A 115343-nucleotide genomic window follows, 5' to 3' on the forward strand; every position below is an offset into this window, starting at 1 on the left:
TCTGAAAACTGCTTTCTTGTTTATTTTAGTCTTCTAATTTATATTTAAGTGCATTTTTAGCTGCGTGGCGTTCTTTTGCCAAATCAACTAATCGTTCAATTAGCGCTCCGTATGGTAAGCCAGTTTCCTGCCAAAGTAGTGGATACATGCTATATGGTGTGAAACCAGGCATTGTATTTACTTCATTTAAGAACAACTGATTATCTTCCGTTAAGAAAAAGTCAGCACGCACGAGCCCGCTTGCATCAAGTCCTAAGAAAGCTTGAACCGCATATTCTTTCATTTGTTCTAAAATTTCTGGTTCTACTTCTGTTGGAATAATTAATGCAGTGTTGTTGTCTTGATATTTTGCTTTGTAATCATAAAACTTAGCAACAGCACCTTCTGGCAAGATCTCACCAGGAACCGAGCAAACCGGTGTATCATTTCCAAGCACGCCCATTTCGATTTCACGAGCAACCACACCTTGTTCAACGACAACACGACGGTCGTATAAAAATGCTTCAGTCATCGCTTCAATTAACTCTGTTTTGTTCGTTGCTTTACTAATACCAACACTTGAACCGAGATTCGCTGGTTTCACGAAGACTGGATATGTAAGCACTTCTTCCATTTCAGTAACCATTTCCTCTTGATAGTTTTTCCAATCAATTAAACGCACCGCAACTGCTGGAACTTGTGGAATACCAGCATCTGCAAAAATTTTCTTCATCACGATTTTATCCATTGCTGCTGATGAAGCTAGGACACCATTGCCAACGTAAGGAATATTTAAAACTTCGAACAAGCCTTGAACAGTTCCATCTTCTCCGTTTGGACCATGTAAAAGTGGAAATACGACTGTTTCTTGTCCGTCAGCTTCTAAAACAGCTGGGCTAATTGCTTCCCCTTCTGATTTTTCTGATTCAGCTGTAGCAAGTTTCACTCTATCTGTAGCCGAGAAACGTAATTGCTCGACAAAATCTAATTTTCCAGAAAGTAGCGGTCCTTGAACCCACTCACCTTCGTTTGTAATATATATTGGTTCAGCTTCAAATTTTTCTAAATCTAAAGCATTGATTACTGAAAATGCTGTTTGTAAAGAAACCTCGTGTTCAGCAGATTTTCCACCGTATAATAAAATTAACTTGGTTTTCATAATACCCCTCCGTCATTATTCGCTTTATCTATTTTACCATGTTTTAGCAAGATGAAAAGACATAACTAAAAAATAGGTTGAAAAAATCTTCATTTTCGAATAAGAATGACGTGCTCTTATTCCAAAAAGATCTTTTTCAACCTATTTTATTTAAACACCAGATGTTAATTTTAGACCGACAACGCCAGCAATAATCATCGTAATGAAGAGCAGTTTCCCAACACTCTTACGCTCTTTGAAGACAATCATTCCGAGTGTGACACTACCAACAGCCCCAATTCCGGTCCAAATCGCATAACCCGTACCAATCGGAATTGTTTTAAGTGCGAGAGATAATAAGAAGAAGCTCGCTGACATAAAGATAACGGTGAGTATCGCAAATCCGAGACGTTTAAATCCGTCTGATAATTTCAGCATGACAACAAAGACCATTTCACACAAACCTGCTACGAGTAAAAATATCCAATCCATCGTTATTTAGCCTCCTTCTCAGACTCATTGCCATCTACTAACTTAAGGCCAATAATTCCTGTTAATAGTACGATTAGGGAAATAATTTTCCAAAAAGAAACGCCTTCTGAAAGAAAAATCATTCCAATAATCGCCGTACCAGCAGCCCCAATTCCGGTAAACACTGCATACGCCGTCCCAATTGGAATCGACTTCATGGAAATCGAAAACAAACCGAAACTAACTATTAGAAACGCTATCGTTAAAAGGCTCCACCCTAACATCGTAAAGCCATGCGATTCTTTCAGCCCAAAAGCCCAAACAATTTCTGATAATCCTGCCATTATTAAATAAATCCAAGCCATTTTCCTTACCTCCAATTTATCCGAGTAAACTTGCGAGAACTTCCCAAGCGGATTTCCTACGCAACTCAAATTCCGTTTCATCATAGATCCCGTGCTCGACGCTAAGCCCATCGAGTAACGCATAGAACACATGCATCCATCTTATTAAAGCATCTTCAGAGAGAGCCGGCTCAAGCGTTTTTCGTAAAATATCATTTGTTAACTGCTCATAAGTCCTCGTCTCTTCTTTTAACTCTTCAAAAAGAGACTTTGGTGGATAAAATACCGCTCGTTGGAAAAACTTCTTCTCATCAGGACTTCTTGAAAAATCAGTCGCAACAAAAAAGATTGTCCGCAGTTTTTCTTCTCCTACTAGCGCTTCTTCATCAGCTACTTTACTTAATTCGCTTAGTTCTGTGTGGATGCTATCTTGATACACTTCCATAAAAAGCGCTTCTTTAGATGGAAAGTGGGCATACAACGATGGCGTTTTAATCCCTACAGCTTTTGCAATTTCAGAAAGGGCCGTCCCATCATATCCTTTTTCTGCAAAAAGGGTTAATGCTACTTCTTTAATAAGTTTTTTCGTCATTAGAATAATCCTCCTAACTAACGTTCATTAGTTAAATTCTATCAAATAAAAAACCAAACGTAAAGGAAAAGGTTTGATTTTTTATTTTTCGATATATTTCCATTCATTTTGTTTTAAATCATAGACTAATTTTGCAACTTCTTCTTCGTAGTAAATTTTTGAAGTTATTTCTAGTTCAGTCATTTCTTCCGTAAGACCGAGGCCAATTGGTACTTCGATTTGGGTTCTAGTTCTAACGACATCATCCATTGCGATACAAGCACCGTCTTTGAAATGATCGGACATTTTTTTGAGTAACTCAACTGGTGGTTCAGAAACATATTTTTTCTTTCCAAACGAAAAAATGCCTTTCTCATTAACGAGTTCCGATGTTTTCCGGGCAATGACATAACTTAGCAACATATAAAAATGATTTAAATTTCGATAATATACTTTATTGTAGCGACCGTCTTCTCTCGTTAAATAAACAAAATTATTTTGTAATTTATAGTAAAAAGGAGAACGAAGGTGGCGTCCCGTATGCGCAAGATAAAGCATCTCAGCCACTTCTTGCGGTGTAAGTTGGTTTAAAAGTTCCACATCTTCAAAATCAATCCAACAAAGTGGACTGAAATTTTCTTTAGATATATTTGTCAAATCGCCTGGCTCTAAGTAATGGAAAGCCGTGTGTGCATTATAAGACGCATCTTCCATATTATGTTTGATTAACAATATATTTTCAGGCGGTTGCCCAACGCCATTTAAAAAATCACAAAAAGAAATGCCGCTTGTCGCCACATTGTTAATAACATGATCAATATGAACATAAATAGATTGTTGATTAACTGCTTCTTTTTTCATGTATTTGCCTCACTCTATTTCTATTTTCTTCATTCACAGAAGTCTTCCATACCATCATACAACATTTTCGCTTAAAAAGGATAACAGAAACATCAAAACTTAATGACTAATTTATGACAAAGAAAAAAAGTGGAGTAATTTTACATGCGAATTCTATCGTTTTTCGTAACTTCACTTACAAAAAACGCAGATAAATAACATATAAAAAGCCTCCACTTCTCGATTTTATTGCAATCGAAGTGTCATATTCGGCATCGCTTTCCCGCTTACCGATTTCCATATATCTTTTCGGGATTTGGTTTTTTCAACCACAATACCTTTTTCTTTGAGCTGACGGATTACTTGATTCAAATCTTTTTGATTATTATCCAAACTCATCACTCCATCTTCCAAATTAGTTTTCATTCTTTTCATTATCTCTCTTTCCTTACTTTACCATATTCTCTTTAGTAAAAATACCCTATTAATCTAAAAACTAACCTAAATTCGTGACTTTTTTCAAGAAAGCGTTTGAAAACCGAATTTTTTTGGATAATATCGTATTAATATAAAGAATAATTGCCTTTTTCACATAAAGTTTCCTATGTGTTTTTACAATCCTTTCTTACAATTATAAAATATAATAACTAATAATAGTTAACTAAAAGTAAAAAAGTCGCTATTTTGTGACGGAATTGTGAAAAGAGAAAAACATAAAATCTTTTTAAGCTACCTGATTGTGAATATACAGCCATTATGTATGAAATCAACTATAAAAATGTAATTCTTATCTTCACATTATTGTCACTGATTTTCTCTTATACTTCCTATATAATAAGGTACATACATCAGACATCGGAGGAATTACATGAAAAGACGAATTATTATCATCTGTGCCACAGTTATTACAACGTTTAGTGTAACTGGGACCTATCTCTATCTAACAAGCCAGCAAACTTCCGCTCCAGAAAGAACCTCTAGTATGACAAAAAAAGACCTTCCAACCTCTAAACCCAAAGATTCCAACCAACATGATAAAGACAAAAAAATCGGTTCAAATAAAGAAAACTTCAAACTAGAAACTGGTTTTGGCAATAAAACATTAGAAGTTGGTAGATTAACTGGAAGAGTTTCACAGGAATCTGTTAATCAAAACAAAAATTTCGAAATTAAATTAACAAACGACAAAACAGCAGCAGCGAAAAAAAAGGGAAGTTCTAAGCTGAATAACACTACACCGAATAACACTTTGCCGAGTAAAGCAAAACCTGGGAAAGTAAATCCAGGTAAACAAAAACCGACCGAAGAGGCGCCAATCCAAGATATAAACTTTTATGACAAAGAACGAGTAATGGACCCAATTGACGCACAACTAGAATCATTGGATATAGCGGCTCTTGAAGAAAAAGAGCATCTCGTAATTGGAGCTGACATTGCCAAACTTCAAAATTTAATTACAACTAACCAATTGAGTTATAAAGAATTAGCCGGAATTTACCTCAACCGAATTAAAAAGCACGATCAAAATGGGATTATGTTAAATGCAATAACAGAAATTAACCCTACTATTATTGCTGAAGCAGAGCAACTTGATAATCAAAATGAATCAAATAAACCAGCTTTATACGGCATGCCTGTCGTTTTAAAAGATAATATTGGTACTATTACCCTGCCAACAAGTGCCGGTACTGTAGCCCTTAAAGATTGGGTAATGGAGAAAGACGCGGCTATCGTAGACAAACTTAAAACAAACGGTGCTTTAATTCTAGGAAAAACTAATATGTCAGAATGGGCAGCTGCAATGGACGACGGAGTACCAAATGGCTACTCAGGAAAAAAAGGGCGTAGCAAAAATCCTTACTCTTCCGAACTAGATCCACTTGGTTCAAGCTCTGGATCTGCAACTGCTGCTACTTGTGATTTTGCTGCAATTGCGATTGGAACAGAAACAAATGGTTCTATCATTTTACCAGCAGGAGCTCAATCTGTTGTTGGCTTTAAACCCAGCCAAGGCCTTGTAAGCAACGAGGGAATTATCCCACTCTCAAGTAGATTTGATACGCCTGGTCCACTTACAAGAACAGTTACAGATGCTTATTTAACAACCAATGTTTTAATGGATGAGGCAAGTCAAACACCACTTTCCAAAGATGCGCTAAAAAACAAGCGGATTGGACTACTGTCTGATGATGAAAGCAATGAAGAAACAGCCATCCTAAAGAAAATTAAAAAAGATTTAACAACTGCTGGCGCAACGGTTATAGAGGGCATCACACTGGAAGAATTAGAACAAGTGGATGCTGATTATATCACTTTATTAAATGCCGATTTCAAACGAGATCTTAATCAATTTTTACAAATTAATCGTTCTCCTATGTCAACTTTAGAATCAATTATCGCTTTTAACAAAATAAATCCTACTAGAAATATGAAGTTCGGTCAAAGTGAACTAGTAGCATCGCAGAATAATACAATGACGAAACAAGAAGCGGATAACGTAGCTAATGACCTCATTCATATTACACAAAACGAACTGGATTCTGTGTTACAAAATGAAAGATTAGACGCTATCGTATCAGCAGGTGTCGGCGGGTCTGTGAAGTTCCTAGCTCCAATCGCTGGAAATCCGGAACTCACTATCCCAGCTGGCTATGACACTGAATCAAATCAACCTAAGAGCTTAACTTTTGTCTCTAAGCGAAATACGGACATAGCTTTACTAAATATGGGATATGCTTACGAACAGATTTCAAAGAATCGAAAAAATCCCGTTTTAACAAACCAATAAAAAAGCAATATGCCTGAATAATACAGGCATATTGCTTTTTTATTATAAAACTTTGTCTAAGAAACTAATTGTTCTTTCGTTTGTAGGGTTGTCAAAAATATCAGCTGGCTTTCCTTCTTCCACGATATAACCGCCATCCATAAAGATAACACGGTCGCCAACTTCGCGAGCAAAGCCCATTTCGTGGGTAACAATCATCATTGTCATTCCATCTTTAGCTAGCTCTTTCATTACTCCAAGAACTTCCCCGACCATTTCAGGGTCAAGTGCGGAGGTTGGTTCGTCAAATAACATAATATCTGGGTCCATTGCAAGAGCTCTGGCAATCGCAACCCGTTGTTTTTGTCCACCAGATAGTTGATTTGGAAACTCGTCTGCTTTTTCTTTTAGCCCAACTTGCTCAAGTAAACGAAGCGCGTTACTTTTCGCTGCTTCTTTATCCATTTTTTTCAGTTCTACAGGAGCTAAAGTAATATTTTCTAAAACAGAAAGATGCGGGAATAAATTAAAATGTTGAAAAACCATACCGATGTTTTCGCGAACTTTATTAATATCTACTTTTTTATCTGTAATATTAAAATCGTCTACAACAACTTCACCAGCTGTTATTTCCTCTAAGTTATTCATGCAACGAAGAAAGGTACTTTTACCAGAACCAGATGGCCCGATTACGCAAACTACTTCGCCTTCTTTTACTTCTATATCAATGCCTTTTAGCACTTCATTCGCGCCAAAACTTTTTTTAAGACCTGTTACTTTAAGTTTAGTCATTTCGTAATCTCCTTTCCAAACGATCGGACACTTTCGTTAAAATGGTAATGACGATTAAGTACATAATTCCAATGATAAGCCAAGTCCATGTACTTTCAAACGTACGCGCCATAATAATTTTACCAGATTGTGTTAATTCGACGAGCCCAATTGCCGACATGATCGACGTATCTTTCAAAGTGATAACGAACTGGTTGATAAAGGATGGAATCATCATCCGAATTGCTTGTGGTAGAACGACTTTCATCATTGCTTTTTTATGTGGTAAGCCAAGACTTCTTGCTGCTTCCATTTGTCCTTTGTCGACAGATTGAATCCCGCCACGTACAATTTCGACCATATAAGCACCGGCATTTAAGCTTAGCGCAATGACCCCTGCCAAGAATACTGGCATCCTAAAGTCGAGCGCTGCTGGAATACCAAAGTAGAAGAAGAATGCTTGAACAATTAATGGTGTTCCACGGAAAATATCTACATAAACTGTTGCAATCCCACGTAGAATTTTACTATTGCTCACTTTCATAAAGCCAAATGTAATACCGATAATGAAGGCAATAATTAATGAAACAACGGCTAGACGAATAGTCAACCACATTCCAGCTAAAAGTGCTGGCCAGGAAGATTTAATAATACCCATGAAGCCTTTTTCAGTAGTATTTTCTTTAACAGCGTCTTTTCCTAAATAAGTTTCAAGGATTTTATCGTATTCGCCGCTAGCTTTAATATTAACAAGGCCGTCATTGAATTTCTTTAAAAGTTCTTGATTTTGGCCTTTATTAACGGCAAAACCATATGAATTCCCTTTTTCTTTTTCAGTAACGATTTTTAAGCCGTTTCCTGTTTGCACGCCATAAGCGAGTACTGGATAATCATCAAAACATGCAACTGAATTTCTTGTTTTAACATCATCATACATTTGTGCTGAATCATCAAATACAACAATATCAAAACCGTATTTATCTTTTATTTTTTCAGCAAAAGCGTAACCTTCTGTACCTGTTTTAACGGCTACTTTTTTGCCTTTTAAATCATCATAATTCTTGATTTCGTCGTTATCTTTCAGGATTCCCATAACAACGCCAGAGTCAAAGTACGGATCAGAGAAATCGAATTTTTGTTTCCGTTCGTCTGTAATACTCATTCCAGCGATTACGCCGTCTACTTGATTAGCTTCAAGTGCTTGAACGGCTGCATTGAATCCCATTGCTTTAATTTCATATTTAAAATTTTGATCTTTGGCAATGGCTTTAAGAATGTCCATGTCAATCCCGACATGTTTCCCATCTTTTTCAAATTCGAAAGGTGCAAAAGTAGTATCTGTACCAATCAAGTATGTTTCTTCTGCGGCTTTTGCATTTAACCCGTTTCCTGTGAAAATGAACATGGCAACACATGCAACTGCCATTGTTAGTATGAAGCGTGAAAATTTCTTCATATTGTGTCCTCCCTCTATATGTGTTTAGCTATAATTAATTATTTTATGTAGCATTAATTTTTTTCCGTACTCGTAAGATTTTACCATAAGGCTAGATTATTGACCATAGTTATTTATGATAAGATTTTCAATACAGCAAAACAAAGAAGCTAATCAGTGAAAGCTAGCTTCTAACTGTTTTTCAATTGGTTTTCAAAATCGTATTCTTTCATCTTAGCATATGCGGCATACGTGCTCTTAGCGTTTTCGATAGCTAAATTAAGCTGTTTCTTCTTTCCACCTTTTTGCGGGAAGGAAGAAGCCTTACGGAGCGGCTCTTTCAAAGTAATTTTATCGATTTTTTCTGCGATTAGCAACTCTTTTGGTTGGATGTTATTTGGGTCTTCGTAAAATTGGTTGATAAAATTGGCTAAGTCTTCTTGAAGCGAATTTTCGATTGGAAATACATGCCATTTACTACCGTTGATTGCACCATTTCGGACGAAGAAAACGAAAACACTTAAATGATTATCTTGTTCATAACAGCCGATAATATCCCGATTTTTTAGTCCGGGGAAAATAATATGTTGTTTTTCGATGGTTTCATTAATAGCATGGATTTTATCGCGTAGTTCAGCAGCTCTTTCGAATTCCAGTTTTTCGGTGGCTGCTTCCATGTCTTTAGTGAGCTTCCCCTTCACGCCTTTAACATCGCCTTCAAGAAAACGACTAATTTTTTGAATTTGTTTTTTATATACAGCCGGTTCAATTTCCGCTTGGCAAGGTCCTAGACAAAGTCCTAAATGATAGTACAAACACGGACGTCCCGGCTTTCCGTCACATCTACAAAGCGGATATAATTTTTCAATAAGTTCTACCGTTTGCCTTGCTGAAAACCGACCAGGATATGGGCCGAAGTAGTGCGCGCCATCTTGTTTCACTTCAAATACAACTTCGATATGCGGATTTTTCTCATTCGTGATTTTAATATAGGGATAACTCGTTCCTTCTTTTAACTGGATATTGAAAGGAGGTTGATATTTTTGAATTAAAATCATCTCGAGAAGTAGTGCCTCTTTTTCGGAAGTAGTGATAATTAGTTCTAAATCACGAATTTGTCTTACAAGTCTTGCTGTTTTACCGATTTGTTTACTATGAAAATAAGACTTTACACGGTTTTTTAAACATTTAGATTTGCCAATATAAAGTATTTCGTTATTTTCATCTCTATAAATATAGCAACCTGGTGATTCAGGTAATAAGGTTAATTTGGTTTGTAATTTGTCATCCAAAGGGCTTCCCCTCCTTCTAGAACATCTATTCTATTCCTACTTGCTGTTTTTGTAAAGACGAAAAAAGAACTAGCCTAGGCCAGTTCTTCTTATTCGTTATTTTCCCCAAACGTCTTCTGCGATTTTGACGACGTAACGTAATTTGTTCCATTGCTCTTCTTCACTTAAAATATTGCCTTCTTCTGTAGAGGCGAATCCGCACTGTGGGCTAAGGCATAATTGGTTTAGCGGCACAATCTCACTCGCTTCTTTAATTCGTGCTTTGATTGCCGTTTCATCTTCTAAATCCCCTGTTTTAGAGGTGATTAAGCCGAGAACGATTTTCAAATCTGGGCGCGCTACATATTTTAGTGGTGAAAAATCTCCAGAACGTTCATTATCATATTCTAAAAAGAAACCATCGATATTTAGTTTGCCAAATAATGTTTCTGCAACTGGTCCATAACCGCCTTCTGCTATCCATGTAGAGCGGAAATTCCCACGACAAATGTGCATCGTAATAACCATATCTGCTGGTTTATACTTGATAGATTCATTGATAAGCGTTTTATATGTTTCTTGCAGTGTATCGGGGTCAAAACCTCGCTCACGCACGACTTCACGCTGTTCATCAGAGCATAAATAGCTCCACGATGTATCATCTAATTGTAAATAACGACAACCGGCATCATAAAAGGCTTGAATCGCTTTTTGATAAGCAGCCGCTAAATCAGCCACAAATTTATCAGCATCGTCTATATATGGCTGATACTCCATGTCACCACGATAATGAAGCATCGCCGGACTTGGAATCGTTTGTTTTGCTACATGATTTTCACCAACGGCTTCTTTTAGGAAAATAAAATCTTCTATAAATGGATGCGTCGTGAAATCAATTGGACCTGTAATTTTCACCGAATGAGATTTTGTTTGGACTTTGCTAAATTGAATGCCTCCCGCCGCATCGTATCCTTCTACCCCATCCAAATTCTCTAAGAAATCAAAATGCCACCAAGCGCGGCGAAATTCGCCATCAGTAATTGCTTTTAAACCCACTTCTTTTTGTTTTTCAACAATGTACTTGATTTCTTCATTTTCAATTTCACGTAATTCTTGAGTTGTAATTTCGCCACTTTGGAATTTCTCGCGTGCCTCTTTAATTGCCTTTGTCCGCAAAATACTTCCAACATGATCTGCATAAAATGGTGCCACTTGATTCATTTTCTTCTCCTCAATTCTAGTTATTTTTATGTACAAAAAAACTTTCCCCCAAAAGACAGCTTTTAAGGGAAAGAGTGATTTACCTGTTTCGCGTGCCTTATCTGTCAGTGATACTGCTGGATTTGGCACCGTGAAAAGTCCGGTTGCCAAGGCTTCACTGGGCCAGAACCCTCCACCTTTCTTGATAAGTTACTATGTAATTGGTTCTTATTATATCGTTTACTTCTTGTAATTGTCAAATTTATTTCTGAATATTTATGCTTCTGCGATAACTTCGATTTCAATGTCAGCATCAAGCGGTAACTTGGCTACTTGGAAAGCACTTCTCGCTGGGAAATCGCTGGAAAAGAAAGTAGCGTATACTTCATTCACAGCTGTAAAATCATTTAAATCTTTGAAGAAAACGGTCGCTTTAATGATTTTGTCTAGTCCAGAACCAGCTTCTTCTAGTACGGCTGCTAAATTTTTAAAAGCTTGCTCAGCTTGTTTTGTTGCGCCTTTTGCTAATTCTCCAGTTGCTGGGTTAATACCAAGTTGACCTGATGTGAAAATAAGTCCATTCACTTTTACAGCTTGTGAATATGGTCCGAGTGCTTTTGGGGCTGACGAGGTTTGAATAATTTCTTTTGCCATTTTATCCCTGCTTTCTTTTGTGGTATGCTTTTATTCTAATCAATAAAGTTAGTTTTAGCAATAAAGGGGGATTTCCAGATGATTTTAACGATATATTTAATCGCGATAACACTTATTTCTTTTCTATTATTCGCTGTTGATAAACGGAAAGCAATTAAACACGCATACCGGATACCTGAGTCGGTACTACTGCTCTCTGCATTTCTTGGTGGTGCCTTTGGTAGTTGGATGTCGATGCAGTTGTTTCACCATAAAACGCAAAAGCCGAAGTTTCGGATTTTAGTTCCGCTTGCGATGGTTTGGACTGTAGGGGTTTTGGTTTGGTGGTTGTACTGAATTAACAAGCTAAATTTGTCGATTTTTTAGCTTTTATAATGTTCAAATTCCCAGCAGAAATAGTTTTGCAGTGCTTGACATGAGTCATTCCAATTGTCTTTTAAACATGATTTCTATCTTTGATAAAAGTAATTCATAGCTATATTTTAACAGTCTTTTTGTACAGTTCTTAAAATTAGTAAAACACTATAACAAATCTATTATGTCTAATAGTAAAAAATACCGACCAGAGAAAACTGGTCGGTATTTTTATTCTTACTATCTTTTATTAGTTTTTCCTTCTTAATTTCTTTCTACCTCTCATTACCAACAAGAGCATGCTTAGAACAAGTAAGCTCATGCCTGTCCAGATTACCCAAGTGTTTGTTTGGTCACCTGTTTTTGGTAATGGTTTTGCTGCTTCATATGTTGTTGTATGTTGCTTGTTATCAACTACTTTTAATGGTGTTTTTTCTACTGATGGTTTTACTGGATTTGTAGGTCCTGTTGGGTCTGATGGGTCAACAGGTTTTACATTTTCTGCTTTTACTTGAATGTTAGCTGTAACAGAAAGTTGTTCCTTCCCTGCATCTGCAGTTCCTTCATTTGGATCATACGTGTAAATCACTTTGTAGATACCAGCTTTATTTACATCTACTTTACCATCTACTTGGATTTTGGAGAAAGGAATTGCTACACCATCTCGGTTTGTCGCACCTATAAAATTAGCTTCTGCTTCCCATTTTTCTCCATGTGGGATAACGCTATCTTTTACAGTGATTTGAGCTTGGTTTTGGATCACAGTAATATGGGCTACTTTTTTCACTCCATCATAGATATAGCTTACTTCATATGCGCCTGCTGTTTTAGAATCAACTTGACCGGTTACAGTTACATCTTCAAAAGAAATTTGGTCGCCTTTTTTATTTGTAGCGTTATCGAAGTTGTCTTCTGCTTTCCATTTATCTCCTGTATAAATTGTGGAGTCATGCACTTCTAAACTTGTTTTCCTTGGACTTACAGTGAGATTAATTGTTTTCGAAACACCACCATAACTATAAGTCACTTGGTAAACACCAACTGTTTCTAAATCAACAGTCGGATTTTCTGAAACGTTGATATTTTGCCAATCTACTGTATTTCCATCTTTATCTTGTGCACTGTCAAAATTATCTTTGGCATCCCAGCTATCTCCCACATAGATTTCAGAATCATGCGCGTTCACTGCTGTTAAGATGTCTTTTACTTGGATATTAATTGTTTTTGAGACACCGTCATATGTGTACGTTACTGGATATGTTCCAGCTTTGTCTGTATCAACAGTTCCTTTAACTTCGATATCAGCAAAAGCGACGGAATTGCCATTTTTATCAAGCGCACTGTCAAAGTTATCTTCTGCATTCCACGCATCTCCTACATAAATCGCGGAATCATGCGCGTTCACTGCTGTTAATTTAGCTTTCACAGTTAAAGTGATTTTTTTCGATACTTTGCCATACTTGTAAGTGACTTCGTAAGCACCTGCTTTAGCTGTATCAACGGTTGGTTTTTCTGTGACTGTAACATCTTCTAGGTCAACCGCGTTACCATCTTTGTCAAAAGCACTATCGAAGTTATCTTTAGCATCCCATGCATCTCCTACATAAATAGTAGAGTCATGAGCACTGATACCTTCTTTATTTTCTAAAACAGTAACTGTAATAGTTTTCGAAACGCCATCGTAGCTATAAGTGATGGTATTAGTACCAGCTTCATTTGTATTAACATTTCCTGCCACTGTTATATCAGCAAAAGCGACGGAATTACCATCTTTATTAAGCGCACTATCAAAGTTGTCTCCCGCATTCCATGTGTCACCTGTATAAATCGTGGAATCATGCGCGTTCACTGCGGTTAATTTAGCTTTGACAGTAACATTAATTTTTTTAGAGACACCATTATATGTGTAAGTTACTGGATACGAACCAGCTACTGCAGTGTTTACAGTTCCTGTAACTGTCACATCGCTAAACGCTACATTAGTTTCGCCTTCTTTATTTGCTGCACTATCAAAGTTGTCTTTCGCTTCCCATGTGTCTCCTACATAAATAGTAGAATCATGTGCGTTCACTGCTGTTAAATCTTCCGCTACAGTTACTTGAATAGTGACTGAGACTGTTTTGCTATCTTTAGTTATCGTGTAAGTTAATGGATACACGCCACCTTGATTAGAGCCATTTTTTATTGCATTAAGTTGTGTTTGGTTCACTTGTACTAAGTCTAAACGATCTTCGGCACTTGAATTAACACCGTCTTTTACCTCTTCAAAGGCTGCTGTTTTTGCGAGAGTTAGTGCCTGTGCTTTCGTTAAATCAGTGGCTTCTTTGTACTCCATCGAAAAGTCAGTCGCACCCATGGTATAACCGTCTTGTTGCGCAACTGTTCCCTCAGTTCCAGTAACATATAGTGGAGCTTTGGAGCTTTGTTCTGTTCCAAAAATATCTTGAATTGTAATCGTTAAATCCGTTACATCAATCGTTTTATCATTTGTGGAAACGCCAACTACAGCTGCTGAACCATCTGCTAATGTTTGTACTGTTGCCACTTTTGTATCTGCAACAGTCCATTTGTAACCATTTGTTGTTGCTTTAATATTTTTAAAGAAGCTTGGTTCAATAGTATCTTCGGCAGCTTGTCCAGTTGTTGAAGCTACTTTTGGTAATGTGATTTCTAAATTGCGACCCATTTGCACTCGTTTTTCATTTAGGTTAACTTTTAAATCTTGTGTAGGATTATAAGCGTAATAACCTGCATTTGCGTATTGTGAGCTTGGTTGCGTTGGATCGATTTGTTTCACCCAACCTTTGTCTGCTCCGCTGTATGGAACATCACTATCTAGTGAAATATCTTTACCAATATTTTTCAACGTATATTGATAGCCAGCTTTGTCTGGGAATTTCACTGCATAATTACCATAACCAACGCCATCATTGTAATCAAAACTGTATTTACCGTTGCTATCTGTTGTGGCAGTTACATTTTTGTCTCCTACTTTGGCAGGTTGATAAACAGATGTGGATTCATTCCATTTGTACAACTCAACTGTTTCATTCGCTAAAGGTTCATCGCCTTTATCTTTTTCATACAAACCATTAACATCTTTATCATTAAATAACATACCGGCTACTTCGCCAATTACTAATTCAGCACCTACTTTTGTTCCAGATAATGAACCAGCGAACGTATTAGTAATTACACGGTAATACGGGTTGTAGATATCACGTTCACCAATTTTGTTGCCTTCTGTTGCTGAATCAAATGTTTCATCTACTTTAAGTGGTACTTTGAAGGTTTGTGTTTCACCTGCATTAATTTTCGTTTTAACTTTGATTCGGACCATATTTACTTTTTCATAGTCAGAAACTGTATTTGAGTATATGCTGGTAGAATCGTAATTGTTTTCTGTTGCATTTGTTGCATAACTAATGTCGAATTGGTCTTGTTGATCTGAACTAACAGGTAGTGCTCCACTTAGTTTCATATCCCACTTGAAAGGTTCACTTTGGAATTTAGATCCGAAGTCTTGACCAGTTTTTGGAATTGGGATATAAAGCTCAAATTCACTTGCTTCTCCGTTAGAAGCATTCGTAATTTTAACTGTGTAGTCCGCATCCGTTCCTGGTGTGAAGTAGGAAACCGTACTGTCTTCTCCTTCTACATAGGCAGCTTTAGCTCCTTCTCCAGCCACGCTTAAGAAGGTTTCTACAGCAACTGTATCTTGTTTTGGAATACTTAAAGTACTACTATTGACAGAAAGTAATCTTTCATTGTCCCTGCCATTTTTATTTACATCTAGCCCTACATCTGAAAAAGAATTAGTAGAAATTGCCGGAGTAACATTTGGGCCACCCCATGCAATGACCTCCTGTGCATCCATATTAATGCTTTTATCTAAAGTTACATCAAACGTTGTATCGTAACTGACATTTAGAAATTTATGTTTAGTAGGATAGCCGACATATACTCCCACTGATACATCCGTTGTTTTTAAGAGGTATACTTTGTCTCCATTATTTGCCGTTTCTTGTTCAACTGTGAAATTAACATCTTTCCCATCCTGATCAGTCAGTTTAATAGAAGAAGGTTGAATTGTTGTACCTTCTATAGCACGTAAATAAACTTCCGGATCATTGAGGACCGTTCTTGTTCCATAAGGATAATCAAATAACGCTAATATAGCTTTTGTGTTGATAGTTTCTCCTGCACTTGCTGTTTTCACCTTTGTACCAGCTTTATTATAGAAAGCTGCAGTACCATTTGCTGCTGTACTTTCTGCACTTGAAACTTTATAAGTTGATATGCCAGATGTTTTCGTGTTAGCTTCATCATCTGCGTCCCAAATTGCGCCTTCAAATTGGACAGATGTAATGCCCGGCTTGAGTTTACCGTAAGAAGTAGTGGAGTCCCAACGATAAGTGGCCGAAGCTGCTGTATTCTGATATCCAGGCGCAAAATCTCCCACATTTGCTTTTACTTCTGTGAAATATTCCCCATCTTCAAGTCCAACTGCTTTTGCATCTAGTCGATACATTTGGTTATTAGTTTTAGTAAGCGCCCCTTCAAATGTTCGAAAAGCGTCGTTTAAATTTGTTTTATACTGTACTTCACTGATTTTGTTTCCTGAAATGGTGCTATCAAAAGGAATATTAACCATATAAGCTTCCCAGTTAGGATCAAATTTAATTTGATACATTTGATTTTTTTTCACACCAGCACTATCTTTATTATTGATTTGGATGCTACCAGCCCAAGTTTCGTTATCTGGATTGAGTTGACCATTTCCTGTCTTTAAACTCAATTTATTTTCGGTAGTATCAACAACTGTACAAGTATCTAGAGGAGCTAAAGTTGTTAAATCGTTAGGATCAGTTGTCAGTGCATCTGATTCAAATACTTCTCCATCATATGTTGTGATAACTGCATGTGGTACTTTTGCTGTGCTATATGTTCCTGCAGGCGTTCCTTTAGGTACTTTATATTTGACTCCATAAACAGAATTACTTACGGGATTATGGTTTAATTGCTTACGATTAACTACTACCTTATTTTCACTTGGGTAATTAGTAATAGTTAAGTTAGAATCTTCCTTTTGAACTGTTCCATCATTATTTACAATATCTACAAACTCCATACCTTCTGGGTAATAAAGCGTTACCTCGATATTTTTAGCATTGTAAGTTGCTGCTCCACGGCTGTCTATACTATTCAATCCATTCACGACAGAGTAAGATTTTGTATAGTTATAAGAGTCCGTTGTATCTGTACTTGCAAGGACTTCTGATAGTCTTTTATTATTATACCAAGTTCGAAACATTGTTTTTACATGATCTTGGTTAGCATATCCTACAACTTTGTTTCCTTCCGCACGAATTGCTTGTTCTGCAGAAGCAACAGGTGTACTTGCCTCTCCTTTGTATACTTCTGTTTTTACTTGATCTGCTAAGTCAACTGGTCCGTAATATTTAGCTGCATCTACCCGTACAGAAAAAGTAAAGCTCGCTTTTTCAGTTCCTGGACTTAGCTCATAACTTACTGTTCCATACGTAGCTTTATTATATGTTGTTTCTTTATCAGGTACTTTCACCGAAGTAATGGCTATTCCTAGTGGATCACTTGCTCCTAAATGACTCAAAATATCTTTATCCACATTCGTACCAGCCTGATAGTTACTCGGCACTGGCAAAGAAACAAAACGCATTCCATCTGGTAAAGTGAAATTTACTTTTTTGCCAGTAGAAGTATTGTCGCCAAAGTTAACTGTCGCAGTTACTTCTTTAATATCACCGTTCGCCCATGCTGTTTTGTTATAATCTGGTATGTTTAGTTCCACTGTTGTTTGTCCAGATTTAAGTGATTTTATATTTTTATTATTAGAAGGAGATTGAATGTTAGCATCTTCTTTTTCAGTTACCTTCTCTGTTTTAGAATCTTTATTTGCTTCATCGTCAGAAACAATGTCAGATACTTCATAAGAAGCAGTATATGTTTTAGTTTCTGCTTTTTCTTCGCTTGTATTTTGATAGTTAATTAAGAAATTAGTTGTACCATTTTTTTCGGCTTTATAGCTTACTTCTTGGCCTTCTTTCTTCTCTCCATCAGGTGTTTCAATAGTTAAGATTTTTACCTGATCGCTTTTTGGTGTTACTTTAATGGTTAAATCAGCTGATTTTTTGTCTTCTGCCAATTTAGACTGAACTTCATAAGTTAGCTCGTCATTTCCATTTTCTTTTGCAAACACATTAAGGGCTGTTAAATTTAATTGTCCTAATACTAGGAAAAATGCCATTAACAGCACTAAATAATGTCTTGCTTTAGTTACTTTCATCATATAAGAGTTCGCTCCTCCAAGTATATTTTATAGCTGTGAAATAGTGTGTCCTCGCATTTCATTTAATATAATACATACAAGGAACGCCATATGTACACATGACTAGGATGAGTTTTTAAAATAAATAGTAAATATTGCCATTTCATACAAAAGTTCGTCATATAAAAACACGATTTCAGACATATTTTAGACATATTTAGCAAATGAGACACTCTTATAGAAGTAAAAAAACCATTAAAACCCCATGATAGAGCCATCTTTTAAAGTTTTTAATATAATCCTAAAACAGGCATATTAGTGTTATATTGATCGTTTAGTACTTCTATTAGATGGATTTCTATAAGAAATTTATCTATTTTATATACTTGTTATTCACCGATTTCTTTCCAAATATGAAGAAAAAAACACAGAAACCCTTAGTTATTCAAGGAATTTCTGTGTTTATATGAATTATTTAAAAAACTTATTCTGAACTACTTTTATAATCTCCATCATCACAACTGCCGCAAGTGCCAATCCTGCTGCAATCGACCATTCGTGTAAACCAAATGTTGCTGGGATAGAGAAGATTTCGCGAGCTCCTGGTAATACTGTAATTCCGTATAGGACGAAACAAAGTAATACTGCGCCGATGACGTATTTGTTGCTGAAAAATCCTGCGCCAAATGCGGTTTGAACGTTTGAGCGAGCTGCGAATGTTTGTAGTGTACGCGCTAAGATAAGGGTAGTAAATGCCATCGCGACACTCATCTCTGGTGAAATTTGCATACCGATATATTGTGAGATGATAACAGCGATACCGATTAATACACCGCGGCTAATAACGGCACGCATCGTTCCGCCGGCAAAAATACCTTCATTAATATCTCTCGGTTTGCGTTTCATCACGTCAGGTTCTGCTTTTTCCATACCTAATGCGATTGCTGGTAAGGAGTCATTGACTAAGTTAATAAATAGTAATTGTAGTGCTGTGAACGGGTTAATCCAGTCAAGCACTAGTGCAAATAAAATCGCAATAATTGCGCCTAAATTTCCTGCAAATAAGTAGGAGATGGATTTCTTAATATTATCAAAAACCGTTCTACCTACACCGACTGCATCCACAATTGAAACGAAATTATCATCGGTTAAAATCATCGCGGCAGAGTCTTTGGCAACGTCAGTTCCGCTACCCATTGCGACACCAATATCGGCTTGTTTTAAAGCGGGCGCATCATTGACACCGTCTCCGGTCATTGCCGTTATTTTACCTTTTTTCTGCCAAGCTTTGACGATACGGATTTTGTTTTCTGGAGAAACACGGGCGTAAACAGCGATATGTTCTAGTTTTTTATCAAGTTCTTCTTCTGGCATAGCGTCGAGTTCTTGACCAGTTAAAGCGATGTCATCTGCATCCATTAAACCAATATCACGTCCGATTGCTTGTGCGGTTGTTTTATGGTCACCAGTAATCATTACGGTGCGGATACCTGCTTTTTTCGACTCTTCAATCGATGCATAAACAGCTTCACGAGGCGGATCAATCATTGCGGTTAAGCCAACTAGTACGATGTCTTGTTCGTCTTCTAATTTTAATTCAGTTGTATCAGCAGGCATCCGTTTGTAGCCGTAAGCAAGGACCCGGAGCGCCTGATTTGAAAATTCTTCATTTGTTTCTTTTAGTTTCGTTAAAATTTCTTCTGTCATCGGCTTTTCTTCACCGTCAAGGAAAACGTAACTACAGCGCGCGAACATCACATCTGGTCCGCCTTTTGTTAGCATTGCTTTGTTTTCATTAAAGGTGTGAAGCGTAGACATTAACTTACGATCTGAATCAAATGGAATTTCGCCTTCACGGATGAATTTTTCGCGAATTTCATTGTAGTCTTGATTATTTTTATTACTAAAGGCAATTAGCGCTACTTCGGTAGGGTCGCCTAGTTCTTTACCTTCACTGTTAATATTTGAGTCATTACAAAGTACCGCAATATGAATTAAACGACGCTCCCCTTCTGACCAGTTTTCTGGACTATCCGGGAAATTTTCCTTTGTTCCATCTGGTAAAAAGTAATCGACAACAGTCATTTTATTTTGGGTTAATGTACCTGTTTTATCGGTACAAATAACACTTGTGGAGCCTAGTGTTTCAACAGCTGGGAGCTTTCTAATAATCGCATGTTGTTTCGCCATTTTGTTTGTTCCGACGGCAAGTACAATCGTTACAATAGAAGAAAGTGCTTCTGGAATCGCTGCTACAGCTACGGCCACGGCAAACATAAAGGCATTTAAAATCGCTGTTGCCATATCCGCTGAATTGTCGCCGAGTAATACGCGACCAGCCTCAACTGCAAAAATAAGTACACAGAGTGCTAAAATACCAATTCCTAATTTTTTACTAAATGATTCAAGTTTTCGTTGTAGTGGTGTTTGTTTTGCTTCTGCTGTTTCAAGTAGTCCTGCGATTTTGCCGATTTCCGTTTCGCTAGCAGTGCCTGTTACAACAAACATCCCGCGACCATAAACAACGAGGGAGCCACTGAACACCATATTCACACGGTCTCCAAGGCCTACTTCATCAGAAATAGTATCAATATATTTTTCTACTGCTTCGGATTCCCCAGTGAGCATGCCTTCATCGATTTTTAAAGAACCACTTTCGAATAAGCGGCCGTCTGCTGGGACAAAATCGCCTGCATCTAAAATAACTACATCGCCTGGGACGAGTTCGCGCGCATGAATGCTTTGTTTAGAGCCATCGCGAATAACTTTGGCGACTGGCGCAGACATTTCCCGTAAAGCATCGAGTGAACTTTCTGCTTTCCTCGTCTGAACTACGCTAATAATTGAGTTGACAATAAGTACTAAAAAGATAATAAGTGATTCAACTACTTCACCTAAAACCAACTGCACCAAGGCAGCTATGACTAAAACGATAACCATTGGATCTTTAAACGTTTCGAGAAAAAGCTTCCAAAGTGGATCTTTCTTTTTATTCTTCAGTTCGTTAAAACCGTATTTTTCTTGTCGTTTTGTAACCTCACTAGTTGTTAAGCCTTGTTCTGTTGCTTCTAGTTGTTTAAATGTATCTGCCGCGCTTTTGCGGTAAATCTCCAATCATTTCAGCCCCTTCCAATCAATCTATGTGTTAAGTATAACAAATCTTAACAGTGAAATAATATTGATAACATGGAGAATTTACACACTCTTAACAAATAGCGCTTCCAACTTCCTATTTTAGCGAATAAAGGCAAAAAATAGTTGAAACGGACACAAAAAACAACTATACTACAACCAGAGAGATAACTTAGGAGGGCATGGCATGGATAAAAACGAACAAGTCATGGCAAACGTTAGAGATTTATTTAACAAACTCGCATGGATTAACAAAGTGAAAATGGAAAAAGCGCTTGAGGGATACAAACCTTCCGAAGTTCACTGCATTGAATTTATTGCTAAAAACGAGGATCCAAACGTAACTAAACTCGCGGAAGCTTTCTATATGACAAAAAGCGCGATTAGTAAAATCACTAAAAAGTTAATGGATAAAGGATATATTGAAAGTTATCAAAAACCTGAAAATAAGAAAGAAATCTATTTTCGATTAACAACCAAAGGAGCAGAAATCAACCAAGTGCATGATAATTTACATCAAGAGTTTCTGGACCGGGATAAAGTTGTTTTTGAAGATGTTTCTGATAAACAATATGAGGAAGTTTTACAATTTGTGGATAAATATAGCCGTCATTTAGATGTTGAAATGAAGAAAATTTTAGATAGGAAATCAGAATAAACTTAGTAACAGTCTCGCTTTTATTAGTTAGGCTGTTTTTTATCGTTTTATTTTTGTTGACAAGGAAACAAAAAGGAGTTAAGCTATTTATGTTTCCTAGGACACTAATTATATTTCGATAGGAGAATCACATGTCTTCAACTAAATCTTTCATTAATACAAAAACCTTACTTTTTGGTCTTATATCTGTTTTTCTTTGTGGAATGGGCTTCAGTATCATTATGCCTGTAGTTCCTTTTCTAGTTGCACCATATGTAAGTAATTCTAGTGAACAAGCGCTTATGGTGACGCTATTAACATCTGTTTATGCCCTTTGCGTGTTCTTCGCTGCACCTGGACTTGGAGCTTTAAGTGATCGGTTCGGCAGACGTCCGGTGTTACTAATCTGTTTTATCGGTTCGGTAATTGGCTACTTTGTTTTCGGGCTTGGCGGGGCGCTTTGGGTGCTCTTTCTTGGGCGGATTATTGAAGGAATCACTGGCGGTAGTATTAGCACGCTATTCGCTTTCTTTGCTGACATCACGCCCGAAGAACAGCGTACGAAATACTTTGGCTGGGTCAGTGCCGCGGCGGGTGCGGGTGCGGCGCTTGGTCCTGCTTTTGGCGGCGTAATAGCTCATTTTGGATATGCGATGCCGTTTTTCTTTGGGGCGGCTATTACTTTTATTAACTTGGTGTTTGGCTATTTTTACATGCCTGAAACTTTAAAAGAGGAAAATCGCTTAAAACGGATTCCGCTTATACGACTTAATCCTTTCTCGCAACTCCTTAATATCTTGACAATTAAACATTTAGGTCGCTTACTTATTGCGGCATTCTTGATTTGGATTCCAAATGGCTCACTTCAAGCAGTTATGTCTCAATTTGCCATTGATAATTTTAGTTGGAAACCAGCTTTAATTGGTTTAATGTTTTCAATTATGGGGGTTCAAGATATTCTTTCACAAGCCTTTGTTATGCCTAAACTGCTACTTAGGCTTAGTGATAAACAAATTGCTATTCTCGGGATGATTGCTGAAATTGTTGGATATGCGCTTATTGCGGCCTCCTCGATTTTTATCCTTCCTCAGCTGCTAGTCATTGGAATGTTTGTTTTTGGGTTTGGTGATTCGATTTTCGGCCCCGCTTTCAATGGCATGGTTTCGAAATCGGCAAGCGCCAGTGAACAAGGGCGAATTCAAGGTGGCAGCCAAGCGATTCAATCTCTCGCGCGTATCATTGGACCTATTATCGGTGGTCAAATTTATATCACTCTTGGTCACGCTGCTCCCGCCGTTATGGGCGTCATTTTGATAACTGTTGCCATTTTTATTCTCTATAAAAGGACTCGTCCGCAATTATAAAAAAAGGATTCCAAGTTGGAATCCCTTTTTCTTAAATCGTATTAAATTGTGCATCATATAATCGTTTATATGCGCCGTTTTCTTTCGCTAACAGTTCATCATGTGTTCCAGTTTCTGCAATGCCGGTTTCATTTACAACGATAATTCGGTCAGCATGCTTAATCGTTGCAAGCCTATGTGCGATTATTAAAGTAGTCCGACCTTCTGCTAATTCTTCTAATGAAGCTTGAATTACTTGTTCTGTTTCAGTATCCAGTGCGGAAGTTGCCTCATCCAAAATTAAAATTGGTGGGTTTTTTAGAAACATTCGCGCGATTGCTAACCGTTGTTTTTGTCCGCCAGAAAGTTTTACCCCGCGTTCACCAATAATAGTATCTAGACCGTCTGGCATCTCTTCCACCACTTTAGAAAGATGCGCTAGTTTTACGACATGCTCAATTTCTTCATTACTAGCATCTAATTTTCCGTAAGCGATATTTTCACGAACAGTACCGGAAAATAAAAAGACATCTTGTTGCACTACGCCGATTTGCGCTCGTAAGGATGGCAAAGTGAAATGTTTAATATTTTCGGTATCAATAGTAATTTCACCATCTGAGACATCATAAAAACGTGGCAGTAAATTACAAATCGTCGTTTTCCCAGCACCACTTGGTCCAACAAATGCGACTGTTTCGCCAGCTTTAATCGAAAGGTTAATATGACTTAAGACATTTTTTCCGTCGCTGTATTCAAAAGAAACATCTTTATATTCAATGTCACCGCGGAAAGCTGAAGCCGGTTTAGCATCTTTTTCATCTTGAATTGCGGGCTCCGTATCCATCACTTCAAGGAAACGTTTAAAGCCCGCGAACCCTTTCGGATAACTTTCGATAACATTATTGATTTTCTCAATTGGTCGGATGAAAACGTTCGTTAGTAAAATAAAGCCAACAAATTCACCGTATGAAATCTCGCCATTAATCGTAAAGTATGCCCCAAATAACAAAGCAAATAAACTAATTAATCGCATAAGAAAATAGTTAAATGAAAAACTAAGCCCCATCACTTTATAAAACATGAGTTTAGATTTGCGGTACGCTTGATTTAAAACTGCAAAACGACCTTTTTCATGCGGTTCATTGGCAAATGCCTGAACAACCCGAACGCCACTGATTGCATTTTCCACTCCAGCGTTAAAATTCCCTAAATCTTTAAAAATCCCGGTCGTTACTTTGGTCATTCGTTTGTTGAAATAAACAATTAACACTGTCAAAATTGGGACTAAAATAAATGTAGAAATCGCCAGCTTGACGTTAATGTTTAGCATTAGGAAAAATGCGCCAAATAGCGACATAATTGAAATGAAAATATCTTCCGGACCATGATGCGCCACTTCGCCAATTTCAAATAAATCGGTCGTCATTCGCGACATCAATTTCCCTGTCTTTTGATTATCATAAAAGCCAAATGGTTGCTTTTGCAAATGACTGAATAAATCTCTGCGCATATCTGTTTCTATGTTAAGACCTAGCATATGGCCAAAATAAGTGACAATGTACTGCATAAAAGTATTGAGTATGTAAAAGAATAACAAGGCTAGTGCTGCAGTAATAATTAGCCCAAAATCTTTTCCTGGAAGTAATGTATCAATCACGTGATTTACAGCGACCGGAAATGCAAGCTCTAAAATCGCAGCTAAAACAGCACAACCAAAATCAATGATAAAAAGTGTCCGATACGGTTTATAATAACTAAAAAACCTTTTTAGAATGACAAACTCCCCCCTTAAAAATAGTCATGGTTCCCATTATAGTGTAAAATGACTAAAAAAGCGATATTGTTTTTGGAAAGGAGGCAACTGATGAAACGATTAGAAAAGATTTCTTCTATTGTTCCCATCCTGCTACGGATTACTCTAAATTTGGCGCTCATTATGGTCGGATTTACTCTTGTTGCTTTTTTAATTAGAGAGGCATTTACGATTTTCAATAATATTTTCTTTTTAGATACGGACGTTTCTTACTACTATATGACACAGGATATTTTGACGTTTTTCCTTTATTTTGAATTTATTGCGCTCATTGTAAAATATTTCGAATCCCATTTTCATTTCCCGCTGCGCTACTTTATTTATATCGGTATCACAGCGATTATTCGATTTATTATTGTCGATCATTCTAGTGCAACATCTACGCTAATACTTTCAGGCGCGATTTTACTTCTTGTCGCTGCACTGTTTTTAGCTAATACTAAGCTCCTTAAAAGAGAGGGCTAAAAAAGCAAGCAACCCCACTTTCGGGATTGCTTGCTTTTTTTATACTGTATTTAAATCTGAATTGAAAAGTTGAATCGCTTTAGTAAGTTCTAAAACTTCGGCTTCTAATTTATCTTTTTGTTTTTTTAGTTCGTACATTTGTAAGATGTTTGCAGCTTCATTCAAATCAACGTCTGTCACATCGTACCATTTAATCCATCTAGAAAGTGAAGCGCTTGAAACTCCAAAATCCTCGCATAGAGTTTGTTTAGAAGTTCCTTTGCGATATAAATAAACAAGGCTTATTTTGAATTTTTCGGTATATTTTTTAGTAGGCATAAACAGTTCCTTTCTTGTGCGTTTTTCTCATAAAGTAGTTTCCCAGTCAACTGTTGTGTTGTTTTAATACCCCATTGTACGTCTCTTTTAATACTCATTTCTAGTAATAACAAATTAGCAATATTTCCTTGTTCAAACTATTTTGAATGAGCAATTTTGCCGATTGTTTTTTTTTAGTATTTAAAAGAACTATTTTTCTTGTTTCCCTTATTTTGAAAATTAATAGATAAAATCAATTTTTCGTTAATTAATGCAGTCTAGCCTCGTTTCATTCCTATTATCTCCTTTTATTTTTCAGTAAAAACTTTCTTATCAACAATGAAACTTTTCGGAATTTGCAAAATTTCTTAATCAACACATTTATTATAGATTATACGATGAAAATTTTTATACTAAAAAAAGACCAATTTAGTTGTTTTTGTGGCTAAAAAGTGTCTTTTTAGTGTCTATTTAATGACATAGGTCAAACTCCCTCTATTTTTCAGTACTTTTTTAGGACTTTTATGATGAAAAAGAGCTTTTTTATTCCTAAAACAGTACATTTAGCTGCTTTCGATTGTTTTTAAGAATAAATGTCAGAGAGGAGTTCTAGCATAATTCAGCAAAAATAATCGTTTAAAGATAACTTATAAGGGCCACTATTGGTCTATTTTAAATATAAAACGTCTTTTTGTGGTACAATAATTTACAATCTATATAGAAAAGGGTGTTGCTATGGAGTTTCTATTCATTTTACTTCCAGTTTTCGGAATTTTTGCAATTGGTTTTATTGGGCAGAAAACATTAAAATTCGATATTCCTAATTTATCGAAACTGACGCTTTATCTTATGTCGCCGTTTCTTGCATTTAATACTTTTTATACTAATCCGCTAACGATGGATTATTTTTATTTGGCGATTTATATTTTTGTTTTATGCTTAAGCTTAATTTTACTTGTTAGTATTATTAGTTTTCTGCTTGGTTACAATGTGCAAGATCGTTGTGCGCTTATTTTAGCTAGTGCTTTTATGAATAATGGGAATTACGGCACTCCTGTTGTTTTGCTTGTTTTTGGGGCGGCTGGACTCGATATTGCGGTTGTTTTAATGGTGTTACAACAACTTGCAATGAGTACGATTGGTATCTATTTTGCTGCAAAAGGGAGCAAGGATGCGAATGGTATGAAAACTGTCATGACACGTGTGGTACGAATGCCGATTGCTTACGGGGCGCTACTTGGGCTTATTCTTCAGCTACTACATATTCCGCTTCCCTCTGCATTAATGACTTGTGTGAAACTTGTTGGTGATGCTGCGATTCCAACAATTATGATTGTTCTTGGAATGCAGTTAGCGGTTATTTCTTTTCGGCGGATTGAACTGGATAAAGTTGGCATCGCGCTAGTTTTGAAATTACTCATAGCACCGTTTATCGCATTTGGTTTGACTCTTATTCTTCCTGTCGATGAAATGACAAAGCAAATCATGATTTTGTTAGCAGCAATGCCTACAGCAGCAAATACAACTCTTATGGCTGTTCAATTTGATACTAAGCCAGATTTGGTTTCCAGTACGACGTTTATTAGTACTGTTTTAAGTATAATTACGCTACCTATCGTACTTTATTTTCTTCATCCAGTTTTCTAAGGCGGGCTCCGGCTCGTCTTTTTGTATAGACCAATAATAAAACAAAACGTTTGATTTACTTATATTTTATAAATATAATAGCTGTACCAATTAAAAAAGGAGACGGTTATCAGTGGAAAATATCGATATGAAATATTTACATTTATTAGCCAAACAATATCCTACTATAGCTAAAACGGCCACAGAAATTATTAACCTTGAAGCCATTATGAATCTACCAAAAGGAACGGAACATTTTTTGAGTGATGTGCACGGAGAATATAGCGCATTTGAACAAGTTTTACGGAATGGATCTGGAGTTGTAAAACGTAAAATTCGCGATATTTTTGGGGATGAGTTAGATGATGCTGAAATTAATTCTCTTAGTACTTTGATTTATTATCCAGAAGAGAAAATGGATCTAATCGCTGAAGAAATGGACGATATGCATGATTGGTATCGCACTACCCTTTTCCGTTTAATCGAACTGTGCCAGTATGTTGCTTCAAAATATACTAGATCGAAAGTAAGAAAAGCCATGCCGGAAGATTTTGCTTACATATTAGAAGAATTGTTACACGAAAACTATAACGAAGAAGATAAAAAAATGTACTATGAAGAAATTTTGCAACATATCATTTCGCTGGATCGTGCAGCTGAATTTATCAGTGCATTATCACGTTTAATTCAACAACTCGTGGTCGATCATTTACACATCGTTGGCGACGTTTATGACAGAGGCCCTTATCCAGATAAAATTATGGATACACTGATGAATTATCACTCACTTGATTTCCAGTGGGGTAATCATGATATTTTATGGATGGGAGCGGCTAGTGGCTCAAGAGTTTGTGCTGCTAACGTCATTCGAATTTCTGCGCGTTACTTAAACTTAGATATTTTAGAAGATAGTTATGGTATTTCTCTTCGCCCACTTGCACTTTTTGCTGATGAAATTTATAAAAATGATCCTTGCACCTATTTCCAACCTAAAAATGAAGATAATTTAAACTATAGTAAAGCTGAAATTACCCAAATTGCGCGGATGCATAAAGCGATTTCGATCATTCAATTTAAACTAGAGGGTGAGATAATCCATCGACGTAAAGAATTTGATATGAATCATCGTCTGTTACTGCAAATGATTGATTATAAAAAAGGAACCATCCATTTAAAAGGGAAAGATTACCAGTTACTTGATACTCATTTTCCAACGATAGATCCTAATGACCCTTATAAGCTAACAAAAGAAGAAAAAGAGCTTATTGAAAAAATTACGGCATCGTTTAAAAATTGTCGGCGATTACAAAAACATGTTCAATTTCTTTATTCAAAAGGTAGTATGTTTTTAACGTATAATGGTAATTTACTTTATCATGGTTGTATTCCTCTATATGAAGATGGAACTTTTATGGAAATGAAGCTACGCGGAGAAAACTTTTCTGGACGAGAGCTTTTAGAACAGTTTGAAATTCTTACTCGTGAAGCCTACGTGCGTAAACCTGGAACAAAAGAGAAGAAATATGCTTGTGATATTGTTTGGTATTTATGGACGGGAGCGGTATCTTCATTATTTGGAAAAAGTGAGATGACTACGTTTGAGCGCTACTTCATTGCGGAAAAAGAAACACACAAAGAAGAAAAAAATCCTTATTATAAACTCCGCAACGAAGAAACAATTTGCAAACAAATCTTGGAAGAATTTGGTCTCGACGGTGAATGTGGGCATATTATAAACGGCCATACACCCGTTAAAGAAGGTAAAGGAGAAAGTCCAATTAAAGCAAACACCAAAATGCTTGTGATTGATGGCGGTTTTGCTAAGGCTTATCATAAAGAAACGACGCTTGCTGGTTACACATTACTCTATAATAGTTACGGTTTGCAGTTAGTCAGTCATCAACCGTTTACGACGAAAGAAGATGCAATAAAAAATGAGACCGATATTCTTTCAACACGACAAGTTATTGAGATGGAAATTAATCGAAAACGTGTACGAGACACTGATATTGGTAAAAAACTTAATGAACAAGCCACCGATTTAAAAATGCTTCTTGAGGCTTACCGCAATGGTTCGCTTCACGAAAACAGTTGAACGATGGATTTAGAATTGTCATAAAACTTTCACAAGTGCCAGACTGACTGGGCTGCAACAAATAGAGCGTTATTAACTATTTCTGTTCTATTTTTACTAGTGCACGTTTTAGTAAAAAAAGTTATATTAAAATAGTAGTTATTTCTTTATAACATTCATAAAAGAATATCTATTCATTCCCACTTAGCTTCTGATTCCCACAGATCAAAAGCAAAGAAAGAAGACCCAGTAATCACTGGGTCTTCTTTTTATTTTTCTTGTTCGCGGGCTAACCTTCTAGCCTCTCTAGCTGCTTTTCTTGCTGCTCGGTCATCATCTACTGGTTTTTTGGTTACTTCTTCAGATGCTTCTTTTTTCTTCAATATTTTTTCTAAATCAAGACCTGCCATTGTTGCATAGCGTTTGAAGCGTTTCTCAGCATCTAAGCGCGTTTTTTCGGACAGTTTAGCAGCTACTTCTGGATTTGCTTTATATAATGCAGAATAACGTGTTTCGCGTTTTAAGAAGTCTTCAAATTGATCAAAATCTACTTTTTTATAATCCATAACCATCGGATTTTTACCTTTTTCTTCTAGTAAAGGATTATAACGATATAGGCTCCAGTATCCGCATTCAACTGCTTTTTGGGTTTCGCTAAGCATCGTCTTCATTCCGCGAGAAATCCCGTGGTTAATACATGGCGTATAAGCGATAATTAACGACGGTCCAGGATAAGCCTCCGCTTCCTCGATAGCTTTCAAGGTTTGGCGTTTACTTGCACCCATCGCAATTTGAGCAACATAAATATTACCGTAACTCATGGCCATGATTCCAAGATCCTTTTTACCGACCGATTTCCCACCAGAAGCAAATTTAGCTATTGCAGCAGTTGGGGTTGCTTTGGATGATTGACCACCTGTGTTGGAATATACTTCATTATCCATTACAAAAATATTCACATCTTCTCCTGATGCTAAAACATGGTCAATTCCGCCAAATCCGATGTCATAAGCCCAACCATCGCCGCCTATCATCCACTGCGACCGTTTAATAAATAATTCTCTATCACGGTAAATGGATTCAAGCAAGGCATTTCCTTTCATTTCATTTAAAAGGGCAAGTTGCAAAGCTTCTGCTCGGTCACGTGTGTCTTCTGAAACGTCCATTTGATTTTGCCAATCTGAAAGAGCCTCACGTAAGCCTTCTGATAATGTTTCATCCGCCAGTGCTTGAGTGACTTTATTATTTAAAGCTTTTCGCATCGTTTGGTTCGCTAAATACATACCGTAACCGTATTCTGCATTATCTTCTAATAATGAATTTCCCCAAGCCGGGCCGTGTCCTTGATCATTCACAGTATACGGGGTCGCTGGTGCAGATGCGCCCCAAATTGAGGAACAGCCAGTCGCATTGGCAATCATCATTCGGTCGCCAAACATTTGCGTTAATAATTTAACATAAGGGGTTTCACCACAACCTGCGCAAGCTCCTGAGAACTCAAGTAACGGTTGTTCAAATTGACTGCCGGGAACAGTATTTTTCTTACCAGGATTTTTCTTTGGCTTCACATTAATCGCAAAGGACCAATTCGGATTTTCTTTTGCGGCAACTTCTTCAAAAGGTTTCATTACGAGCGCTTTATCTTTCGCCGGACATGTTTCCGCACATAAGTTACAGCCAGTACAATCCATTGGTGAAACTTGAATACGATAACGAAGTCCATCTTTTCCGCGCATTTCTCGTGTCATAAAGCCTTCTGGTGCAGATTCCATTTCCTCTTCGTTTGTTAAAATTGGGCGGATTGCTGCATGCGGACAAACAAAGGCACATTCATTACACATCGTACAGTTTTCAGAAATCCATTCGGGAACTTCAAGTGCAATACCACGTTTTTCGTAAGCTGCTGTCCCTGGAGGATATGCGCCGCTCACCATTCCGTTAGAAATTAAATCGCCAACAGTCAAGTTGTCGCCTTCTAAACGGTTCACAGGTTCCAGAATATTTTTAACGTACGCTGGTTTTTCGGTGGAGGTACTTGTTTCTGTTGTTAAAACTGGATTTGCCCAGCTTTCCGGCACTTCTACTTTATGCAAGTTAGCAACTGTTTGGTTCATCGCGAGAATATTTTTCTCCGCAACTGCCATATCTTTTTTCCCATAAGTAGCGATAGCCGATGCTTTTAAGTCAGCCAGTGCTTTTTCAAACGGTAAAATATCGGTCACTCGGAAAAAGGCTGTTTGCATAACCGTATTAATTCTTCTACCAAGTCCGGCTTCACCAGCAATTCTCATCGCATTTAATGTATAAAATTGAATATTATTTTTCGCAATATATTCGCGCATGGCGGCTGGTAAATGACGTTCTAACTGCTCGCCTTCCCAAATCGTATTGAGTAAGAATGTTCCGCCTGGTTTTAAGCCTTTTAATAAATCATAGGAGCGTAAATAGGCCGAGGTGGAGCATGAAACAAAATCAGCTTGTTGAATTAAATAGGCAGAACGAATGCGGTTTTCACCAAAACGCAAATGCGAAACGGTTAGCCCGCCCGATTTTTTCGAATCATAGGAGAAATAGCCTTGCGCATATAAATCGGTATTATCCCCAATGATTTTAATCGCGGCTTTATTCGCGCCAACTGTGCCGTCCGAGCCGAAGCCCCAGAATTTACATTGGAATGTTTTTGCTGAAGTCAGATCACTTGGTCCAGTATTTTCAATAGAAAGATTCGTAATGTCGTCTGTAATTCCAATCGTAAAGCGCGGTTTTGGTTTTTCGGTCGTTAGGTGCGAATAAACACCAAGAATCTGGTCTGGTGTAACATCTTTTGAACCTAAGCCATATCTACCGCCAATAACGAGCGGACGCGTTTCACTATCATAAAGCACACTTTGTACATCGAGCAAAAGTGGCTCTCCGCCTGATCCTGGTTCTTTTGTCCGGTCTAAAACAGCCACACGTTCCACTGTTTTCGGTAGTTTTGCTAAGAAAGTTTCTGCTGGGAAAGGACGGTATAAACGAATATTTAATAGCCCTACTTTTTTGCCTTGGGTAGTTAAATAATCAATCACTTGTTCGATGACAGGTGTTACAGAGCCCATCGCCACAATAACGTCTGTTGCATCTTCCGCTCCGTAGTAATTTACCAAGTCATAGTCTGTGCCACGAAGCTGATTAATTTCTTGCATGTAGTTTTGAACGATACTAGGAATTTCCTCGTAATAACGATTCACCGTTTCTCTTTGTTGGAAAAAGATGTCTGGATTTTGGTTGGAACCTAGTGTTTTAGGATTATTTGGCGTCATTGCGCGATTTCTGAATTGTTGTAAGGCCTCTTTATCAAGTAAATTTTCTAATTCGTCATATTCGAGCACTTCGACTTTTTGTAATTCATGGCTCGTCCGGAAGCCGTCAAAGAAATTTAAAAATGGTAAACTCCCTTTTAACGAGGCTAGATGGGCAACGGCAGATAAGTCCATTACTTCTTGCACGGAACCTTCTGCAAGCATCGCAAATCCAGTTTGGCGCGCTGCCATCACATCACTATGATCGCCAAAAATATTAAGTGAGGCTGCAGAAATTGTTCTTGCAGAAACATGGAAAACAGTTGGTAATAGTTCGCCGGCAATTTTGTACATATTCGGAATCATTAAAAGTAAACCTTGACTCGCTGTATATGTGCTCGCTAAGGCTCCTGCTTGAAGTGAGCCGTGAACTGTTCCTGCTGCGCCTGCTTCTGATTGCATTTCTACTACTTTTACGGGTTCATTGAATAAATTTTTCTTGTTTTTTGAAGACCATTCATCCACAAGTTCAGCCATGGTGGAGGAAGGGGTAATCGGATAGATTGCTGCAACTTCTGTAAATGCGTAAGAAATATAAGCTGCGGCGGTATTTCCATCCATCGTTTTTCTATTTCGCATAAGACTCAACACTTCCAGTCATTCTAGTTTTATAATCATTCTTATTCTACACCACTATTCGCTTATACTCAATGCTTCACAAGGACTAGAAAAAGTGTAGATTTTTAACAAAAAAAAGAAACTAGCTAAAACGATAGCTAATTTCTTTTGATTATTATTCGTTTAATTCTAAAACAGACTCTGCAATGTTATTTGCATGGTCACCAATTCGTTCTAAATCACTTACAATATCGATGTATAAAATTCCGCTAACGACTTGGCATTTGCCTTCATTTAAGCGACGGATGTGGCTTTTACGTAATCTACGTTCAGCTTTATCAATATCTTTTTCAACCAAAATAGTTTCTTCAGCAAGTGCTCGGTCTTTTTTATGCATTGCTTTTACTGCTCGTTCGAAATTGGATGTTGTCAGTTCAAACATTTCGATTAACTGCGTGGAAGCTTCTTCGGACATTTTCGCTTTGTTTTTAATCAGTTGGTCGATATTTTCTACGATGTTCTCCATGTGATCGCCAACCCGTTCAATATCACGAACGGTATCAAGCATCAGCGCATGTTCTTCTGTTTCATTGTTTGTTAAAGCAACCGAAGAAATTTTAGTTAAGTATTCGGTGATTTTTCGGTCTAAATTATTTACTGCTTCTTCGACTTGAACAGTTGACTCGGCATGTTTTGGCTCCTGATTAACGAGATATTCTTTTGCTTCTTGTAAGCCTAATTTGGCATAATCTGCCATGCGAAGTGTTTCCTCGCGCGCCATTTCAAGTGCAATCCCTGGTGACTGATCGATTAAGTTTGTATCTAGATGTTTCACTTTATAATCAATGCGCGAATCGTCTCCTGGTATGAGTTTTGTTACTAGCCAAGCAAAGGCCCCAATAAACCAGAATTGAATAAATGTATTTGTCACATTAAACGTTCCGTGAGCAACCGCAATGGTCATTTCTGGATTTAGTCCAAATAAACCTTGCATATAAGCTACGAGCGATGTGAAAAGTGGTAAAATCAACATGAATATAATTGCGCCTAATAAGTTGAAAATAACATGAGTTGCTGCAGCACGTTTAGCAGCAACACTAGCTCCGATAGCAGCAAGAACCGCTGTGATCGTTGTACCAATATTATCTCCAAATAAAACTGGTAATGCAGCTTGAAGATCAATTGCACCTTGTCCATATAGCTCTTGTAATATCCCGATAGTCGCACTTGAAGACTGCACTACCGCGGTAAAGATCGTTCCGATTAACAAACCTAAGAATGGATTCGTACTCATTTGCGCAGTTAACTCATGAAAAGCTTCCATGCTAGCAAGAGGCTTCATCCCTTGTCCCATCAAATCCAGCCCATAAAATAACGCACCAAATCCAAAGAATACTTGTCCAATATTTTTTACTTTATGATTTTTAAAGAAGAATAAAAGTACTGCTCCTACAGCAATTATTGGTAAAGAATACTCGGATAACTTAATACCAATAATAAAGGCGGTCACGGTTGTTCCAATGTTCGCCCCCATGATAACACCAATTGCTTGTTTTAAGGTCATAAACCCGGCACTTACTAACCCGACCGTCAAAACAGTTGTACCTGAGCTACTTTGAATTAATACAGTAACTAAAATTCCGGCAAGTACACCCATAAAAGGATTCGTTGTATACTTATCTAAAATATCACGGAGTCTGTCGCCGGCTGCCATTTGCAGTCCGTCTCCCATATATTTTATACCGAAAAGAAAAATTCCAAGTCCTCCAATAAATTGAAAAATCATCTGCTGAATATTTATGTCTCCCATGAAAATCTCCTTTTTGTTTGTAATCTTGTAATTTCACTCTTTTTTCATCATAAAAGAAAGTAAAAGCGAGGTAAATAGATTTTTTTCATTTTGTAAAGGAAGTTCTATTAAAAAGAATGTGAAACGTTGAAAATAAAGGCTTTAACGCGTTCCGAATGTATTGTTAAGTTTTTGTAAAGGTCGTTTACATAGACTTTTATTTTTCAGATCGTAAAGTAGCGATATACGCTTTTGCTGCCATGACATTCATTTGTTTGCTTTCTTGTAAAAACTTGGCTACTTTTTCGATTTCATTTGCTTCTGCTCCCGCTGTCATTGCCAGCGATTTTGCTTGTAATGACATATGTCCACGCTGGATGCCTTCCGTAACGAGTGCCTTTAAAGCAGCTAAATTTTGCGTTAAGCCAACTGCGCATACTAACATAGCTAGTTCTTTCGCCGATTCTACTCGTGCAATTTTTTTCGAAAGGCTGGCGATTGGATGAATCCCGATAGAACCTCCTACAAAGGCTACTGGCATTGGTAAAGTTAATTCGCCAACCAAATATCCATCTCGATCTTTGGACCACTTAGACATGGGCTTATAGCTTCCTGTACGGGCAGCATAGGCATGACTTGCGGCTTCTACAGCTCGCCAATCATTTCCAAAAGCCATAATAACTGCATCGATACCATTCATAATTCCTTTATTGTGGGTGGCCGCTCGGTAAATATCAGCATCTGCAAATTCATAAGCGGCAATAATTCGATCACGTACCCACTCACCACTTTGCGTTTTTGTCGCTAAACTTAGAGGGGAAAGTCGACAAGTCACCGTTGCGGTTGCTTCATCTACTAAATTGGATAAAATTCGCATATTTGCCGTTCCACCCGTTAAAAGTTCTAATTCGGGCGCTAACGTTTCTACCATCGTATTTACCATATTGGCTCCCATTGCTTCTTGGGTATCAACAAGTAAATGAACGATAAATAAAGTTTCTTCGCTCGCAGTTTTGGCGGTACGTACCTGTAAATCCACAGCCCCGCCGCCTCTTTTTTGTAAAGATGGATGGGCGTCATTAGCAACTGCAATAAGTTTTTCTCGGTTAGCCACAACTTTTTCTTCCGCAGATTGGACATCTGGCACGTTAATTAATTCAATTTGACCGATCATTTTTCGGTCAGTCGCAGTGCCTTTCATGCCACCGTTTTGCGCGATTAATTTCGCTCCTGAGCTTTGAGCAGCAACGACAGAAGGCTCCTCCATTACCATTGGAACAATATAATTCTTTTCATTTAATAGCATATTCATTCCTAGCCCGAGTGGAAGCGAGTATATGCCAACCGTATTTTCAATCATGTGGTTCGCTTTATCAAGAGAAAGAGCCCCTGTGGAAGCTAAAAAGGCTTGTTCTTCTTCATTTAAATCAGCATATTCGGCTAAAACCGCACGACGTTCTTCTAAAGTTTTTTTATAAAATTTATCAAAAGCTTTCATTGCTTTAATCACCTCAAATTAAATTTTCTGCACTTACTTGACTATAGCATATTCCGAAACTGGATGTAACGGTTCCAGTAATCCCCAGTCAGTTCCGCTTTTTTCTTAGGTTTTTCCCATTTATCCACGACTTGGCCGGCTGAAATAATCGCTGGTCTAAAAATCCCATTCTTCGTTATAATTGCTTCACGCCACTCTTCTGGTAAAACGATGGAGCGGTCAATGTATCCGATAATCCACTCGTCAAAACCTGCTAGCGGAACCGTGTGTACTGGACTACTTTTTTCAATTGTACTGGATAAATAAAAGTCGCCTTCTTTAGTGAAATCTTCTAAAGCTATTTTTGCATCGGTAACGGTTAATCCAGACCAAAAGCAAAAGTCTTTTAACGTAGCTGGCGCGTGGCTTTGTATGTAGCGCTTTGCCAATTCTTTCAACGCTTCTTCTCGGGTATAAGTGTACTCAGGAGCTGGAATATGAATTGTGTTTCGAAAGGTTTCATCCGCGCCAGAGCAAATAATTTTCCGCGAGCTTAAGTAGACCAATAACTGCGCAAACGGAATGCCGCTGCTAGGTAAATCATGTTTCGCTAAGTTCAGAGCTAAGTCTTTTCGCGTTATCGCATTCTCTTCTACAAGTGTTTTTACAACCTCTGTAGATTTACTTAGAATGTCTTCTGTTAAACCTAATTTAGTTCGATATGGCTTACAAATTTTATCTATCCTCGGGGCAATTAAATCCATCAACCAGTGATAATCTCGCGCCGAAAAAAGATGAATTGTTCCTCGCAAAAGCCACGTTCGGATAATTTCACCTTCATCAATTGCTTGTTTTACAGTTTGCTCATTTGGAGTAATTAATCTACTTCCAACTGCCCAAAGTGATTGACCATAATTTTGAGACTGCATCGCGCCAAAATGAAACACTACTTCTTCCGGGGACAGAAGCCATGTAGTCTCAGCTAGTCTTTGGTTTATGAACCGCTTTTGAATAATCGTTTTTCGCTCCATAGTAACCTCTTTTTTTAGTTTATTGTAGCATAAAAACATAGCAAAAATCCCTCCCGCTATGAAAAGTCGGAAGGGATTTTATTTTAATTAGCAGTTTCTTTGTTTTTCTTTTAGAAATCGAAATTATCTGGGTCTGGGCCAGTTCTTTCATCTTTATTCAATCCGCTGATTTTTGCAACTTCTTCATCACTTAATTCGAAGTCGAAAATATCGGCATTTTGGATAATACGTTCTTGGTGAACTGATTTTGGAATAGTAACTACGCCAATTTGTAAGTCCCAGCGAAGAATAACTTGTGCAACTGATTTACCATGTGCATCAGCAATTGCTTTAATTTCTGGGTTAGCAAGAAGTTTACCGTTACCAAGTGGAGACCAAGCTTCTACTACAATGTTGTTTTCAGCACAGAATTTACGTAATGGTTCTTGTGTTAATTGCGGATGTAATTCAATTTGGTTAACCATTGGAGCGATTTCCGCATCTTCCATTAATTCTTTTAGGTGATGTTCGTGGAAGTTACATACGCCAATTGCGCGAACGCGTTTATCTTTATATAATTTTTCAAAAGCGCGCCAAGTATCTTTGAATTTTCCTTCGACTGGCCAGTGAATTAAATAAAGGTCTACATAATCAAGTTCTAGTTTACGTAAGCTTTCATCAAACGCAGCAAGAGTAGATTCATATCCTTGCTCTGCATTCCAAAGTTTGGTTGTTACGAATAAGTCTTCTCTTTTAACGCCAGACTCTTTAATCGCTTGACCAACGCCTTCTTCATTTTTGTAAGCAGCAGCTGTATCAATGCTAATGTAACCAGCTTCGATTGCCCATTTAACAGAATTTACTGCTTCGTCGCCGTCTTGTACTTTCCATACGCCAAATCCTAAACGTGGCATTTCTACACCATTTGCAAGTTTTACTGTATCTTTTAAGTTCAATTTATCCGCCTCCTAAAAGTATTAACACGTTTACTATACACCTTAGAGTATACTCAAAGGCAAACATTTGGCTTTTCGATTTTTAAGGTGCTATTATTAAGAAAAAAAGAGGTGATTTTAGTGCAACAAACAATTAAAGAAGCTTCTGAGCACACGGGTTTAAGCGCCCATACGATTCGCTATTATGAACGAGAAGGGTTAATTCCATTTCTAGCACGTGATAAAAATAATAACCGGATTTTCGATAATGATGCCCTGCACTGGCTTGAATTACTAACTTGTTTACGTGTCACTGGAATGCCACTTGCGAAACAGAAAGAAATTGTTGAATTAACTAAATGTGGCGACGAAACAGTATCAGAACGAATTGCTGTACTTAAAGAACATCAACAAGATATGTATCGCCGGCAAGCCGAACTGGACCGCGCATTTAAAAAAATCGAGAAAAAACTAGCTTGCTATGAAGAATTAGAAAAAGACGTAAAGAAAAGTGTGAATCAGCTTAGCTAACTGATTCACACTTTTTTTATTGTAATCTTTTCTTTTTGCGATGTTTTCTAATAAGGTAAACTAATAAACTAATAATCGCTACGAGTAGAATTCCACCAACAATCGCAATATTTTTCACGTTTGGCACAGTGACTTCAAAATACATTTCGGATTTTTGATCAAGTGGAACGTCCCAAGTTAGCTTTCCGCCATCGACGCTCTTAGCATTATTATCACCAATTGACGACACTGGTAAATCTAAAATAAAAGTATAGTCGATTTGACTTAATATTTCTTTAGGAAACGGGACATCTGCTACTTCTTTTTTCCAGATTTTCTCGATGTCAATATTTGCATCCACTTTGATTTTTTGTGTGAAGAAACTTTTCGTATTAGTAATTTTCACGCCAAAATCTTCTGGCTTCATATCGCTTTTCGTCGTTTCGTCCTTCGCTAATTTCTTTTCGATATGATAACTTGTATTTGATTTCTTATCAACAGTAAAGCCAGCTTCTTTTAGTTTAGCTTCCACTTGATTTGAATAACTTGATGCGAAAATTCCTGCTACAGATGAAATATCGATGTCAAAGGAAATCATTGCCTCACCTTTTTTGTCGACTTTCACCGTATTCGTTACATTGGCGCATCCTGCGAGAACTAAAACTAAACTAAGTAACAGCGTGAAAATAATTTTTTTCATTGGTTTGCCTCATTTCTTATTTTTGCATATGTTCATAGTCGTGGCCGCTCAGTTTAATTTCCCCAGTCACATGAAATCCTAAGCGTTCATACAGGCGTTTCGCATGTGGATTTCCTTTATCACAATTTAAACCGACTACTTTTTCACCATCGTTTGCAGCAATTTCTGTTAATTTAGCAAGTAAAGCTGTTCCAACGCCGTGACCGCGGTATTTTTCATTTGTTACTATTGAATCTAAATACCATTCACCTGGAAATGTTTCTTTATCCACAAAAATCGGCGCATTGTAAGTAATTCCGTGTTTTTTCGCAATCTCGTTCCACGCATGGTCGATTTCCGGTTCCATTTTCCCAGGATAGCCAGCTAAAACTCCGGCAATATCTCCATCTTTTTCAAATACATGAAGATGTCTGTAGCTATAACGGTAATCCTCGGTTTGAATCGCTTCAATTAATGCATTTGTAATTGCTTCTTCCGTTTCTACTTCTAAAATTGGTAACTCCATATCTTTCCATATTACGAGTAAAAGTGGCGCAATTTTTGGCGCGTCTGATTTTTTAGCTTGTCGAATCAATTTTTACATCCTCTTTTCTAATTTCATTGTATCATTTTACTATTCTACCAATCTCACTTGCAAAAATAAAATGCTATTTAGGATCAATTTCCTCCAAATAGCATTTTATTCTTATTGCTGTGCTACTTTTTGTAAGAAATCGAGTGCTTTACTAGTTAAATCTGTATCTTCCATAATTTTTGGTTCTTCGTGCGTTAACCACTTAGTTAATTTTTTCGCCTCTTCATCCGTTAATTTTTCTAGCTTTTTCAAACTATGCGCGATTGGTAAAACGGAGCGAATATAAGCTTTTAATGCTACCAATCCTAGGTTTTCTGTTAAAATCCCTTGGCGTAGCAATAGTCTAGCTTTAACCTCAAGTTCCGCGTCCAAACTCACATCATAGCCCAAATGTTGTTGTTCCGTATCATGATTATCTAAAAAATGAACTTCGATGGCAATTTGCTCGACTTCATAAATTCTAAGACGAATGCGCATATCTGACTCAAAAACTAATTTCACCCGAAACTGAGCTCCGAGTTCTGTGTTCATCTCGGCTACCTCACCTAACAACCATGCATGGAAAGATAATAGTTTTTGGCGTACTTTATTATTTTTAATATGTTCTAATACATATGGGAGCACGATTTTATTAGCTTCATCTGTCCAATATGTCGGTAAATCCCGCCAATATTTTTCTGTATCCGCGCTCGTTCCATTGACTAAAAGAAGCGGATACGGATAGGCACTCATATCACAAAATTGATTTTTTTGAAGTTCGTATAAAAATGGAATCGTTTTTTTCACTGTTTTACTTTCGATTCCTAATTTTTCTACAAGTGGTGCAATAACGATAGCAATTTCCTCAATAACTTCTTCGGCACGTAACTGCGCTTCTTCGTTTCCTTCATAACGTGCCCCGATGTCTTTTCCAAAGTTACGTTCAAGAGATGCTGCTACTAATTTTTGAGTTTCATTCATTTAGTTGTCCTCCTTTAAGCTTTTGCTCTTTTACGCTGAATTAGCTTTTGGATTTCAACGAATAGAAGTGGGAACATCGACAGGATAAATGCAAGAATCCAGTGCGTTAAGCTCATCTCAACTAAGAAGAACATGTTAGCAAGTGGTGGAATAATCGCAAGCCCTAGAATAATCAGCATCGAACAAATCGCACTAAAGAACAAGCCACGGTTTGATAAAAATCCGATAGTGAAAATCGATTTATCGCTTCTTACGTTGAAAATGTGCGCGACAGATGACCATGCTAAAATAACGAACGCCATTGTCATTCCAACTTCATAGCTTGCACCAATCGAATTATTAATCGTTACAAACTGCCCGATATAAAACCCAGCTAGCGTTACAATAGTGAAAACAACCGCTTGTGTCGCCATTTTTTTCCCAAGTCCATTCGCAAAAATTCCAGCGTTTTTCGGTATTGGCTTACGTTCCATAATCGAATCGTCTGCTTTTTCACGACTAAGGAAGAATCCTGGAATCCCGTCAGACACAACGTTGATTAGTAGCAACTGAACAGCTACAACCGGTGCGCCCCAGCCAAGAATAATCGCAATTAACATAATGAAAATTTGAGAAAAGTTTGTACTTAGTAAAAAGTAAATCGTTTTGCGGATATTCTCATAGGCTGTACGCCCCTCTTTGACTGCATCTACAATCGTTGCAAAATTATCGTCTGTTATAACCATATCAGCAGCGTTTTTAGATACATCTGTTCCGGTGATTCCCATTGCTGCTCCCACATCTGCTGCTTTGAGGGCTGGCGCATCATTTACGCCATCACCTGTCATTGTTACAATCTCACCATTTTTCTGCCAAGCTTTGACAATCCGAATCTTGTCTTCTGGGCTAACTCGAGCGTATACTGCATAATCTCGAATATTTTTCTCCAGATCTGCTTCTGACATTTCTGCTAGTTCTGCTCCAGTAATCGCTTTGTCCCCATCCGTTAAAATACCAATTTCTTTTGCAATTGCTGATGCCGTTACAATATGGTCACCAGTAATCATTACAGTCTTAATACCCGCTTTTTTCGCCGCTAACACAGCTGCTTTACTTTCTGGTCTTGGTGGATCAATCATCCCAACCATTCCCGCGAACGTTAAGTCCGTCTCAAGCGCCTCACTAGACAAGTCAGTCGGCATTTCCTGATATTTTTTATAGGCAACAACTAACACCCGTAATGCCTCTTCTGCAAAACTGTCATGCACTTGCTCTGCCTCTTTTAAAAACTCTGCTGAAAAGTTTACCGGGATGCGGTCAAAAGCACCTTTTGTAATAGAAAGGAATCCGTCTTCTACTTGGTGAATCGTCGTCATTAACTTTCTATCTGAGTCAAAAGGAAGTTCAAACATACGTGGATATTTGGCTTCTAATGCTTTTTTGGTCGTACCTTTTTCTTCCAGTAAACGGATAATCGCACTTTCGGTTGGGTCACCAATGATGGTTTCTTCGCCGTCTGTAACATCAATCGTCGCGTTACTGGAAAGACTCAACATTTCTAATACTTTTTGTTCTGCATTATCAAATTCAGCTGTTGCTTTTATCGGTGTATGGTCTGCTGCCCAAATTTGTTGGATAATCATTTTATTTTGCGTTAATGTTCCTGTTTTATCAGAACAAATAACAGACGTATTTCCGATTGTTTCAACTGCTGGAATTCGGCGGATAATCGTATTTTTCCGCACCATATTTTGAACGCCGTAAGCAAGTGTTAATGTCACAATAACCGGCAACGTCTCAGGAACCGCTGCTACAGCTAGAGAAATCGCGATCATCAATGTTTCAATAATCGTTTCCCCATACACATATACATCAATTATAAAAATTAAAATACCTGCTAAAAGTGCTACAATACTAAGTCGTTTAGCTAATTCTTTTAAGCGAAGTTGTAAAGGCGTCATCAGTTTTGAGGTGCTGTTTAGAAGTCCAGCAATTTTCCCCATCTCTGTTTCCATCCCAATTTCCACAACAACTGCTGTTGCACGACCATTTGTTACAAGACAGCCTGAGTAAAGCATATTCAGACGGTCGCCAATTGGTGCTTTTTCTGAAACAACCGCATTTGCGTCTTTTTCAACTGGAACACTTTCGCCAGTTAACGCAGATTCCTCGACTTGCAAACTGCTGCTTGAAATAATCCGCGCATCAGCTGGAATCATGTCACCCGCTACGATTTCAATAATGTCACCAGGCACTAATTCGATAGCATCTACCTGCATCCGCACGCCATCACGAACAACTGTCGTTAAATGAGCGTTCATACTTTGAAGTGCCGCGAGTGCTTTTTCAGCACTGTTTTCCTGATAAATCCCCAGCACCATATTTAAAACAACGATTCCTAAAATAACAACAACCTTCGCCCAACCATATCCGGTTGTAATTGCTAAATATGCAGAAATTGCTGCTGCAAAAAGCAAGACAATCGTCGTAATCTCAATCAAATGATGACCGATTTTTTGAAGTAGTGATTCTTTCTTCCCTTCTTCAAATTCATTCGTCCCAAACTCTGCATGTTTTTGTTTCACTTGTTCTTTCGTTAACCCTGTGTCTAAATTTGTGTGTAGTTTGCTAAGAAGTTGCTCGACTGACTCTTTTACCCAAAGCATACATCTACCTCCTACGCACCTACTACTAAAAGCAAGTACTTACTTTATTTTGTTGCAAAAAAATATTTATTTAAATATATCTGCTTTCTTATTGTAATTGTATAATATATCACGTTTTATTGCAAGTATTTCGTTTTTCTTTACAAATATCCTTTTCTCTCAAACATGACTTCAAAGTGGTTTAGGCTTATACTTAAGCTAATTAATTGTATAGGAGATGATGAGATGTCTTTTGCAGTACCATACCTAGTTTTTAACGGCGAAGGTCAGGATGCGTTAACATTTTATGCAGATGTTTTTCAAGCTGAAATTACAAGTGTACAGCGCTTTAAAGAAATGAACAATTTTGATGGTGATGCCGTTTTTGGTGAGCGATTGATGCATAGTCGTTTAGCAAAAAACGGGGAAGAATTTATTTATATTACCGATGCGCCTTATGATGGTTTTACAATTGGTAATCGGGTGACAATCCTGATTAATTTTGAAACAGAGGATGATATTAAGTACGCCTATGAAGTTTTAAGCGCTACGGGTAAAGTGGAGATGGAGTTGCAAGTGGCATTCTGGGGTTCGACTTATGCGCAGGTGACGGACCGGTTTGGGGTGTTTTGGCAGCTTAATTTTGATAAAAAAAGTTGAGCTTAGTATGCGCTCAACTTTTTTTATAAATCTTTTATCATAATAATATCAGTTTGACAATCATCGCCCATGAAAAAATCATGTTGTCCATTTTTAATAAAACCCAGCTTTGCATAAAATTGAATAGCGTTCTTATTCTTCTCCCAAACACCTAACCATATTTTTTCTGCATCAACTTCTTTCGCTATCTCTATTGCTTGATTAAATAACTCTTTACCTAATCCCTTTTTTTGGAATGACTTCAATACATAAATACGCTCTATTTCGATTGTATTCCCAGCTATTTCTTCTGTTTGAGCATCTCCTATATTTAGTTTTAAATAACCAGCAATAGCTTCTTGGTGAAAAACAAAATAAAAATAGGAATGTGGGTTTTTTAGTTCATCGCTTAATTTTTTAGCCGTAAAATTTGTTTTTAAATATGCATCCATGTTTTCCGGTTTATTTTGCGCTCTAAATGTTTCATCAAATGTCTTATAACTTACTTCTAAGAGTGCTTGGGAATCACTTATTGTACATAATTTTATCATTACTTTTCCTCCAAATTAATAACTTCTTTTATTGCCTTTTTTGACATATAACCAGTCATCTGCAATATTTTCTTTGACCTTCTTGAGCGCATCGGTGAGCATATTAATTTCAGCCTCAGTAAATCCATTTAAAGCTACTGCATTAGAGTATTCATTCTCGCGGATAATTAAGGGATATAGTTGCTGTCCTTTCTCTGTTGGGAATAATAGTTTATTTTTTTTATTATTCTTATCCTGTTTCTTTATAATCAAACCGTTTTTCTCCAAATTCTTAATAGCTCTCGAAGCAGTGGTTCGATCGATTTTTAAAATATCTACTAGTTTTTCTTGAATAATCCCTTGGTTCTCGCAAATTCTAACTAGATAAATAAATTGTCCTTTTGCTAGATTTAATTCTTTAAATTCGATATTACTTATTGAATCAAGTGCACGTGCAATAACACCTATATCTCTTAATATATCTTTCATCGCCAACCTCCTTTTATTGCATTTGCAACAATGTAACTTTACATTAGTATAACATAGAGGATGTATTGATGAAACAGAAATGAATTTTTCTACTAACTAAAAAAGCCGTATCAGCACTGAGTGAACTGGCACGGCTTTTTATGACTTACTAAAAATCCAATATTAAGGAATCTATCGAAGCTATTTTACTCAAACGCTTCAAAAGAAAGCAGTTTAAAACATTAATTTAATTCTAACCCAGCAATCACATTCTTAGCATCTGTCATCATCTCTTCAATAACATCTTTACAAGGTTTGATTTCTGTAATTAATCCCGCGATTTGACCGGCCATGACGGAGCCGTTGTCTGTGTCACCTTCTTGTACTGCTTTTCGTAAAGAGCCTAAAGTTAACTCTTCTAACGTGTCGCGATCGGCGTTTTCTTCTTCTAAACGGATGTATTCTTTGATCATTTTGTTTTTAATTGAGCGAACGGGCGCGCCTGCTTTTCGACCAGTAACCATTGTGTCGCGGTCGGAAGCTTTAATAACGGCTGCTTTGAAATCGGGGTGTACTGGGCATTCATCGGTTGCTAGGAAGCGTGTGCCGATTTGGACACCTTTTGCACCAAGGGCTAGGGCTGCGGCGATTCCACGACCATCTGCAATTCCACCTGCGCCAATGACTGGAATAGTTACAGCATCCACGATTTGAGGTAAGAGCGCCATTGTTGTTGTTTCGCCAACGTGTCCACCCGCTTCTGTTCCTTCTGCGATAACTGCATCTGCGCCCATTTTTTCCATACGTTTAGCAATCATGACAGATGGAACAACAGGAATCACGATAATTCCAGCTTCTTTCCAAATTGGCATAAACGTTTTTGGCGTTCCCGCTCCGGTTGTAACGATTCCCACTTTTTCTTCTATAATTACTTCGGTTAACTCAGCAATATTTGTCATCATTAGCATTAAATTCACACCAAATGGTTTATCTGTCAGTGCTTTTGTTTTTTGGATTTCTTCGCGTAGCATGTCGGCAGTCATTCCGCCAGAAGCGATAATTCCTAAACCTCCTGCATTAGACACAGCGGCTACAAGTGGAGCTTTGGCAATTTGGGCCATTGCACCTTGGATAATTGGATATTTAATATTTAATAAGTTCGTAATCGACATCTTTTTCCTCCTGCGTTCTTGTTTGTTTTATCACAATTTAGTATATCAAAAAACAGCCCTATAAACTAGAGCTGTTTTTCGCCATTAATTGGACTCTTCAGCATCCACAGCAAGCAAGACACAGCCAGTAATTCCAGCGTCATCTTCTAACTTTGGAGGAACGATATATTCATCTAAATCTGGTAGCTGAACATAGTTATTAACGAGTGCTTTTAATTTTTGACGGACAAGTGGGAAAAGTTGGCGTTGTTTCATGACCCCTCCACCTAACACGATTCTTTCTGGGGATAAAATAAGCGTATAATTCATTAAAGCTTGAGCAATATAATGCGCTTCTAAATTCCACACTTCTTCATTATCTGCGAGTTCTGCTGCTTTTTGACCCCATCGTTTTTCGATTGCCCCACCTGCTGCAAGCCCCTCTAAACAGTCGCTATGACTCGGGCAACTTCCTGTGAAACGGTCACGCTTATGACGGCGCACCATAATATGTCCCATTTCTGGGTGAGAGAAACCTTCTAGAATTTTACCAGAAACAACTGCACCACCACCGATTCCTGTTCCGATAGTTAAATAAATACAACTGTCTAAACCTGCCGCCGCGCCTAAGCTTACCTCTCCTAAAGCTGCTGCATTAACGTCGGTAGTAAAGCCAATTGGCACATTAAATTCTTTTTTCATTGCGCCCACAATATCATAATTACGCCACGCTAGTTTTGGCGTTTGGGTAATGTAACCATATGTAGCACTACTTTTTTGAATATCAATCGGTCCAAAAGAGCCGATTCCAATTGCTTTTAATTCATCTTGATATTGTTTAAAAAATTGAATGACTGCTTTCATTGTTTCTGCAGGTTCCGTTGTCGGATAGCTCTCGCGTTTAATAATTTTCCCTGACTTTTCTCCGATTGCTACAACAAATTTAGTTCCGCCTGCTTCAATTGCTCCATAAACCATTCAAAAAAACTTCCCTTCTCGTAAGTTTTATAACGCTTTCATTTTACAATAGTTTTCTGGAAAAAGAAACTTATTTTCTAAAAACTTATCATTTTAATTCTAAATACCTAATTTAACAGATATTTTAATGCAAAATTTTACTTCTTAAAAATCCACTTCACAAGTCGCGCGTATTCATCAAAGAAACTAGGCACGTCGGATGGATTTAACCCGTATTCCATATTATTTTTAATCCCTTCGTTATACCATTTTTGCAGTTCATAGCCCCGTTTAAAATAGCCCCAGACAGACTTGCCTTCTGAGCTTAAGGCATATTTGACGGAGGTTAAATTATCTAGTTTATCCGCCACGATTAACGCTTTTTCTTCTAGGCTGCCAGTGCGGACTTGTTCAATCGTATGGGCTTTTCGTTCTTCCCAAGATAATGTTTTATTTTCTGTATGAGAAGCTACTAAATCTGCTACTTCGTCACCAAATGTTGCGCGAATATCGGCATCAGTCATCTCCGTATCTTCAACAGCATCATGTAACAACCCCGCGACAACAACTTCTTCGCGAAAACCAGCACGGCGCAAAATTCGCGCTACGTTTAAAGGGTGCGAAAAATAAGGCTCGCCAGTAATTTTGCGAACTTGGCCACTATGCGCTTCGATCATCATCTGTCTCGCTTTTTCATACATAAAAAGAAGCCTCCACTCAGAATCTATGTCTATACTATACAAGATTCGAGCGAGGCTTTCTAGTTTTTTAATTGTAAAAAGTAATTTCACGACCATTTAAATCTTGTACTGGTCGGCTTGTATTACCAATTGCTTTTTCAAATTCAGTAAAATCTTCTTGGCCAAGCGTCTTCGCATTTTTCAACACGATCCAAGTCACGCCTTCCACGGTTGGTGGTGTCGTCCGTGAACCTTGGTATGTATAGAAAACACGTTCTTCTGGCATAAATTCATTTACATCCAAAGTAATTTCCCGTTCTGTTTCAAAATCAGCGAACACTTCTGGGAAATAGGTTGGTAAATCTTTGAATTCGACATTATTTGTATTATCAATTTCCATCCAAGCACTCATTACAAGCGTTGTGCCGTCTGGTTTTTCATGAACAAAATGCCATTCAATCGGATACATATAGCCGTCGAGTAAATGCTCAGCCGGAATATGTGCATGGAACGATACAAGTGGATAATATTCGCCGTTAAAGCGTAACCCTTGTTCTTTATCATGCGGAAAAACATGCACCGATTGTTCAATTCTTCTAATCGTATAGTCTGTTTCTTTATAGTAAAATTTCATTGTTGATGGTTTTAATTTCACAACGTCAGCTTGTTCAATATCTACTGGCGATTGTGCTTTCCCAGTATGTGCGATTTCAAAGTCAGAGCAGATATGCCCCCACATTTCTGGCCCAGTCTTTTCATCGTAACCCCATAACACTTTCTCCTTAGTCATAACCATTTCTCCTTTTCGAAAAAAATTGCGTAACATTATTTTAGCGGATAGCTGATCTATTTCACAAGTTATATGCTTAATGTTCGTGTTGTGACTTTGGTGTGAACTCGCGTGAAGATACTGGTGGCTTTATTTCCGATACATCTTTTATATAAAAACGTCTTTACTTTTCATTCTTATAATTCTCAATAATAAAATCCAAATTTTCCAACATAGGCTTAAAGTTCGAAAAATCTATTTCTCTATACTCATTATAAATAAAATTTGAAAATCTTTCTTTACTATAATACTTGTTCAAATCCATATTTTTTTCTCTAGAAAACTTTTTCCCATTTATTTCGTGATTTAATGTAGCTTGATCGAAGAGATCCTCAATTTCACATTCCTTTTTGTTTTTCACTAATGGATTCATTAACAAATATAAACTACCTTCTATATTTAGATAAGACTCTTCTGTTAGTATAACTCTTCTATCTTCGCTCAGTTTAACGTAATCAATGATTTTTGAAACAGGTTTATTATTATTGGAAATTTCATTATCAAAAATTAAAATTGTTGGATTAGAAGCAATTTTCTTCGTTAAAATTTTAAAAGTTTTTAAATAATTTGGGACCTTATTATTTTCAATATCAAAAAAATATTTGCAAATATTTTTCATTGTATCTGCTCCATCTTTTTTTATATTCAAAAAATGTGCTAGCCGATTTGTTCTTTTCAAAAAAGCTACTCTAAAATCAAATTCTCCATCTTCTTTTTTTACTATTAAATTAGGAAATTCCAAATGATGCGTTTTCAATGCAGCCTTTATATAATTAATATCTGTCTTTCCTTCTGTCACAATAATTGGTTTATTATTAGCATAAAAATATTTATAAAATAAAAAAGCTTGGTATTGCTTTTCAAATGCATTTAGATTATTAAAGTCATGCTTGGAAGAATCGATAACATTATTATACCTTTGGACTTGATTTATAAAAGAGAATCTACCTTCCAATTGGTTTAAAGTCCCATTTTTATCATCAATTTGAAACTCACCTGTTTTATATAATCTATGAGCCATAGCTCTAGTTTCTTTATAATACCTTCTATCCACATTTATTTTTTTATTTACAACTAATCCGGTAACTAGTTGCCTAGAATCTTTGAAATTCAGATTTGTTTTATTCTTATTTAACTTAAAACCCGCCTTCTCTATTTCTTTTGTAAGTTTATGTAAAAAACAATCTATTTGATCTATAAATTTTTTATCATTAGTTGAAAAAGTTAGATCATCAGCGTATCTCGTGTAATCTAATTTATAATTTTTGGCTAACTTTAATATTCTCATATCCATTATTTTACAAATGAAATTTGTAATTATAGGGGAACTAGGTGCTCCCTGTGGTAATGCTCCATTGAAACATGACAATTGTGCAATTATTGTTGCTACTTCTGTAGATAGTTCAAAGTCCTTATTTTTTTCAAAAAAGCCCCTAACTCGTCCAAAGTGAAAGCTTTCAAAAAAACTCTCCAAATCTAGGTTATACACAATTTTTTTATTTCTATGGATTTTAGCATTTGAAATTATACTTTTTCCTTTCTCAAACCCATGAGAAATATTAGGTGTTTTACGTTTACTTTTTTGTAAAATTTCCTGATATTTAGTTAATGAAGTAGCCAACTTTTTCTGCAATGCCTTCAATTCACTTTTTGGTGCATTAATATTTCGAACTCCACCACTTTTTTTGGGAATTTCGAACGAGTAGTACAAATTTTCTGTTCTTTTTATGTAAAGTATATATGTTAATCTTTTTATAGGTATATTAAGATAATCAGCTAGGTCTGTTCTATTCTCTATATTTTTTAAAGTTTTCATCCTGTCTTCTCCTTAAATTATACGTGTGGCTACTCCTTACGCAGAGCGCACGTTACTCCTATATTACTCTTGAGTAGGTAAGTTTAGAGGTGAGCAAAGTTCCCACCATTTTAGTCAACACTTGCGAAACACAAGTACAAAATCTAGCCACACGCTTATATAATTATAGCAAAACAAAACGGCACTTACAATTAAATCTGAAGTGCTTTTCACCTATCAAATTTATAAACTATTTATAAATTGATGTGGAATAAAGTTTTTATACTAAAAAAATTAAATCTCTTCTATCATAACAATTCTAAGTTCCATGTTACGAATTGTAAAAAACAAGCAGAAATATAACTCGAAAACATTCATAATCGATTATGAAAATATGTAAGTCGACAGCCTAAATAAAGAAAGGCGTTCCTACGAGAACGCCTTTCAACATTAATTAGCTTCCTCTAGAGAACAAGGATACAACATTTGAGTTATTAAAATACTCCCTATTAGTCTCCTCAACATACTGACTTAGAAATTTATCTTCAAGTCCAAATAGTGATTCTAAAAATGAACGATCAATATAATAATGGTCTAAAATTTCCTTTAAAGGAAATACATGATTTTTAAAAATCAAGTCTAGTAAAGAGCGAACCTTCCCTGGTCTAATAATAGCAATATCTTCATCAAGAGGCTCATTCTTTCTGTAGCCTTTTCTATTTAAAGTTGCATAAAAGTAACGATTTTCTTCAAATGTCAGAAGCCCCAGTTTATAAGCACGGTACTCCAGTGAACCAATTGAAACCATATATTTCATTTTCAAATCTAGGTATGATTCAGGATTAGATTTCTTTTTTATAATTGAAAAATCTTTTAAAAACTGCTCTTTTGGCAATAAGAAAAATGCCGCAAAATCATTTGCTTCTTTTTCGATTTTTTTATGCTCATCTTTCGTCAAGCTATCCATATCAATTTTATAATGGAGTAATAAATGACCCAATTCATGTGCTAAATCGAAATTTCTGCGAACAGCGGATTTCTTTTTGTTCCCCAAAATAATAAATGGTTTTTCTTGATTCGTCCAAGTGCTGTATGCATCAATACTTGCACCCATGTTTTTTTCTAATACATAAATTCCAGACAGTTCAAGCTTATACAATAAATCAGCATTTGTTTGAATATCTAAAGTTTTCCGTGCTTTTTCAGCGATAATTTCAAGGTTCAGAAGTTTGTTATTATTATCTGTCGCTAAATTATATAATTGAATAGATTCATTTCTTAATAATGTAATAGTACTAACTGGAAGATTTAGTCTATCTTCAAACTTATCCAGGAAATAGCTTACAAAATTAATAAAAGTCGTTTCCATTTTTGTTTTCTTGCGAACCTCTCGATCTTCAGCTCGATAAGCAATACTTTCCACCTTAGAAATATTAGTTATAAATGGTTCCGAGTAAAAAAATTGAGCTTTTACATTAAAGACTCCTTTCAACTCATTAACCACTTCAAATTTTGGAACAGTATATTGATTTTCATATTGCCAAATTGCTTGTTCACTTAAATTTAATTTGTCAGCAAGTTCCTTTCTGGAGAGACCATTTAATTCCCTGACACTTCTTAATTTCTCTCCGAAAAACATTATAATCACATCCTTGCTTATTTGTTAAAAAGTTAGTTTCCAGATTCTTCTTTTTCTTCAGGAATTGAATAACCAAACGAATTTGTATCGCCTGAAAAGATTGTATTTTCTGGAGCTTTTTCATTTTTAATTGGTTCTACATCTTCATCGGTAATTTCGTACTCATTACCTTGGATAAGATAACTTAAATCTTCAATAAGTTCTAAAGTCATCGTTTGACGGTTTGGCATAGTTAATTTAATAGATTCAACAAATTTAGTCTCATCATGAATTTCATAAGTTACTATATAAAATCGAGAATATTTTTTACTTACATTCAGCTGAGTTCCTTCAATTACTGCCTTTATTTCTTCAGGATCATTTAATTCGAGTTGAATCTGCTCTGGTTGGATAACAAAGTTTCGAGAGATATTCTTTAATACAGGTGTGTTTATATCTGCTAAATTCACTAAATAATTATCCTCATTTGTTTTCTTTTTTTGCTCATCAAAAGATTTTTGTACTCTTCTAGAATTTTTTACGATAACCATATAATCTTCTGAATTCTCGCTAACTGTAAACTGCAAGTATTCCCATGTGTAGCCAGCTTTTTCGATTTTAAACTGGACATTTTTCATTTGTCCAATTTTAGAAACTTGGTCATCGATATGATTTCCTTTTGTCCAAGCATAAGCGCCGCTAACATTCATTGTCTCTTTTTTGCTTTTTCTCTCTTCAAGATACTGTAAATAACCTTTTAAAGTTCCATCAACTATTGCTTTACTAATTGTTTTATCTAATTTAAATTCATCCATCTATATTCCTCCCATCTATTCATCTATGCTAGTATACAACATTTTTAAAGTAAAAACATTAATTTTTATTTTTTTTTAAAGTTTATATTTAAATTCAGTCATATAACTAAATAAACTCCAACCATCACCAATATTCTTTTCATCATTAGATTTAAAAAAATGTTTACTTCTTTAAATATAATAACTCCAAATACAATAATTAGTCTGAAAAAATTCTGCCAAATTTGTAAATAAATCCAAAATAAATATTTAATTTTATGCATAGGTTCTCTAATTGAAGTCCTTTAAAATAAAATATTAAAATCGACAATTTGCCTCTTTTTAAAAGAAATTTAGAGAACCAATAGTAAACACTCTAATTTATTATCCTTAATCTTCGTTAATTGAATATACTTCCATCTTTTCCCTTTTATTTTCGGTAAATCATATACTTCAATAATAATTTATTATATTACGATAGCATTCGTTTACCAAGGTTATCTGTACTTCTAAACTAGTAATCTTATCCATATATAGGTAAACAGGTTCATCACTTGAAATTTCTTTTTGTAATAATTTGACTTCTTTTTCATTTGGTGTTGCGTAGCTGACATATTCAGTATTAATTGTGGTATTCTCAGAGTTTAGCATAAATTAATAAATTTATACGTGCCAACCGTTTCATTGTCCACCATGAGAAGTTTAATCTCATCCAATTTATCTCTGGCAGCTTACAAAGGGACTTACGAGTATTCCATACTATCTTTCCCCGCTCCTTTTTATGTAGTAAGCTGGAGTTAACACCATATCCATTTAAAAGAGGAGATGATTACTCGTGAATTACACAATTGGTGCATTTTCAAAAGAAGTCGGCTTATCAATTGATACATTACGATATTATGAAAAAGAAAAACTAATTTTACCAAAAAGAAATGAGATTAACCGTAGAATTTATGATAGTTCGGATATTACTTGGATTAACTTCATAAAAAAATTAAAGCAGACAGGCATGCCAATTAAAGATATTAAGGAATATGCAAAACTTCGGTATCTGGGAGATCAAACCATCGAGCAACGAATGACTTTGTTATATAAGCAATACGATATTTTAGTTGAGAAAAGGGAAGAAATTGAGCTATATACCCAGTTTCTACTAAATAAAATAGATATTTATAAGGAAATGTTAAGTGAACGAGATATTAAATAATTTCTGCTCGTATAAGAAGAGTTGACATGGTGTTAACTCCAGCATTTATAGTTGATTCATACTAAAATGCTAGGAGGAATTGCCATGAAAAAATATGTTGTCATCACAGGTGCGAGTTCGGGTATTGGCTATGCTACCGCTAAACAGTTTGCAAAACGCAAAAAAAATCTAATCTTAATTGCCAGAAGAGTAGCTAATTTGGTGAAGTTGAAAAACGATATTGAGAAGGAAGTACCTGAAGTTGAAGTCCTAATCAAAGCGATTGATTTAACAAAAATAAATCGGTTAGAGAAATTATTTTCTGAATTGGACCTTTATTTCATTGAAACGTGGGTAAATAATGCTGGTCTAGGATATTATAGTGAAGTTAAAAACCAGAACCTAACTAAGACTTTACAGCTTCTTCATTTGAATATTGAAGCTTTAACAGTTTTATCGGTCTTGTATGTTAGAAAGTATCATGACCAATCAGGTACACAACTAATTAATGTTTCTTCAGCAGGTGGCTATACGATGGTTCCTACTGCAACAACTTATTGTGCTAGTAAATTCTATGTCAGTTCCTTTACTGAAGCACTAAGTTTGGAATTACGAGAAAGCGGTTCTCCACTTCAAGCAAAAGTATTAGCACCAGCTGCCACCAAAACCGAATTTGGGCAAAAAGCAAATGATGTAAGCGAATATGACTATGACAAAAAATTTAATAATTATCATACAAGTGATGAAATGGCCCAATTTTTATTGGATTTGTATGACAGCGATAAAATTGTCGGCATGATTGATAGGAAAGCATTCTCATTTACTTTGACTGAAAATTTGTTTTCATACGCAAATCAAGCCTCATCTAATCAAAAATAAGGAACCGTAAAAAAGACTCTTGTATTAGAATACAAGAGTCTTTTTGTTTGAGATGAAGCTTTATTTCCGGTACATCTTAAACTCCAAAAACAATTCATTATAATACGACAGCATTCGTTTACCGAGGTTATCATATACTTCTAAATTATTTAGTTCATCCATATCCGGATAAAAACGTTCGTCACCCGAAATTTCTTTTGGTAATAATTTGACGGCTTTTTCATTTGGTGTTGCATAGCCAACATATTCAGCGTTAATTGCGGCATTTTCTGGTTTTAACATGAAGTTAATAAATTTATGCGCCCCATCGACATTTTTCGCCGTTTTTGGGATGACCATGTTATCGAACCATAAATTGGAGCCGTCTTTTGGAATAACATATTCTAAATCTTCATTTTCACTTAGCATTTCTGCTGCTTCTCCGGAGAAAGTAACCGCGACACCCGCTTCATTGTCCGCCATGAGAAGTTTAATCTCATCGCCAACAATCGCTTTGACATTCGGCGTCATCGTTTCTAGCTTGTCTCTGGCAGCTTGTAGGTGGGATTTATTCGTATCGTTCAGTGAGTAACCGAGACTATTCAGCCCAAGTCCCATCACTTCACGCGCTCCATCAATTAGCAATATTTGGTTTTTCAATTCGGGATCAAATAATGCATTCCACGTATCGAAATTTTTATCCGGGAACATTTCTTTATTATAAATAATGCCAAGCGTTCCCCAGAAATACGGCATCGAATATTTATTATCGTCATCAAACGACAAGTCCATAAAACGCGGATCAAGGTATTTTTCATTTGGTAGTTTGGAATGATCAAGCGGAATCAGCAAATTTTCTTCTTTCATTTTACTAATCGCGTAATCACTTGGCACCGCAATATCAAAGGTCGTTCCACCTTGCTCGATTTTCGTCATCATCGCTTCATTAGAATCAAATGTTTGGTAAATAACTTTGATGCCTGTTTCTTTTTCAAATTTAGTAATGAGCGATGGGTCAATGTAATCGCCCCAGTTATAAATTGTCAGCGTATTGCTCCCAGCGTAGCCCTCAGAACGGTTCATCGTTGTTGCAAGTAGCATCATTAGGAGTGCGACAACAATTACTGGTACAAAAATTTTCAGCAGTTGCTTCATTCTTTCGTCGCCCCCGTCCGAATATTTTTACTTGTATTACGTTGGTTGATAAAGTAATAACCGATCACGAGAATAATCGTGAATAGGAAAATCAGTGTCGATAAAGCATTGATAGAAAGCGAGATCCCTTGTCTTGCTCGAGAATAAATTTCTACCGCTAAAGTTGAGAAGCCATTTCCGGTTACAAAGAAAGTCACCGCAAAATCATCTAGCGAGTACGTTAATGCCATGAAAAATCCAGCTAAAACGCCTGGCATAATATATGGCAAAATAACTTTTGAAAGCACTTGCCACTGGCTTGCTCCTAAGTCTCGGGCAGCATCCATTAGCGTCGGGCTCATTTCTTGCAATTTCGGCAAAATCATCAATACGACAATCGGAATACTAAAAGCAATATGCGAAACTAGGACGGAAATAAAACCTAATTTTACGCCTAAAATCGTAAAGAAAATCAAGAAACTAGCACCAATAATAACGTCCGGGCTAACAATCAACACATTATTCAAACTTAAAAGCGAGTTTTTCGCGAATGGTTTTGGCATAAATTTAATCGCCAGCGCCCCGCAAACTCCAATAATTGTCGCAATAACCGAAGAAAGCAGCGCAATTACAAACGTATTTAAAACAATAATCAGTAAGCGCGTATCTTGGAAAACTTCTTTATAATAGCCAAGCGTAAATCCGCTAAAGTTATGCATTGTGCCACCTTTATTAAACGAATAAAAAATCAAATAGAAAATCGGCGCATATAAAATCACAAAAACAAGTACTAAATAAATCGTACCCCATTTACTTTTCTTCATTTACGCGCACCTCTTTTCTTTTTCGAAACCGTTAGGAACATAATTAAAATCATCGCAATAATTAAAAATACACCAATCGTCGAACCCATTCCCCAGTCTTGCGTGACAAGGAAATGTTCTTCAATCGCTGTTCCGAGCGTAATCACACGGTTTCCTGCAATTAATCGCGTAATCATAAAGAGTGATAGCGCTGGAATAAAAACAGCCTGACATCCTGATTTCACACCGTCAGCAGTAAGTGGGAAAATCACTCGTCTAAATGTCGTCATACTCGATGCGCCTAAATCGCGTGACGCTTGAATCAACGTTGGGTTAATTTCCTCAATTGCATTAAAAATCGGTAATATCATAAACGGAATAAAAATATAGGTTGATACAAATAAGAAACTAAAATCCGTAAATAAAATCTGTTTCGAGCCAATTCCAAGTATTTCTAAAAATTGATTCGCCGCCCCGTATGTCCCAAAAATCCCAATAAAGGCATACGCTTTAAGCAGTAAATTGATCCAAGTCGGTAAAATAATGAGTAATAACCACAATTGTTTATGTTTTAGCTTCGTTAACAGATACGCTGTTGGATAAGAAATCAACAACGTAAAAACGGTAATTAAAAACGCGTACCAGAACGAACTAGCTGTCATTTTTAAATATACAGGAGTGAAAAAGTGAATATAATTATCTACCGTAAAATTGCCATCTACATCAAAAAAAGAATAATACACAATTAATAAAATCGGTGCGACAACAAAAAGTAAAATCCAAAGAACATAAGGAACGAGATAAACTGTACGAGTGCGTCTATTCATTACTGCACCTCATCGTAGCTATCAAGCCGCTTATCGAATTCTTCCTCCGTTTCCCCAAGACGCATAACATGAATTGCCTCTGGTTCAAACGCTAAGCCAATCTTATCACCCACACGAACTTTTCTCGTTGTGTGAACAAGCCATTCATTTCCATCAATATCAATACAACCAACTTCATAATGAACACCGCGGAATAGCATCCAATCAACGGTTACTTGAAGTTTTCCTTTTTCAGCCGAAGTAATCTCTAGATCTTCCGGACGAATAACTACTTCAACGACTTCATTTGGGCGGAAACCTTGGTCGACACATTCAAAACGTCTTTCCACAAATTCCACTTCGAAATCTTGTATCATTTTGCCATTAACAATGTTGGATTCTCCAATAAAATCAGCAACGAACTTATTAATCGGCTCGTCGTAAATATCAATCGGCGTACCGCTTTGTTGAATTTCGCCTTTATTTAATACAAAAATTTCATCGCTCATCGCAAGTGCTTCTTCTTGGTCATGTGTCACAAAAATAAACGTAATCCCAAGACGTTTTTGCAAATCGCGCAACTCATATTGCATTTCAGTACGTAGTTTTAAATCAAGCGCTGACAGTGGTTCATCAAGCAAAATAACTTCTGGTTCATTGACGATTGCCCGCGCGATTGCGACACGTTGTCTTTGTCCGCCAGACATTTCGCTAATTTCTCTTTTTTCATAGCCTTTTAAGTTAACAAAGCGCAGTGCTTCTTGTACTTTTTTATCGATTGCGTCTTTTTTTAGTTTTTTAATCCGCAGTCCAAAAGCCACATTTTCGTACACGTTTAAATGTGGAAATAACGCATAATCTTGGAAAACAGTATTTACAGGACGTTTATTGGCTGGAATTTGGTTAATTACCTTATCCCCTAAGTAGATTTGTCCTTCTGAAGCTTCTAAAAATCCGGCAATTAAGCGCAAAATGGTTGTTTTCCCGCAACCAGATGGGCCAAGCAAAGTATAAAACTTCCCTTTTTCTATTTCAAAGCTGACATTGTCAAGCACTGGTGGATCATTATCAAATTGTTTTGTTACGTTTTCAAAACGAATAATTGTTTCTGTCACAATCATTTACCTCCCTTATAAATATGAGTCTGTCGCAACTAAGATGAGTGTCGCTTGTTCATTTGATCGATTAACAATTTGATGTTCATCTGCGGCGTGGAAATAAATTGCTTCTCCTTTTTTAGCCACATACTCATTTCGACCAAGCAGCACGGTCACTTCCCCTTTTAGCACGTAGGCGAAAGTTTCTGAAAGTGATGGTTCAAAGCTTTTAAAACAACTGTTTGCTTCTATTTCAAGTAGCACGGGTTCCATTTCTTTTTCATTTGATTCTGGAACAAGCCACTTAATTCTGTAACCTTTTTCTTCATCTTCAAAGAAAGTATGCTCTAGTTCTCCGTAAATTACTTTTTGATTATGTTCTTCTTCATCAAAGAAATCTTTCGGAGTAGAACCTAACACTTCCAAAATAGCAAATAACGTTTCGATAGAAGGAGAACTCAAATCTCGTTCTAGCTGAGAAATATATCCCTTCGTCAAATCCGTTCGTTCGCCTAATTCTTCTTGTGTCAAATTCTTGCTGAGCCTAAGATTTTTTATGCGTTTGCCAATATCCATGTCAATGTCCTTTCTTTCAAGTTTAGTTATAGTAAACCTCAAGTCATAGAAGTTTACTAATATTAAACACAAAGTTTACTTACAGCAAGCTAAATTATACAACAAAGCTTCCACATGAACAATAGTTTTTTTTGATTTTTTCTAAGTTAGACAATGTTTGTTTTTAATGCTAAGATTTGGTTATAAAATCAACATTGGTGGTACACAAATATGAAAAACTATCCTTTCTTCAAATATAATATGAATATCAAAACTTTCTTTACTTTCATCGTTGCCTTAGCTATCTTGGGCCTTGGTCTCTACTTGTTTATTACTTATGAGGTCCTTCGAGTTTGGCAATTTTGGCTTTTATATGCCGTTTTTATTATTTCAACTATTAATATCTTCTCCACTTATGTTAATGGTACTGTATCGATTAATAATCGCGCGCTTTTTTATAAAAGAGGATTTTCGGATAAAAAATATCCTTTTAGTCAATATATGCTGGAATGTGACACTAGGTTGCACGGGCGGACTATTTCTTTTCTTCCCTATTACACTATCAATATTCTTAATTTAGAGACAGGGAAAGAAGAAAAAATTAAGCTCCGAAATGCCGCCATCACTCATAGAAATGGCAGAAAGAACTTCCACTTAGAAATAGAAAATCTCGCTGAACATTTAAGAAATATGCAAGCTTAAATAGAAAGCCCCAAGAACATTGCGTTGTTCTTAGGGCTTTTTCTTATTCTAAAAAGTCATCATATAAGTATGTTTCAATCATGTTGAGATTTTGGCGTAAGTCCCGGGCTAATTCCCTTGAGATCCCGCCTTTTTCAAACATATTCTGAATAATATCACGTTCTAATTGGAAAGCAACTACTTGGACTTCGCGTTTTTTCTGTTCGAATTTTGCGCGTTTACCTCTTGGACTGTGCTCTTTTCTCACGCGTTCTAAGAAAATAGTGTGTTCGGTAATTAGTGGTCCAATTATATCAACATTCTCTTTCGTTAATTGTTCTTTGAGTTTAGAAATAATAAGTACTTCATTTTCTTCTCGTAATTGGCGAATTGCTTGGAATCGTTCGCTGTCTTTAGAAATACCTTTTTTCACTTTATGGGTGATTCTACCCCATTTTTTCGGGTGAATGATAAGCATTATTAGACGATAAAGGAACATCCATGCTGTTTTTATTTTTGTTCGGAAGCGCTGTTTAATCGCTTGTTCCATCATATTAAGATAGTGTTGATAACGATAGCTATCTGTAGCAACAATGCGTCCTTCATCGGTCATTTTTTGGGTGTTTTCACGTTCCCACTGGATAATTTCTAATCGTTTCGCACGTTCTCTTTCATCCATGCCTCGATTCGAAATATTATTTTGCTGTAAATCATAAATTCGTCTGCGGTAATCTTCAATTACTTCATCTGTTGCGGCTTTCGTTTCTGGTAAAGTCTGTTCTTTCAATTCTCTGATGACATTTCGAAGTATCCGAATCCGTGTCGCAATTTCAGCTCGTTCATCCTCCGTTGTCACTTCTTCACTTTTTGCTAGTAACGGTAAGATAAACGTCGCAATAACTAGCGTACACAGAATAACACCTGACGCTATAAAGATAATCAGTGAGCGCTGCGGAAATAGTGATCCATCGTCTAAGAAAAATGGAATTGCGAGCGCACTGGCAAGCGTAACTGCCCCGCGAACACCAGAAAGCGATGTGAGCACAACTGGTCTAAACTTAGGTAGCTGTGTCTTTTTATTCTGTTTTTGCCTTTGTTTTGCGCCAATGCTCCATGATATGTAAACCCATAAGAAGCGCAGTAAAATCAAGGCTGCTGTGATAGAAAGTATATAAGCAATTACTTGTAAATTGCTACTACCGGAATCATTCCATACTACCTCGGTAATCGCAGGAAGTTGCGTACCAAGCAGTAAAAACACTAAGCCATTTAAAACAAAAATAATAACCGACCAAGTACTTTGCGAAACAACATTTAATTTAACTAATTGTGGATCCATTTTCTTTTGTTCCATTGAATGCATAATCCCGGCTGCAACTACCGCTAAAATTCCTGAAACGTGTAATTCCTCTGCCGCTAAATAAATAATAAATGGCGTTAAAATTTGGATAAGCATGTGAAAAGTAACATCTTCCATCCCAAGACCACGAACCCATTTTAACAATCGGAATTTTAACCAACTTAATACGAGCCCTACTAAAATACCACCAATCGCGATAATAAAAAAGCTAATACTCGCATCCATTAAACTAAATACGCCTGTCACCATCGCAGCAATCGCAAATTGGAAAGCAACTAATCCTGAAGCATCATTAATTAGCGCTTCTCCTTCTAGTAAATTCATAATCCGTTTTGGCAAATTAATCCGCCCAGAAAGTGAACTAACGGCTACAGCATCAGTTGGCGCAAGAGCCGCTGCAAGAGCAAAAGCTGCTGCAAGTGGAACGGTTGGAATCATCCAGTGGACAAAATAACCAATCACAACAACCGTCGCAAACACAAGCCCGAGCGCTAATACTAAAATCGGCATCCGCATTCCCCAAAGTGCCGCTTTATCCGTCTGTCTGCCATCATTAAATAGCAAGGGTGCAATAAACATTACAAGAAAAAGTTCTGGATTGAGTTGTAAATCAAACGTAATTGGCATAATAGCGATAATTACACCAAGTCCGATTTGAATTAACGGCACCGAAACAAAGGGAACAAACCGATTAAGCAAATTAGAAATAAAAATAGCTACAAGTAATGCTAAAACATATAAAAATATCTCCAATATGTACCGTCCCCTTTCGTTTATTCTCCTATATTATTATGAAGCAAAATAAACGATCTCGCAAATATAAAACAGCCCTGCTCCTTTGTATTTGCTCACTTTACAAAGAAACAAAGCTGTTAGATTAAGTTACTTTTCTTTTTCATTCTTATATTTATCAATTTGATCATTTAAATTTTTCATTTTTTCATCTAAATGGGTAATGATTCTTGCGGCGTCTTGTAATTCTTTTACTAATTCTTCTGGCGCTTCTTGTTGATATTTATAATAAATTTTATGTTCTAAACTTGCCCAAAAATCCATTGCAACCGTTCGAATTTGAATTTCTACCGTCATTTTTTCCGAACGATTTGTTAAGAAAACTGGCACTTCACATAATAAATGTAAACTCCGGTAGCCATTCGGTTTTGGGTTTGTCACATAGTCTTTTACTCGTTTAATCGTTATATCACTTTGGCCGGCAAGCATTTCATGAATACGAAAAATATCGGATACAAAAGAACAGGTAATACGAATTCCCGCAATATCGTGTACATACTTAAGTGCATTTTCTGGTGTAATATCCACATTTTTCTTTTCCAGTTTTGCCCCTATACTTTCGAGTGATTTGACCCGTGATTTCAAGTGTTCCATTGGATTATAGTCGTGGATAAATTGAAATTCTTCATTCAATATTTTAAGTTTCGTGTTCACTTCTTCTAGAGCAAAACGGTGAAGAAGCATAACATTTCGCCAATGCTTTAGTTCGTCTACTGATGGTTGTTCCATGATGACACTCCTTCCATATGTATAAACTTCCTATTCCATGTTACTACAAATCAGAAGCCAGCGTAACTATATGTCGAAAGTTTCACCACATTCTCATGAAATTTTCATAAAAAAGCCTAGAATAAAAATTATTCTAGGCTAATTCGCTATTTAACTAATTGGACAACTAATTACTTTATCGTTATCTGTCACAAGCAACAAATTACGGTTATAATACTGTCCATCACTTTTTAATACAAGCGTTTTTTCTGTGTCATTATAATCAATCGTTAACGCATCTTCTAGAAATATTTCCGTCCAGCGCTTAATTAATACAGGACCGATATTTGAATCTATTATATCATCTTCAGGAGTTTTCTCTGCTACTAATCGAAGGGTAAATATACCACTGTTTTCACAGGAACACCCTTCTGTATCGTAGTATAAATGCAACTGACCGGAAAGATTTGAACGAAGCGCATTTAGCCGATTTATGGCGCTATCTGTAAATGTTATATACATAACCAATCACCTCTAACTCTATTATACACCTGAGTTACTAAGATTTCGCGTGAGTTGCTTACTTTCGATTTATTTCACAAATTAGACATTGGGTTTTCATTCCTTTGCGTGTTATGATAGGTATGTATTTACAAAGGGGGAGAAACACGCAGATGAGCGCTTATCCAAAATTCGATGTTATTTTAAAAGCATTAAATTTGTCTAGTGTAGGAGTAATTATTACAGATCCTGAGCAAAAAAACAATCCGATTATTTTTGTGAACACAGGCTTTGAAAATATTACTGGCTATACTAAAGAAGAAGCTATTGGCTCTAATTGTCACTTTTTACAAGGAGATGATACTGACAAAGAGGAAGTTGCCAAAATCCGTCATGCCATTAACGAAAAATCAACTGCGAACGTTCTACTAAAAAATTACCGAAAAAATGGCACTTCATTTATGAATGAGCTGACAATTGAACCGATTTATGATGATAATGAACATCTATATTTTGTCGGCATTCAAAAAGATGTGACGACCGAGCATAATTATCAACTGGAACTTGAAAAATCCTTATGGGAAATCGAAAAACTATCCACGCCAATTGTTCCCATTAAGGAAAATATTTGTGTGCTGCCGCTAATTGGTTCCTTGACCCACGACCGGTTTCAGCACATGTCCGAATATGTCAGCGAATATATGGATAATGGAAAAGAAGACTATTTAATTATGGATCTTTCTGGTCTTGCTGATTTTAATGAAGATGCTGTCATGAACCTTGTGAAGTTCCATGGCTTTATGAAGCTAACAGGTGTGGAATTAATTATTACGGGAATTTCACCTAAATTTGCAATGACTTTAATGCGCTACCAAGAAAATCTATCTAGTTTAACTACTTATAGCACAATCAAAGAAGCACTACAATTTTACTAAAACATATTGCAAAACGACCCATTTTCCGTTATTATGGGTAAATAATCAAATATAAACCCTCATCCAAATGGTGAGGTAGAGGTTGCGAGATGCACTAGTAATTTTTTCGAGGCGAAACAAAGACGCCAATGACAAAAAACGAACAGGTTGATCGCCGAAGTGACTATTTTCTCTTTGTATCAAAATAGTTGTTGGGACAGTTTCCTAAAGGAGCTGGACTGCTATAAGAATTTGTCGAAATTTCTTATAGGTGTGCTATCTGACAAAATGATGTTGGTAAAATACGTAACAGCCAATTTCTTGCAGATTGGCTGTTTTTTGCGCACTTCCTCTGATAATAGAAAGGGAGATTTATAGTGAAAAAAGAAACACATGGCGAGATTCGTCGTGACTTAAAGACAAGGCATCTATCCATGATAGCAATTGGTGGTTCAATCGGAACCGGATTATTTTTAGCAAGTGGAAATGCGATTCATACTGCTGGGCCTGGTGGAGCGCTAGTTGCTTATATTGCGATTGGCATTATGGTGTACTTTTTAATGACAAGCTTAGGTGAGATGGCTACATACATGCCTGTTTCCGGCTCATTTAGTACGTATGCTAGTCGATTTGTTGATCCAGCTTTTGGTTTTGCACTCGGTTGGAACTATTGGTTTAACTGGGCGATCACGCTCGCAGTCGATATTTCAACAGCGGCGATTATTGTTCAATTTTGGTTGCCGAATACGCCTGCTTGGCTCTGGAGTGCGATTTTCTTACTCTTGATTTTCGGTTTAAATGCCCTATCGGTAAAAGCTTACGGGGAGTCAGAGTACTGGTTCTCGATTATTAAAGTAGCGACTGTTATTATTTTTCTTATCGTCGGTGTGCTGACAATTGTTGGTATTCTTGGCGGCGAAGTGATTGGCTTTTCTAACTTTACAGCAGGAGATGCACCATTTAAAGGTGGATTTTTCGCGATATTAGGCACGTTCTTGATTGCTGGATTTTCTTTCCAAGGTACTGAAATGGTTGGTATTGCAGCTGGTGAAAGTGCTACTCCAGAAAAAAGTGTTCCTAAAGCGATTAAGCAAGTTTTCTGGCGGATTTTGTTATTTTATATTTTTGCGATTTTCATTATCGGGATGATTATTCCTTATACTAATCCGAATTTACTGAGCGCTGAGGCAACAGATGTGGCGATTAGTCCATTTACGCTCGTATTTGAAAAGGCTGGGCTAGCTTTTGCGGCTTCGGTAATGAACGCGGTTATCTTGACTTCCGTTCTATCCGCTGGTAATTCAGGCCTTTACGCTTCCACAAGAATGCTTTGGGCAATGGCTCGTGATAAAAAAGCTCCTAAATTCTTAGGCAAAGTAAACCGTCGTGGTATCCCGATGGCTGCACTTATTGTTACTACCATTGTTGGTGCGATGACATTCATTACCACGCTTACCGAAAATGGAACAGTTATTTATACATGGCTCCTTTCTGCTTCTGGTTTAACCGGATTTATCGCTTGGGTCGGCATTGCTATTAGCCATTACCGATTCCGTAAAGCTTTCATTAAGCAAGGCCATGATTTGAACGAACTAAAATATAAAGCCAAATTTTTCCCTTTTGGTCCGATTTTAGCTTTAATCTTATGTATTTTAGTTATTGTCGGTCAAGATTACGCGGCATTTTTAAAACCAGAATTTACGAATCCTGCTTGGTGGCAAAAAATCGGTATTTCTTATATCGGCCTCCCTATTTTCCTTATCTTCTGGTTATCATTTAAATTTACAAATAAAACAAAAGTCATTCCACTGGAAGACTGCAAATTTGATCAAAAATAAAAAAACATCTCTTGTTCATTCATTTTTACTTGAATGATACAGGAGATGTTTTTATTTACTCTTTTTCAGTAAGGTTTCGACTTTTTTATTTAGGCGAATTAATTCTTCTATTTCGTTTTCGGTCAGGTTTTCGAACACTTTCATCATGGCTTTGTACATAAAAGCGTTTGCAGTGGAGCGCTTAGATAAGTCTTCTCCTTTTTTTGAAAGCTTTAGTGTTAAATCCATATTATCAGTTGGGATTGTTTTGTTTAATTTTACAACAAGACCTAAGCTAATTAACCCGTCCACATTAGCCGCGGCAGAACTTCCAGTAATTATTAATCGTTTAGTTAAATCCGCCACTGAAATGCCAGGTGTGCTATAAATCACATTAATCATCGCAAGTTGCTGAATTGTTAGTCCTAAGCTAGCCGCATTTTGATCGGCATATCCCGCTGAAATCCGCTGTATTGACCAATAAGTTTTTAATAATTCACTAATATTTTCTGTATCTGTATTAATTTTTTCCATCATTCAACCTCCTCTTACCACCTATTCTACGCACTTTATCAGAAAAACTCAATCATATTTACGAAAAAAATATATTTCTAATACGTTTTTATAGTTGCTTATTAAAAGTAAGTATGATATAGTTTACTTATAAACAGTTAAGCAATTGCTTTTCTAACGCGTAAAAGTATTTTTTCTAAGGTTTAATATCAAACAATTAAGGCTAGATTATAAGAGAATGCTTTTATAAAAAAACATATTTGGAGGAATGAAAAAATGACAGTAGAAAAATGGAACGTAGACCCAGCGCATAGTTCAATCGAATTTCAAGTAAAACACATGATGGTATCAAAAGTAAAAGGTGCATTTAGCGATTTCACAGCAGATATTGAAATGGATCCAGAAGATTTAACAACAGCAAAATTAAACTTCTCTGTATCAGCAGCTTCTGTAGATACTCGCCAAGCACAACGCGATGGTCATCTAAAAAGTGAAGATTTCTTTAATGTAGAAAAATATCCAAACGTTACTTTTACAGCAACAAAAATCACAGCTGATGGCGATGATGAATACGAAGTGACTGGTGATTTAACGATTCGCGACGTAACAAAACCTCTTACACTTGAAGTAAGCTATGAAGGTACTGGAAAAGATCCAAACACTGGTAACATGGTAGCTGGCTTTGAAGCAAAAGGTAAATTCAACCGTAAAGACTTTGGCCTAAATTACAATGCTGCATTAGAAACTGGTGGCGTACTTATCGGTGACGAAGTAAAATTAAACATCCAAATTGAAGCAAGTAAATAATTACTGAAACTACGAGTAGCTAGCCTATTCGTGGTTTTTTTTGTAGCTTTATTCTCCCTTTTAGGATAAAATAGTTCTATTGTTTTTAAAAAAGGAGGCTAACATCGCTATGGAAAATAAACAAAATGGGCAGCTAGGTGGAATTATCGCCGGAGCTCTCGCATATGTATTTTGGGGTGTCCTTCCAATTTACTGGAAGCTAGCCACAAATGTCCCTCCTATGGAGATTTTGGCCTATCGAATTATATGGTCTTTTATTTTTATGCTATTTTTGATTGTTTGTTTACGAAAGACTTCGATGGTTTTTCAAGAAACAAAGGACGTTTTGCTTAAACCGAAAACGCTTATCGCCATTATTGCGGCGGCTTTTTTAGTTACTGGAAACTGGTATTTATTCATTTACACAGTGAATAGCGGGCATGTGACCGAAGCAAGTCTTGGTTACTATATAAATCCACTTGTAAATGTACTTCTCGCAACGGTGATTTTAAAAGAACGATTGAGTCGCGGTGAGATTATTGCAGTTATCTCGGCAACAATTGGCGTCTTAATTCTCACATGGCATCTTGGGTCCGTTCCTTGGGCAGCAATTGGTATGGCTGTGTCCTTCTCCCTTTATGGGTTGATTAAAAAAGTCGTTTCCGTTTCCGTATGGACTGGTTTAACACTTGAAACGATGATTATCACGCCATTCGCACTCATTTATGTACTCTTTTTCGCGACGAATGGATTAATGCAGTATGCCGCGCAAACAAATATTATTTTAGTTGGCGCTGGGATTGTTACCGCTATTCCATTACTTTTATTTGCGACCGCTGCAAAGAAAATCAGCTATACAATGGTCGGTTTCTTGCAATATATTGGGCCTACATTAATGCTTGCTCTCGGTGTCTTGCTTTTCAAAGAAAGTTTTGACCACATCCAATTATTTGCCTTCATGTTCATTTGGTTAGCACTCATTATTTTCACGATTTCACACATTTATTCCGCAGCAAAAATCAAACAATTATCAACCGCTGCAAAAGAACAATCATAAAAAAATGTTTTCCGGTCCCCTCTTTCGGGAATAATTCTCCTATCAAGCGAGAAGCTATTCCATAAAAATGAATAGGGGGCTTTTTTCATGAAAATTGGTATTATTGGCGCTACGGGTCGAGCTGGTTCAAGAATTTTAGAAGAAGCAAAAAGTCGTGGCCACGAAGTAACAGCTATTGTTAGAAATGCCGGGAAAATAACGCAAACGCATAAGGATGTTAATATTTTACAAAAAGATATTTTTGATTTAACTCTTTCAGATTTATCCGATCAAAATGTAGTCGTTGATGCTTACGGGGTCAGCCCGGATGAAGCAGAAAAACATGTGGATTCGCTTGATCATCTGATTTCTGTTTTAAATGGAACTGTATCTCCGCGCCTAATTGTCGTTGGCGGGGCAGCAAGTCTTCAAATTGATGAAGATGGTAATACCCTTTTAGAATCAAAAGGACTTAGAGAGGCGCCGTACTATCCAACTGCTCGTGCTCAAGCAAAACAGTTGGAACATTTAAAAGCAAATAAGGCAGAGTTTAGTTGGACTTATATTAGCCCTTCTGCCATGTTTGAGCCCGGTGAACGTACTGGCGAATATCAATCTGGGAAAGATCATCTTTTATTTGGTAGTGATGGTAATAGTTTTATCAGCATGGAAGATTATGCTATCGCCGTTTTAGATGAGATTGAACGACCAAACCACTTAAATGAACGATTTACAGTGGCTGGAAAATAACACGAAAGTCGAAGGAGCAAAACGCTTCCTTCGACTTTTTTATGCGAAATAATACTCCCAATTGCCAGAAAATTCCTGTATACTAATGCTATATGCAAAAAAGGGAGGAAGAAAATGGTTCTACTTGGTGCGCTAGTTAACGGGCTAGGGATTTTAATTGGCTCTATAATTGGCATGAAATTACATAATATCCCTGAACGTATGAAAGATACTGTCATGAAAGGGATGGGTTTATCCGTTATCGTCCTTGGTATTCAAATGGCATTTAAAACGAGCAACTCGCTTATTGTTATTTTAAGTATTTGTTTTGGAGCTGTTATTGGTGAATGGCTTAATATAGATTACCATCTTAATCAACTCGGGCACTGGATTGAACGGAAAGTCGGGGCAAAAGGAAAAAGTAATGTTTCAAAAGGCTTTGTTACTGCTACACTTATTTTTGTGATTGGCGCGATGGGAATTATTGGCGCGCTTGATAGTGGCATTCGTGGTAACCATGATGTACTTTATACGAAATCGGTGATGGATGGATTTATCGCTCTTCTTCTTAGTACGACACTTGGTTGGGGCGTTATGCTCTCGGCTATTCCGGTGTTTTTATTTGAAGGCCTTATCGCGCTTTTTGCAACACAAATTAATCAATTCATTCCAGCAGACCTGATGGCACTTATTATTAAAGAACTAACGGCTACTGGCGGAATTATGATTTTAGCTATTGGTCTCAACCTGCTTGGTTTAACGAAAATTCGGGTCGCGAATCTGGTTACGGGGATTTTGGTTGTTGCGCTAATTGTTGCGGGGCTTTATTATTTTTAAAAGAAAAAACAGAGAATCGCTCATCTCTGTTTTTTTAATTTCGTTTAAATGGCGCTTTTACATCTAAACTTATTAAATCTGTATAGGTTTGCGGTTTTCGGTAGGCATTTCCCCACGTTTCATTTTCCCGGTAATTTCGAATCTCGTCTAAATTAAATTCAGCAATAAAAATACCTTCTGAAATGTCATCTGTTTCAATAATCGTATTATCTCGGTAATCTCCATTTTCATCAAAAACAATCGGGGAAAAAGCAGTGGATCTGCCCCATTTTTTTCCAGGGTAGTTTGCCATTGCAACCCCAACCATATTTTCAAAAGCTCGAGAGTTTAGTTGGTTCAGTCTAGCTGGATTCATATCGCATGCATTTGGAACAAGGATAATTTCTGCTCCTTTTAACATTAAAACTCTGGCGCTTTCAGGGAATTCTCTGTCATAACATATCATCACACCAAGTTTTATGCCATCAAACTCACAAACGTTAAATTCGTCCCCGCTTTGCAGCAATGCTTCTAAAGAGAAATCGCACGTATGGACTTTAGCGTAATCTAGAATTATTTCTCCATTTCGGTCAATTATAATAGCTGTATTTTGTGGTTTTTGCTTTGTTTTAGATAAATAAGTAGCACAAACACCAATGTTTAGTTCTTTCGCGAGTTTTCTTAAAGTAGTAACGTATGCGCTATCTCGTGCTACTGCATCTGCCAACCACCGCGTGCGCTCTTCTTCAAAACCAGCATCCATTGGCTCATCAAAGGCTGTGTCAAAAGGTGGCGTGTAGCCGTTTGACCACATTTCAGGAAAAAGGACTAAATCGGCTCCTTTTCGGTGCGCTTCTTGTATATACTGTATAGATAAATTTAAATTTGCCTCTTTGTCATTTGGTACTGCTTGTTGTTGTACTAAAGCGACTTTAAGTGTAACCATGTGCCCCCTCCTATTCAACTAATTAACGCAATTATAACATCTATTGCTAAAAACAAAAAAACACTAACAACCCGAAAGTTGCTAGTGTCTATAAAAATCTTAGTTCATGCCGCCCATGAAGAATGCTGTTGTTAATTCTTGCATGAATGCCATATCGTTTTGCATTTTCCATAATGAATCATCATCTGGATCTGCTTTTAGTTTAAGTGTAATTGTTTTTGCTTCTGATACTGCATCTGCATTTTGAACAGCTTTAGTGTAGATTTCCATTGTTTTTTCAGCCATTTTTTGATCATCTGTAGCTAGAGATGGATCAGCTGTTGCTGCTTTTGTTAATTCTTCTACTAATTCTGTTTGAACGCCCTTCATGTCTAGCCCTTTAACAGCGAACTGAATTTCTGGACTTTCTTTGTCGTCATTTGTTACTTTAGTAGTATACGATGTTTTTTCGTTTACCTGTTTACGAAGTGCATTATAGAAATCATCCACTTGTTTGTCTAAGTTAACATCACTTGAAAAACTTGCAGTGAATGTACTAATGAAGCTTTCTTTAAAACTAGTTTCAAATTCTTTTTCGAATTTAGAACCATCTTCACCATATACGTCTTTAACTTTATCCGTGTCTTTATTATAAACAACGGCGTTAACTGTGATTTCTCCTGCTTTTTTTGGTTCTACCCTTGATGCGCCGCCACATGCACTTAAAACAAGTACCATCGCAAGCACAAGAACCATACTAAATAACCCTTTTTTCATTAATAAATCTCCCTTTCTTATTTGAATTCCACTTCATTGTACAGAATGCAGGGATAAAAGCCAACTATTTTACTAAAAGTGTCATAATTTGTACATAAAATAAAATTAATTGAGGTGAAACACTTGAATAAAAAAACAAATGCGTGTCGAATTTTAGATAAACAGAAGATTAGTTACCAATTACGTGAGTATGAATGGAGTGAAGACGCGCTTGATGCACTTCATGTTGCGGCAGAAACGGGGAATAATCCTGCGCAAATTTTTAAAACGCTCGTTCTGACTGGCGACAAAACAGGGAATATCATCGCCTGCATTCCAGCTGATAAAACCTTGCATTTGAAACACTTAGCGAAGATTAGCGGGAATAAAAAATGTGAATTAATTCCAGTTGATACGTTGGAAAAGCTAACAGGTTATATTCGCGGTGGCTGTTCTCCCATTGGTATGAAGAAACTATTTCCAACTTTTATTGATAATAGTGCAGAACAGCTTGATACTATCTTAATTTCAGCCGGAAAAAGAGGACTTCAAATCGAACTAGCCCCTTTTGACTTAAAAAAAGTAGTCCGTGCGGAGTTTGCGATGATTACCGAAGATTAAGTTTAACGAAGGAGAATGATGTTTTATGAACATACCCGTATACGTTGCAAGTGCATTTAGCAAAAATAACAACGGCGGAAATAAAGCTGGCGTAGTATTAAATGAACCAACATTAATCACCACACAAAAAATGGCGATTGCAAAACAACTAGGCTATGCGGAAACAGCTTTTGTAACCGATTCTAAAATTGCCGATTATAAATTAGAATATTTTACACCAAAAGAAGAAGTTGATTTATGCGGACATGCGACTATTGGTTCTTTTGCGATATTGATGCATTTAAATAAACTTCATAAGAATCAATATACAATCGAAACAAATAGCGGTGTTCTTACTATTACATTAAAAGACGGTACTATCTTCATGGAGCAAAATCGACCAAACTTCTATGATATAATCCCGCCAAATGAGCTAACTGAATGCTTTGACTTAAACAAGGTTAATACAAACTACCAAGTTCAAATTGTCTCAACTGGTTTAAAAGATATATTAATTCCAATCACAAGTGAAATAGATTTACATGCTTTAGAGCCAAATTTTGAAAAGATTAGGGAAGTTAGCGCGACTTATGATGTCGTTGGAATGCATCTTTATACGTTTAATAACGACCGAATTATTTGTCGGAATTTCGCCCCGCTATACGACATTAATGAAGAAGCAGCAACAGGGACTTCGAATGCCGCTTTAGCATGTTATCTTTATAAAAATCATTACTTGCGAAAAGAGAATTATCTGTTTGAACAGGGCTATTCTTTGGACTCGCCTTCTGAAGTCTTAGTTAATTTAGCATTGAGTAATAATGATGAGATAGAAAAAGTGTTTGTGGGTGGTAAAGGATATTACTGTGAAAAGAAGGATTTAACTATTGAATAGAAAAAAGCCGCCCGTTGGATGGGCGGCTTTTTAATTAATCATTATCGGTTTGGACATGCTCATTACTAGAAGCTACGTGCTTTACTTTCTGAGCAATCGCGCCAACTGGATCTGCATCGCGCGCTTGTTTTACTTTGTTTCCTATCATTTCGACTGGCGCGCTTTCTCTTACTTGTTTTGCTTTACCAAGGATTTTTTCTCTTGGGTTAAATCGTGTGTTTGTTTCTTTCGCTGTGATAACTTCTGTCGTTTCTAGTTGTTTTCTAGCAATTGAGAGCATTAGTTTGATTCGATTTAGTTGATTCACAGAACTTGATCCGGCATCGTAGTCAATTGACATGATGTTAGCTTCTGGATACATTTTTTTGAGTCCTTTAATCATTCCTCGACCAGTAATATGGTTTGGTAAGCAAGCAAATGGTTGTAAACAAGCGATATTCGGTACGTTACTATCGAGTAATTCAAACATTTCTCCTGTTAAGAACCAGCCTTCACCCATTTTATTTCCGAGAGATAGTAATTGACTCGCTTTTTCAGCGATAGATTCGATGCTTGCTGGTGCTTCAAAGCGTTCACTTTTCTTCAGCGCATCTGTCACTGGTTTGCGGAATTGATTAATGAGCGGAATCGCAACGCTTTGTTTTGCGAATGATTTTACTTTGGAACGTCCGAAAGTATTCGCTGCAAAGTGATCGTCATAACAACAATATAAAATGAAATCTGTTAAGTCTGGAACAACCGCTTCTCCGCCCTCGTCTTCAATGACATCGACAATATTGTTATTAGCACCAGGATGGAATTTTACGAGAATTTCTCCAACCACGCCAACTCTTGGTTTCACTTCATTTGTAATTGGTAGATTGTCAAAAGCGCGAACCATTTCGTTTGCTAATTTTTTATATGCTACGAAAGAATAATTTTCCATTAGAGCACGTCCAGCATCAAGGTATTTACGGAATAGTTTATTCGCACTGCCTGGTTCGACTTCATATGGTCTGGTTCGGTATAGCATCCGGTCGAGCGCGTCACCTAAGCTAATTCCGGCTAGGAAACGAACAAGAACTTTTGGTGTCATTTTAAAACCTGGTTGTTTTTCTAACCCATTAGCATTAAGCGAAATAACTGGGATATGGTCAAGACCAGCTTCTCCGAGTGCTTTTTTCAACATCGAGATATAGTTGGTTGCCCGGCATCCTCCGCCCGTTTGCGTCATCAATACCGCTAAATTATTCACATCATAATCACCATGTTTCAGCGCATCCATCATTTGTCCGATAGTTAAAATCGCCGGATAACATGCATCATTATTGACGTAACGTAACCCCTCATCAACCGCGCGAGGCGTAACTGCTGGTAACACTTCCAAATTATAACCGCCCACTTTACAAGCTGCTTCTAACATTTCAAAATGGGTCGGAGCTAGCTGTGGCGCTAAAATAGTATAAGTTTTCTTCATTTCCTTTGTAAATAATGGACGTTCTTTTGGTTTCGGCATAATTCCTGGTTTCACGTTGTTTTTCTCCCGTTCTTCCATTGCTGCTTTTAACGAACGAACGCGGATACGAGCCGCACCAAGGTTGTTGATTTCATCGATTTTAAGTAGTGTATATACTTTATTATGACCTTCAATGATTTCTTGGCACATATCTGTCGTAATTGCATCAAGTCCGCAACCAAATGACGTCAATTGCACAAATTCTAAATCTTCACTTTTAGCAGTAAAGCTAGCTGCTCGATATAGTCTTGCGTGATATTTCCACTGATTTTCGACGCGGAGTTTATGGTCAATTTCACCAAGATGAGAAATTGAATCTTCGGTAAGAACCGCCATGCCATTCATCGTAATAAGTTCAGGAATGCCGTGGTTCACTTCTGGATCAATATGATAAGGGTGCCCAGCAAGAACAATTCCTTTAATTTTATTTTTCTTAATATAAGTAAGTGCTGCTTCTCCTTCAGCTTGAATGTCTTTACGGCAAAGTTCTGCTTCCTCTAACCCAGCTTGGACTGCTTTTTCCATATCAGCAGCTGGAATTTCTGGGAATGCGAGACTCATTTGTTCGATCAATGCTTTTTCATTATCTAATGTTAAAAATGGACTAATCATCGGGATGTTTTTTTCTTCCAAAGCATCCACATTCACACGAATAACTTCAGGATAACCGGCCACAACTGGACAGTTAAAGTTATTTGTCGCCTCGCCAAATTCTGGTTTTTCATAAACGACAGATGGATAGAAAATGCGATCCGATTTTTTCTTAATTAAATCCATAATATGACCATGTGTTAATTTGGCTGGGAAACAAACCGCTTCAGAAGCAATCGTTTCAATACCTTTGTCATACAGGTTTTTAGACGATTTAGACGATAAAACGACACGGAAACCTAAGTTTGTTAAAATCGTATGCCACAGCGGATAGTTTTCAAAAACATTTAGCGCACGCGGTATGCCAATTGTGCCTCTTGTAGCTTCGGATTTTTTCAGTGATTTGTAATCAAAGGTACGTTTTAATTTATACGCATATAAGTTTGGTAGTAAGTTGCGTTTTGTTTCGACACGTTCCCCGCGTTCACAACGGTTTCCACTAACAAACATCCGGTCATCGCCAAATCTTGTCACGGTTAGCTGACATGTGTTACTACAAAGGTTACAACGCGATTGCGACGTATCTGCACTAAATTCACGTAATTTTTCCAGTACGAGCATCTCGGTTACTTCGCCAGTTTCATAATGTTCCCTGGCGATTAAAGCAGCACCATAAGCCCCCATCATTCCCGCAATATCCGGTCGAACAACTTCCCGCCCTGTTAAAAGCTCAAAAGCACGTAATACGGATTCATTGTAAAAAGTTCCGCCTTGTACGATAACTTTTTCACCAATATCTTTCGGGCTACGGAGTTTAATTACTTTTTGAAGGGCATTTTTTACGACGGAATATGCGAGACCCGCGGATAAATCTTCCATACTAACGCCTTCTTTTTGCACTTGTTTCACTTTGGAATTCATGAACACCGTACAGCGCGAACCTAAGTCAACTGGAGCTTTTGCTTCCAAGGCTCTGGCAGCGAATTCTTCAATGGATAAATTAAGTGTTTGCGCAAAAGTTTCAAGGAACGAACCACATCCGGCTGAACAAGCTTCATTAAGCATTAAGCTATCCAGCGCCCCTTTTTTAATCTTCATACATTTCATATCTTGTCCGCCAATGTCTAAAATAAAATCAACATCCGGCAAAAACTCACGAGCAGCACGATAATGCGCTACGGTTTCTATTTCGCCAACATCAATTTTAAGTGCGGCTTTAATAAGCGACTCGCCGTAACCTGTAATTCCAGACTGCGCTATTCGAACTTTTTCTGGTAAGATTTCATATAAATCGCTTGTTGCATCAATAACAGATTGAAGTGGATTACCGTTATTGCTTGAATAAAATGAGTATAAAATTTCGTTGGTTTGGCTCATTAAGATTAATTTCGTTGTCGTTGAACCGGCATCAATTCCTAAATAAGCGTCGCCTTCATATTCTTCCAACTTCGCCCGTTTAGCTTTCATTTGATTATGACGTGCCCGAAAATCTTCTAAGTCTTCGTTATTTTCAAAAAGTGCTGGCAAAATAACCGTATCGGTCGCCATTGTTGTCATATCCATGTTAGACAGACGATTAATCATATCTGCCACTTTTATCGGTACATCGTTTAGCCCTGTAAAAGCAGTTCCAAGCGCAATAAAATATTCCGCATTTTGAGGTGCGATAATATCACTGTCTTTCATTTTAAGCGTTTCTGTAAAACGATAACGTAATTGATCAAGAAACGTAAGCGGACCTCCAAGAAAAGCTACTTTCCCGCGGATTGGGCGTCCACAAGCTAGCCCACTAATGGTTTGTGTAACGACACTTTGAAAAATCGATGCTGCTATATCTTCTTTTCTAGCACCTTCATTAAGTAATGGTTGCACGTCTGTTTTTGCGAAAACACCGCATCTAGAAGCGATTGGATAAATCGTATTCGCATTTTGCGCTAGTTCATTTAAACCAGTTGGATCGGTTTGAAGTAGTGTGGCGATTTGGTCAATAAAAGCACCCGTTCCCCCCGCGCACGCGTTATTCATTCGCTGCTCAATCCCACCGCTGAAATAAATAATCTTCGCATCTTCCCCGCCGAGCTCAATGACTACATCTGTTTCTGGAATGACCTGTTCTACTGCTTCTGTACAAGCAATTACTTCTTGCACAAATGGTACATTCAAAAATTTGGAGATGGCAAGCCCTGAAGACCCTGTTATTTTAAATGTCATCTCGGTCATGCCACATTTTTTTTGCATATCTTGCATGATTTCTAGTGTTACTTTTTTAATGTCGGAAAAATGTCTTCGGTACGTTTGAAATAAAATATCCCCCTGGTCGTTAAGTGCTACGGCTTTTGCTGTTGTTGATCCCACATCTAAACCTGCATGAATCATTTTCTCATCCCTTTCGTTACGCCCTACTTGATATGTACAGAAATTCACATATCATTCGTTAATTGTATACTGCTTCACATAAGTACGCATTTATAAAAATGAGTGAGTACTCACTCGAAATGCGTAAAGGCATCAAAACCTCTAAACACCTATCATTCTACACGATTTTTTTGATTTGTAAAGAATTTCGCGGAGCTATTTTGGCTTCAAAAAAAGCAGTCACCCGCTAAAACTGCTTTCTTTAGCGAATGACTGTATTCTCGTTAATTATGTCTAATTTTTGTCTTTCGGTTTGATGCTTTTAAAATTTGATAAGCTATAGCTAGAATTAAGAACCATACTGGAGTTACAAATAAAGCGATACGTGTATCTGCTGCAAATCCTAGAATAATCAATAATCCTGCAAAGAAAATCAAACTCACCCAGTTCATAAATGGCGATAATGGCATTTTAAATTTACTTTTAGCAGAGATTTCCGGATGTTTATGACGGAAACGTAAATGCGCCACTAAAATAATGCCCCAAACCCAGATAAAGCAAATCGTTGCGATACTTGTAACTAAAATAAATACTTGCTCTGGTAGAATATAGTTTAAAAATACACCGATAAGTAAGCATGCTGTAGAAGTGATTAACGCGGTTGCTGGCACTCCATTTGAACTTAAGTGGTGCATTTTCTTCGGTGCTTTTCCTTCTGCTGAAAGTGTATAAAGCATCCGACTAGTACTAAAAATACCACTATTACAAGAAGACATCGCGGCTGTAAGTACAACGAAATTAATAATTCCTGCCGCGGCTGGAATCCCAATCATCGTAAATACACTAACGAATGGACTTGTGTCTGGATCAATATTACTCCACGGATAAATGGACATTAGTACTAATAAAGCACCAATATAGAAAATCAAAATCCGGATAGGAATATTATTGATTGCTTTTGGAAGTGTCCGCTCTGGATCATCTGCTTCTCCTGCTGTAACCCCAACAAGTTCAATCCCAACAAACGAGAAAGTCGCCATTTGGAACGCGAGTAAAAATCCAGCTACTCCATTTGGGAAAAAGCCACCATAATCAATTAAATTAGAAAATGACGCTGTACTAGTTCCATGTTTATAACCAATAAATACAAGTACAAATCCGATTACGATTAAAGCGATAATAACAACCACTTTAATAATCGCAAACCAAAACTCAATTTCGCCAAAAGCTTTGACTGTAGCTAAGTTAAATAATAGTAAAATTAAAACACAACCTAATGCTGGAATCCACTGAGGTAAATCAGGTACCCAAAACTTCACGTACATTCCAACTGCTGTGATTTCTGCAATCCCGGTCACAATCCAGCAAAACCAGTAAGTCCAACCAGTAATAAAGCCAGCCCACGGTCCGATAAATTGTTCCGCAAATTCGGTAAAAGATCCTGTTGTTGGATTATGTATTAATAATTCTCCCAAAGCTCTCATAACAAAGAATAAAATAGCCCCAATAATTAAGTAAACTAACATGATAGAAGGTCCGGCTAAATGAATTGACTTCCCTGCTCCTAGAAAAAGCCCTGTACCAATTGCTCCGCCAATCGCAATCAACTGAATATGTCTATTTTTCAGTCCTCTTTGCAATTCTTCTTTTTGCTCTTCCATCTCTATTCATCCCTTTCGAGTAACTAAACAGAATAAAGTGCCGAGTTGAGTCAGCACTTTATCCATCAATCTACTTCTCTACTTTACCAATTTATAAAGGGATTAGCAATCTTTTTATATGTTTTTATTGGTCTAGACAGTTGATAATACTATATTAACATTTAATATTAAAAACTATTTTTCACAAACTTTTTTAGAATTCAGCCGCACTTTCATGCGCTACCGCTTTAGCAGCTGCAACGATTTCCGCTTCTTTGCTTGGATTGTGGTCAATACCTTCCACAAAAATCGATGGTACTACATCAATACCGATAAATTGTAAAATTGTGCGCAAATATGGTTCTCCGTGAGTAAATGAACTTGTTGGTCCAGCAGAATAAATACCACCGCTACCATGAATCAAAATCGCTTTTTTACCTTTTAAAAGTGCTTCTGGACCATGTTCTGTATAGCGGAATGATTTACCAGCAATAACAAAAGTGTCTACATAAGCTTTTAAAAGTGGCGGGATTCCAAGGTTCCAAAGTGGGAAAACGAATACATATTTGTCTGCTGCTAAGAATTGTTCTGTAAGCGCATTGTAGGCATTTAATCTTTTTTGTACATCTGGAGCTAAATCAGTAAATGCTTTACCAGCTTGTAATTCGCGGCCAGCTGTCATTAATTCTAAATCTAATAACGGAACTTCTGTATTATATAAAACTAATTCTTCTACTGTATCAGACGGATTTTTCGCTTTGTATTCGTCGATGAATGTAGCTGCTACTTGCGAACTTCTGGATACTTCATTTGGAAGTGGTGACGCTTTAATAAATAGTACTTTTGACATTATGAAAACACCTCATTGATTTTATTTGTTCCTTCTATATAATAGTACTATCCGCGCGGGGAGTCAATTTGATTTTAAGCAAATAATCATTGACATTTTCACTAGGAATGCTAAGATAAATACAGAATTCTAGAGTGTATTAGCATCATTCAATACACACTCCGTTTTTCAATACACTAATTGGAGGTTTTATAATTGAAGCGTATTGACCGTATTTATGAATTTATTTTAGAAAACCCTTCAACTAAGTCGATTCGTGAGCAACTAGAAAATAATGAAGGCTTTACTGCAACTACTATTTCAGAAACATTAGATATTTTAAGAAATAACGTCAGCATGGAATTAAATGAACTTCATAGACAAGGCAAAATTATTAAAATCGTTGGGCGACCAGTACTTTATTTTCCGAAACGAACGGTGGAAGAAGAAATTGGCCGCGTGCTTTCAGATAACGAACTAGAATTTGAAAGTTGTGAAGCACTTCTGAAAATTTTAAAGCCAAGTATCGTTGAAAGAAGCCCTTTCGATGATTTAATTGGCGTAAATGATAGCCTTAAAACCCCTGTCGAACAAGCCAAAGCAGCAGTACTTTATCCACCAAACGGCTTACATACAATGATTCTTGGACAAACTGGTGTGGGTAAAACATTGTTCGCTAACTTAATGTATCGTTTCTCGCAACATGCCAAACGATTGCCGGCTGATGCCCCGTTTATTATTTTCAACTGTGCCGATTACTACAATAACCCGCAACTCCTGATGTCCCATATTTTTGGTCATGTCAAAGGTGCCTTTACTGGTGCGGAAAATGATAAAGGCGGACTCGTTGAAAAAGCAGAAGGAGGTATTTTATTCCTCGATGAAATTCATCGTCTCCCTCCTGAAGGGCAAGAAATGATTTTTTATCTGATGGACTCTGGTACCTACAACAAACTCGGCGAAACTGACCGAACTCGAAAATCCAATGTTTTAATTATTGGAGCAACGACAGAAAATCCGGAATCTTCCTTATTAAAAACATTTATGCGTCGTATTCCGATTATTATTACTTTACCAAGCTTAGAAGAAAGAACTGCTTTTGAACGTGTGGAACTACTTAAATACTTACTTTCTAGCGAGGCGCACCGTGTAAATAAACCGATTCGGATTGAAGATGAGGCTGCCAAAGCGCTGATTGGTAATACTACTTACGGCAATATCGGCCAGTTGAAATCAAACATTCAACTCGTTTGTGCGCAAGGTTTTTTAAACAGTTTTGATAAAGACGATGAAATTTTAATTGATTTTAAAACTTTACCGATAAATATTAAAGATGGCTTTTTCCACTTTAGTAATCGGCGCAAAGAACTTCAAGCCATCGCGGAATATCTAGAGCCATACACGACGATTTTCCCTGAGCTAAACAACACGTTAATTACCTCCGATGAATATGAGCCAAACTTCAATCTTTATAAAATTATTGAAGATAAAGCTTCTATTTTAATGGATCAAGGTGTTGAAGATGACGATATTAAGAAATTTATCAAGATGGATATTGATATTCACCTCAACAGTTTCTATAACAAATTCAAAAACACCATCCATAATCGCGAAAATATTTTAAAAATCGTGAATGAAGAAATCCTTAATTTTGCAGAAGGTATTGAACAAAGAATCGAGCATCAGCTAGGCAAAAAGTTAAATGAGCGCTTCTTACTCGCCTTTAGTCTGCACTTGACTTCCTTTATTAAACGCATTGAAAGTAACAAACCGTTAAAATACACGAATATCGAAAATGTGGTTAATGATCAACCTGAAGCGTATGAATTATCTCGTGAAATTAAAGATGATATTGAAGCTACTTTCCACATTCGCGTTCCAAATATGGAAGTAATGTATCTAACCCTTCTCATTAGCTCCTTGCTTAAAGAACAAGAAAATGCGCGCGTTGCTGTACTTGTTGCTACTCATGGAAATAATACCGCTAGTAGTATGGTTAGCGTTGCAAAAAAATTACTCGGCGAAGGATTGGTCGAAGGAATTGATATGCCGCTTGACCAAAGTCCGAAAATCGTGCTGGATAAGCTGACCGAACGAGCGAAGGAAATGGATATGGGACGCGGTCTACTTCTACTTGTTGATATGGGCTCGCTCACAAGTTTTGCTCCAGTTATTTCTGAACGTACGGGCATTCCGGTGCGCTCAATTGATATGGTTTCAACCGCGACAGTTATCGAAGCCGTACGTAAATCAAACATTCTTGATATGGAGCTAGATAGTATTTACGATTCACTGAAAGATTTCCGTGGCTACGGGGGTTATAATTCTGATGATGACACACTCGATTCCAATCAAAAACCACACGCTATCGTTACTATTTGTGCGACTGGCGAAGGAACTGCTGAAAAACTTCAACTATTTATTGAAAATATTTTAGATACTATCACAACGGACGCCATCAAAGTCATCCCAATCGGTTTACATGAAATGGATACGAGATTAGAACAGCTACAAGAAGAAAACGATATTTTAATGGCTGTCGGAATTCAAGATCCAAAAATCCAAATCCCCTTCATCCCGCTTGAAAGACTTTTTGGCATTGACGGTGAAGAACAATTAGTTAGCCTAGTTAAACAACGCAACATTATTGTTAAAAAAGGCGAAACTGGTCGAATCGCAAAAGAAATTATCGAAGAAAGCCTTAATGAATTTCTAACCTATCTTAATCCAAAGAAAACAATCGAAATTCTGAGCTCTTTTGCAACTGTATTAGAGAAAAAACTAGGTTACAAACTGGATAATACTTTTAAAATTAATTTACTCATCCATGTAGGTTGCGCCCTAGAACGCATGGTTTTAAATGATGGTTTAGTCTACCGCGAACCAAAAACCATGCTAGACACAGATATTTTCAGTGCATTAGAACAAACAAATAAAGAAGTCATCTACAAAATGAACTTAAAGCTTACAAATGATGAACTTTGTTATTTGTATGATATTTTGAACGAAATTCAACCAGAAGTACTTTCATAAACATCAGAAAGCCAACAAAATTGTTACGTTGGCTTTTTTTATTTTCAACTATTGCGTTTTCTGCTACATTTTTTAGGGTAATGTTGTATGTATGTCTAAGATAAATATTTAGTGTATTAATGTAGTTATATAGCGTATTAAGCTCCTATTCACCTTTTAGTACACGCTTACAGAAGCCTTGAACCACTTCTATTAATAAAGGGGGTAGTTTAATACAGAAAAGTTGGCACAGTTTTTGCGTTAGTATTAATGGATGCTTCATATCCACGCTTTAAGGAGGAGATACTTATGCCAGTTGCAATTATTATTGGCACACATGGTGAAGCTGCGCGTGAATTGCTCAAATCAGCAGAAATGATTATCGGCAAACAGGACAATGTTGAATTTATTACGTTTGTTCCTGGAGAAAACACTGATACGCTTATTACCAAATATAAAGAAAAACTAGACAAATTAGATACTTCAGAAGGTGTTATTTTTATGGTCGACTTATTTGGTGGTAGTCCTTATAATGCTTCTAGCCAAATTGCCCTTCCAGAAGAGAATATGGACGTTATAACGGGCGTCAATATCCCAATGTTACTTGAAACACTCTCCATGCGTGCTGCAAGTAATCAAAAAGATCTAGTTAAAACTGCTATAACAGCAGGAAGTGATGGCGTTAAGTCACTGAAAGCATCATTACCAAAAAAAGAAACCGAAGTCGGGGAGGACGATTTATAATGGAAATTCGCTTAGCACGTATTGATGACCGCTTAATTCACGGTCAAGTAGCAACAGTTTGGACAAAAGAAACACAGGTAGAACGTATTATTGTTATTAGTGATGATGTAGCAAAGGATGAAGTGCGTAAAACCCTTCTTACACAAGTAGCACCTCCAGGAGTTAAAGCTAGTGTTGTTGACGTACAAAAAGGAATTCGTGTATACAATAATCCTAAATACGCAAAAACTCCAGTAATGCTTTTATTTACTAACCCAACAGATGTATTAACTTTAGTAGAAGCTGGTGTCAATATCACAACTGTTAATATTGGTGGCATGGCATTCCGCGAAGGTAAACACATGATTACCAATGCAGTTTCTGTCGATGCAACAGACGAAGCAGCATTCCGCAAATTAGACGAAAAAGGAATCGAACTAGAAATCCGTAAAGTCGCTTCTGATAATAAAGTAAAACTCATTCCACTACTTGATAAAGAAAAGTAGGCTTTCATTTTTAAAGTAGAAAGATATGCAAACGTTTAAAGGAAGACCTTTAAAGGGGTGATTCATGAATAAAAGCTCATGTAACAGACGCTTTCATTATTCAGTCATCATATTGAAATTATCTTTTTTATCATTTTAAAGAAAAATTGGGAGGGAAATATATGTCAGCAATACAATTAATCCTTGTATTCCTCGTATCATGTATTAGTGGTATGGGTAGTATTTTGGATGAGTGGCAAACGCACCGTCCATTAATTGCCTGTACATTAATCGGTCTTGTTTTAGGGGATATTACAACCGGTATCATTATTGGGGGAACACTTGAAATGATCGCGCTTGGCTGGATGAACATCGGAGCTGCTGTTGCACCTGATGCTGCACTTGCATCTATTATTTCTACTATCTTAGTTATTACAGGGGGACAAGATATTAGCGTAGGTATTTCGCTTGCGATTCCTTTAGCTGCTCTTGGTCAAGTACTTACAATTCTAGTTCGTACAATTACAGTTGCATTCCAACACATGGCTGATAAAGCTGGTAAGGAAGGTAATCTGCGAAGTCTCGACTGGATACATGTTACAGCACTACTACTTCAAGCAATGCGTATCGCAATTCCAGCCGTTATCGTTGCGGTAACAGTTGGTACTAGCGCCGTAGAAAATTTACTCAATGCCATTCCTGATGTTATTGTTAATGGTCTTAACGTAGCTGGTGGATTTATCGTTGTTGTTGGTTACGCTATGGTTATTAACATGATGTCAGCTAAATATTTAATGCCTTTCTTCTTCTTAGGTTTTGTTGTAGCAGCATTTACTGCCTTCAACTTAGTAGCACTAGGTGTTCTAGGACTAGTTGCAGCAATCGTATATATCCAACTAAATCCTAAATATCAATTGAAAGAAGCTATCCAACAATACGGTGGAGGCGGCGGCGGACGATCAGCGGATGATCTCGACGACGACCTTGACGACTAAGGAAGGGGGAGAAAAAATATGAGTGAACAAATTACAGTTAATGAAAAGAAAATAACGAAAAGTGATTTAATGGGCGTTTTCATTCGTTCCAACCTCTTCCAAGGGTCGTGGAACTTTGAACGTATGCAATCTCTAGGTTTCTGTTTCTCAGTAATTCCAGTAATCAAACGTCTTTATCCTGAAAAAGGACCTGAAAGAGAACAAGCTATCAAACGTCACCTAGAGTTCTTTAATACACATCCATATATGGCCGCTCCTATCTTAGGTGTAACTACTGCGATGGAAGAACAAAAAGCCAATGGTGCTGATATTGACGACGGTGCTATCAATGGTATTAAAGTTGGTCTAATGGGACCACTTGCCGGTGTTGGGGATCCAATTTTCTGGGGAACTGTTCGTCCGGTACTTGCCGCTTTAGGTGCAGGTTTTGCAACTGACGGTAGTATCATCGGGCCAATTTTATTCTTCGTACTATTTAATGCAATTCGTCTAGGTTTCCGTTATTGGGGCGTATTCTACGGATATACAAAAGGTACAGATGTTGTATCTGATATGTCTGGCGGTTTACTTCAAAAACTAACAGAAGGAGCTTCCATTCTCGGACTATTCGTTATGGGTGCCCTCGTTAATAAGTGGACAACAATCTATGTTCCACTTGTAGCTTATACAACCGAAGACTCTAAAACTGGTAAAGACGTTCCAACTACTGTCCAAAGTATCTTGGACCAATTAATGCCAGGTCTTCTTGCCCTTCTACTAACATTCGCTTGTATGTGGATTCTGAAGAAAAAAGTCAATGCTTTATGGCTAATTTTGGGACTATTCGTTGTTGGTATTCTAGGTTACTGGTCTGGTATTTTAGGACTTCCACCAGCTGGGTATTCACCGCTAGGATAATAAACTAAAATGAAAAAGCGGAGAACCGGAATTAGATCCGGTTCTCCCTTTTATTTACTTAATTATGTTACAATATTACTAAACTATACCAATGATAGATTGTGAGTGATAACTAAATGGTTTGGGATGCTACTAATATCTTTTTATTCATTGCCAACATATTGACGTTACTGTATATCTTGTATAATGATGCAGTAATTCCTCTTTCAAAAGGTAAAACAGTCTTAAGTGTCAAATTGCGTTCTCGTGGACGTTGGGATGGCTATATTTTCGTTGGAATCATTGTTCTTTTATTTGTTTCCAATACATTCTTTCGTGAAGGTCCGTTCTCTACGTCGGTATTACTTGCTGTTATGGGTGTATTATTCATCTATATTTGTTTCTTCCGTAGTTCAAAAGCTGTTTTTAAAGAAACAGGACTTTATTATGCCCTTCTGTTCTTCCCATACGCTAAAATCGAACGAATGAATTTATCGGAAGACGGTGTGTTAGTCATTGAAACTAATCGCCAACGTTTGATGCTCTTTGCAAGATCTGAAAAAGATTTAGAAAAAATGCTCGCTGTATTTACTACATATAGCTAAAAAACGCCGCGCTCACCTTCCCTTTTAAGAGAATGGAGCATGGCGTTTTTTTATATACCAACATTACTTAATTCTATTTCCGGAATAACAAATTCAACAAATCTTCCATGGAGCATTTCGATTTCTTCGCTGAATTTCGTATCAAAACAAATAATACTTTCTTCTAGACGGAGTACCGCAAAGCCATCTTCCTCGTAGTCCTCTAACTTACCAACTACATGAACTAAGCCATCTTCATCTATTTCTAATAAACAATGTTTTTCTTCACTTTCATGCAAAAGTTCCGCGGTAATCATATCAGGTATCGTAATTTCTACCGTGTAAACCCTACTTGGTTCTGGGTCTTCATCGGCCCATATACCAACGCATTCACCATATTCACTACTAAAAGCGATTCTGCCGTCAGTCAATTTTTTTTGAACCTTTATCTCCACTAACCATTTCCTCCTGCGCTTCAAATTCTTGCTTTATTATAGCACAAAACTCGAAAGTGACGGTAATTTTTAGCAAAGTAATTTCACTTTTTATTTGTCATTTGTCTTATTTAAAAGTATGATAAGTATATACTTTTTATAAAAAGGAGATCGGATTATGACGATACTAGCATTTGATATGGGTGGTACCGCAGTGAAGTATGGCGTTTTAACAACAGAAGGCGCAATACTAGAAAAGGGTAAATTTACAACTCCGGATAATTTGGATGAAATGATACAATTATTGGTGGATGTGAAATCTAATTATGGCTACTCTTTCCAAGGTGCTGCTTTTAGTTGTCCTGGTGCAGTAAATAATGAAACCGGCATCATTGGCGGAGCGAGCGCAATTCCTTACATACATAACTTTCCTTTAAAACAATTACTTGAAGAAAAACTCGGGCTTCCGGTTACAATGGAAAATGACGCCAACTGTGCGGCTTTAGCAGAAGTTTGGATTGGAGCAGCTAAAGATAAACAAGATATTATTTTTATGATACTTGGAAGTGGCGTAGGTGGCGCGGTTATTCGTGGTGGTAAAGTACATCATGGCGCGAATTTACATGGCGGCGAATTTGGTTATATGTTGATGGACCGTGATGGACACACACTTAGCGAGCTTGGTACTGTCGTAAATGCTGCTACTCGGATTTCAGAACGCCTTGAACTCCCTGCGGATAAAGTGGATGGCCATCTTATTTTTAAGCTTCGTTCAGACGGAAATGAGGTCGCCAAAGAAGAACTTGAGACAATGTTTTATTATTTAGCTCGAAGTATTTTTAATTTACAGTATGCACTTGATCCTGAGATGGTTGTGATCGGTGGCGGTGTGAGTGAACGTCCTGATTTTATAACTGAACTAAATAGCTACGTCGATCAAGTAAAGGCGAGTGTTCCGATTGCTACTATTCTCCCAACTGTAGTTAGTTGTCAGTTCGGGAATGATGCCAACTTAATTGGTGCAACTGCCTTTCATTTAGCATAAAAAAAGAAGCTGGACACTTTGCTGCGCCAGCTTCTTTTTATCCTAATTTTTCTGGTTCACCGCGGCTTTCTAATACTTTTTTGACCGCTTCAAGCCATTTCTTTTGTTTATTTACAACAAATTGATACTTCACACCTGAAATCATATCTACTTCTAAAATGTTGGATAATAACTCTTTTCCAAGAATTTTTGTTCGGACTCCGCGAATTTTAGAGACGCGGTTCAGTGGAATATTGATTTCTTCGTCAAAGTAATCATTTGGCTTGTGTACAATGTAAGTTTCGGTCAAATAAAGCTTCCCAGGGACCGCTTTAAAACCATTTTTCGCATTGGCAAGACCTTTATGAATGACTTCTAATTCCTCTTCCATAAAGCTTCTCATCTCCTTATTCTTCTACATTTATAATAACAACGCTAGCTGTTACTTTTTCAGTATGAATGGACCGAAGCGCTTCTGGCTGCTTTTTTTAGGTGCGAGGATGTTCAAATGGCTTCCAAGGACTTCAATCTCGGCTGGAACGCCTGGACCTGGATCGCCGTCCACATTAATGCTTAAGTCGTCCCCGCTTGCATCAATCGTTAATTTCTTCGTTTTAATATAAACAACGCCATCGCTATTTTTTAAATTACCTCGAATTAATTGCGGAATCATATTTGCCGCATCAAGTAGTCCGAGTTTAGTTAACACGACGACATGAAGATAACCATCATCGATTTTGGCATCAGGAGCCCATGATTCCATTCCGCCGACTGATTTCGTTAAGCCAGCCACAACAAGAGCTGCCTCACCTTCCCATACTTCCTCGTCATATTCTAGTTTAAAATGAAGTAGTTCATTGCGGTTAAATGCTTTTAAGCCTTCTAAAAAGTATGCTACTGAACCAAATTTCGTTTTTTGTTCTACGCTCACTTGGTCAACAGCTTGCGCAATCATTCCAATCGCTAATACGTTCATAAAATATTGATCGCCAATTCGGCCGATGTCCATTGGAATTGCTTTTGCTTTTTCAAGCGCTTGAATTGCTTTTTCGGGTTTTAGCGGTATTCCTACTGAACGCGCCAAATCATTGACGGTTCCAAGTGGAATAAAGCCGAAATCTGGTCGTTTTTCATGGATTGCTAAACCATTTATAGTTTCATTTAGCGTTCCATCACCGCCCATTGCGATAACTGCGTCAAATCCTTGTTCCGATGCCCAAGACGCAAATTCCGTTGCATCTCCTGCTTTTTCTGTTAAACGTACTTCTACTTCATCATATCGTTTTTTTAAGACTTCTTCTGTTTTCCCTTGATAAGTTTTTCCTTTTTCTTTACCTGATGATGGATTCACAATCAATAGTGCCTTACCCATCGCACTCACCCTCTCTTGCAAAAAAATTCTATTTATATTTTCACACATAATATAGGCATCTTCACTACTATAGTTTACCTTGAAATGGGGATTTGTACCAGTCACAGCCTTGAAAAATGCCGAAAAAAGTCGTAAAGTGAAGATGAACACAAAATAGAGTTGTGGAGGAATTTATAAATGAAATCATTTCAAGCGCTTTTCATTGAAAAAGAGGCAGACAATACTTCACTTCATTTTAGAGAAACTACTTTAGATAACTTACCAGAAAATGAAGTAACAATTGAGGTTCACTATTCTGGTATTAATTACAAAGATGGGCTAGCAGTACTTCCTGATGGAAAAATTGTGAAGGAATATCCTTTTATTCCGGGAATTGATGCAAGTGGTGTCGTTGTTGAATCAAAATCAGCTCGTTTTAAGGCCGGTGATGAAGTTATCGTAACAAGCTATGATTTTGGTGTTAGCTATTTTGGTGGCTATAGCGAAATTATCCGGGTTCCTGCTGAATGGGTGGTCGCTTTACCAAAAGGTTTATCGCTCAAAGAAGCTATGGTACTAGGAACAGCAGGCTTCACAGCAGCTCTCTCGGTCGATGCGCTGGAATTTAGCGGCGTAACACCAGATGCTGGAAAAATCGCTGTGAGTGGCGCTACTGGCGGCGTTGGTAGCCTTAGCACAGCCATCTTAGCTAAAAGAGGATATTCAGTCGTAGCTTCTTCAGGAAAAAAAGACGCAGAAACATTTTTACATAAACTAGGCGCGAAAGAAGTCGTTCCCCGCGAAGCATTCCAACCAGAAAAAATCCGCGCTCTAGATAAACAACTATATGCAGGAGCGATTGATTGTGTTGGCGGAAAACCACTTTCATACTTACTAACTGCTGTAAAATACGGCGGGGCAGTAACGACATGTGGTATGTCAGCCGGCGGAAAATTAGATACAACTGTTTTCCCTTTTATCTTGCGTGGGATTCAACTTTTTGGTATTGATTCCGTTCTTTGTCCAATGCCAAAACGAGAACGCATCTGGAAACGACTTGCAACAGATTTTAAATTAACTAATTTAAATGAGCTTGCTACTGAAATCAATTTTTCTGAATTACCAGCTGCCCTTCACCAAATTATGAATGGCGGAATAACCGGAAGATATTTAGTAAAAATAAAATAAAAAAAGCATTGTCCCCATTCAAAAGGGACAATGCTTTTTTACCGATAAGCGACTAATACATGCGCATCAATGACTTGATCAATAATCGCCATACATTCATCGTAATTTTGTGCTTCAAGCGCATCGATAAAACGCTGAATATTAGCGATTGTTTTAACACAAGCGTTTTGAGCGATTTTAATTACTTCCTCATCACCAAACTCTTGAATATTATTAAAAAAGTCATTGCTAATTTTTAAGTAGTAATTATTTTTCATATAGGTTAATAAATCATTAACAAACCATTTTTCATATTCAAAATAAACTGCTGGATCACTTGGTTCTACATCACGTTCAATTTCTACTAACTTAGCGACTACGCGCATCTTATTAAAACTGATTTTTTTAGTACGAATTTTTTGAATGGCTTGTTTTAAAAATAAACCAAGAATTTCAGTCATTTCAAAATAACGTTCTTTATTAATAATACTGTCCCGAACAAAAGCGCCGCGGAAATCATTATATTCCACATATCCATCTGCAGCAAGCATCCCGATTGCTTTACGAATGGGCGTCCGACTAATACCAAGCTGCTCTGATAACGTGTTTTCTATTAAGCGATCACCTGGCTTTAGTTCCCCGTTTCTAATCTTCTTTTTAATTTCCCGATAACAAACACTTTCTCTAGTCTCTTTGCGTTTGGTTGTCATTACTTTGCCTCCTAAGTATGCCTAAAAAATTATGTTATAAAAAGGACCGTGATGTAATAATCTCTTTCAAAAAATCGTTTTCATTCACTTTTTTCTCCATCGCCAAAAAGGGATGGTAACTCGTATTTTCTGTGACTAACATAGCTGTTTGAATAGCAATTATTTCTTTTGTTAGTTCGTGCTCTTTTTTTGCATTTATTTCTGATTTAGAACGAATAACTGACATAATCGTAATCCCGAAAAAATACAATACTATTGCCATGACGATAATGATCACTGCCGCAATAAGTCGTTCCGCTACATTATTCATTAAAAATAGAAAAGACCCGCCTAATATAGCTAAAAATGCAGCTATAAAAACGCCTATCATCGTACTAAGTGGCTTATAGTTCTTTTTCTCTTCCGCCATTTCAGAGTGAATAAACCGAAGCAGTTTTTCTAAGTCGTCTCTTGAACTGAAACCACTTTTTTCTAAATAAGCAAATAATAAATAGCGACGCATAACTGCTAACTCTTTAAAATTACGCAACTGATAACGGGTTTTAATAAATTTTTTCGCCCGATTATAAATCAATAGGTAATAAAAAAGTGGAATACAGAGTAAACTAACCAAAATTACTGGAATAAAAAAACGATTATCCACTAAATTCATGACTATAACATTACCAACAATTAAAAGCAGCACTAATAAAAAAAACGCTCTCCAAAAACCTTTCATAAAGCTATGTATTAAATTCCAGCTACTAAGTTTTTTAAAATAAAAATCGTTTAATTTTTTTATAGCCATTTCTACACCTTTTCCTTTTTTTCCTAAATTTAAGTTTAACATGAGTCATCCATTTATTAAAGTTTGTAAAGAGATTTTCACTTTTTTATCGTAATTAGTTTACATTATGCTTAAAATTAAATATAATTAATATTATAAAATATATTTAATGGGTGAGTAAATGAAAACACTACTATATCAAAAAGTTTATGATCAACTAAAATTATCCATTCAAGAAGGCAAGATTCCTGTTGGTAGCAAAATGCCGACTGAAAATGAATTAATGGCTCAATTTGATGTGAGCAGTATTACGTTAAAAAAAGCGCTAGAATTATTAAAAAAAGATGGTTATATTTCAAGGCGCCCTCGTGTCGGTACTTTTGTTATTAATGACTCGCCAAATAGTGAGCAAATCGAAACGAGGAAGTTCGATAAACCACTTTTTGGTTGTATTATGACGAATTTCGACGATACTTTTGGAACGATTTTATTATCCGGTATGCTAGAGCACAGTGACTCTAAAGCTCATATTATTGTAAAAAAATCACTGGGAGATACTGAACGAGAAGAAGAAATACTGCAAGAATTTATTGAAATGAATGTTGCTGGGATACTGATTTTACCTGCTAGTTCTAAATTTGTTTCACCAACCTTACTGGAGCTTGCTTCTCAAAAATTCCCTTTAGTTGTGATAGATCGTACGTTAGAAGGTCTACCAATATCCTCTATTAGTTCTGACAATACAGAAGCTGGTCGTATTATTACAGAGAAATTATTTGAACTTGGTCATAAGCACATTGGAATGATAACGTCTACTAGTCCAGTTTCTACGCTTGATAGTCGAGTGAACGGCTTTATTCGTGGACATGCATCTTTCCATACCGCTTTTCATTCTGATTATGTTTTTCGTGAAATTGAATCAGTGATGCCAAATTCAACGGTTTCGATTCAAACAGATATTGATAAAATTGCTCATTTTTTAGAAACACATCCAGAAATTACTGCCCTTGTAGCGACAGAATACAATATCGCCCTTTTGATAAAACAAGCATGTAATAAGTTAGGCAAATCTATTCCTACTAATTTATCTGTGGTTTGTTTCGATCATCCGGATAATTTTTTTGATACCTCCGCATTCCAATTTACACATATAAAACAAGCACAGTATGAAATAGGAGTTAAAGCAGTGGATATGCTGTTAAATCAAGTGCTTAAACCAGATACGATAAATAAAGAAACTTTACCTCCAATGCTTGTAGAAGGAGATTCAGTCGAGCCACTAAAAAGCACCTCCAAGTAGGAGGTGCTTTTTTCTAATGTTCTAATTTTGCAGCCATTTCAAGTGCGATCATTCCACTTAATTCTGCTGAATAAGGAATTTTTCCAGAAGGTTTTTCTTTCCAATTCATCCCCATTAACAAATATCCATCTACTTTTGCGTTTTCAACGAGTATTTGACAACTATTTAGTACAAAATCTCGGTAAGTTTTATTCGCCGTTTCTTCTATTAAATCTGTAAAATATCTGTAAAAGATTCCTTTGAAAAGCCCTTCGTCTCCGCCATTTCCTTCATCTTTAAATATACCATCTTCTGTTAATTCTTTTAATGATATAGCCGCAGTTTTATTCGCAGTGACTAAATATTTTGCTTCTTTAGTGATACGGTATAATTCTAAATTAGCTCCGATATACACACCTTGGTTATAAGTGAATTTCCATTCATAATCAATGGTTCCATCTTCTAAACGATTAATTCCATCTTCAACAAAACCATCTTCACGTACAAGTACTTTAGTTTGCCATTCGTAGGTTTTCATTGCCCACTCTAAATATTTCGTTTCATTAAGTTCATTATATAGCCAACAAGAAAGAATAATAAACGGTGCATTCACGGGCGTGTTTTTATAATACATTTGTGGTCGACGCCAAGCAAAGCCACCTCCCATGATGTCGTTCCAACCAGTATCCACTAAATCTTGCCAAACCAACTGTGCATCTTCTAAATAAATTGGTTTCCCAGTCGCTTTATATAGACGATAAGCCGCAAGTGCGTTCCAAAGCATATCATCATAAAAATCATGAATAAGCGTTCCACCATTTCTGTTTTTATTATGCAGATATGTGTTTTCGGCTACCTCCAAATCCGTTTGTTTTTTTGTACGTAAGTAAGCATCTAATCGTACTTCCACCAAGTGAGCTAGCCACCAATAATTAAAAACCTTATTATCTTCTTCCGGATTTTCTGTCGGATAAAAGTTATTTAAAAATTGTTCTTTTGTATCCGCAAGATAAAATTTTTCTAAACTTTGTTGAGCTAAATTTGCATATTCGGACCATTTCATCGTTTATTTATCTCTCTCTTCTTTTAAAATTTGGTTTCCTTCTTTTTCAGCTTGTGATAAAGCTTTTTCCGCTGAAATATTACCATTCATGAATTTCTCAAATTGAGGTTTCATTGCTAAACCTTCTACATCTGCATAACCTGCCACAGTCGGACGGATTTTAGCATATTTCATTGTATTTACAAAAACAGAATAATTGGGGTCTTTTGTAAAGTATTCATTTTCAGCAGCAATTTTATTCGCTGGTAACCAACCACTAATTTTAGCAAACTCTACACCATTTTCTGGTTTTGTTGTCCACCACTTCATAAAGTCCCATGCGCCGTCTTTATGTTCCGCTTGTTTAGGCATTACTAATCCAAATCCGCCCATGATCGCGCCTTTATCACCATTTGGTCCTTTTGGTGGTTCTACTACACCGTAATCAAGATTCTCTACTTTATTATAATCCGCTAAAGCCCATGGACCGTTGTATGTCATTGCTTCTTTTCCAGCTGCAAAAGCATCAGAACCATCATCAAAACCACGTTGGTATACTTTTAAATCATTTTGCATTTTATCCCAGTAATTAAGTACTTCTAATCCTTGTTCTGAATTGAATGCCGTTTTTTTATTATCAGGAGTTACTAGTTCGCCACCTGCTTGCATTAAATATAAGTTAAACAAGCCAACATCTTGAAGCGACATTCCTGCTTGCGTCATTTTATTTCCATCCCATTTCGTTGTTTTTTGCGCAGCAGTTGCTAATTCATCCCATGTAGTTGGTGGTTTTACGCCAGCTTCTTGTAATAATTTTTTATTGTAAAATAGAATTCGGTTATCATTTAATAGTGGTAAACCATATAATTTATCACTATAGGTCATTTCTTTCACTGATTCTTCATAAAAATCGTCCATCTTCACGTTGTCTTCTTTGACAAGTTTATCTAGTGGTTCAAGCACTCCTTTTGGTGCATAAAGAGCTGTTTGATAGCGATCCCACATAATAATATCAGGGAGTTCGCCACCTGCAATTCCGGTTAATAATTTTTCTTCCACATTTTCTTGCATTACATATTTTACTTTATATTTATCTTGTGACTTATTATAACTATCGATTTGTTTCTCTAACTGTTTAATCTGATCTCCTGACCAAGAGCCCCACATAACAATTTCTTCTTTTCCGTCCTTATCCTTACTACTGTCTGAACCTCCACCACAAGCCGCTAAACTGAGTAACAACACCATACTAAGAATTGCTAACAATACTTTTTTCATCCTATACACTCCTTTTTAGTTTATTTACCGCCATTATGCGCAATACCTTCTACAAAATATTTTTGTGCAAAAATAAAAACAAACAATACAGGAATGGTGGAAACAATTGTCCCAGCCATTAAAGCCCCATAATTGGCACTTTCGTTATATTGAAAGGAAGCAAGTCCTACTTGAACTGTCATCATTTTTTGTGAATTAAGAACAATCAATGGCCACATAAACTGATTCCAGCCAGCCTGAAATGTCATTATTCCAAGGGTAGCAAGTGCTGTTTTAGCAAGTGGCATATAGATTTTCCAAAAGATTTTAAACTCCGAACAACCGTCTATTCTTGCAGCTTCCGAAAGTTCATCTGGCAAAGTTTCAAAGAACTGTTTCATGAAGAAAATCGAAAACGCTCCAGCAGCTCCTGGAATCAAAATTGCCCAGTAAGTATTAATAAAACCCATTCCTCCATGACCAGTAATATCATTACCGCCCATCAGCGGGAAATTCTTTAATACTAAAAACGATGGAATCATTGTTACTACAGCTGGAATCATCATACTTCCTAAAAATGTCATAAAAAGACCTTTTTTCCCTTTAAAAGGAAGCTTAGCAAAAGCATAACCTGCTAGTGATCCAAAGAATAAATTAGTGAGCACTCCACCAACTGCAAGGATTAAAGAGTTGACTAGATAGCGAGCAAATGGAGTTGTACTAAATACATCTTTGTAATTATCCCAAGTAAACATTTTAGGAATTAAATTCATGCTATTACTTAAAATTTCACTCGTTGGTTTAAAGGAAGTAGATACTGTCCAAATAAGCGGGAAAACAGTCACTAAACTAATTAGAAGTACTGCAATATACCAAATGAACGACTTGCTCCCTTTTTTTAATTTTATGGTATTCATACCAACCCTCCTTAAGCTGTTCTATCTTCTTTATTCACACGCATATTAATAATCGAAAATACTAGTATAATTAAAAATAGTACAAAAGAAATCGCGGAAGCATAGCCCATTTTTAATCCTCCAAAGCCTTCATTGTAAATATAGTAAACAAGGGTGATAGTTGAGTTTCCTGGCCCGCCTTTTGTTAAAACATATGCCTGATCAAACACCTGAAAAGCATTGATAATTAGCATTGTAGTTACGAGAAAAGTAGTCCGTGAGAGGGATGGCCAAGTGACATAACGAAACGTTTTCCATCTTGAAGCGCCTTCAATTTTAGAAGCTTCATATAAGTTAGCTGGGATGCCTTGAAGACCAGCAAGAAAAATCATCATATTAGTTCCAAATGTCATCCAAACGCTCATCATCACAATCGCAAACATCGCCCAGTTCGAATCATAAAGCCATGCTGGGCCATTAATTCCAAACCATCCTAAAACACGATTAATCAAACCATACTGCGGATTAAGCAACCAATACCAGATAGTCGCTGTGGCTACCGTAGAGCATAATACCGGCACATAAAAAAATGTCCGAAATAAACCTGCTCCTTTTTTATTCATATTAATCAAGATAGCAGCTCCAAGCGATGCTACAAGACCAAGTGGTACAAACAAAGCTGTGTAGATAATCGTATTCTTTAATGAAATGAGAAAATAAGGATCTCTAAACATTTTTATGTAGTTGTCAAAGCCGATCCAATTGGGAGAATTAACAATATCATAATCTGTAAAACTGACAAACAGAGCCATTCCAATTGGAAGAATCATAAAAATTGCCAGTAATAAAACTGGAAGCGCAATAAAAAGGTAAGCCATTCGTTGTTGATGTATTTGAACAGATTTATTTCTAATCGTTGCCATCATTAAGCCTCCTTTGTTAGTTCTTTAAAACATTTGCCATTCGAAATCCAGCTACATCAAGAATTAATTCGCAAAACATCATATTTGCCCAGGAAAACCATTCACGCGTAAAGTCTTCCGGGTGATCTGGATGAAACGATTCATGCATTAATCCAGTTCCTGCATCCGTTCTTAACAACATTTGTAAAATCTCCAGTTTTTCTGATGTATCGTTTGCAGTGAGTCCTTGAATCGCCAGTCCAATTGGCCAAATATATCCTTTTGGTGTATGCGGACTACCAATTCCTTTTGCAAGCTCACCTTCAAAATAATACGGGTTTGACTTACTTAAAATAAACTTCCGCGTGTTCTGATAAATTGGCGACTCTTTCTCAAGATATTGGATGATTGGCATAGAGAGTAGACTTGGAACATTGGCATCATCCATCAATAATTGATTTCCAAGCCCATCTACTTCAAATGCAAATATTTCACCAAAAGTCGGATGATTATATGTACCAAATTTTTCGATTCCTAATTGAATATCATTTTGTAAGGTAACTGCTTGTTTTATCGTTTCTATTTCGCTTGGGTAAAAAGCTTCTATAATTTCTTTGGCATAACCTAAAACTACTACTGCAAACATATTTGAAGGAATAAGATACCCATATTCGCAAGCATCATCACTTGGTCTAAATCCTGACCAAAGCATACCCGTGTAAGCTGTTTCTGTTCCTAATCCGTTCCTTTTTAAAGTATCAGAAGGAACACAGTCCAGCCGTTCAAAACGATAAGGCGATTTTGTTTCATGATGTTGTTCTACTTCCCATAAAGCAAAAATTGTTTGTAACATCTTGAAGAATGCAGCGTCAAATTGTTCTGTTCTTCCAGTAATTTTCCAAATAAAATACGCTAATTGAATCGGATAGCATAACGAATCAATCTCATATTTTCGTTCCCATACTTGTGGATGCATTTCCGTTTTATCAGCTTGATGCCCAGCTCCATTTGGCGTTTCATTGAAAGCGTTAGCATAAGGATCAATTCCAACTAAACGGACTTGTTCTTTGCTAAGACCAATCAACATCGACTCAATTTCTTCATTTTCTTTAGCGAAAAGCAGGAACGGTCGTACTTGGCATACGGAATCACGTAACCACATCGCTGGAATATCCCCTGTTAAAATAAATGTGAGACCATTTTCCCTGATTTTAATGGTGGTGTCTAATGTGTTTTCCATACACTTTTCATACATGTCAGCTAATTTTTGATTATTTAGTTCTTTTTTTATTTTTTCGGTGCTTGTTTGTATAAAAGCGCGGTTTGCGATAACCAAATTATTCACTCCTTTTAATTAATTATACTTAATTAGTATTTATCATATTTAAATAATACTATATATATTTAATTTCTGTCAATATAAAAATGAAATCGTTTTCTTTTATACACAAAAAAACTCTGAGAATCTATATCTCAGAGTTTTAATCCTTATTCAAACAACATATCTAATATCGCTTCTTTTTCAATATTACCAAAATAAGCTTTTGTATTTACGTTTTCCCAAGCATGTTGGACTGCAGATCGCTCAAAACGGCAACCGATTAATTTAGCTGCTAACTCACTAACATCTTCTGTGCCAAAGAAATCACCATAAATTATCGCTTCAGCCACTTGACCTTTATTTAAGGATAGCTGAAATTCGATAGTGCCGGCGGGAAATCTTTTTTTGCGTTTGATGGTTGCTTTTGGGGATTTTCCGTAAGTCCAGTCCCAATTCCGATACCGCTGAGTGCGTAATTTTTCTATTTCGATTTTATCTTCCGCGGTGAAATTATATTTCGGTATATCTGTCGTTTCAAAAATCGACTCAAGTAAAATCTGCTTAAAGGCTTGAATATCCATATCTTCTGCTAAGTGCTCGCGAATAGTTGTCACACGGCTGCGCACAGATTTAACGCCTTTAGATAAATATTTTTCTGGATCGACTTGCAGTGCTTGTTCTAACATAGATAAATCCACATCAAAAAGTAGCGTTCCGTGGCTATAAAGTCGCCCTTTCGTCGCAAATTGCGCATTACCGCTTATCTTTTTGCCGTCCACCTCAATGTCATTTCTTCCGCTGAGTTTGGCATTTACACCTAATTTTTGAAGTGCTTGAATAACCGGTTCTGTGAATCTGGCAAAGTTTTGAAAACTATTCCCATCGTCTTTTGTAATCATACTAAAACTAATATTTCCTTCATCGTTGTAGACTGCCCCGCCACCCGATAACCGACGCAACACATCGATATTATGTTCTTTTACAAAGGAATGATTAATTTCTTCTAATGTGTTTTGATTTTTACCAACAATAATCGTTGGCTTCATTCGGTAAAACATAAAATAGGTTTCATTTTCATCTAAAAAACGGAGCGCATATTCTTCCATTGCAAAATTATATGCTTGGTCAAGCACGTCTTCATTGTCTAAATAAATCAATTTTCTCTAGCATCCCCTTTTGCTTTAAGCGTAATTCGAATGATTTCTGGATCATTAAATAGACGCGGCAGCTTAGTTACATTTCCTAAACCACGGCTGACGATAAGCGATTTTCCGCCAGCTGAGTGAGTTCCCGCTGTCCATTTTGGCATAAAGCCTTGTCCTGGTGCAAAAAGTCCTTCTGTGAGTGGCAGCCTAAACTGACCGCCGTGCGCGTGACCAGATAAGACTAAATCAACCGGATAACCTTGATAAAGTGGCCAAAATTCTGGACGATGAGCGAGAAGAATCGTAAAGTAGTCCGGGGATAAATTAGTTGTCGCCTCATCTAGCGCTTCTTTTAATGCTTCTTCTTCCCAAACTTGTTTAGGCAATTCTTTCTCCGCCCAGTCATCTCTAACAAATCGCGGATCTTTAACACCAGCTACCATGATCGCCGCACCATCTTTTCTCAGAAAATAGCGTTCGTTTTCAAGGACAGCTACATGATGTTTTTCCATGTCCGCTTTAAAATCTTCATAAAATGCGCTTCTACCTTCGTGGTTTCCGCTCACATAAAAGACCGGAAATTCTTTTGCTAATTTACGGACGACTGCCATTGTTACAAAAGGAGACTCATCACCATCAATCATATCTCCCGTTAAAAAAACAGCATCTGGCGCTAGTTGATTCACGATACTAAGCAAAGGATTATTATATAAACCAAAACTCGCACTATGCAGATCAGACAGCTGAACAAAAGCTGCGCCGTCCCATTCTGCCGGAATTTTATCTGATACTATTTCATAATCTGTTACAGTTAAATGTTTGGTTGACCAGTATGCATATCCTGTGAAAGCAGCAACTGCACCAAGTATACCCCATCCAGTTTTTTTCATAGCTAGAAATCTCCTCACTAAATTTGCTGTATGTTTCATTATAGCAAATTCAGCTGGAACTCGCTTTACTCAGCTACTTGGTATTCTGCTAGCTTCTGTAAATCGGCCGGACTAACTTCAGCCACAATTTCTGTGCCGTTTTCCAAGTATTCAGTAGCTAAAACATCTGCATGATCGTTTAAATAAGCAACAACTTGCCCCGCTTCAAACGGAATTAAGAAAGTTGCTTTTTCATAGCTGGCAAAAAGTTCTTTACGAATCACTTCGGTTAAAAAGACTAAACTTTCTTCTTCACGCGCGGAAAAGACAATTGTATTTTCCGTTTGCTTAGGATAAATTTCTCCTTCTATCAAATCTGCTTTGTTGTAAGCATAAATAACTGGAACGTCCTCCACACCAACAGCTTTCAACGTTTCTTCAGTCGTTTTCATCATTGTTTTATAATGCGGATCGGAATAATCTACCACATGTATGAGTAAATCTGCATCACGTGCTTCTTCTAGTGTGGAGCGGAATGCTTTCACTAATTGATGCGGAAGTTTGCTAACAAAACCAACTGTATCTGTGAGTAAAAATTGCTTGTTATCCGGTAAAACAATTTCGCGCACACTTGTTTCAAGCGTAGCAAACAGCATATCTTTCTCAAAAACTTGTTTGTCCGCAGTTTCGCTATAAGCACGCACTAAACCATTCATCGTCGTTGATTTTCCAGCATTGGTATATCCAACAAGTGACACCACAGGAATCTCATTTTTCTTCCGTTTGCGACGACGTACTTCGCGGTCATCTACGAGCATGTCTAGTTCTTTTTGTAAATGGCGGATTTGATGTTTGATGGTACGACGGTCGGTTTCGATTTTCTTTTCACCCGAACCACGGTTACTAAGTCCGCCTTTTCCGCTTTGTTGGTCCATATCTTCCCCTTGTCCAAAAATTCGCGGTAATTCATATTGTAATTTGGCGATTTGGACTTGGAGTTGAGCTTCTTTAGTTTTTGCTCGGTTTGCAAAGATAGCGAGTATTAGCCCAGTCCTATCCATTACCTCAAGCTCGAGCGCTTCTTCTAAATTCCTAATTTGCGACGGCGAAAGTTCATCGTTAAAAATAATCAAGCGGGCATCCTGCATTTCTGCTAAGCCTTTGATTTCATCCACTTTTCCTTTTCCGACGTAAGTAGCACGATTTTCACGATCGATATTTTGTCGTAATTCGCCCACTACTTCCATATTATTTGCAGCCGCTAAATTGGCTAATTCTTCCATTGAATAATCAAAATCTTTTTGTTTTTGGCTAACACCAACGATTAATACATTTTTTTCCATAAAAAAGGACCTCCTGAAATAGATTCAGCGCGGTCAGGGTTTTTGAGTAGATGAAAACACAAAAACAGCATCAAAAGATACTAGCTTGCCTTCAAATGAAAGTATTTCGCCTTCATTCTACCCATATTTATTTTGGGTGCCATACATGCACGCAAGACCAATCCCGTTACCCATACTAAATAAGCATGGATATTCCCGCACTATTAAATTAGTTGCATAGATTTTTTGGGAAACGTAGTCTAATATAACGCATGATGGGCAACCCTCCGTTCATTTAAGTTGCCCCTAGTTTAACATGGTCGCCTTTGTTTCGCAACTATTTCTCGTTAATTAGGCCTTTCAATCCGGAAAATATCGCCAAGATTCGTGTAGTCATTCCCGGCCAAACGAGCAACTGGCGCAAGCTTTTCTGGTAAAATATAGTGATGCTTTTCGTCAAACACTTCATCTGCAAAATCGTACGTCAAAATACGTGCCAGAATTAAATCAGAAACAACCTCATCAGCATCATTCTTAATTGGAATAATTTGTTCTAGTTTAGCTGTAAGCACGATATTGGCCTCGGAAATCTTCGGAGTTTTCATTCCAGGAACTTGCTCTAAATGCAAGCTTGTCTTATCGATTTCGCTTACATCTGGTGCAAGTCTTGCCGCAGTTTTATTCATTTCTTCCACAAATTCCTCGCTAACAATATGGATGTTTAATTCTTGCGTAAAAGCCGCATTCCTCGCTGTATCTTTTTGCTTGCCATCTGCGCGTTGAACCGCAATCGATACTATTGCGGGATCACTCGAAACGACATTAAAAAAACTGAACGGGGCGGCGTTAACCGTCTCCCCGTCTTCAGCAAGTGTTGTTACAAAAGCAATTGGTCGTGGAATAATACTTCCTGTTAAAAATTTATAGTTTTCTTTTTGGGATAAATCTGCACTTTTAAAAATAGTCATTTATTTACCTCATTTCTGGTTGTTTTGATACCATTTTTTTGCTTCTTCTAGTTCTTCCATAGTCAAGGAATGGCCAGCAGCTGTCCAAACTGTTTCGACTTTCGCGCCCCGTTTTTCGAGGATTTCCACTAATTCTTCGGATGCTTTTGCGGTAATAAGTGGATCATTTAAGCCGGCTGACAGAAATACATTGCGGTGGCTAATTGAAAACTCGGGTTGTTTATTTCCAGCTGGCATCGCGTGAAACAAAATTGCTTTATGAAAACTATCTTCCGCTTGAAGTAGTGCGTTGGCTGCAATATTGGCACCGTTCGAATAACCTACCGCAATCATTCGTTCAAAATCCAGTTGATATTGCTCCGCTAACTCGCGTGTCGTCTTGATTAATTCTGCAGTTTTAAACTCCAAATCCTCTAAATCTAAGCTGCCATCATGAAACCTTTTGAAAAATCGATTTGCTCCGCCTTCTTTAATATCACCGCGTAATGATAAAACAGCAGCATCACTATTAATAAATTCCGCTATTTCAACAAGCGACTTTTCATCGCCACCTGTCCCGTGAAGTAGTAATAACGGTGCTAAATTGTTATTTTTTCCAGGAATAAAAATGTGTTCCATACGTTTTTCAGCTCCTTTTCGTGTTAATTGGGCGGACCATTTTTTCAATTTCAGCTCGTTTTGGTTCTAAAAATGGAGGTAATGCCAATTTTTCACCAAGTGTTTCGTATGGTTCATCGCCTGCAAAACCCGGACCATCTGTTGCGAATTCAAATAAAATTCGTTCTGAAACTGGTACATACAATGATTCAAAGTAGAAGCGGTTTACATAGCCAGAGTTGGGTGCTTCGATTGTATTCATGCGGTCAATCCATTTTTGTAATTCCTCGTGGTCGTCAACGCGGAAAGCTACATGGTGTACACCGCCGTAACCTTGCATTGCGGCTGGAATATCGGTACGTTCTTCCACAATCACTTGCGCCCCGTTTCCTCCTTCACCCACTTCGTATAAATGAAGTCCATCTTCTTCTGTCACTTTTCTAAAGCCAAAAATAGTTTGTAAAATTGCTTCCATATTTTTGAGCGAAACTACTGTTAAAAATACTGGTCCTAAACCGTAAATCGCATATTTTTCTGGAACTGGTCCTTTTTTCCAAGGAGTTCCTGCTGCAACTCCTTCGTTATTTTCATCTGAAATTAGTTGTAATTGTTGGTCGTCAAAGTCTTGGAAGGTAAGATATTTTTTGCCAAATAATGTTTGGATGTCACTATGCGGAACTTCTAATTGGTCAAACCGGTCAAGCCAGTATTCAAGCGCTGCATCACTTGGCACACGGAAAGATACGCGAGAAATACTATCTGTGCCGTGACGTCCTTTTGGTAAATTAGGAAAGTCGAAAAACGTCATATCCGTTCCTGCTGAACCTTTGTCATCTGCGAAAAACAAATGATACGTATGAATATCGTCTTGGTTGACTGTTTTTTTCACTAATCGCATTCCTAAAACTTCTGTGAAAAACGCATAATTTTTCTCGGCACTACTTGTCATTGCTGTTACGTGGTGAATTCCTTTTAACCCTTTAATCATGATAAATCTCCTCCAAAATAAGTTTCAATTTCTGTTCTTTTTTCTTCTAAAAAGCTTGGTAAGGCTAAGTGGTCGCCCATTGTTTCAAGTGGTTCATCGATAGTAAAACCGGGGCCAGCGCTAGCAAATTCAATTCTTAAGCCACCTGGTTCGCGGATATAGAGACTTTTAAAATACTCCCGGTCAACGAATTCTTCAATTTCCAAGTCGTTTTTTACTGCTAAATCATGAAGTTCATCAACAGCTTCTTTCGTTTCTAAAGTATATGCAATATGATCGATTGTTCCGCGTCCTGTGCGGGATTTTTTGTCTGATTTAGTAGCGTACAATTTCATAAAACTCATTTCACTCTTATCTACTATTACCCCATTCTGTTGCTTTAACCCAAAAAGCTTTGTGAAAAATTGACTAGATGCGGCTGGGTCCGGTACGTGATAGTCTGCGCCGATAATTCGAACGATTTGGTTTTCGGCTGGTATATCGGTGTGGATGGTTGGGTTAGAAATGGTTTCTGGTATTTCCGTTAGGATTATGCCCATTGTATCGGGATCTTGTAATCTAAAAGTCTGGTCTTGTTTTTTGAAAGAAATGGCAAAATCGTTTAGCCTTTTTTCCCAGTAAGAGCTTGTGTCTTTTGGTATTCCAAGGGTGATATTACCGAAAAAGGCGCGCTCGTTGTAGCTTGAGCCGATGCGAGGTACTTCGAAAAATGTTAACAAGGTACCGGGGCTGCCTGTATAGTCCCCGTAAAATAGGTGGCGCATGTGAATATTGCTTTGATTTACTGTATTTTTTACGAGCCGTAGCCCTAATATGTCTGAATAAAAATGATGGTTCTCGCTAAATGATTTTGTTAGCGCGGATACGTGATGAATGCCTTTAATCATTTGTTTGTACCTCCTTCTTGATTACTAACTATAGTTTATAACTAAACTATTAAAAAGAAAAGTTTTATGCTCACAAAAAGTAAGTAACTTTTAATGTACGCAAAAAAGAGCGCCGTTAAGCGCTCTTTAATACACATCTCGTTTTGTGAAAATAAAATAGGATAAGATGAAAGCGACTACCATCCACGCTGTTAACACAAGCATCGAAAAACTCAATGTCATTCCTTCGACGGGTGGGCTGGAGCCGTTTAAGTAGTTCGTTAGTTGTAAATTAACCATAAATAAATATTTCGCGCTTGGCCAAGAGCTGACGAGATTGGTTAAAATCGTTCCGGTAATGAGTGAAGCAAGCATAATTCCCATAACTGCTGCCGTGGACCGAACTAGCACGGATACAAACATTGTTAACACACCGACCACAACACTGACAAACCACGCGAGTCCGAACTCCATGAGCAGTAATTGCCAAACCGGAAGCTGGTACACATTGGTTGTCGTTATCGCGCCATCTTTCACACCAAACCCGGTGAGAACTGGTGCATCCCAGCCACCGTACCCAAAGACAATTCCAGAAATCAGGTAGGCAATAACGGCGGATAATACCATAATTGCGGAAATCGAGAGTAGCATCGATATATATTTACTCGTCAAAATCCGCCATCGCTTCACAGGCCTTGTCAGCAGGAACTTCATTGTTCCCGCGCTTGTTTCAGCACTGATTAAGTCGGCTGCTATTACCATGATAAAAAGTGGAAACAACAAACTAATACCATTTTCGACAAACGTTTTTAAGAAAGTTGGTGCTCCAGGTGCATTGGGATTGATGTCATTATCTAAATAATATTGTAGTTGCCCGACAAGCACTTTGAAATATTTTTGATATTCTTCGGGTAGTCGCCCTGTGCCGAGTCTGTTTTCAAGGTCGACGATTTGTTGCTGAGTCTGTACATGCCAATCACTTGTCCCAGCTTGCTTTTCATCTTCTTGATACTGCCGGAACTGCGCATACGTGAAAATCGCTACGATAATTGCTACCAATGCTAAAATAACGATGAGTCGCTTTTTGCGCCAAAGTTTTAGCTGTTCATTATAGACTAAATTAATCAATCGAATGACCTCCTGTTAACTCAAGAAATAGGTCTTCGAGAGATGGTTTTTTCTTGTCGATTTCATGGACTTGAATGCCTTTTGCAACCAACTGTTCGTTCCATTCGGCGCTACGTTCATTCACTGCGGTCACGAGATATTCGCCGTCCACTTCGACTTCGGTTACACTTGCCAAAAATGCTTTGGCTTGTTCAAAAGGAGTCGCCAGCCAGCGTAATTGTGCACGGGAACTAAGGAGGTGTGAAACTTGGTCGGTTTTAATAATCGTCCCGTCTGTCATAATCGCCACCCGATCACATAAAAGCTCAATTTCACTTAATAAATGCGACGAAACGAGCACGCTAATTCCTTCATTTCTGGCAAGCGCACGGATAAAGTCGCGCATTTCATGAATTCCAGATGGATCGAGACCGTTTGTTGGTTCATCAAGGATTAATAATTTCGGACTGGAAAGTAACGCTTGGGCAATGCCTAAACGCTGGCGCATACCAAGTGAATAGGTGGAAACTCGGTCATTTATCCGTTTTTCTAGCCCAACTAGCTCGGTTACTTCCTGAATACGTTCTTTTTTTATCGAGGGATCCATTCGGGCAAAATACGCCAAATTTTCTTGCCCTGTTAAAAATGTATAGAATTCCGGATTTTCCACGATAGAGCCAAGACCGCGCATTGCTTCGGTGAAATTTTTTCGAATATCTTTGCCACCGATTAAAATCGTTCCAGATGTTGGTTTAATCAACCCCACGATCATTCGGATCGTAGTTGTTTTGCCCGCTCCATTTGGTCCTAGAAAACCGAATACTTCTCCTGGTCGTACTTCAAAAGAAATCCCTTTGATAATTTCTCGTTTGCGGATTTTTTTATGCAGGTTAGTTACTTGAAGTGCTAGCTCCGTCATCGCCTTTTCCCCCTCCCGTCTGTATCACTTCTGTCACCCGATTACCGATAAACTGGTATCCCGCATGATTTGGGTGGAATTTATCACTTGCTAAATAAGCCGCTCCATTTTGTTGAAATAAATCAAAGGTTGGAATGTAAATAATGTTTTTCTCATTTTGTGATAGATTTTGACTCTCTAAATTCCATTCATTCGCAACAGCCGACATCTCACTCGCATTTTCTAACGACATAAACGGATTATAGAGCCCAATATGAAAAACTGGCGCGGATGGATTTAATTTTCGTATCGTTTGGTAAATTTGTTTTAAGTTATTCGTGTAGCTTGCTTCGGCTTGTTTAATCGCATCACTTTTGAAATCATCAAGTGCTTCCCCGCCGCGAAATAAATCATTGCCGCCGATTGTCATTAAGACTACATCAGCTGATTTTATTTGATTCTGTACTTCTTTTTGTTCCAATTGTTTGAGTAATTGTCCTGATTTCGCCCCGCTAATAGCAAGATTGACGTTCTCGACATTTTTCTCTTTTTGTTTATAGAAATTTTCCACAACCCGAACATACCCACCTCCTTCTGTGTCACCAACGCCATATGTAAGTGAGTCGCCGAGTGCAGTTATTTTAAAGGTATCTTGTTTTTTCGTTACAGTAGTATCTTTTTTGGTAGCTGAATTTGTATTATTTGCTTGATGATTTTTTTGCCCGTACCAAATTGACACTACACCAACAACACTAACAACTAGCGCAATAACGGAAAAAACGAAAAGAATTTGAACCGTTCTACTCTTCTTCAATGACTACCACCCGCCTTTTTCTTGAGGTTTATTTGTCCCTAAGTATAGCATATTTTAAAATGGGAATAACGATATAGCGTTTTTAGTAAATTTATCTGATATTAAAAAACACTCACCCCTAAAGGTGAGTGCTTTCTTATTCTTATTCCGCTACAATTGCTTTCGTCAAATCATCGACAAAATCTTGTTTGTTTTCTGCTTTCGATGCTTCGGAAATTGCATCAATATCTTTCGGTTTATCATCCCAACGGCCAGAATCTGCTGTTACCGCAATATGGATACTTTTATCTTTATTATCATTCATAAAAGTGGTTACGTTTTCTGGAATATCATCGGACTGTACTGTAGTGAATAGAACTACTTTGTCATAATCATCTGCTTTTACTTTGTCTAGTTTTGTTGTATCGATAATCGAAACATGTACGTTTTTGCCTTCCATGTCTTTTTTCACTTGATCCATTACGCTGTCTTTAAATTTACTACCTTGAGTTGCCAGCAATACGTGATCTCCTGTAGCTGATTTGTTTATTTCGGCATTTTCAGTAACATCCATTGATTTAATAAAACGGTAGGATAGCATCACTCCTGCAAATATAACTACTGCGATTCCTACGACGATTAAGCTGATTTTTAGTGGTTTTTTCATGTTAAATTCCTCTTTTCTGTTAGTTGGGTCATTCTGATCTTAAAGCTTCTGCTGCATCTAATTTTGCTGCTTTATTACTTGGATAAATCGAGAAAATAAAGCCAATTGTAATTGTTATTGCGAGTGTGACAAGGAAATTCCAGAACGAAATGTGAATCATATCTTCAAAACCAATGTTCGTTTCTAAAATTGGACTCGCTATTTTTGCAATTGTCACGGCGACAAGACTTGATAGTACATTTGCTAAAATAATAATATAGCTTGCTTCCATCATGAAAAGTCCGCGAATATGACGTTTTCGATAACCAATCGCTCGGAATACCCCGATTTCTCTTGTTCGTTCAACCACACCGATATAAAGCACAATAGCAATCATCACGCCAGCAACAGCCAGCGAAAGACCTGCAATAAAGGCAATCAAGTACACAATAATATCGGTAAACTGGCTAAATGTATCTACGAAAGCATTCGCATTAGTAATCGAATAATTCGCCCAGTCTTTGTCATCCTCATATTTTCCAACGATTTCCTCTGCTTGTGCTGTTGTTTTTGTAAATGCATCTACAGATAAAATCGGTTTTTCAATACCAGTTGTTTTAATAAAATCATTCATTGTTTTTGTAGAAACGTCAAATCCTCTAGCAAAACCTTCTTTAGATGGATTTGTAATACCAGAAATGATTGTTTCTATTTTGACCGTATTTTTTGTGTCGCTATTTCTTCCGGCATAAACTAAGGTTATTGTTTTACCAATGAGTTTATCGCCGTCACTTTTTGTTAAGTCATCAGAATCCTTTTTTCCAAGAATAGCTCTTGCTACATTAGAAGGGATAACTGCTCCTGCTTCATCACTTGTCACCATTTTCCCGCTTAGAAGATATTCATCTTTGACCGTCAAATCTTCATAGCGTGATGGCTTAAAGTTGGCTTCTTGCATTTCACCAGAAATACCTTTCAAATATTCGCCATCGTATTCAAATTTAATGCCTTGGACAGTAGTTCTTTCATAAATTTCAGTAATGTTTTCATCTTCATACAATTGCTTAATTTTCTTAATTTCACTACTCGTTAATGGAGTAGTCGGTTCAGGTGATTTCGAGCCACCATCTTCTTTATAATAAGTCGTAATCTGGTTAGGTGAAAAAGTCGTTCCAAAAATCTTTGAAAGACTTTGATTCACTCCATTTCCAAGTCCGAATGCTAATAAAATGGCGATAATTCCAATCGAAGTCCCAAGTGCTACGAGCAAATTCCGAAACTTTCTATTGAAAAAGCTTTTAAAAGAAATTTTAGCAGTGGCCCACCAGTTTAGACGTAACTTTTTTTCATTTTTGTGGCTCACTCTTTGGATAACTTCTTTTTTCCGTTCAAATGAAATCATTTCTCCATCTGCTAGTCGTAATACCGCATCGGTTTGGTCCGCAATGTTTAAATCATGCGTGACGATGATGACTGTCGTTCCTTGTTTCGCTAACGTTTTTAATAGCTTAATGATTTCCTCTGAAGTTACACTATCAAGCGCTCCGGTTGGTTCATCTGCAATAAGCATATCTGGATTGCTAGCAAGCGATCTCGCAATTGCTACCCGTTGCTTTTGTCCACCAGAAAGTTGCGTTGGTTTTTTACTAGCAAATTCGTCTAATCCAACTTGTTTCAGCAAATCTAGCGCTCTCGCATTTCGGTCACTTTCCGATAATTCGGCATTCAAATATAAAGGAACTTTGACATTTTCAATAACAGACATATGGTTAACTAAATGAAAGCTTTGAAAAATAAAACCAATATGATTAAAATGATAGGCGTCTAAGTCTATATCTTGTAAATCAGCGCCATTGTATAAAACTTGTCCGGAATAGTCGGTATCTAGCCCACTAATAATATTCAGCAAAGTGGACTTACCGCTACCGCTTTTCCCGATGATTGCCGCAAATTCCCCGTCTTGAATCGTTACATTAATATCTTTCAAAACAGGAGTCTCGTTTTTCTTTCCAAGCTTGTAAGATTTTTTTAAGCGCTTAATTTCTAACATGTATTCTCCTACTTTCAAATAGTATCCATTTTTTTAGATTTCATATAGATATAACTGCCTGCAATAACTGAACATAATCCTACATTCCAAACAATAGAAAGAAGTGAAATCTCAAAATGACCATTTGGCAAAATAGAGATAATTCCCGCACTGTTATAAATATGCAAGTAGTATTCAGCTAATAAATTGATTATTAGGATTGCAAAAAGAAGTAGAACAACGGCCGCTTTCTGAAGAGAACTCGCCTTCACGTGATCTTTTAACCAACCTACCGGAATAACAAAGTAACAAACAAACATAGCGATAAATAAAAACATCATCAGCGTTCCAGATACAAACGATAACGCATCACCTGCTCCAATTCGTCCTGTTTCAAAACCGTAATACCAAATAAAAGCACTTTGAAGTAAAATAACTGCAATTGCTGATAAATAAGCAGCAAATAGTTTTCCGAAAAATTTCTTTGTTTCCGAAAATCCGGAAAGAGAAGCGAGCGTTAAGTTTTCTTTCGATGTGTCGAGTTTCGTGATTTTCCAAGTTGTGATAAGAACGAGAATTAAGCTTATCACCGTCGTTCCTCGAATCGCTCTAAAAAGTAAATCCGTTCCCTCCAGTAGATTTATCGTGAACCCTAGAAAGTTCAGCCCCAAGATAATTGCAAGTCCAATCAAAAGAATAGGACTAATTTGTTTTAAATAAAAAGTAATCATTTTTGTCATTTGTTCATTTCCTCCTTATAAAAATCGATTAATGAGTTGCCTGTTCTCTCGCGATAAGTTTCTGTTTCTATAGTTTTTAATGTATTATCTTTAATTAACCAAAGTTTGTTATATAATTTTTCCGTTCCTTCTAAATGATGCGAAGAAATAATCGTGATAGCATCTGGCTCTGTTTCGCTAATAATAGCCTTCATTACTTCTGAACGAGCCATAATATCAATACTTGCAAATGGTTCATCGTAAAGATACACTTTGGCTTGTCTTGCTAAAACACTAGCAATTTTCACTTTCGTCAACATACCTGTCGATAGTTCACCAAGTTTTAAACGTTTACTAATGCGCCATCCTGAAAGTAGTCTTTCCCACTTATCTAAATCCATATTTTCAAAAAGAAGCGCATGTTGTTTCATAAATTCTTCTATAGTAATACTTTTTTTAGCGTAAAGTTCATTGTTTAGATAAGCGATTTGCTGACGGATTTCACTCGTTATGAAAACTTCATTATCTAGTAGTAATGTGCCGCTATCTGGTCTCTTCAAATTTGCTAACATATCTAGCAAGGTCGTTTTCCCGCTGCCATTTTCACCAGTGAGCACGATCATGTCGCCTGGTTTTGCTTCGAAGTCCACATTTTGTAAGACTAATTTATTTGGATAGGATTTAGCAAGATTATTTCCCACTAACATTTACTTCTACCTCCTCTACTTTTTTCACCCAAGCGATGATTTTTTCTTTATTAATTCCTAATTTACTCATTTCACTAATAAAATTTTCGGTAAGTTGTTTTGCGATGTCATTTTCCAATTGCTCAATTCTCCTCTTATCTTCTGTCAAATATTTACCAGTACCGCGAACGGTGAAAATAATTCCTGCTTCTTCCAGTTCTGCATAAGCTCGCTGGATGGTTGTCGGATTTACTTCTAACTTTGTTGCTAATTCTCTTACAGATAGTAGCTTGTCACCAGCCTCGTATGTTCCTGTAACAATTTCTGTATGAATATAATGAACGATTTGCTTATAAATGGGTTTACTATCATCAAACTTCATAATTTCCTCCTTTCGCCTGTCTGTCCGTATCACCGTACCACCTGGGTCACACTGGCTATGAATGTACTATATCAAAGGAAAATCGCTTCATTTATATACTTCATATACCGAGCAAGCGTTTTTCTCACTACAAAATTTCTTTTCAAACTTTTATCCCTCTCTCCAAGCGACTTTAGCAGGAGTCACAAACTGTTCATAACTCTTTTTGAAAAGAATTAAGGTATAATAAATGGGTAAATATGTAAAAAAGGAGTGGTCCTAATGACGGAAAAATTCAATACAGTGCTCAGTTATCTAAAAGAATTTCCTGACTACTATAAATATGTAACAAAGAAAACCTATACAATGAATGAAAAAATTATTTTTGAACAAGAAAAAGCAAAACATATCTTTTTTGTTGTGGAAGGTTATGCTGCGGTAGAATTAGAGAACAATTTAAGAAAAACAAACTATATATCAATATTCGTTCTTCCAAATAATGTGTTAGGGATTGATGCATTCTCGTCATTTCCAAAGAAAAAACATAGTATTACCGTCATGAGTGAGCAAATGGTGCTCTATAAAATAGAAGCAGACTTTTTACTAAACATTTTATCGGTAAAACCTGATGTGAATGATTTTCTTTTGACAAGTATTGCTGACGTATTTGCTCGCCACTATGCACTACTTGGAATGATTGCAAAAACACCTAAAGAACGGATTTACATGGCTTTAGAAAATCTTGCTGTAGAGATGGGCACTGAAGATGAAGAAAGAAATGAGATTGTGTTACCAAACTTTATCAATCAGTCAGTCCTTGCAAGATATTGCCGTACAACCCAGCCAAACATATCTAATTTACTCACAGAGCTTGTAGACGAAGAATTTTTAGTCAATAAAAAAAGCCCTTATCGGATAGATAAGGACTCCTTAGATATTTAATTTTGTTTGTGTTTACGGCGTAATAATCCAAGCGCTGCAAATACAAATATTAAGCCAAACATGCTATACAAAACGCTATCCCAAAGTTTATCGCCAGTAGTTGGAAGTTTTAATTTACCAGCTATAGTTGATTTTTCACTTTGAGTTGGCGTTATTTTTATTGTTTCTATCTTATCTGCTGATGTTTGGTGGTTTGTAGCTGGTGTAGTTTCGTTATTTTGTTGCGCTGGTACTACAGGGTTTAGCGGTGTAACTGGAGGCGCTGGAACGGCTTTTTCTTTAACTGTTACATTAATTGTTATTGATTCGCCGCCAAAGCTATAAGTGACTGGATAAATACCTGCTTTCGTGGTGTCAACTTCACCGTCCACCTGCACATCACTAAAGGAAACAGCGGTACCGACTGAATCTATCGCACCATCAAAATTGTCCTCTCCGCTCCATGCATCGTCTACATAAATCGTCGAATCGTGCGCTTTAATTTTTGCAGGTACTGCTTGATAAACATAAGTGACTGTTTGCGAGTTTATTTCGAATACGCCACTTGCATTTACCGGCAGTTTACTTTCATCTAATGTAAATCCAGCAATTTCTTTTGCTTCAGCTTGATACGTATCATCTATTTTACCTGTTAGAATATCTGAAGTGGTTAGTTCCTCGCCATTTGGGTTTACATATTTTACTGTGACTGGTGCGCCGTCTGCCTTTTTATATACATAAGTGACCGTTTGCTCGTCTAAGCTAAGTGTCCCGGTCGCATTTTCTGGTAGTTGGTTAGTATCGAGTTCGTATTTATCAATTGCTAGCTCATATTCAGGCGTTGTCACATCATAGCCATCGCCTACATTACCACTTACCGTTTGCGACTCGTGAATCTCTGCCCCTGTTTCATCCACATATTTAACTGTTAAATCATTTGCCTTAACTGGTAAAATATCAATTAAAAAAGTTGCTTGGTTTTGAGGATTGTTAGTCGC

Annotated in this window: 103 protein-coding genes, 1 pseudogene and 2 riboswitches (1 of these 106 cut by a window edge); of the genes and pseudogenes, 30 read left to right on the top strand and 74 right to left on the bottom strand. The window is 37.0% G+C overall.

The genetic code is table 11. The annotated features are described in order from the left end of the window. Positions 1-25 precede the first annotated feature (25 nt). From OC533_RS04110 to OC533_RS04135, 6 genes are all read right to left on the bottom strand, one after another. Positions 26-1138: a D-alanine--D-alanine ligase gene (locus OC533_RS04110; RefSeq protein WP_003771067.1), complete on the bottom strand. Its 1113-nt coding sequence runs from the start codon at positions 1136-1138 to the stop codon at positions 26-28. A gap of 150 nt (positions 1139-1288) precedes the next feature. Further along, positions 1289-1609: a quaternary ammonium compound efflux SMR transporter SugE2 gene (gene sugE2 / locus OC533_RS04115; RefSeq protein WP_003771065.1), complete on the bottom strand. Its 321-nt coding sequence runs from the start codon at positions 1607-1609 to the stop codon at positions 1289-1291. 2 nt (positions 1610-1611) lie between these two features. Continuing rightward, on the bottom strand, positions 1612-1953 hold the full coding sequence (gene sugE1, locus OC533_RS04120) for a quaternary ammonium compound efflux SMR transporter SugE1 (RefSeq protein ID WP_194323319.1): 342 nt from the start codon (positions 1951-1953) through the stop codon (positions 1612-1614). A gap of 16 nt (positions 1954-1969) precedes the next feature. Further along, positions 1970-2524: a TetR/AcrR family transcriptional regulator gene (locus tag OC533_RS04125; RefSeq protein WP_070753421.1), complete on the bottom strand. Its 555-nt coding sequence runs from the start codon at positions 2522-2524 to the stop codon at positions 1970-1972. Positions 2525-2605: 81 nt separating this feature from the next. Then, complete coding sequence (locus tag OC533_RS04130; protein ID WP_194323318.1) at positions 2606-3364, bottom strand: hypothetical protein; 759 nt, start codon at positions 3362-3364, stop codon at positions 2606-2608. A gap of 225 nt (positions 3365-3589) precedes the next feature. Next, positions 3590-3736, bottom strand: coding sequence for an Lmo0850 family protein (locus tag OC533_RS04135; RefSeq protein ID WP_010990641.1), 147 nt, complete (start codon positions 3734-3736; stop codon positions 3590-3592). A gap of 475 nt (positions 3737-4211) precedes the next feature. On the opposite strand from OC533_RS04135, the gene OC533_RS04140 reads away from it, so the two are divergent. Then, entirely contained in the window at positions 4212-6131 is a 1920-nt protein-coding gene (locus tag OC533_RS04140; protein ID WP_262265230.1) for an amidase family protein, read from the top strand. 42 nt (positions 6132-6173) lie between these two features. Here OC533_RS04140 and OC533_RS04145 read toward each other — a convergent pair whose 3' ends face one another. The 5 genes from OC533_RS04145 to OC533_RS04165 all read right to left on the bottom strand — a co-directional run bounded on the left by OC533_RS04145 (position 6174) and on the right by OC533_RS04165 (position 11441). Further along, a complete protein-coding gene (locus OC533_RS04145) occupies positions 6174-6902 on the bottom strand; it encodes an amino acid ABC transporter ATP-binding protein (RefSeq protein ID WP_003771056.1) in 729 nt (242 codons plus the stop codon). Beyond that, entirely contained in the window at positions 6895-8337 is a 1443-nt protein-coding gene (locus OC533_RS04150; protein WP_185561159.1) for an amino acid ABC transporter substrate-binding protein/permease, read from the bottom strand. The genes OC533_RS04145 and OC533_RS04150 overlap by 8 nt, the downstream gene beginning before the upstream one ends. Before the next feature lie 170 nt (positions 8338-8507). Beyond that, the gene (gene uvrC, locus OC533_RS04155; protein WP_003771054.1) at positions 8508-9608 is read right to left on the bottom strand and encodes an excinuclease ABC subunit UvrC; all 1101 of its coding nucleotides are present in this window, start codon (positions 9606-9608) and stop codon (positions 8508-8510) included. A 96-nt stretch (positions 9609-9704) separates the two neighbouring features. Next, complete coding sequence (locus OC533_RS04160; protein WP_033838225.1) at positions 9705-10808, bottom strand: 5-methyltetrahydropteroyltriglutamate--homocysteine S-methyltransferase; 1104 nt, start codon at positions 10806-10808, stop codon at positions 9705-9707. 94 nt (positions 10809-10902) lie between these two features. Beyond that, positions 10903-10999: riboswitch (SAM riboswitch) on the bottom strand. A gap of 64 nt (positions 11000-11063) precedes the next feature. Continuing rightward, positions 11064-11441, bottom strand: a complete 378-nt coding sequence (locus tag OC533_RS04165; protein ID WP_194323316.1) for a RidA family protein — start codon at positions 11439-11441, stop codon at positions 11064-11066. Positions 11442-11519: 78 nt separating this feature from the next. On the opposite strand from OC533_RS04165, the gene OC533_RS04170 reads away from it, so the two are divergent. After that, positions 11520-11777, top strand: coding sequence for a DUF1294 domain-containing protein (locus OC533_RS04170; protein ID WP_003761210.1), 258 nt, complete (start codon positions 11520-11522; stop codon positions 11775-11777). Between the two features lie 268 nt (positions 11778-12045). Here OC533_RS04170 and OC533_RS04175 read toward each other — a convergent pair whose 3' ends face one another. Further along, the gene (locus OC533_RS04175) at positions 12046-18123 is read right to left on the bottom strand and encodes a bacterial Ig-like domain-containing protein (RefSeq protein WP_194323315.1); all 6078 of its coding nucleotides are present in this window, start codon (positions 18121-18123) and stop codon (positions 12046-12048) included. A gap of 450 nt (positions 18124-18573) precedes the next feature. Then, complete coding sequence (locus tag OC533_RS04180; protein WP_160464063.1) at positions 18574-21216, bottom strand: calcium-transporting ATPase; 2643 nt, start codon at positions 21214-21216, stop codon at positions 18574-18576. Between the two features lie 205 nt (positions 21217-21421). Here OC533_RS04180 and OC533_RS04185 point away from each other — a divergent pair, with 205 nt between their 5' ends. Both OC533_RS04185 and OC533_RS04190 read left to right on the top strand, forming a co-directional pair. Beyond that, positions 21422-21892 carry a MarR family transcriptional regulator gene (locus OC533_RS04185; protein WP_160464064.1) on the top strand — a complete coding sequence of 157 codons (471 nt, stop codon included), beginning with the start codon at positions 21422-21424 and terminating at the stop codon, positions 21890-21892. A gap of 131 nt (positions 21893-22023) precedes the next feature. Further along, the gene (locus tag OC533_RS04190; protein ID WP_194323314.1) at positions 22024-23235 is read left to right on the top strand and encodes an MFS transporter; all 1212 of its coding nucleotides are present in this window, start codon (positions 22024-22026) and stop codon (positions 23233-23235) included. Positions 23236-23266: 31 nt separating this feature from the next. Here OC533_RS04190 and OC533_RS04195 read toward each other — a convergent pair whose 3' ends face one another. Next, positions 23267-24988: an ABC transporter ATP-binding protein gene (locus OC533_RS04195; RefSeq protein WP_052690324.1), complete on the bottom strand. Its 1722-nt coding sequence runs from the start codon at positions 24986-24988 to the stop codon at positions 23267-23269. 90 nt (positions 24989-25078) lie between these two features. On the opposite strand from OC533_RS04195, the gene psiE reads away from it, so the two are divergent. Continuing rightward, entirely contained in the window at positions 25079-25492 is a 414-nt protein-coding gene (psiE, locus tag OC533_RS04200) for a phosphate-starvation-inducible protein PsiE (RefSeq protein ID WP_003729465.1), read from the top strand. 39 nt (positions 25493-25531) lie between these two features. Here the strand turns inward: psiE and OC533_RS04205 are convergent, their stop codons facing one another. Continuing rightward, the gene (locus OC533_RS04205) at positions 25532-25810 is read right to left on the bottom strand and encodes a transposase (RefSeq protein ID WP_003761194.1); all 279 of its coding nucleotides are present in this window, start codon (positions 25808-25810) and stop codon (positions 25532-25534) included. Positions 25811-26524: 714 nt separating this feature from the next. Here OC533_RS04205 and OC533_RS04210 point away from each other — a divergent pair. After that, the gene (locus tag OC533_RS04210) at positions 26525-27436 is read left to right on the top strand and encodes an AEC family transporter (RefSeq protein ID WP_194323313.1); all 912 of its coding nucleotides are present in this window, start codon (positions 26525-26527) and stop codon (positions 27434-27436) included. 112 nt (positions 27437-27548) lie between these two features. Beyond that, positions 27549-29510 carry a fructose-1,6-bisphosphatase gene (locus OC533_RS04215; RefSeq protein WP_185540185.1) on the top strand — a complete coding sequence of 654 codons (1962 nt, stop codon included), beginning with the start codon at positions 27549-27551 and terminating at the stop codon, positions 29508-29510. A 248-nt stretch (positions 29511-29758) separates the two neighbouring features. On the opposite strand, the gene nifJ is transcribed toward OC533_RS04215, so the two are convergent. The 5 genes from nifJ to OC533_RS04240 all read right to left on the bottom strand — a co-directional run bounded on the left by nifJ (position 29759) and on the right by OC533_RS04240 (position 38620). Then, positions 29759-33409 (bottom strand): pyruvate:ferredoxin (flavodoxin) oxidoreductase, encoded by a 3651-nt coding sequence (nifJ, locus tag OC533_RS04220; RefSeq protein WP_194323312.1) that lies wholly within the window; start codon positions 33407-33409, stop codon positions 29759-29761. A gap of 154 nt (positions 33410-33563) precedes the next feature. Beyond that, on the bottom strand, positions 33564-35198 hold the full coding sequence (locus OC533_RS04225; protein WP_003761183.1) for a Na/Pi cotransporter family protein: 1635 nt from the start codon (positions 35196-35198) through the stop codon (positions 33564-33566). 196 nt (positions 35199-35394) lie between these two features. Beyond that, positions 35395-36675 (bottom strand): hydroxymethylglutaryl-CoA reductase, degradative, encoded by a 1281-nt coding sequence (locus OC533_RS04230; RefSeq protein WP_194323311.1) that lies wholly within the window; start codon positions 36673-36675, stop codon positions 35395-35397. A gap of 41 nt (positions 36676-36716) precedes the next feature. Then, positions 36717-37685, bottom strand: a complete 969-nt coding sequence (locus OC533_RS04235; RefSeq protein WP_194323310.1) for a winged helix DNA-binding domain-containing protein — start codon at positions 37683-37685, stop codon at positions 36717-36719. 110 nt (positions 37686-37795) lie between these two features. Next, a complete protein-coding gene (locus tag OC533_RS04240) occupies positions 37796-38620 on the bottom strand; it encodes an aldo/keto reductase (RefSeq protein WP_070753436.1) in 825 nt (274 codons plus the stop codon). A 120-nt stretch (positions 38621-38740) separates the two neighbouring features. Between OC533_RS04240 and OC533_RS04245 the strand changes: the two genes are divergently transcribed. Next, positions 38741-39130, top strand: coding sequence for a MerR family transcriptional regulator (locus tag OC533_RS04245; RefSeq protein WP_003761175.1), 390 nt, complete (start codon positions 38741-38743; stop codon positions 39128-39130). A 16-nt stretch (positions 39131-39146) separates the two neighbouring features. On the opposite strand, the gene OC533_RS04250 is transcribed toward OC533_RS04245, so the two are convergent. The 4 genes from OC533_RS04250 to OC533_RS04265 all read right to left on the bottom strand — a co-directional run bounded on the left by OC533_RS04250 (position 39147) and on the right by OC533_RS04265 (position 43988). Then, entirely contained in the window at positions 39147-39809 is a 663-nt protein-coding gene (locus OC533_RS04250) for an EGFR-like transmembrane domain-containing protein (RefSeq protein WP_194323308.1), read from the bottom strand. Between the two features lie 16 nt (positions 39810-39825). Further along, the gene (locus tag OC533_RS04255) at positions 39826-40383 is read right to left on the bottom strand and encodes a GNAT family N-acetyltransferase (protein ID WP_070753438.1); all 558 of its coding nucleotides are present in this window, start codon (positions 40381-40383) and stop codon (positions 39826-39828) included. 111 nt (positions 40384-40494) lie between these two features. Then, positions 40495-41343, bottom strand: coding sequence for a hypothetical protein (locus OC533_RS04260; protein WP_003761169.1), 849 nt, complete (start codon positions 41341-41343; stop codon positions 40495-40497). Positions 41344-41357: 14 nt separating this feature from the next. After that, positions 41358-43988 (bottom strand): cation-translocating P-type ATPase, encoded by a 2631-nt coding sequence (locus OC533_RS04265; RefSeq protein ID WP_194323307.1) that lies wholly within the window; start codon positions 43986-43988, stop codon positions 41358-41360. A gap of 225 nt (positions 43989-44213) precedes the next feature. On the opposite strand from OC533_RS04265, the gene OC533_RS04270 reads away from it, so the two are divergent. Beyond that, complete coding sequence (locus tag OC533_RS04270; protein ID WP_003771016.1) at positions 44214-44627, top strand: VOC family protein; 414 nt, start codon at positions 44214-44216, stop codon at positions 44625-44627. A 23-nt stretch (positions 44628-44650) separates the two neighbouring features. Here the strand turns inward: OC533_RS04270 and OC533_RS04275 are convergent, their stop codons facing one another. The 10 genes and pseudogenes from OC533_RS04275 to OC533_RS04320 all read right to left on the bottom strand — a co-directional run. Beyond that, positions 44651-45157, bottom strand: coding sequence for a GNAT family N-acetyltransferase (locus OC533_RS04275; protein WP_003761162.1), 507 nt, complete (start codon positions 45155-45157; stop codon positions 44651-44653). A gap of 15 nt (positions 45158-45172) precedes the next feature. Continuing rightward, a complete protein-coding gene (locus OC533_RS04280; protein WP_194323306.1) occupies positions 45173-45625 on the bottom strand; it encodes a MarR family winged helix-turn-helix transcriptional regulator in 453 nt (150 codons plus the stop codon). Positions 45626-45846: 221 nt separating this feature from the next. Further along, a complete protein-coding gene (locus tag OC533_RS04285) occupies positions 45847-46776 on the bottom strand; it encodes a nitronate monooxygenase (RefSeq protein ID WP_070038016.1) in 930 nt (309 codons plus the stop codon). Between the two features lie 84 nt (positions 46777-46860). Beyond that, positions 46861-47733, bottom strand: a complete 873-nt coding sequence (locus OC533_RS04290; RefSeq protein WP_003761157.1) for an ROK family protein — start codon at positions 47731-47733, stop codon at positions 46861-46863. Positions 47734-47870: 137 nt separating this feature from the next. Continuing rightward, positions 47871-48413, bottom strand: a complete 543-nt coding sequence (locus tag OC533_RS04295) for an HD domain-containing protein (RefSeq protein WP_010990620.1) — start codon at positions 48411-48413, stop codon at positions 47871-47873. Positions 48414-48480: 67 nt separating this feature from the next. Beyond that, positions 48481-49182 (bottom strand): carbonic anhydrase, encoded by a 702-nt coding sequence (locus OC533_RS04300; RefSeq protein WP_003765986.1) that lies wholly within the window; start codon positions 49180-49182, stop codon positions 48481-48483. A 163-nt stretch (positions 49183-49345) separates the two neighbouring features. After that, positions 49346-51037, bottom strand: a complete 1692-nt coding sequence (locus OC533_RS04305) for a retron Ec67 family RNA-directed DNA polymerase/endonuclease (RefSeq protein WP_194323305.1) — start codon at positions 51035-51037, stop codon at positions 49346-49348. Between the two features lie 433 nt (positions 51038-51470). Continuing rightward, entirely contained in the window at positions 51471-52655 is a 1185-nt protein-coding gene (locus tag OC533_RS04310; RefSeq protein WP_061105536.1) for a helix-turn-helix domain-containing protein, read from the bottom strand. Between the two features lie 32 nt (positions 52656-52687). After that, complete coding sequence (locus OC533_RS04315; protein WP_003726408.1) at positions 52688-53449, bottom strand: hypothetical protein; 762 nt, start codon at positions 53447-53449, stop codon at positions 52688-52690. A gap of 451 nt (positions 53450-53900) precedes the next feature. Further along, a pseudogene (locus OC533_RS04320) lies at positions 53901-54082 on the bottom strand (spermidine/putrescine ABC transporter substrate-binding protein); the annotation flags it as partial. A 181-nt stretch (positions 54083-54263) separates the two neighbouring features. Here OC533_RS04320 and OC533_RS04325 point away from each other — a divergent pair. Together OC533_RS04325 and OC533_RS04330 are read left to right on the top strand one after the other, a co-directional pair. Continuing rightward, positions 54264-54635, top strand: coding sequence for a MerR family transcriptional regulator (locus tag OC533_RS04325; protein ID WP_185505337.1), 372 nt, complete (start codon positions 54264-54266; stop codon positions 54633-54635). An 84-nt stretch (positions 54636-54719) separates the two neighbouring features. Continuing rightward, on the top strand, positions 54720-55493 hold the full coding sequence (locus OC533_RS04330; RefSeq protein WP_194323304.1) for an SDR family NAD(P)-dependent oxidoreductase: 774 nt from the start codon (positions 54720-54722) through the stop codon (positions 55491-55493). Between the two features lie 60 nt (positions 55494-55553). On the opposite strand, the gene OC533_RS04335 is transcribed toward OC533_RS04330, so the two are convergent. The 5 genes from OC533_RS04335 to OC533_RS04355 are packed head-to-tail and all read right to left on the bottom strand — an operon-like array spanning position 55554 to position 59888. Continuing rightward, positions 55554-56627, bottom strand: a complete 1074-nt coding sequence (locus tag OC533_RS04335) for an ABC transporter substrate-binding protein (RefSeq protein ID WP_010990613.1) — start codon at positions 56625-56627, stop codon at positions 55554-55556. Beyond that, the gene (locus OC533_RS04340; RefSeq protein WP_003721373.1) at positions 56624-57430 is read right to left on the bottom strand and encodes an ABC transporter permease; all 807 of its coding nucleotides are present in this window, start codon (positions 57428-57430) and stop codon (positions 56624-56626) included. Before OC533_RS04340 ends, OC533_RS04335 begins: the two co-directional genes overlap by 4 nt. Continuing rightward, positions 57427-58236: an ABC transporter permease gene (locus OC533_RS04345; protein ID WP_194323303.1), complete on the bottom strand. Its 810-nt coding sequence runs from the start codon at positions 58234-58236 to the stop codon at positions 57427-57429. The genes OC533_RS04340 and OC533_RS04345 overlap by 4 nt, the downstream gene beginning before the upstream one ends. Continuing rightward, positions 58236-59330 (bottom strand): ABC transporter ATP-binding protein, encoded by a 1095-nt coding sequence (locus tag OC533_RS04350; RefSeq protein ID WP_003765964.1) that lies wholly within the window; start codon positions 59328-59330, stop codon positions 58236-58238. The genes OC533_RS04345 and OC533_RS04350 overlap by 1 nt, the downstream gene beginning before the upstream one ends. A gap of 15 nt (positions 59331-59345) precedes the next feature. Beyond that, positions 59346-59888 (bottom strand): helix-turn-helix domain-containing protein, encoded by a 543-nt coding sequence (locus OC533_RS04355; RefSeq protein WP_160464077.1) that lies wholly within the window; start codon positions 59886-59888, stop codon positions 59346-59348. Between the two features lie 210 nt (positions 59889-60098). Here OC533_RS04355 and OC533_RS04360 point away from each other — a divergent pair, with 210 nt between their 5' ends. Next, positions 60099-60569, top strand: coding sequence for an isoleucine--tRNA ligase (locus OC533_RS04360; protein WP_194323302.1), 471 nt, complete (start codon positions 60099-60101; stop codon positions 60567-60569). 43 nt (positions 60570-60612) lie between these two features. Here the strand turns inward: OC533_RS04360 and OC533_RS04365 are convergent, their stop codons facing one another. The 3 genes from OC533_RS04365 to OC533_RS04375 form a co-directional block, all read right to left on the bottom strand. Further along, on the bottom strand, positions 60613-62661 hold the full coding sequence (locus OC533_RS04365) for a Na+/H+ antiporter (RefSeq protein ID WP_185500889.1): 2049 nt from the start codon (positions 62659-62661) through the stop codon (positions 60613-60615). A gap of 129 nt (positions 62662-62790) precedes the next feature. Further along, positions 62791-63429, bottom strand: a complete 639-nt coding sequence (locus OC533_RS04370) for a GTP pyrophosphokinase family protein (RefSeq protein WP_003761137.1) — start codon at positions 63427-63429, stop codon at positions 62791-62793. 150 nt (positions 63430-63579) lie between these two features. Beyond that, positions 63580-63930, bottom strand: coding sequence for an iron-sulfur cluster biosynthesis family protein (locus OC533_RS04375; RefSeq protein WP_003761136.1), 351 nt, complete (start codon positions 63928-63930; stop codon positions 63580-63582). A 152-nt stretch (positions 63931-64082) separates the two neighbouring features. Here OC533_RS04375 and OC533_RS04380 point away from each other — a divergent pair, with 152 nt between their 5' ends. Both OC533_RS04380 and OC533_RS04385 read left to right on the top strand, forming a co-directional pair. After that, positions 64083-64844, top strand: coding sequence for a blue-light photoreceptor (locus OC533_RS04380; protein WP_070753449.1), 762 nt, complete (start codon positions 64083-64085; stop codon positions 64842-64844). Between the two features lie 68 nt (positions 64845-64912). Beyond that, positions 64913-65110: riboswitch (Lysine riboswitch) on the top strand. 90 nt (positions 65111-65200) lie between these two features. After that, positions 65201-66661 carry an amino acid permease gene (locus OC533_RS04385; protein WP_003761134.1) on the top strand — a complete coding sequence of 487 codons (1461 nt, stop codon included), beginning with the start codon at positions 65201-65203 and terminating at the stop codon, positions 66659-66661. Between the two features lie 51 nt (positions 66662-66712). Here the strand turns inward: OC533_RS04385 and OC533_RS04390 are convergent, their stop codons facing one another. Next, positions 66713-67174 (bottom strand): MarR family winged helix-turn-helix transcriptional regulator, encoded by a 462-nt coding sequence (locus tag OC533_RS04390; RefSeq protein WP_185590152.1) that lies wholly within the window; start codon positions 67172-67174, stop codon positions 66713-66715. Positions 67175-67429: 255 nt separating this feature from the next. Between OC533_RS04390 and OC533_RS04395 the strand changes: the two genes are divergently transcribed. The 4 genes from OC533_RS04395 (at position 67430) to OC533_RS04410 (ending at position 70541) form a co-directional block, all read left to right on the top strand. Then, on the top strand, positions 67430-67960 hold the full coding sequence (locus tag OC533_RS04395) for a YceI family protein (protein ID WP_003761132.1): 531 nt from the start codon (positions 67430-67432) through the stop codon (positions 67958-67960). Positions 67961-68069: 109 nt separating this feature from the next. Further along, on the top strand, positions 68070-68996 hold the full coding sequence (rarD, locus tag OC533_RS04400; protein WP_194323301.1) for an EamA family transporter RarD: 927 nt from the start codon (positions 68070-68072) through the stop codon (positions 68994-68996). A gap of 87 nt (positions 68997-69083) precedes the next feature. Next, complete coding sequence (locus OC533_RS04405) at positions 69084-69725, top strand: NAD(P)-dependent oxidoreductase (protein WP_194323300.1); 642 nt, start codon at positions 69084-69086, stop codon at positions 69723-69725. Between the two features lie 114 nt (positions 69726-69839). Beyond that, the gene (locus tag OC533_RS04410; RefSeq protein ID WP_194323299.1) at positions 69840-70541 is read left to right on the top strand and encodes a DUF554 domain-containing protein; all 702 of its coding nucleotides are present in this window, start codon (positions 69840-69842) and stop codon (positions 70539-70541) included. Positions 70542-70575: 34 nt separating this feature from the next. Here OC533_RS04410 and OC533_RS04415 read toward each other — a convergent pair whose 3' ends face one another. Beyond that, positions 70576-71466 carry a carbon-nitrogen hydrolase family protein gene (locus OC533_RS04415; protein WP_262265231.1) on the bottom strand — a complete coding sequence of 297 codons (891 nt, stop codon included), beginning with the start codon at positions 71464-71466 and terminating at the stop codon, positions 70576-70578. Positions 71467-71565: 99 nt separating this feature from the next. Beyond that, complete coding sequence (locus OC533_RS04420) at positions 71566-72222, bottom strand: DUF5105 domain-containing protein (protein ID WP_045554539.1); 657 nt, start codon at positions 72220-72222, stop codon at positions 71566-71568. 123 nt (positions 72223-72345) lie between these two features. Between OC533_RS04420 and ybaK the strand changes: the two genes are divergently transcribed. Both ybaK and OC533_RS04430 read left to right on the top strand, forming a co-directional pair. Further along, on the top strand, positions 72346-72822 hold the full coding sequence (ybaK, locus tag OC533_RS04425; protein ID WP_194323297.1) for a Cys-tRNA(Pro) deacylase: 477 nt from the start codon (positions 72346-72348) through the stop codon (positions 72820-72822). 25 nt (positions 72823-72847) lie between these two features. Next, on the top strand, positions 72848-73696 hold the full coding sequence (locus tag OC533_RS04430) for a PhzF family phenazine biosynthesis protein (protein WP_194323296.1): 849 nt from the start codon (positions 72848-72850) through the stop codon (positions 73694-73696). Between the two features lie 34 nt (positions 73697-73730). Here the strand turns inward: OC533_RS04430 and OC533_RS04435 are convergent, their stop codons facing one another. The 3 genes from OC533_RS04435 to OC533_RS04445 all read right to left on the bottom strand — a co-directional run bounded on the left by OC533_RS04435 (position 73731) and on the right by OC533_RS04445 (position 80627). Continuing rightward, positions 73731-78158, bottom strand: a complete 4428-nt coding sequence (locus OC533_RS04435) for a 2-hydroxyacyl-CoA dehydratase (protein WP_194323295.1) — start codon at positions 78156-78158, stop codon at positions 73731-73733. 263 nt (positions 78159-78421) lie between these two features. Beyond that, positions 78422-79798 carry an amino acid permease gene (locus OC533_RS04440; RefSeq protein WP_003761117.1) on the bottom strand — a complete coding sequence of 459 codons (1377 nt, stop codon included), beginning with the start codon at positions 79796-79798 and terminating at the stop codon, positions 78422-78424. A gap of 193 nt (positions 79799-79991) precedes the next feature. Next, complete coding sequence (locus tag OC533_RS04445) at positions 79992-80627, bottom strand: FMN-dependent NADH-azoreductase (RefSeq protein ID WP_003770984.1); 636 nt, start codon at positions 80625-80627, stop codon at positions 79992-79994. 195 nt (positions 80628-80822) lie between these two features. On the opposite strand from OC533_RS04445, the gene OC533_RS04450 reads away from it, so the two are divergent. The 6 genes from OC533_RS04450 (at position 80823) to OC533_RS04475 (ending at position 87302) form a co-directional block, all read left to right on the top strand. Then, positions 80823-83639 carry a sigma-54-dependent transcriptional regulator gene (locus OC533_RS04450; RefSeq protein ID WP_003765938.1) on the top strand — a complete coding sequence of 939 codons (2817 nt, stop codon included), beginning with the start codon at positions 80823-80825 and terminating at the stop codon, positions 83637-83639. 288 nt (positions 83640-83927) lie between these two features. Continuing rightward, positions 83928-84362, top strand: a complete 435-nt coding sequence (locus tag OC533_RS04455; RefSeq protein WP_033838008.1) for a mannose/fructose/sorbose PTS transporter subunit IIA — start codon at positions 83928-83930, stop codon at positions 84360-84362. After that, entirely contained in the window at positions 84362-84847 is a 486-nt protein-coding gene (locus OC533_RS04460) for a mannose/fructose/sorbose PTS transporter subunit IIB (RefSeq protein ID WP_003765934.1), read from the top strand. The genes OC533_RS04455 and OC533_RS04460 overlap by 1 nt, the downstream gene beginning before the upstream one ends. Positions 84848-85008: 161 nt before the next feature. Continuing rightward, positions 85009-85821 (top strand): PTS mannose/fructose/sorbose transporter subunit IIC, encoded by an 813-nt coding sequence (locus tag OC533_RS04465; protein WP_070753454.1) that lies wholly within the window; start codon positions 85009-85011, stop codon positions 85819-85821. 18 nt (positions 85822-85839) lie between these two features. Then, on the top strand, positions 85840-86718 hold the full coding sequence (locus tag OC533_RS04470) for a PTS mannose transporter subunit IID (protein WP_003721898.1): 879 nt from the start codon (positions 85840-85842) through the stop codon (positions 86716-86718). Positions 86719-86834: 116 nt separating this feature from the next. Next, positions 86835-87302, top strand: coding sequence for an Lmo0779 family protein (locus OC533_RS04475; RefSeq protein ID WP_003761105.1), 468 nt, complete (start codon positions 86835-86837; stop codon positions 87300-87302). A gap of 50 nt (positions 87303-87352) precedes the next feature. Here the strand turns inward: OC533_RS04475 and OC533_RS04480 are convergent, their stop codons facing one another. After that, positions 87353-87736 (bottom strand): hypothetical protein, encoded by a 384-nt coding sequence (locus OC533_RS04480; RefSeq protein ID WP_003761103.1) that lies wholly within the window; start codon positions 87734-87736, stop codon positions 87353-87355. A 157-nt stretch (positions 87737-87893) separates the two neighbouring features. Between OC533_RS04480 and OC533_RS04485 the strand changes: the two genes are divergently transcribed. Continuing rightward, complete coding sequence (locus OC533_RS04485) at positions 87894-88760, top strand: ROK family protein (RefSeq protein WP_194323294.1); 867 nt, start codon at positions 87894-87896, stop codon at positions 88758-88760. A gap of 37 nt (positions 88761-88797) precedes the next feature. On the opposite strand, the gene OC533_RS04490 is transcribed toward OC533_RS04485, so the two are convergent. Beyond that, a complete protein-coding gene (locus OC533_RS04490; RefSeq protein ID WP_160464086.1) occupies positions 88798-89130 on the bottom strand; it encodes a hypothetical protein in 333 nt (110 codons plus the stop codon). 51 nt (positions 89131-89181) lie between these two features. Further along, positions 89182-90111: a diacylglycerol/lipid kinase family protein gene (locus OC533_RS04495; RefSeq protein ID WP_010990601.1), complete on the bottom strand. Its 930-nt coding sequence runs from the start codon at positions 90109-90111 to the stop codon at positions 89182-89184. Positions 90112-90288: 177 nt separating this feature from the next. Here OC533_RS04495 and OC533_RS04500 point away from each other — a divergent pair, with 177 nt between their 5' ends. Next, on the top strand, positions 90289-91278 hold the full coding sequence (locus OC533_RS04500) for an NADPH:quinone oxidoreductase family protein (RefSeq protein WP_194323293.1): 990 nt from the start codon (positions 90289-90291) through the stop codon (positions 91276-91278). Between the two features lie 38 nt (positions 91279-91316). On the opposite strand, the gene OC533_RS04505 is transcribed toward OC533_RS04500, so the two are convergent. Together OC533_RS04505 and OC533_RS04510 are read right to left on the bottom strand one after the other, a co-directional pair. Then, a complete protein-coding gene (locus tag OC533_RS04505) occupies positions 91317-91967 on the bottom strand; it encodes a GntR family transcriptional regulator (RefSeq protein WP_003761094.1) in 651 nt (216 codons plus the stop codon). A 34-nt stretch (positions 91968-92001) separates the two neighbouring features. After that, a complete protein-coding gene (locus OC533_RS04510; protein WP_010990599.1) occupies positions 92002-92754 on the bottom strand; it encodes a hypothetical protein in 753 nt (250 codons plus the stop codon). Positions 92755-92914: 160 nt separating this feature from the next. Between OC533_RS04510 and OC533_RS04515 the strand changes: the two genes are divergently transcribed. Continuing rightward, a complete protein-coding gene (locus OC533_RS04515) occupies positions 92915-94033 on the top strand; it encodes a GntR family transcriptional regulator (RefSeq protein WP_185540224.1) in 1119 nt (372 codons plus the stop codon). A 13-nt stretch (positions 94034-94046) separates the two neighbouring features. On the opposite strand, the gene OC533_RS04520 is transcribed toward OC533_RS04515, so the two are convergent. The 20 genes from OC533_RS04520 to OC533_RS04615 form a co-directional block, all read right to left on the bottom strand. Beyond that, positions 94047-95075, bottom strand: coding sequence for a glycoside hydrolase family 76 protein (locus OC533_RS04520; protein ID WP_194323292.1), 1029 nt, complete (start codon positions 95073-95075; stop codon positions 94047-94049). Between the two features lie 3 nt (positions 95076-95078). Next, the gene (locus OC533_RS04525; protein ID WP_185547087.1) at positions 95079-96332 is read right to left on the bottom strand and encodes an ABC transporter substrate-binding protein; all 1254 of its coding nucleotides are present in this window, start codon (positions 96330-96332) and stop codon (positions 95079-95081) included. Positions 96333-96352: 20 nt separating this feature from the next. Continuing rightward, entirely contained in the window at positions 96353-97228 is an 876-nt protein-coding gene (locus tag OC533_RS04530) for a carbohydrate ABC transporter permease (protein ID WP_003721884.1), read from the bottom strand. A gap of 11 nt (positions 97229-97239) precedes the next feature. Further along, a complete protein-coding gene (locus OC533_RS04535) occupies positions 97240-98130 on the bottom strand; it encodes a carbohydrate ABC transporter permease (RefSeq protein WP_010990596.1) in 891 nt (296 codons plus the stop codon). 16 nt (positions 98131-98146) lie between these two features. After that, positions 98147-99445 (bottom strand): glycoside hydrolase family 125 protein, encoded by a 1299-nt coding sequence (locus OC533_RS04540; RefSeq protein ID WP_194323291.1) that lies wholly within the window; start codon positions 99443-99445, stop codon positions 98147-98149. Between the two features lie 152 nt (positions 99446-99597). Next, the gene (gene lplA2 / locus OC533_RS04545; RefSeq protein ID WP_194323290.1) at positions 99598-100587 is read right to left on the bottom strand and encodes a lipoate protein ligase LplA2; all 990 of its coding nucleotides are present in this window, start codon (positions 100585-100587) and stop codon (positions 99598-99600) included. Then, a complete protein-coding gene (locus OC533_RS04550) occupies positions 100584-101465 on the bottom strand; it encodes a metallophosphoesterase (RefSeq protein ID WP_194323289.1) in 882 nt (293 codons plus the stop codon). Before OC533_RS04550 ends, lplA2 begins: the two co-directional genes overlap by 4 nt. 65 nt (positions 101466-101530) lie before the next feature. Continuing rightward, entirely contained in the window at positions 101531-102787 is a 1257-nt protein-coding gene (gene hflX, locus OC533_RS04555; protein ID WP_185520541.1) for a GTPase HflX, read from the bottom strand. Positions 102788-103113: 326 nt separating this feature from the next. Continuing rightward, positions 103114-103734, bottom strand: coding sequence for a flavin reductase family protein (locus OC533_RS04560; RefSeq protein ID WP_194323288.1), 621 nt, complete (start codon positions 103732-103734; stop codon positions 103114-103116). Between the two features lie 9 nt (positions 103735-103743). Further along, on the bottom strand, positions 103744-104352 hold the full coding sequence (locus OC533_RS04565; protein WP_194323287.1) for an alpha/beta hydrolase: 609 nt from the start codon (positions 104350-104352) through the stop codon (positions 103744-103746). Between the two features lie 7 nt (positions 104353-104359). Continuing rightward, positions 104360-105319: a ring-cleaving dioxygenase gene (locus OC533_RS04570; protein WP_003770958.1), complete on the bottom strand. Its 960-nt coding sequence runs from the start codon at positions 105317-105319 to the stop codon at positions 104360-104362. Further along, a complete protein-coding gene (locus OC533_RS04575; RefSeq protein ID WP_003761065.1) occupies positions 105316-106206 on the bottom strand; it encodes a VOC family protein in 891 nt (296 codons plus the stop codon). Before OC533_RS04575 ends, OC533_RS04570 begins: the two co-directional genes overlap by 4 nt. A 126-nt stretch (positions 106207-106332) precedes the next feature. Continuing rightward, the gene (locus OC533_RS04580) at positions 106333-107313 is read right to left on the bottom strand and encodes an ABC transporter permease (RefSeq protein ID WP_045553496.1); all 981 of its coding nucleotides are present in this window, start codon (positions 107311-107313) and stop codon (positions 106333-106335) included. Beyond that, on the bottom strand, positions 107306-108211 hold the full coding sequence (locus OC533_RS04585) for an ABC transporter ATP-binding protein (protein WP_003761060.1): 906 nt from the start codon (positions 108209-108211) through the stop codon (positions 107306-107308). Before OC533_RS04585 ends, OC533_RS04580 begins: the two co-directional genes overlap by 8 nt. After that, the gene (locus tag OC533_RS04590; protein ID WP_194323286.1) at positions 108183-109004 is read right to left on the bottom strand and encodes an SGNH/GDSL hydrolase family protein; all 822 of its coding nucleotides are present in this window, start codon (positions 109002-109004) and stop codon (positions 108183-108185) included. The genes OC533_RS04585 and OC533_RS04590 overlap by 29 nt, the downstream gene beginning before the upstream one ends. A gap of 142 nt (positions 109005-109146) precedes the next feature. After that, positions 109147-109650, bottom strand: a complete 504-nt coding sequence (locus tag OC533_RS04595; RefSeq protein WP_003731229.1) for a hypothetical protein — start codon at positions 109648-109650, stop codon at positions 109147-109149. Positions 109651-109678: 28 nt separating this feature from the next. Continuing rightward, complete coding sequence (locus OC533_RS04600; protein WP_194323285.1) at positions 109679-111679, bottom strand: ATP-binding cassette domain-containing protein; 2001 nt, start codon at positions 111677-111679, stop codon at positions 109679-109681. A 14-nt stretch (positions 111680-111693) separates the two neighbouring features. Further along, on the bottom strand, positions 111694-112398 hold the full coding sequence (locus OC533_RS04605) for a hypothetical protein (protein WP_003770949.1): 705 nt from the start codon (positions 112396-112398) through the stop codon (positions 111694-111696). Next, a complete protein-coding gene (locus OC533_RS04610) occupies positions 112395-113084 on the bottom strand; it encodes an ABC transporter ATP-binding protein (protein WP_194323284.1) in 690 nt (229 codons plus the stop codon). The genes OC533_RS04605 and OC533_RS04610 overlap by 4 nt, the downstream gene beginning before the upstream one ends. Continuing rightward, positions 113068-113445, bottom strand: a complete 378-nt coding sequence (locus OC533_RS04615; protein WP_045553502.1) for a GntR family transcriptional regulator — start codon at positions 113443-113445, stop codon at positions 113068-113070. The genes OC533_RS04610 and OC533_RS04615 overlap by 17 nt, the downstream gene beginning before the upstream one ends. Before the next feature lie 261 nt (positions 113446-113706). On the opposite strand from OC533_RS04615, the gene OC533_RS04620 reads away from it, so the two are divergent. Beyond that, entirely contained in the window at positions 113707-114366 is a 660-nt protein-coding gene (locus tag OC533_RS04620) for a Crp/Fnr family transcriptional regulator (protein ID WP_194323283.1), read from the top strand. Here OC533_RS04620 and OC533_RS04625 read toward each other — a convergent pair. Further along, positions 114363-115343, bottom strand: partial view of a MucBP domain-containing protein gene (locus OC533_RS04625; protein ID WP_194323282.1) — the 3' portion only. The gene runs 909 nt beyond the window's last position; 981 of the gene's 1890 nt are visible here — the last part of the coding sequence; its start codon lies off the right edge, out of view; it ends in the stop codon at positions 114363-114365. The two genes, OC533_RS04620 and OC533_RS04625, sit on opposite strands and share 4 nt — an antisense overlap.

It is taken from the genome of Listeria sp. Marseille-Q6474 (assembly GCF_946902005.1).
Taxonomy (GTDB): Bacteria; Bacillota; Bacilli; order Lactobacillales; family Listeriaceae; genus Listeria; species Listeria innocua.

Bases quoted from the DNA above. Each gene is read 5' to 3' on its own strand.
- rarD (WP_194323301.1), top strand. From the start codon at position 68,070: ATGGAAAATAAACAAAATGGGCAGCTAGGTGGAATTATCGCCGGAGCT.
- OC533_RS04175 (WP_194323315.1), bottom strand. From the start codon at position 18,123: ATGATGAAAGTAACTAAAGCAAGACATTATTTAGTGCTGTTAATGGCA.
- OC533_RS04330 (WP_194323304.1), top strand. From the start codon at position 54,720: ATGAAAAAATATGTTGTCATCACAGGTGCGAGTTCGGGTATTGGCTAT.
- OC533_RS04160 (WP_033838225.1), bottom strand. From the start codon at position 10,808: ATGAATCAAGTGGCACCATTTTATGCAGATCATGTTGGAAGTATTTTG.
- OC533_RS04130 (WP_194323318.1), bottom strand. From the start codon at position 3,364: ATGAAAAAAGAAGCAGTTAATCAACAATCTATTTATGTTCATATTGAT.
- OC533_RS04455 (WP_033838008.1), top strand. From the start codon at position 83,928: ATGCCAGTTGCAATTATTATTGGCACACATGGTGAAGCTGCGCGTGAA.
- OC533_RS04260 (WP_003761169.1), bottom strand. From the start codon at position 41,343: ATGAATGAAACTCAAAAATTAGTAGCAGCATCTCTTGAACGTAACTTT.
- OC533_RS04335 (WP_010990613.1), bottom strand. From the start codon at position 56,627: ATGAAGCAACTGCTGAAAATTTTTGTACCAGTAATTGTTGTCGCACTC.
- OC533_RS04415 (WP_262265231.1), bottom strand. From the start codon at position 71,466: ATGGTTACACTTAAAGTCGCTTTAGTACAACAACAAGCAGTACCAAAT.
- OC533_RS04305 (WP_194323305.1), bottom strand. From the start codon at position 51,037: ATGAAAACTTTAAAAAATATAGAGAATAGAACAGACCTAGCTGATTAT.
- OC533_RS04110 (WP_003771067.1), bottom strand. From the start codon at position 1,138: ATGAAAACCAAGTTAATTTTATTATACGGTGGAAAATCTGCTGAACAC.
- OC533_RS04375 (WP_003761136.1), bottom strand. From the start codon at position 63,930: ATGTATATAACATTTACAGATAGCGCCATAAATCGGCTAAATGCGCTT.
- OC533_RS04460 (WP_003765934.1), top strand. From the start codon at position 84,362: ATGGAAATTCGCTTAGCACGTATTGATGACCGCTTAATTCACGGTCAA.
- OC533_RS04585 (WP_003761060.1), bottom strand. From the start codon at position 108,211: ATGACGGAGCTAGCACTTCAAGTAACTAACCTGCATAAAAAAATCCGC.
- OC533_RS04295 (WP_010990620.1), bottom strand. From the start codon at position 48,413: ATGTATGAAAAAGCGAGACAGATGATGATCGAAGCGCATAGTGGCCAA.
- OC533_RS04505 (WP_003761094.1), bottom strand. From the start codon at position 91,967: ATGACAACCAAACGCAAAGAGACTAGAGAAAGTGTTTGTTATCGGGAA.
- OC533_RS04490 (WP_160464086.1), bottom strand. From the start codon at position 89,130: ATGGAAGAGGAATTAGAAGTCATTCATAAAGGTCTTGCCAATGCGAAA.
- sugE2 (WP_003771065.1), bottom strand. From the start codon at position 1,609: ATGGATTGGATATTTTTACTCGTAGCAGGTTTGTGTGAAATGGTCTTT.
- OC533_RS04190 (WP_194323314.1), top strand. From the start codon at position 22,024: ATGTCTTCAACTAAATCTTTCATTAATACAAAAACCTTACTTTTTGGT.
- OC533_RS04595 (WP_003731229.1), bottom strand. From the start codon at position 109,650: ATGAAAAAACCACTAAAAATCAGCTTAATCGTCGTAGGAATCGCAGTA.
- OC533_RS04500 (WP_194323293.1), top strand. From the start codon at position 90,289: ATGAAATCATTTCAAGCGCTTTTCATTGAAAAAGAGGCAGACAATACT.
- OC533_RS04270 (WP_003771016.1), top strand. From the start codon at position 44,214: ATGTCTTTTGCAGTACCATACCTAGTTTTTAACGGCGAAGGTCAGGAT.
- OC533_RS04145 (WP_003771056.1), bottom strand. From the start codon at position 6,902: ATGACTAAACTTAAAGTAACAGGTCTTAAAAAAAGTTTTGGCGCGAAT.
- OC533_RS04550 (WP_194323289.1), bottom strand. From the start codon at position 101,465: ATGAAAAAAACTGGATGGGGTATACTTGGTGCAGTTGCTGCTTTCACA.
- nifJ (WP_194323312.1), bottom strand. From the start codon at position 33,409: ATGCGAAATAGAAAAACGATGGATGGAAATACCGCCGCAGCTTATATT.
- OC533_RS04310 (WP_061105536.1), bottom strand. From the start codon at position 52,655: ATGTTTTTCGGAGAGAAATTAAGAAGTGTCAGGGAATTAAATGGTCTC.
- OC533_RS04390 (WP_185590152.1), bottom strand. From the start codon at position 67,174: ATGGAAAAAATTAATACAGATACAGAAAATATTAGTGAATTATTAAAA.
- OC533_RS04345 (WP_194323303.1), bottom strand. From the start codon at position 58,236: ATGAATAGACGCACTCGTACAGTTTATCTCGTTCCTTATGTTCTTTGG.
- OC533_RS04605 (WP_003770949.1), bottom strand. From the start codon at position 112,398: ATGACAAAAATGATTACTTTTTATTTAAAACAAATTAGTCCTATTCTT.
- OC533_RS04600 (WP_194323285.1), bottom strand. From the start codon at position 111,679: ATGTTAGAAATTAAGCGCTTAAAAAAATCTTACAAGCTTGGAAAGAAA.
- OC533_RS04230 (WP_194323311.1), bottom strand. From the start codon at position 36,675: ATGAAAGCTTTTGATAAATTTTATAAAAAAACTTTAGAAGAACGTCGT.
- OC533_RS04610 (WP_194323284.1), bottom strand. From the start codon at position 113,084: ATGTTAGTGGGAAATAATCTTGCTAAATCCTATCCAAATAAATTAGTC.
- OC533_RS04465 (WP_070753454.1), top strand. From the start codon at position 85,009: ATGTCAGCAATACAATTAATCCTTGTATTCCTCGTATCATGTATTAGT.
- OC533_RS04290 (WP_003761157.1), bottom strand. From the start codon at position 47,733: ATGGTTTATGGAGCAATTGAAGCAGGCGGAACTAAATTTGTTGTAGCA.
- OC533_RS04275 (WP_003761162.1), bottom strand. From the start codon at position 45,157: ATGATAAAATTATGTACAATAAGTGATTCCCAAGCACTCTTAGAAGTA.
- hflX (WP_185520541.1), bottom strand. From the start codon at position 102,787: ATGGAAAAAAATGTATTAATCGTTGGTGTTAGCCAAAAACAAAAAGAT.
- OC533_RS04470 (WP_003721898.1), top strand. From the start codon at position 85,840: ATGAGTGAACAAATTACAGTTAATGAAAAGAAAATAACGAAAAGTGAT.
- OC533_RS04535 (WP_010990596.1), bottom strand. From the start codon at position 98,130: ATGGCAACGATTAGAAATAAATCTGTTCAAATACATCAACAACGAATG.
- OC533_RS04280 (WP_194323306.1), bottom strand. From the start codon at position 45,625: ATGAAAGATATATTAAGAGATATAGGTGTTATTGCACGTGCACTTGAT.
- OC533_RS04370 (WP_003761137.1), bottom strand. From the start codon at position 63,429: ATGGAACAACCATCAGTAGACGAACTAAAGCATTGGCGAAATGTTATG.
- OC533_RS04165 (WP_194323316.1), bottom strand. From the start codon at position 11,441: ATGGCAAAAGAAATTATTCAAACCTCGTCAGCCCCAAAAGCACTCGGA.
- OC533_RS04510 (WP_010990599.1), bottom strand. From the start codon at position 92,754: ATGGCTATAAAAAAATTAAACGATTTTTATTTTAAAAAACTTAGTAGC.
- OC533_RS04250 (WP_194323308.1), bottom strand. From the start codon at position 39,809: ATGAAAAAAATTATTTTCACGCTGTTACTTAGTTTAGTTTTAGTTCTC.
- OC533_RS04285 (WP_070038016.1), bottom strand. From the start codon at position 46,776: ATGTCGATTACGAACTTATTAAATATTAAATATCCAATTATCCAAGGT.
- OC533_RS04210 (WP_194323313.1), top strand. From the start codon at position 26,525: ATGGAGTTTCTATTCATTTTACTTCCAGTTTTCGGAATTTTTGCAATT.
- OC533_RS04150 (WP_185561159.1), bottom strand. From the start codon at position 8,337: ATGAAGAAATTTTCACGCTTCATACTAACAATGGCAGTTGCATGTGTT.
- OC533_RS04435 (WP_194323295.1), bottom strand. From the start codon at position 78,158: ATGATTCATGCAGGTTTAGATGTGGGATCAACAACAGCAAAAGCCGTA.
- OC533_RS04225 (WP_003761183.1), bottom strand. From the start codon at position 35,198: ATGGGAGACATAAATATTCAGCAGATGATTTTTCAATTTATTGGAGGA.
- OC533_RS04515 (WP_185540224.1), top strand. From the start codon at position 92,915: ATGAAAACACTACTATATCAAAAAGTTTATGATCAACTAAAATTATCC.
- OC533_RS04300 (WP_003765986.1), bottom strand. From the start codon at position 49,182: ATGACTAAGGAGAAAGTGTTATGGGGTTACGATGAAAAGACTGGGCCA.
- OC533_RS04420 (WP_045554539.1), bottom strand. From the start codon at position 72,222: ATGAAAAAAGGGTTATTTAGTATGGTTCTTGTGCTTGCGATGGTACTT.
- OC533_RS04355 (WP_160464077.1), bottom strand. From the start codon at position 59,888: ATGGATATTGGCAAACGCATAAAAAATCTTAGGCTCAGCAAGAATTTG.
- OC533_RS04340 (WP_003721373.1), bottom strand. From the start codon at position 57,430: ATGAAGAAAAGTAAATGGGGTACGATTTATTTAGTACTTGTTTTTGTG.
- OC533_RS04520 (WP_194323292.1), bottom strand. From the start codon at position 95,075: ATGAAATGGTCCGAATATGCAAATTTAGCTCAACAAAGTTTAGAAAAA.
- OC533_RS04265 (WP_194323307.1), bottom strand. From the start codon at position 43,988: ATGCTTTGGGTAAAAGAGTCAGTCGAGCAACTTCTTAGCAAACTACAC.
- OC533_RS04235 (WP_194323310.1), bottom strand. From the start codon at position 37,685: ATGGAGCGAAAAACGATTATTCAAAAGCGGTTCATAAACCAAAGACTA.
- OC533_RS04475 (WP_003761105.1), top strand. From the start codon at position 86,835: ATGGTTTGGGATGCTACTAATATCTTTTTATTCATTGCCAACATATTG.
- OC533_RS04620 (WP_194323283.1), top strand. From the start codon at position 113,707: ATGACGGAAAAATTCAATACAGTGCTCAGTTATCTAAAAGAATTTCCT.
- OC533_RS04360 (WP_194323302.1), top strand. From the start codon at position 60,099: ATGAAAAACTATCCTTTCTTCAAATATAATATGAATATCAAAACTTTC.
- OC533_RS04380 (WP_070753449.1), top strand. From the start codon at position 64,083: ATGAGCGCTTATCCAAAATTCGATGTTATTTTAAAAGCATTAAATTTG.
- psiE (WP_003729465.1), top strand. From the start codon at position 25,079: ATGAAACGATTAGAAAAGATTTCTTCTATTGTTCCCATCCTGCTACGG.
- OC533_RS04315 (WP_003726408.1), bottom strand. From the start codon at position 53,449: ATGGATGAATTTAAATTAGATAAAACAATTAGTAAAGCAATAGTTGAT.
- OC533_RS04570 (WP_003770958.1), bottom strand. From the start codon at position 105,319: ATGATTAAAGGGTTAAAAGGAATTCACCACGTAACAGCAATGACAAGT.
- OC533_RS04440 (WP_003761117.1), bottom strand. From the start codon at position 79,798: ATGGAAGAGCAAAAAGAAGAATTGCAAAGAGGACTGAAAAATAGACAT.
- OC533_RS04530 (WP_003721884.1), bottom strand. From the start codon at position 97,228: ATGAATACCATAAAATTAAAAAAAGGGAGCAAGTCGTTCATTTGGTAT.
- OC533_RS04205 (WP_003761194.1), bottom strand. From the start codon at position 25,810: ATGCCTACTAAAAAATATACCGAAAAATTCAAAATAAGCCTTGTTTAT.
- OC533_RS04125 (WP_070753421.1), bottom strand. From the start codon at position 2,524: ATGACGAAAAAACTTATTAAAGAAGTAGCATTAACCCTTTTTGCAGAA.
- OC533_RS04185 (WP_160464064.1), top strand. From the start codon at position 21,422: ATGGATAAAAACGAACAAGTCATGGCAAACGTTAGAGATTTATTTAAC.
- sugE1 (WP_194323319.1), bottom strand. From the start codon at position 1,953: ATGGCTTGGATTTATTTAATAATGGCAGGATTATCAGAAATTGTTTGG.
- OC533_RS04445 (WP_003770984.1), bottom strand. From the start codon at position 80,627: ATGTCAAAAGTACTATTTATTAAAGCGTCACCACTTCCAAATGAAGTA.
- OC533_RS04575 (WP_003761065.1), bottom strand. From the start codon at position 106,206: ATGATTAAAGGCATTCATCACGTATCCGCGCTAACAAAATCATTTAGC.
- OC533_RS04495 (WP_010990601.1), bottom strand. From the start codon at position 90,111: ATGGGTAAGGCACTATTGATTGTGAATCCATCATCAGGTAAAGAAAAA.
- OC533_RS04410 (WP_194323299.1), top strand. From the start codon at position 69,840: ATGGTTCTACTTGGTGCGCTAGTTAACGGGCTAGGGATTTTAATTGGC.
- OC533_RS04560 (WP_194323288.1), bottom strand. From the start codon at position 103,734: ATGACTATTTTTAAAAGTGCAGATTTATCCCAAAAAGAAAACTATAAA.
- OC533_RS04485 (WP_194323294.1), top strand. From the start codon at position 87,894: ATGACGATACTAGCATTTGATATGGGTGGTACCGCAGTGAAGTATGGC.
- OC533_RS04615 (WP_045553502.1), bottom strand. From the start codon at position 113,445: ATGAAGTTTGATGATAGTAAACCCATTTATAAGCAAATCGTTCATTAT.
- OC533_RS04140 (WP_262265230.1), top strand. From the start codon at position 4,212: ATGAAAAGACGAATTATTATCATCTGTGCCACAGTTATTACAACGTTT.
- OC533_RS04525 (WP_185547087.1), bottom strand. From the start codon at position 96,332: ATGAAAAAAGTATTGTTAGCAATTCTTAGTATGGTGTTGTTACTCAGT.
- OC533_RS04395 (WP_003761132.1), top strand. From the start codon at position 67,430: ATGACAGTAGAAAAATGGAACGTAGACCCAGCGCATAGTTCAATCGAA.
- OC533_RS04405 (WP_194323300.1), top strand. From the start codon at position 69,084: ATGAAAATTGGTATTATTGGCGCTACGGGTCGAGCTGGTTCAAGAATT.
- OC533_RS04170 (WP_003761210.1), top strand. From the start codon at position 11,520: ATGATTTTAACGATATATTTAATCGCGATAACACTTATTTCTTTTCTA.
- OC533_RS04565 (WP_194323287.1), bottom strand. From the start codon at position 104,352: ATGGAACACATTTTTATTCCTGGAAAAAATAACAATTTAGCACCGTTA.
- OC533_RS04430 (WP_194323296.1), top strand. From the start codon at position 72,848: ATGAACATACCCGTATACGTTGCAAGTGCATTTAGCAAAAATAACAAC.